112 protein-coding genes, 1 pseudogene and 1 riboswitch (2 of these 114 cut by a window edge) are annotated in these 111579 nt (G+C 62.8%); of the genes and pseudogenes, 58 read left to right on the top strand and 55 right to left on the bottom strand.

The window, feature by feature from the left end; translation table 11 throughout:
- Nucleotides 1-906: the 3' portion of a TauD/TfdA dioxygenase family protein gene (locus AMK05_RS28965; protein WP_064843436.1), read on the top strand. The gene continues 24 nt to the left of window position 1, outside the view; 906 of the gene's 930 nt are visible here — the last part of the coding sequence; its start codon lies off the left edge, out of view; the stop codon is at nt 904-906.
- A 46-nt stretch (nt 907-952) separates the two neighbouring features.
- Here the strand turns inward: AMK05_RS28965 and aspA are convergent, their stop codons facing one another.
- The 12 genes from aspA to AMK05_RS28905 all read right to left on the bottom strand — a co-directional run bounded on the left by aspA (nt 953) and on the right by AMK05_RS28905 (nt 15056).
- A complete protein-coding gene (aspA, locus tag AMK05_RS28960; RefSeq protein ID WP_064843432.1) occupies nt 953-2380 on the bottom strand; it encodes an aspartate ammonia-lyase in 1428 nt (475 codons plus the stop codon).
- Between the two features lie 90 nt (nt 2381-2470).
- Nucleotides 2471-3574: an asparaginase gene (locus AMK05_RS28955; RefSeq protein WP_064843430.1), complete on the bottom strand. Its 1104-nt coding sequence runs from the start codon at nt 3572-3574 to the stop codon at nt 2471-2473.
- Between the two features lie 72 nt (nt 3575-3646).
- Complete coding sequence (locus AMK05_RS28950; protein ID WP_064843428.1) at nt 3647-5119, bottom strand: amino acid permease; 1473 nt, start codon at nt 5117-5119, stop codon at nt 3647-3649.
- Between the two features lie 237 nt (nt 5120-5356).
- Entirely contained in the window at nt 5357-6061 is a 705-nt protein-coding gene (locus tag AMK05_RS28945; RefSeq protein WP_064843840.1) for a FadR/GntR family transcriptional regulator, read from the bottom strand.
- Between the two features lie 50 nt (nt 6062-6111).
- The gene (locus AMK05_RS28940; RefSeq protein WP_064843839.1) at nt 6112-6831 is read right to left on the bottom strand and encodes a FadR/GntR family transcriptional regulator; all 720 of its coding nucleotides are present in this window, start codon (nt 6829-6831) and stop codon (nt 6112-6114) included.
- Nucleotides 6832-6916: 85 nt separating this feature from the next.
- Nucleotides 6917-7738 carry a bifunctional allantoicase/(S)-ureidoglycine aminohydrolase gene (locus AMK05_RS28935; RefSeq protein ID WP_064843426.1) on the bottom strand — a complete coding sequence of 274 codons (822 nt, stop codon included), beginning with the start codon at nt 7736-7738 and terminating at the stop codon, nt 6917-6919.
- A 79-nt stretch (nt 7739-7817) separates the two neighbouring features.
- Nucleotides 7818-9653 (bottom strand): ABC transporter ATP-binding protein, encoded by a 1836-nt coding sequence (locus tag AMK05_RS28930; RefSeq protein WP_064843424.1) that lies wholly within the window; start codon nt 9651-9653, stop codon nt 7818-7820.
- A gap of 17 nt (nt 9654-9670) precedes the next feature.
- The gene (locus AMK05_RS28925) at nt 9671-10867 is read right to left on the bottom strand and encodes an aminotransferase class V-fold PLP-dependent enzyme (RefSeq protein ID WP_064843422.1); all 1197 of its coding nucleotides are present in this window, start codon (nt 10865-10867) and stop codon (nt 9671-9673) included.
- 68 nt (nt 10868-10935) lie between these two features.
- Nucleotides 10936-11448, bottom strand: a complete 513-nt coding sequence (locus AMK05_RS28920) for a RidA family protein (protein ID WP_054184500.1) — start codon at nt 11446-11448, stop codon at nt 10936-10938.
- A gap of 48 nt (nt 11449-11496) precedes the next feature.
- Nucleotides 11497-12366 carry an ABC transporter permease gene (locus tag AMK05_RS28915; RefSeq protein ID WP_064843420.1) on the bottom strand — a complete coding sequence of 290 codons (870 nt, stop codon included), beginning with the start codon at nt 12364-12366 and terminating at the stop codon, nt 11497-11499.
- Nucleotides 12366-13307, bottom strand: a complete 942-nt coding sequence (locus tag AMK05_RS28910; protein WP_064843418.1) for an ABC transporter permease — start codon at nt 13305-13307, stop codon at nt 12366-12368. Before AMK05_RS28910 ends, AMK05_RS28915 begins: the two co-directional genes overlap by 1 nt.
- 222 nt (nt 13308-13529) lie before the next feature.
- The gene (locus AMK05_RS28905; protein ID WP_064843416.1) at nt 13530-15056 is read right to left on the bottom strand and encodes an ABC transporter substrate-binding protein; all 1527 of its coding nucleotides are present in this window, start codon (nt 15054-15056) and stop codon (nt 13530-13532) included.
- Between the two features lie 233 nt (nt 15057-15289).
- Between AMK05_RS28905 and AMK05_RS28900 the strand changes: the two genes are divergently transcribed.
- The 11 genes from AMK05_RS28900 to AMK05_RS28850 all read left to right on the top strand — a co-directional run bounded on the left by AMK05_RS28900 (nt 15290) and on the right by AMK05_RS28850 (nt 25480).
- On the top strand, nt 15290-15874 hold the full coding sequence (locus tag AMK05_RS28900) for a DUF1349 domain-containing protein (protein WP_064843414.1): 585 nt from the start codon (nt 15290-15292) through the stop codon (nt 15872-15874).
- Nucleotides 15875-16028: 154 nt separating this feature from the next.
- Nucleotides 16029-16125, top strand: a riboswitch (TPP riboswitch).
- Nucleotides 16126-16173: 48 nt separating this feature from the next.
- On the top strand, nt 16174-16977 hold the full coding sequence (gene thiM, locus AMK05_RS28895) for a hydroxyethylthiazole kinase (RefSeq protein WP_064843412.1): 804 nt from the start codon (nt 16174-16176) through the stop codon (nt 16975-16977).
- A complete protein-coding gene (gene thiE / locus AMK05_RS28890) occupies nt 16974-17609 on the top strand; it encodes a thiamine phosphate synthase (RefSeq protein ID WP_064843410.1) in 636 nt (211 codons plus the stop codon). The genes thiM and thiE overlap by 4 nt, the downstream gene beginning before the upstream one ends.
- Nucleotides 17606-18439, top strand: a complete 834-nt coding sequence (gene thiD / locus AMK05_RS28885; protein ID WP_064843408.1) for a bifunctional hydroxymethylpyrimidine kinase/phosphomethylpyrimidine kinase — start codon at nt 17606-17608, stop codon at nt 18437-18439. Before thiE ends, thiD begins: the two co-directional genes overlap by 4 nt.
- Before the next feature lie 213 nt (nt 18440-18652).
- Entirely contained in the window at nt 18653-19132 is a 480-nt protein-coding gene (locus tag AMK05_RS28880) for a GNAT family N-acetyltransferase (RefSeq protein ID WP_064843406.1), read from the top strand.
- A 24-nt stretch (nt 19133-19156) separates the two neighbouring features.
- A complete protein-coding gene (locus AMK05_RS28875; RefSeq protein WP_064843404.1) occupies nt 19157-20227 on the top strand; it encodes a glycoside hydrolase family 3 N-terminal domain-containing protein in 1071 nt (356 codons plus the stop codon).
- Nucleotides 20224-21870 carry an ABC transporter substrate-binding protein gene (locus AMK05_RS28870; protein ID WP_064843401.1) on the top strand — a complete coding sequence of 549 codons (1647 nt, stop codon included), beginning with the start codon at nt 20224-20226 and terminating at the stop codon, nt 21868-21870. Before AMK05_RS28875 ends, AMK05_RS28870 begins: the two co-directional genes overlap by 4 nt.
- A 56-nt stretch (nt 21871-21926) precedes the next feature.
- Entirely contained in the window at nt 21927-22904 is a 978-nt protein-coding gene (locus tag AMK05_RS28865; RefSeq protein WP_064843399.1) for an ABC transporter permease, read from the top strand.
- Between the two features lies 1 nt (nt 22905).
- Nucleotides 22906-23784, top strand: coding sequence for an ABC transporter permease (locus AMK05_RS28860; protein WP_064843397.1), 879 nt, complete (start codon nt 22906-22908; stop codon nt 23782-23784).
- Complete coding sequence (locus AMK05_RS28855) at nt 23781-24584, top strand: ABC transporter ATP-binding protein (RefSeq protein ID WP_064843395.1); 804 nt, start codon at nt 23781-23783, stop codon at nt 24582-24584. Before AMK05_RS28860 ends, AMK05_RS28855 begins: the two co-directional genes overlap by 4 nt.
- Entirely contained in the window at nt 24581-25480 is a 900-nt protein-coding gene (locus AMK05_RS28850) for an ABC transporter ATP-binding protein (RefSeq protein ID WP_064843393.1), read from the top strand. The genes AMK05_RS28855 and AMK05_RS28850 overlap by 4 nt, the downstream gene beginning before the upstream one ends.
- A 6-nt stretch (nt 25481-25486) precedes the next feature.
- Here the strand turns inward: AMK05_RS28850 and AMK05_RS28845 are convergent, their stop codons facing one another.
- A complete protein-coding gene (locus tag AMK05_RS28845; protein ID WP_064843391.1) occupies nt 25487-25924 on the bottom strand; it encodes a VOC family protein in 438 nt (145 codons plus the stop codon).
- A 244-nt stretch (nt 25925-26168) separates the two neighbouring features.
- On the opposite strand from AMK05_RS28845, the gene AMK05_RS28840 reads away from it, so the two are divergent.
- Entirely contained in the window at nt 26169-26849 is a 681-nt protein-coding gene (locus tag AMK05_RS28840; protein ID WP_064843389.1) for a spermidine synthase, read from the top strand.
- Nucleotides 26850-26859: 10 nt separating this feature from the next.
- On the opposite strand, the gene AMK05_RS28835 is transcribed toward AMK05_RS28840, so the two are convergent.
- The 3 genes from AMK05_RS28835 to AMK05_RS28825 form a co-directional block, all read right to left on the bottom strand.
- A complete protein-coding gene (locus AMK05_RS28835) occupies nt 26860-27681 on the bottom strand; it encodes an HpcH/HpaI aldolase family protein (RefSeq protein ID WP_064843387.1) in 822 nt (273 codons plus the stop codon).
- Nucleotides 27682-27717: 36 nt separating this feature from the next.
- Complete coding sequence (locus AMK05_RS28830; RefSeq protein ID WP_064843385.1) at nt 27718-27918, bottom strand: hypothetical protein; 201 nt, start codon at nt 27916-27918, stop codon at nt 27718-27720.
- A gap of 89 nt (nt 27919-28007) precedes the next feature.
- Complete coding sequence (locus AMK05_RS28825) at nt 28008-28913, bottom strand: choline sulfate utilization transcriptional regulator (RefSeq protein ID WP_064843379.1); 906 nt, start codon at nt 28911-28913, stop codon at nt 28008-28010.
- 94 nt (nt 28914-29007) lie between these two features.
- Here AMK05_RS28825 and betC point away from each other — a divergent pair, with 94 nt between their 5' ends.
- A complete protein-coding gene (gene betC, locus AMK05_RS28820) occupies nt 29008-30522 on the top strand; it encodes a choline-sulfatase (RefSeq protein WP_064843377.1) in 1515 nt (504 codons plus the stop codon).
- Between the two features lie 19 nt (nt 30523-30541).
- Here the strand turns inward: betC and AMK05_RS28815 are convergent, their stop codons facing one another.
- On the bottom strand, nt 30542-31402 hold the full coding sequence (locus AMK05_RS28815) for a sugar phosphate isomerase/epimerase family protein (RefSeq protein WP_064843375.1): 861 nt from the start codon (nt 31400-31402) through the stop codon (nt 30542-30544).
- A gap of 65 nt (nt 31403-31467) precedes the next feature.
- Nucleotides 31468-32838 (bottom strand): amidase, encoded by a 1371-nt coding sequence (locus tag AMK05_RS28810; RefSeq protein WP_064843373.1) that lies wholly within the window; start codon nt 32836-32838, stop codon nt 31468-31470.
- Nucleotides 32839-33110: 272 nt separating this feature from the next.
- Here AMK05_RS28810 and AMK05_RS28805 point away from each other — a divergent pair, with 272 nt between their 5' ends.
- Together AMK05_RS28805 and AMK05_RS28800 are read left to right on the top strand one after the other, a co-directional pair.
- Nucleotides 33111-33389: a hypothetical protein gene (locus AMK05_RS28805; RefSeq protein WP_171899879.1), complete on the top strand. Its 279-nt coding sequence runs from the start codon at nt 33111-33113 to the stop codon at nt 33387-33389.
- A gap of 86 nt (nt 33390-33475) precedes the next feature.
- Nucleotides 33476-33913 carry a DUF1810 domain-containing protein gene (locus tag AMK05_RS28800; RefSeq protein ID WP_064843369.1) on the top strand — a complete coding sequence of 146 codons (438 nt, stop codon included), beginning with the start codon at nt 33476-33478 and terminating at the stop codon, nt 33911-33913.
- Between the two features lie 75 nt (nt 33914-33988).
- Here AMK05_RS28800 and AMK05_RS28795 read toward each other — a convergent pair whose 3' ends face one another.
- Together AMK05_RS28795 and AMK05_RS28790 are read right to left on the bottom strand one after the other, a co-directional pair.
- On the bottom strand, nt 33989-34177 hold the full coding sequence (locus AMK05_RS28795; protein ID WP_064843367.1) for a hypothetical protein: 189 nt from the start codon (nt 34175-34177) through the stop codon (nt 33989-33991).
- 72 nt (nt 34178-34249) lie between these two features.
- Nucleotides 34250-34873, bottom strand: a complete 624-nt coding sequence (locus AMK05_RS28790) for a TetR/AcrR family transcriptional regulator (RefSeq protein ID WP_064843365.1) — start codon at nt 34871-34873, stop codon at nt 34250-34252.
- Between the two features lie 127 nt (nt 34874-35000).
- Between AMK05_RS28790 and AMK05_RS28785 the strand changes: the two genes are divergently transcribed.
- Entirely contained in the window at nt 35001-35216 is a 216-nt protein-coding gene (locus tag AMK05_RS28785; RefSeq protein ID WP_049735753.1) for a hypothetical protein, read from the top strand.
- Between the two features lie 329 nt (nt 35217-35545).
- Here AMK05_RS28785 and AMK05_RS28780 read toward each other — a convergent pair whose 3' ends face one another.
- On the bottom strand, nt 35546-36403 hold the full coding sequence (locus AMK05_RS28780) for an SDR family oxidoreductase (protein WP_064843838.1): 858 nt from the start codon (nt 36401-36403) through the stop codon (nt 35546-35548).
- Between the two features lie 112 nt (nt 36404-36515).
- Here AMK05_RS28780 and AMK05_RS28775 point away from each other — a divergent pair, with 112 nt between their 5' ends.
- The 3 genes from AMK05_RS28775 to AMK05_RS28765 all read left to right on the top strand — a co-directional run bounded on the left by AMK05_RS28775 (nt 36516) and on the right by AMK05_RS28765 (nt 38271).
- On the top strand, nt 36516-36764 hold the full coding sequence (locus tag AMK05_RS28775) for a type II toxin-antitoxin system Phd/YefM family antitoxin (RefSeq protein ID WP_064843363.1): 249 nt from the start codon (nt 36516-36518) through the stop codon (nt 36762-36764).
- Nucleotides 36765-37111: 347 nt separating this feature from the next.
- Nucleotides 37112-37951 (top strand): IclR family transcriptional regulator, encoded by an 840-nt coding sequence (locus AMK05_RS28770; RefSeq protein WP_064843361.1) that lies wholly within the window; start codon nt 37112-37114, stop codon nt 37949-37951.
- A 71-nt stretch (nt 37952-38022) separates the two neighbouring features.
- Nucleotides 38023-38271 (top strand): FitA-like ribbon-helix-helix domain-containing protein, encoded by a 249-nt coding sequence (locus AMK05_RS28765; RefSeq protein WP_064843359.1) that lies wholly within the window; start codon nt 38023-38025, stop codon nt 38269-38271.
- A gap of 114 nt (nt 38272-38385) precedes the next feature.
- On the opposite strand, the gene AMK05_RS28760 is transcribed toward AMK05_RS28765, so the two are convergent.
- Entirely contained in the window at nt 38386-39600 is a 1215-nt protein-coding gene (locus AMK05_RS28760; RefSeq protein ID WP_064843837.1) for an amidohydrolase/deacetylase family metallohydrolase, read from the bottom strand.
- Between the two features lie 163 nt (nt 39601-39763).
- On the bottom strand, nt 39764-40633 hold the full coding sequence (locus AMK05_RS28755) for a sigma-70 family RNA polymerase sigma factor (protein WP_064843357.1): 870 nt from the start codon (nt 40631-40633) through the stop codon (nt 39764-39766).
- Nucleotides 40634-40760: 127 nt separating this feature from the next.
- Between AMK05_RS28755 and AMK05_RS28750 the strand changes: the two genes are divergently transcribed.
- Nucleotides 40761-41219: a carboxymuconolactone decarboxylase family protein gene (locus tag AMK05_RS28750; protein WP_064843836.1), complete on the top strand. Its 459-nt coding sequence runs from the start codon at nt 40761-40763 to the stop codon at nt 41217-41219.
- A gap of 64 nt (nt 41220-41283) precedes the next feature.
- Here AMK05_RS28750 and rhaI read toward each other — a convergent pair whose 3' ends face one another.
- Nucleotides 41284-42576: an L-rhamnose catabolism isomerase gene (gene rhaI, locus AMK05_RS28745; RefSeq protein ID WP_064843355.1), complete on the bottom strand. Its 1293-nt coding sequence runs from the start codon at nt 42574-42576 to the stop codon at nt 41284-41286.
- A gap of 213 nt (nt 42577-42789) precedes the next feature.
- Entirely contained in the window at nt 42790-44886 is a 2097-nt protein-coding gene (locus AMK05_RS28740; protein WP_064843353.1) for a bifunctional rhamnulose-1-phosphate aldolase/short-chain dehydrogenase, read from the bottom strand.
- Nucleotides 44887-45084: 198 nt separating this feature from the next.
- Between AMK05_RS28740 and AMK05_RS28735 the strand changes: the two genes are divergently transcribed.
- From AMK05_RS28735 to AMK05_RS28695, 9 genes are all read left to right on the top strand, one after another.
- Complete coding sequence (locus AMK05_RS28735; RefSeq protein ID WP_064843351.1) at nt 45085-45897, top strand: DeoR/GlpR family DNA-binding transcription regulator; 813 nt, start codon at nt 45085-45087, stop codon at nt 45895-45897.
- 46 nt (nt 45898-45943) lie between these two features.
- Nucleotides 45944-46939, top strand: a complete 996-nt coding sequence (gene rhaS, locus AMK05_RS28730) for a rhamnose ABC transporter substrate-binding protein (RefSeq protein ID WP_064843349.1) — start codon at nt 45944-45946, stop codon at nt 46937-46939.
- 72 nt (nt 46940-47011) lie between these two features.
- Nucleotides 47012-48547, top strand: a complete 1536-nt coding sequence (locus AMK05_RS28725; protein ID WP_064843346.1) for a sugar ABC transporter ATP-binding protein — start codon at nt 47012-47014, stop codon at nt 48545-48547.
- A gap of 9 nt (nt 48548-48556) precedes the next feature.
- Nucleotides 48557-49546 carry an ABC transporter permease gene (locus AMK05_RS28720; RefSeq protein ID WP_064843344.1) on the top strand — a complete coding sequence of 330 codons (990 nt, stop codon included), beginning with the start codon at nt 48557-48559 and terminating at the stop codon, nt 49544-49546.
- A complete protein-coding gene (locus AMK05_RS28715; protein WP_064843343.1) occupies nt 49543-50553 on the top strand; it encodes an ABC transporter permease in 1011 nt (336 codons plus the stop codon). The genes AMK05_RS28720 and AMK05_RS28715 overlap by 4 nt, the downstream gene beginning before the upstream one ends.
- A complete protein-coding gene (gene rhaM / locus AMK05_RS28710; RefSeq protein WP_064843341.1) occupies nt 50550-50870 on the top strand; it encodes an L-rhamnose mutarotase in 321 nt (106 codons plus the stop codon). Before AMK05_RS28715 ends, rhaM begins: the two co-directional genes overlap by 4 nt.
- A complete protein-coding gene (locus AMK05_RS28705) occupies nt 50867-52246 on the top strand; it encodes an FGGY-family carbohydrate kinase (protein WP_064843339.1) in 1380 nt (459 codons plus the stop codon). The genes rhaM and AMK05_RS28705 overlap by 4 nt, the downstream gene beginning before the upstream one ends.
- Nucleotides 52247-52335: 89 nt before the next feature.
- Nucleotides 52336-53094, top strand: coding sequence for a fumarylacetoacetate hydrolase family protein (locus tag AMK05_RS28700; RefSeq protein ID WP_064843337.1), 759 nt, complete (start codon nt 52336-52338; stop codon nt 53092-53094).
- 101 nt (nt 53095-53195) lie between these two features.
- Nucleotides 53196-53975 (top strand): ABC transporter ATP-binding protein, encoded by a 780-nt coding sequence (locus AMK05_RS28695; protein ID WP_064843335.1) that lies wholly within the window; start codon nt 53196-53198, stop codon nt 53973-53975.
- Between the two features lie 10 nt (nt 53976-53985).
- Here AMK05_RS28695 and mmsB read toward each other — a convergent pair whose 3' ends face one another.
- From mmsB to AMK05_RS28660, 7 genes are read right to left on the bottom strand one after another with little or no spacing between them, the layout of a single operon-like run.
- Complete coding sequence (gene mmsB / locus AMK05_RS28690; RefSeq protein ID WP_064843333.1) at nt 53986-54867, bottom strand: 3-hydroxyisobutyrate dehydrogenase; 882 nt, start codon at nt 54865-54867, stop codon at nt 53986-53988.
- A gap of 9 nt (nt 54868-54876) precedes the next feature.
- Nucleotides 54877-56472 (bottom strand): GMC family oxidoreductase, encoded by a 1596-nt coding sequence (locus AMK05_RS28685; protein ID WP_064843331.1) that lies wholly within the window; start codon nt 56470-56472, stop codon nt 54877-54879.
- A 32-nt stretch (nt 56473-56504) separates the two neighbouring features.
- Nucleotides 56505-57494, bottom strand: a complete 990-nt coding sequence (locus AMK05_RS28680) for a branched-chain amino acid ABC transporter permease (RefSeq protein ID WP_064843328.1) — start codon at nt 57492-57494, stop codon at nt 56505-56507.
- Nucleotide 57495: 1 nt separating this feature from the next.
- A complete protein-coding gene (locus AMK05_RS28675; RefSeq protein ID WP_004678056.1) occupies nt 57496-58383 on the bottom strand; it encodes a branched-chain amino acid ABC transporter permease in 888 nt (295 codons plus the stop codon).
- A 4-nt stretch (nt 58384-58387) separates the two neighbouring features.
- Nucleotides 58388-59089 (bottom strand): ABC transporter ATP-binding protein, encoded by a 702-nt coding sequence (locus AMK05_RS28670; RefSeq protein WP_064819884.1) that lies wholly within the window; start codon nt 59087-59089, stop codon nt 58388-58390.
- On the bottom strand, nt 59089-59871 hold the full coding sequence (locus AMK05_RS28665) for an ABC transporter ATP-binding protein (RefSeq protein WP_064843326.1): 783 nt from the start codon (nt 59869-59871) through the stop codon (nt 59089-59091). Before AMK05_RS28665 ends, AMK05_RS28670 begins: the two co-directional genes overlap by 1 nt.
- 5 nt (nt 59872-59876) lie before the next feature.
- A complete protein-coding gene (locus AMK05_RS28660; protein ID WP_064843324.1) occupies nt 59877-61082 on the bottom strand; it encodes an ABC transporter substrate-binding protein in 1206 nt (401 codons plus the stop codon).
- A 175-nt stretch (nt 61083-61257) separates the two neighbouring features.
- Here AMK05_RS28660 and AMK05_RS28655 point away from each other — a divergent pair, with 175 nt between their 5' ends.
- The gene (locus tag AMK05_RS28655) at nt 61258-62211 is read left to right on the top strand and encodes a LysR family transcriptional regulator (RefSeq protein WP_064843835.1); all 954 of its coding nucleotides are present in this window, start codon (nt 61258-61260) and stop codon (nt 62209-62211) included.
- Here AMK05_RS28655 and AMK05_RS28650 read toward each other — a convergent pair whose 3' ends face one another.
- Nucleotides 62212-62550: a cupin domain-containing protein gene (locus AMK05_RS28650; RefSeq protein ID WP_064843834.1), complete on the bottom strand. Its 339-nt coding sequence runs from the start codon at nt 62548-62550 to the stop codon at nt 62212-62214.
- Between the two features lie 173 nt (nt 62551-62723).
- Here AMK05_RS28650 and AMK05_RS28645 point away from each other — a divergent pair, with 173 nt between their 5' ends.
- The 4 genes from AMK05_RS28645 to AMK05_RS28630 all read left to right on the top strand — a co-directional run bounded on the left by AMK05_RS28645 (nt 62724) and on the right by AMK05_RS28630 (nt 66432).
- On the top strand, nt 62724-63911 hold the full coding sequence (locus AMK05_RS28645; RefSeq protein ID WP_064843321.1) for an acyl-CoA dehydrogenase: 1188 nt from the start codon (nt 62724-62726) through the stop codon (nt 63909-63911).
- Between the two features lie 91 nt (nt 63912-64002).
- A complete protein-coding gene (locus AMK05_RS28640; protein WP_064843319.1) occupies nt 64003-64464 on the top strand; it encodes a DUF4126 family protein in 462 nt (153 codons plus the stop codon).
- On the top strand, nt 64461-65828 hold the full coding sequence (locus AMK05_RS28635; protein ID WP_064843316.1) for an FAD-containing oxidoreductase: 1368 nt from the start codon (nt 64461-64463) through the stop codon (nt 65826-65828). The genes AMK05_RS28640 and AMK05_RS28635 overlap by 4 nt, the downstream gene beginning before the upstream one ends.
- Before the next feature lie 34 nt (nt 65829-65862).
- Nucleotides 65863-66432 (top strand): DedA family protein, encoded by a 570-nt coding sequence (locus AMK05_RS28630; protein ID WP_064843313.1) that lies wholly within the window; start codon nt 65863-65865, stop codon nt 66430-66432.
- Nucleotides 66433-66445: 13 nt separating this feature from the next.
- Here AMK05_RS28630 and AMK05_RS28625 read toward each other — a convergent pair whose 3' ends face one another.
- On the bottom strand, nt 66446-67489 hold the full coding sequence (locus tag AMK05_RS28625; RefSeq protein WP_064843311.1) for an NAD(P)-dependent alcohol dehydrogenase: 1044 nt from the start codon (nt 67487-67489) through the stop codon (nt 66446-66448).
- A gap of 499 nt (nt 67490-67988) precedes the next feature.
- Here AMK05_RS28625 and AMK05_RS28620 point away from each other — a divergent pair, with 499 nt between their 5' ends.
- The 8 genes from AMK05_RS28620 to AMK05_RS28585 all read left to right on the top strand — a co-directional run bounded on the left by AMK05_RS28620 (nt 67989) and on the right by AMK05_RS28585 (nt 77411).
- The gene (locus AMK05_RS28620; protein ID WP_064843309.1) at nt 67989-68351 is read left to right on the top strand and encodes a copper resistance CopC family protein; all 363 of its coding nucleotides are present in this window, start codon (nt 67989-67991) and stop codon (nt 68349-68351) included.
- A gap of 376 nt (nt 68352-68727) precedes the next feature.
- On the top strand, nt 68728-68817 hold the full coding sequence (locus AMK05_RS28615) for a K(+)-transporting ATPase subunit F (protein ID WP_003547774.1): 90 nt from the start codon (nt 68728-68730) through the stop codon (nt 68815-68817).
- Between the two features lie 68 nt (nt 68818-68885).
- Nucleotides 68886-70589, top strand: a complete 1704-nt coding sequence (kdpA, locus tag AMK05_RS28610; protein WP_064843307.1) for a potassium-transporting ATPase subunit KdpA — start codon at nt 68886-68888, stop codon at nt 70587-70589.
- A gap of 64 nt (nt 70590-70653) precedes the next feature.
- On the top strand, nt 70654-72714 hold the full coding sequence (gene kdpB, locus AMK05_RS28605; protein ID WP_064843305.1) for a potassium-transporting ATPase subunit KdpB: 2061 nt from the start codon (nt 70654-70656) through the stop codon (nt 72712-72714).
- Nucleotides 72715-72728: 14 nt separating this feature from the next.
- Complete coding sequence (gene kdpC, locus AMK05_RS28600) at nt 72729-73298, top strand: potassium-transporting ATPase subunit KdpC (protein ID WP_064843303.1); 570 nt, start codon at nt 72729-72731, stop codon at nt 73296-73298.
- A 202-nt stretch (nt 73299-73500) separates the two neighbouring features.
- Entirely contained in the window at nt 73501-76209 is a 2709-nt protein-coding gene (locus tag AMK05_RS28595) for a sensor histidine kinase (RefSeq protein WP_064843301.1), read from the top strand.
- Nucleotides 76206-76898 (top strand): response regulator transcription factor, encoded by a 693-nt coding sequence (locus tag AMK05_RS28590; RefSeq protein WP_064843299.1) that lies wholly within the window; start codon nt 76206-76208, stop codon nt 76896-76898. Before AMK05_RS28595 ends, AMK05_RS28590 begins: the two co-directional genes overlap by 4 nt.
- Nucleotides 76899-76955: 57 nt before the next feature.
- Nucleotides 76956-77411, top strand: a complete 456-nt coding sequence (locus AMK05_RS28585) for a PTS sugar transporter subunit IIA (protein WP_064843297.1) — start codon at nt 76956-76958, stop codon at nt 77409-77411.
- 50 nt (nt 77412-77461) lie between these two features.
- Here the strand turns inward: AMK05_RS28585 and AMK05_RS28580 are convergent, their stop codons facing one another.
- On the bottom strand, nt 77462-78478 hold the full coding sequence (locus tag AMK05_RS28580; protein ID WP_064843295.1) for a porin: 1017 nt from the start codon (nt 78476-78478) through the stop codon (nt 77462-77464).
- Between the two features lie 363 nt (nt 78479-78841).
- Here AMK05_RS28580 and AMK05_RS28575 point away from each other — a divergent pair, with 363 nt between their 5' ends.
- The 5 genes from AMK05_RS28575 to AMK05_RS28555 all read left to right on the top strand — a co-directional run bounded on the left by AMK05_RS28575 (nt 78842) and on the right by AMK05_RS28555 (nt 83674).
- Nucleotides 78842-79867 carry a sulfate ABC transporter substrate-binding protein gene (locus AMK05_RS28575; RefSeq protein ID WP_064843293.1) on the top strand — a complete coding sequence of 342 codons (1026 nt, stop codon included), beginning with the start codon at nt 78842-78844 and terminating at the stop codon, nt 79865-79867.
- A gap of 8 nt (nt 79868-79875) precedes the next feature.
- A complete protein-coding gene (gene cysT / locus AMK05_RS28570; protein WP_064843290.1) occupies nt 79876-80733 on the top strand; it encodes a sulfate ABC transporter permease subunit CysT in 858 nt (285 codons plus the stop codon).
- A complete protein-coding gene (cysW, locus tag AMK05_RS28565; RefSeq protein ID WP_064843287.1) occupies nt 80723-81595 on the top strand; it encodes a sulfate ABC transporter permease subunit CysW in 873 nt (290 codons plus the stop codon). Before cysT ends, cysW begins: the two co-directional genes overlap by 11 nt.
- 10 nt (nt 81596-81605) lie before the next feature.
- A complete protein-coding gene (locus tag AMK05_RS28560) occupies nt 81606-82646 on the top strand; it encodes a sulfate/molybdate ABC transporter ATP-binding protein (RefSeq protein ID WP_064843285.1) in 1041 nt (346 codons plus the stop codon).
- A gap of 158 nt (nt 82647-82804) precedes the next feature.
- Nucleotides 82805-83674, top strand: coding sequence for a cell wall hydrolase (locus AMK05_RS28555; RefSeq protein ID WP_064843283.1), 870 nt, complete (start codon nt 82805-82807; stop codon nt 83672-83674).
- A 40-nt stretch (nt 83675-83714) separates the two neighbouring features.
- Here the strand turns inward: AMK05_RS28555 and pepT are convergent, their stop codons facing one another.
- The 7 genes from pepT to AMK05_RS28520 all read right to left on the bottom strand — a co-directional run bounded on the left by pepT (nt 83715) and on the right by AMK05_RS28520 (nt 91271).
- The gene (gene pepT, locus AMK05_RS28550) at nt 83715-84947 is read right to left on the bottom strand and encodes a peptidase T (RefSeq protein WP_064843833.1); all 1233 of its coding nucleotides are present in this window, start codon (nt 84945-84947) and stop codon (nt 83715-83717) included.
- Between the two features lie 95 nt (nt 84948-85042).
- The gene (locus tag AMK05_RS28545) at nt 85043-86101 is read right to left on the bottom strand and encodes an ABC transporter ATP-binding protein (RefSeq protein WP_064843280.1); all 1059 of its coding nucleotides are present in this window, start codon (nt 86099-86101) and stop codon (nt 85043-85045) included.
- A gap of 4 nt (nt 86102-86105) precedes the next feature.
- Entirely contained in the window at nt 86106-86936 is an 831-nt protein-coding gene (locus AMK05_RS28540; protein ID WP_064843278.1) for a carbohydrate ABC transporter permease, read from the bottom strand.
- A 4-nt stretch (nt 86937-86940) separates the two neighbouring features.
- A complete protein-coding gene (locus tag AMK05_RS28535) occupies nt 86941-87876 on the bottom strand; it encodes a carbohydrate ABC transporter permease (RefSeq protein WP_064843275.1) in 936 nt (311 codons plus the stop codon).
- Between the two features lie 213 nt (nt 87877-88089).
- Nucleotides 88090-89349: an ABC transporter substrate-binding protein gene (locus AMK05_RS28530; RefSeq protein WP_064843274.1), complete on the bottom strand. Its 1260-nt coding sequence runs from the start codon at nt 89347-89349 to the stop codon at nt 88090-88092.
- A 30-nt stretch (nt 89350-89379) separates the two neighbouring features.
- Complete coding sequence (locus tag AMK05_RS28525; protein ID WP_064843271.1) at nt 89380-90552, bottom strand: PLP-dependent transferase; 1173 nt, start codon at nt 90550-90552, stop codon at nt 89380-89382.
- The gene (locus tag AMK05_RS28520) at nt 90549-91271 is read right to left on the bottom strand and encodes a FadR/GntR family transcriptional regulator (protein ID WP_064843269.1); all 723 of its coding nucleotides are present in this window, start codon (nt 91269-91271) and stop codon (nt 90549-90551) included. The genes AMK05_RS28525 and AMK05_RS28520 overlap by 4 nt, the downstream gene beginning before the upstream one ends.
- Before the next feature lie 341 nt (nt 91272-91612).
- On the opposite strand from AMK05_RS28520, the gene AMK05_RS28515 reads away from it, so the two are divergent.
- Nucleotides 91613-91891 carry a hypothetical protein gene (locus AMK05_RS28515; RefSeq protein ID WP_064843267.1) on the top strand — a complete coding sequence of 93 codons (279 nt, stop codon included), beginning with the start codon at nt 91613-91615 and terminating at the stop codon, nt 91889-91891.
- 169 nt (nt 91892-92060) lie between these two features.
- Here AMK05_RS28515 and AMK05_RS28510 read toward each other — a convergent pair whose 3' ends face one another.
- Together AMK05_RS28510 and AMK05_RS28505 are read right to left on the bottom strand one after the other, a co-directional pair.
- Entirely contained in the window at nt 92061-92876 is an 816-nt protein-coding gene (locus tag AMK05_RS28510; RefSeq protein ID WP_064843265.1) for an endonuclease/exonuclease/phosphatase family protein, read from the bottom strand.
- Nucleotides 92877-92970: 94 nt separating this feature from the next.
- Nucleotides 92971-94434 carry a phospholipase D-like domain-containing protein gene (locus tag AMK05_RS28505; RefSeq protein WP_064843832.1) on the bottom strand — a complete coding sequence of 488 codons (1464 nt, stop codon included), beginning with the start codon at nt 94432-94434 and terminating at the stop codon, nt 92971-92973.
- A 163-nt stretch (nt 94435-94597) separates the two neighbouring features.
- On the opposite strand from AMK05_RS28505, the gene AMK05_RS28500 reads away from it, so the two are divergent.
- The 4 genes from AMK05_RS28500 to AMK05_RS28485 all read left to right on the top strand — a co-directional run bounded on the left by AMK05_RS28500 (nt 94598) and on the right by AMK05_RS28485 (nt 96137).
- Nucleotides 94598-95236 (top strand): UdgX family uracil-DNA binding protein, encoded by a 639-nt coding sequence (locus tag AMK05_RS28500; RefSeq protein ID WP_064843263.1) that lies wholly within the window; start codon nt 94598-94600, stop codon nt 95234-95236.
- A 145-nt stretch (nt 95237-95381) separates the two neighbouring features.
- Nucleotides 95382-95636 (top strand): DUF2934 domain-containing protein, encoded by a 255-nt coding sequence (locus AMK05_RS28495; RefSeq protein WP_003574663.1) that lies wholly within the window; start codon nt 95382-95384, stop codon nt 95634-95636.
- A gap of 134 nt (nt 95637-95770) precedes the next feature.
- Nucleotides 95771-95953, top strand: a complete 183-nt coding sequence (locus AMK05_RS28490; RefSeq protein WP_064843261.1) for a hypothetical protein — start codon at nt 95771-95773, stop codon at nt 95951-95953.
- 4 nt (nt 95954-95957) lie between these two features.
- Nucleotides 95958-96137: a hypothetical protein gene (locus tag AMK05_RS28485; RefSeq protein ID WP_064843259.1), complete on the top strand. Its 180-nt coding sequence runs from the start codon at nt 95958-95960 to the stop codon at nt 96135-96137.
- Between the two features lie 21 nt (nt 96138-96158).
- Here AMK05_RS28485 and AMK05_RS28480 read toward each other — a convergent pair whose 3' ends face one another.
- Nucleotides 96159-96488: a hypothetical protein gene (locus AMK05_RS28480; RefSeq protein WP_064843257.1), complete on the bottom strand. Its 330-nt coding sequence runs from the start codon at nt 96486-96488 to the stop codon at nt 96159-96161.
- 145 nt (nt 96489-96633) lie between these two features.
- On the opposite strand from AMK05_RS28480, the gene AMK05_RS28475 reads away from it, so the two are divergent.
- From AMK05_RS28475 to AMK05_RS28465, 3 genes are read left to right on the top strand one after another with little or no spacing between them, the layout of a single operon-like run.
- Entirely contained in the window at nt 96634-96948 is a 315-nt protein-coding gene (locus tag AMK05_RS28475) for a hypothetical protein (RefSeq protein ID WP_011655053.1), read from the top strand.
- Between the two features lie 52 nt (nt 96949-97000).
- The gene (locus tag AMK05_RS28470) at nt 97001-97291 is read left to right on the top strand and encodes a DUF3175 domain-containing protein (RefSeq protein WP_064843254.1); all 291 of its coding nucleotides are present in this window, start codon (nt 97001-97003) and stop codon (nt 97289-97291) included.
- Between the two features lie 6 nt (nt 97292-97297).
- Nucleotides 97298-98023, top strand: a complete 726-nt coding sequence (locus AMK05_RS28465) for a glutathione S-transferase (protein WP_064843251.1) — start codon at nt 97298-97300, stop codon at nt 98021-98023.
- Nucleotides 98024-98035: 12 nt separating this feature from the next.
- Here the strand turns inward: AMK05_RS28465 and ligD are convergent.
- The 9 genes and pseudogenes from ligD to AMK05_RS28420 all read right to left on the bottom strand — a co-directional run bounded on the left by ligD (nt 98036) and on the right by AMK05_RS28420 (nt 107827).
- Nucleotides 98036-98913 (bottom strand): annotated as a pseudogene (ligD, locus tag AMK05_RS28460) (non-homologous end-joining DNA ligase).
- Entirely contained in the window at nt 98910-99917 is a 1008-nt protein-coding gene (locus tag AMK05_RS28455; RefSeq protein ID WP_064843249.1) for a DNA topoisomerase IB, read from the bottom strand. The pseudogene ligD and the gene AMK05_RS28455 overlap by 4 nt, the downstream one beginning before the upstream one ends.
- An 8-nt stretch (nt 99918-99925) precedes the next feature.
- The gene (gene glgX / locus AMK05_RS28450; RefSeq protein WP_064843247.1) at nt 99926-102082 is read right to left on the bottom strand and encodes a glycogen debranching protein GlgX; all 2157 of its coding nucleotides are present in this window, start codon (nt 102080-102082) and stop codon (nt 99926-99928) included.
- A 103-nt stretch (nt 102083-102185) separates the two neighbouring features.
- On the bottom strand, nt 102186-102980 hold the full coding sequence (locus AMK05_RS28445) for an SDR family NAD(P)-dependent oxidoreductase (protein WP_064843244.1): 795 nt from the start codon (nt 102978-102980) through the stop codon (nt 102186-102188).
- A 359-nt stretch (nt 102981-103339) separates the two neighbouring features.
- Nucleotides 103340-104554, bottom strand: a complete 1215-nt coding sequence (locus AMK05_RS28440) for an MFS transporter (RefSeq protein WP_064843242.1) — start codon at nt 104552-104554, stop codon at nt 103340-103342.
- A 117-nt stretch (nt 104555-104671) separates the two neighbouring features.
- Nucleotides 104672-105154 (bottom strand): GNAT family N-acetyltransferase, encoded by a 483-nt coding sequence (locus AMK05_RS28435; RefSeq protein ID WP_064843240.1) that lies wholly within the window; start codon nt 105152-105154, stop codon nt 104672-104674.
- A gap of 49 nt (nt 105155-105203) precedes the next feature.
- Nucleotides 105204-106409, bottom strand: a complete 1206-nt coding sequence (pcaF, locus tag AMK05_RS28430) for a 3-oxoadipyl-CoA thiolase (RefSeq protein ID WP_064843238.1) — start codon at nt 106407-106409, stop codon at nt 105204-105206.
- A 9-nt stretch (nt 106410-106418) separates the two neighbouring features.
- Complete coding sequence (locus AMK05_RS28425) at nt 106419-107123, bottom strand: CoA transferase subunit B (protein ID WP_064843236.1); 705 nt, start codon at nt 107121-107123, stop codon at nt 106419-106421.
- The gene (locus AMK05_RS28420; protein WP_064843234.1) at nt 107120-107827 is read right to left on the bottom strand and encodes a 3-oxoacid CoA-transferase subunit A; all 708 of its coding nucleotides are present in this window, start codon (nt 107825-107827) and stop codon (nt 107120-107122) included. The genes AMK05_RS28425 and AMK05_RS28420 overlap by 4 nt, the downstream gene beginning before the upstream one ends.
- Nucleotides 107828-107988: 161 nt before the next feature.
- Here AMK05_RS28420 and AMK05_RS28415 point away from each other — a divergent pair, with 161 nt between their 5' ends.
- Nucleotides 107989-108747 carry an IclR family transcriptional regulator gene (locus AMK05_RS28415; RefSeq protein ID WP_064843231.1) on the top strand — a complete coding sequence of 253 codons (759 nt, stop codon included), beginning with the start codon at nt 107989-107991 and terminating at the stop codon, nt 108745-108747.
- Between the two features lie 54 nt (nt 108748-108801).
- On the opposite strand, the gene AMK05_RS28410 is transcribed toward AMK05_RS28415, so the two are convergent.
- Entirely contained in the window at nt 108802-110346 is a 1545-nt protein-coding gene (locus AMK05_RS28410) for an acid phosphatase (protein WP_064843229.1), read from the bottom strand.
- A 196-nt stretch (nt 110347-110542) separates the two neighbouring features.
- Here AMK05_RS28410 and AMK05_RS28405 point away from each other — a divergent pair, with 196 nt between their 5' ends.
- Nucleotides 110543-111579: the 5' portion of a cytochrome-c peroxidase gene (locus tag AMK05_RS28405; RefSeq protein WP_064843226.1), read on the top strand. The gene runs 256 nt beyond the window's last position; 1037 of the gene's 1293 nt are visible here — the first part of the coding sequence; the start codon lies at nt 110543-110545; the stop codon falls past the right edge of the window.

Genomic DNA, 111579 nt, shown 5'->3' with positions numbered 1-111579 from the left:
CAGATCATTCCCGACATCGATGTCGTCCCGCTGACCGGCCGTGTCGGCGCCGAAATCAAAGGCATCCGCCTTGGCGGAGAGCTTTCCGATGCAACGGTGGCAGCCGTCAACCAGCTTCTCCTGAAACACAAGGTCATCTTCTTCCGCGATCAGGGACATCTTGACGATTCCGAACAGGAAGCTTTCGCGCGCCGCCTCGGCGATCTCGTGCCGCATCCGACCCAGGGACCGGTCTCCGGCACGGCTTCCATCCTCAATCTCGATTCCAGCCGCGGCGGCGGCAGAGCCGACCAGTGGCACACCGACGTCACCTTCGTCGATGCCTATCCCAAATTCTCCGTGCTTCGCGGCGTCGTCATTCCGGCATCCGGCGGCGACACGATCTGGTCCAACACCCATGCCGCCTACGAAAGCCTGCCGGCGCCGCTGAAACTGCTGGCGGACAATCTATGGGCCGTTCACAGCAATGCCTATGACTATGCCGCCGTGCGCCCTCGCGCCACCACTGAGGAGAAGAAGCATTTCGAGGAGGTTTTCACCTCGACCATCTACGAGACCGAGCATCCGGTCGTGCGTGTCCATCCGGAGACCGGCGAAAGGTCGCTGCTGCTCGGGAATTTCGTTCAGCGCCTTGTCGGCTTGTCGAAGAACGATTCTGCCAAACTCTACGAAGTGTTCCAGTCCTACGTCACCGCCCCGGAAAATACCGTGCGCTGGCGCTGGCGGGCCGGAGATGTCGCAATCTGGGATAATCGTGCGACGCAGCACTATGCCGTCAACGATTATGGCGACCAGCACCGCGTCGTGCGCCGCGCCACCGTCGACGGCGATGTTCCCGTCAGCATCGACGGCCGCCGCAGCATAACCCATGTCAAGGCTGCCAAGCCGCAAGCCAAGGCGGCCTGATCGTGCACGAATGAGTGCCGCCCGGAAGCAAAATGCGCCGCATGCCTTACGAGAAGGACAGCTTCTCGCTCGGCCGGGTCAGCGTTTCCGGGCGCAGCACCGCATCGAGATGCTCCTTTTGCATCAGCCCGCGCTCGAGAAGAATTTCGTAAACCCCCCGTCCCGAATGATGCGCTTCCAGCGCAACCTCGGTGGCGTTGCGGTAGCCGATATAGGGGTTGAGCGCCGTCACGATGCCGATCGATTGCTCGACCGTCTGTCGCAACCTCTCGCGGTTGGCGGTGATGCCTTGAATGCAGTTCGCCTCAAGCGTCAGGCAGGCATTGGTCAGGTGGCTGAGACTGCGATAGAGGCTGTAGAAGATCACCGGCTCGAAAGCGTTCAGCTGCAGCTGGCCGGCCTCTGCGGCCATGGTGATCGTCACGTCATTGCCGATCACTTCGAAGGCGACCTGGTTGACGACCTCGGGGATCACCGGGTTGACCTTGCCGGGCATGATCGAGGAGCCGGCCTGGCGTGCTGGAAGGTTGATCTCGTTGAAGCCGGCCCGCGGCCCCGAGGACAGAAGCCGCAGGTCGTTGCAGGTCTTGGAAAGCTTGACCGCCACGCGCTTGAGAACACCCGAAAGCTGCACGAAGGAGCCGCAATCCTGCGTCGCCTCCACCAGATCCGGTGACGTCACCAGATCGACGCCGACGATTTCGGACAGGCGCTCGCGCACCAGCGCCGCATAACGGGGATGGGCGGTGATGCCGGTGCCGATCGCGGTGGCGCCGAGATTGATCTCGCGGATCAGCGAGACGGCTTCGGAAAGCCGTGCCTCGTCCTCCGCCAGCATCAGGGCATAGGTTCCAAACTCCTGGCCGAGGGTCATCGGCACGGCGTCCTGCAATTGCGTGCGGCCCATCTTCAGAACGTCGGAAAACTCGACCGCCTTGGCCTCGAAGGCCCGGCGCAGGATCGCCATGGCGTCGACCAGACGATGAACGCCGATCCACGCGGCGAGCTTCAACGCCGTCGGGTAGACGTCGTTGGTAGATTGCGAGAGATTGACGTGCTCGTTCGGATGCAGGTGCTGGTACTCGCCGCGGTGATGGCCCAGGATTTCGAGCGCCCGGTTGGCGATCACCTCATTGGCGTTCATGTTGGTCGAGGTTCCCGCCCCACCCTGGATCAGATCGACGACGAACTGATCGTGCAGCGCCCCGTCGCGGATTTCGATGCAGGCCGCGATGATCGCATCGGCCCGCTCCTGATCCAGAAGGCCGAGGCTAACATTGGCCTGAGCCGCCGCCTGCTTGATCGCCGCCAGGGATGCGATCAGATCCGCCGATTCCTTCAGCGTCTGACCGGTAATCGGAAAATTCTCGACCGCGCGCAGCGTATGCACGCCGTAATAGGCCGAGGCCGGCACGTCGCGATCGCCGATCAGATCGTGCTCAACGCGGATAGCAGTCATATCGGATGTCGTCATGGCGAGAACTTTCGAGAGGGCGCTGTGGGATGCATTGCGGCGGCTGAATGGAATGCTGGAGACGCGGCGGGATAGCGGCGTCCACAGACGTCATCCGGCCGGGGCGGCAAGACGAGGATCGTCCCCGTCCGCCTCCGATCCGCGCAGCTTGAACGGAAAAGACACGCCGCCTGTCGTAACACCCATCGTGTTCACGCGCTGGGGATGATGGAACGGCGCGAGCCGGCTTAGGATATCAGCCGAGCCGATGCCGAGCCGCTGGAGAAGCTCCGTCACGACGGCGTAAAGGATTTCGAGATTGCCGTCCTCGATCTTGACCGAGATGCCGAGCGCACCGTCCGTCCCCAATCGCCGGGTTTCATCCGAGGCCCGCACGCCGATCGCGTAGCTGGCATCCGCCCCGAGCTTGCCGATGAGGGCGCCGTTATATGCACGCATCAGCGCTGTGCAGTAGCGCCCCTCACCCGCGACCATGTCAGGATGGCGCGCCATTGCATGGAAGATGCGGGCCAATGCCGGACCCCGCGTCGACAGGCCCTTGCCCGCCTCGTAGCCGTCCGCTACCGCGGCAAGCTTGGCATAGATGCGGGCCAGCCGGTCCAGCGGAAAAGCGGGGGTCGGGAGATTGCATCCGTCGACCCCCCATTCGACGTCCTCAACATCCAGATCGCAGAGTTCGGCGACGGTGCGCTTGACCCTCCCCTGCATCGGATGATCCGGCAGGTGGTAGCCTTCCATGCCTGCGCCGATCGCCCGGGCGCCGGCAAGCATGCCGACATGCTTGCCCGAGCAATTGCTGCAGACGCCTGTCGGGACAAAGTCCTGCTTGATCCATGAGCGGTTGACCGTTTCCGACAGCGAGGGATGGCCGCCGCAGCGAAGGTCAGCCTCCTCGGCCTTGATCTTCGACAGCATGGTTCGCGTGCGCGCGATGTGCCGCTCTTCGCTGCTGTGGGACGCGCACATCAGCGCAATATCCGCATCGTCGAAGCCGTAACCAGCAAAACCCTCCGTCTCCAGGATGGCAAGCGCCTGGGCCGGCTTGGCGGCGGAGCGGGCAAGCGTCATGCGCTCGGGATTTCCCAGCGCGTAAAGCAGCCTGCCCGTTGCATCGACGACAGCCGCGTGGACGCGATGGCGGTTCTCGACGATGCCGCCACGATCGGTGACGACGAAATCCTCACTCGGGGTCATGTCTCTCTCCATTCATGCCGTACCCCGGCGGCGACATGCGCCGCCGGAGAAAGCTTGGATTGTCGATCGGTGTCAGGCGAGATCGAAACCGCCGCGATCCTCGCCCTGTTCGGCGGCGAGCATGTAGATGCGCTCACGCATCAGCAGCCAGCCGACCACCAGCGCCGGAATGATCAGCGCCAGAGAGGCGACCGTGTAGGTTCCGACCGGATAGTCGAGGGCCATGAGGATCACGACGACGGCAAGGAAACCCAGGGTCAGCAGGCCGGTGTAAGGCGCGCCGAACATCCGGAATTCAGGCCGCGCCAGCTTGCCCTGCCGCGACAGCTGCCACAGCTTGAGCTGGCACAGCACGACCACGCCCCATGCCGCGATGATGCCGAGGGCGGCGACATTCAGGCCGATCTCGAAGGCTTCTGCCGGAACGACGGCGTTCAGCACGACGCCGAAGGCGGTCACGATAGCCGTCACCGCAATGCCGACATAGGGCACGCCGGATCGGTTCATCTTCGCCAGCGCCGCCGGAGCCGACCCCGAAATCGCCATGGAATGCAGGATGCGGCCTGTGGAATAAAGGCCGGCATTCAGCGACGACAGGACGGCTGTCAGCACGACCAGGTTCATGACCACGTCGGCGCCCTGGATGCCGATCTTGCCGAAGAAGGTCACGAACGGGCTCTCGCCGCCCTTGTAGGCGGTATAGGGCAGCAGCAGCGACAGCAGCAGGACCGAGCCGACATAGAAGACCACCAGGCGCAGAACGACCGTGCGGATCGCCCGCGGCATGACCTTGCGGGCATTTTCGGTTTCGCCGGCGGCGGTGCCGATCAGCTCGATCGAGGCATAGGCAAACACCACGCCCTGTATCACCACCAAGGCGGGCAGGATGCTGTTCGGGAACATGCCGCCGAAATCGGTGATCGTGTTGAGGCCCGGAACATGGCCGTCGATCGGTGTGCCGGTGACGACGAAGTAGACGCCGACGATCAGGAAGACGACGAGGGCGAGGACCTTGACGAGGCTGAACCAGAATTCCAGTTCGCCGAAGACCTTCACCGACAGAAGGTTCATCGAGAGGACGAGGACCAGCGCCGCGAGCGCAAACACCCACTGATCGATCATCGCGATCCAGGGGACATAGGCCTTGAAGAAATTCATGTAGAGGGCGACCGCGGTGACGTCGGCGACCGCCGTCATCGCCCAGGTCAGCCAATACATCCAGCCGACCGCGAAGGCGAGCTTTTCGCCGTAAAATTCCCGGGCATAGGAGACGAACGAGCCCGAGGTCGGGCGATGGACGATCAGTTCGCCGAGCGCCCTCAGAACGAGGAAAGCGAAAAAGCCGCACAAGGCATAGACCAGCACAAGTGCGGGCCCGGCAGCGGCAAGCCGGCCGCCAGCGCCGAGAAACAGCCCCGTGCCGATGGCGCCGCCGATGGCGATCATCTGGATCTGCCGCGGCTTCAGCGCCTTGTGGTAGCCGAGATCCTCCTCGGCAAAGACCTGGCCTTCGGCCTCGCTTCTATTGGATTGCATGATTGTCATTTCTCCTCCCTATCCCTGGGTTCGGCAACCTCCCGGCCGCCCCTCCGCGCAGATGTCATAAAGATGTTAATCTGCTATGCGGTCTGACAGGTTTGCCGAATAAAGGAAAAACCACCCTGCAGTCAAGGATTTTCCCTCTGCTATTTGTGGATGCGTCACCGGCGGCCTGGAGAAAGGCAGTCTTTAGTGGCGGGATTGGATCGATTTCCTAGGCTTCCGTCAAAAGCGCCAAAGATATCAGAGCTCGATGCCGATGATGCGGCTGACAGCCGCCGCGACCTTCCTGAGATGGATTTCCATCGCCGCCTGGGCCTCGGCCTCCGCCGCTATGCGGATGGCTTCGACGATGGCGCGATGCTCTTCATTCGATTCCTGGCGGCGCGGCCCCAAAGCGGTCAGCAGCCCGGATTGCTGCGCCATCGCCTCGCGCACATCATCGACGATGTCGCGAAAGACGGCGTTCTTCGACGCCTCGGCGATCAGCCCGTGAAAATCCGAATCCAGCCGCACCCAGGCTTCGGTATTTTCTTCCTGCTCCATCCGGTCGCAAAGATGAAGCAGCCGGGACAGTTCGTCATCGCTTCGGCGCAGCGCCGCCCAGCCGGCAGCGGAGACTTCGACGAAGGGCCGCGCCTCCATCAGATCACGCGCCGAATAATCGCCGTAACGGATATCGCCGCCGCCGCGAGCCGCGAGCACATAGGTTCCGCTTCCCGTTCGCGTCTCCGTCAGCCCCAAAATCTGCAGCGAGCGCAGCGCTTCCCGCACGATCGGGCGGCTGACACCGTATTTCGCCGCGAGCTTGGCTTCCGACGGCAGCTTGGAACCTTCGGCAAACCGGCCGGAGACAATGAGATTGCGCAACTCCTCGAACACCAGTTCCGAGGCGCTTTTTCGACTGAGGATCGCGGAGTTGGAAAGCCAGTTTTCTAGATCATTCATCGTCTTGCGTTCGATCGGCAGCGCACCCGGATTTGGGGTGCAATTTAAAATCATACCTTCGGCGCAGTCCCTCTTTCATCGGCAATCCCGATGATGGACCGCTTGACCTCCAGCAGATGCTCCGCCATCGCTGTGCGCGCATCCCCCTCGCTGCCTGCCGCGATGGAATCCAGAATGCGGCGGTGCTCGGCGTTGGAGGCTTTGCGTCGTCCGCGGACATGCTCTACCAGTTCCGATTGCGTCGAAAGCGCGCCGCGGACATCGGCGACGACTTTCCTGAAGATCGTATTGCCCGAGGCTCCAGCGATCTCTCCATGAAACTCGGCGTCCATCCGCACCCATGTCTGGACGTCTTCCTCCTCGTCCATCCGGTCGCACAGGGATGCAAGCGACGCCAACTGCTCGTTCGAGCGCCGCAATGCCGCCCAGCCCGCCGCCGGGATCTCGATGCAGGGGCGGGCCTCCATCAGATCGCGGGCGGAATAGGCGCCGCCGCCGAGCTGCCGCGCCGGGCTTTCCGAAACGACGAAAGTGCCCCGGCCGGTCCTGGTTTGCGTGAACCCCAGCGTCTGCAGCGAGCGAAGCGCCTCACGCACGATCGCCCGGCTGATGCAGTAACGTTCGGCGAGTTGCACTTCCGCGGGAAGACGGGTTCCGAGCGCCAATTTCCGACCAACAATCGCCGTCCGGATATCTTCGAAGACCGCTTCGGCAGCGTTTCTCCGGCCTATCTCTTTCTTCTCCGACAGCCATGAATCCATATCCTGCATCGAAGGACGATGCGGGCATTCGAAAGAGCTGTCAAGCAACCGGACAGGTGCGCGCAGGCGCGCCGGCGGCATGCCGACGCGGGGCCTACCAGAGCTTCATATGGCGGTTGACGTCCTTGTAGAGCAGGTAGCGGAAGCGGCCGGGGCCGCCGGCGTAGCAGGCCTGCGGGCAGAAGGCGCGCAGCCACATGAAATCGCCGGCCTCGACCTCGACCCAATCCTGGTTGAGGCGATAGACGGCCTTGCCTTCCAGCACATAGAGCCCGTGTTCCATGACATGGGTTTCCATGAAGGGGATCACCGCGCCCGGTTCCAGCGTGACGATATTGACGTGCATGTCGTAGCGCACATCGGCCGGATCGATGAAGCGGGTCGTGCCCCAGCGGCCGTCGGTATCGGGCATGGCCCGGATCGGATGGTCGTCCTCATGGGTGACGATCGCCGGCGGCGGCTCCAACCCTTCGACCTCCTGAAACGCCTTTCGGACCCAGTGGAAGATTGCGGCGGCCGAGCCGTCGTTCTTCAGGCGCCAGGCCGAACCGGCGGGAATATAGACGAAGGAACCGGCGCGCAGCGTATGGCTGACGCCTTCGAGCTCCACCGTCATGCCGCCTTCGACGACGAAGAGCACAGCCTCGGCGCGGCTGTCCGGCTCCGGCCGGTCGCTTCCGCCGCCCGGCTGAACCTCCATCACATATTGCGAGAAGGTTTCGGAAAAGCCGGAGAGCGGGCGGGAAAGAACCCATGCCCGCGTTCCCGTCCAATGCGGCAGGAGGCTGGTGACGATATCGCTCATGACGCCGCGGGGGATGACCGCGTAAGCCGTGGTGAAAACGGCTCTGCCGGAAAGCAACTGGGTCTGCGGCGGCAAACCGCCGAGCTTCGAAAAATACTCTGTCTTGTCCATTGATGCGGCTTTCCAGGCAGGTGTCTCCGCATCTGCTTTATGCGCCGCCGGTCCGTTAGGCAACTCCCAACGCCTTTCGCTACCGGTCGGCCATCACCAGATGGCCCGGCCCGACTTCACGATACAAGGTGGCCGGAGGCTGGTAATCGACTGATCGCATCGGGCTCTTGATCTCATCATTCGCCACCATGCGTTTTTCGTGGCGGCGGTCGGGATCGGGCACCGGCACGGCGGCGATGAGTTTTTTCGTATAGGGATGCTGCGGGCTTTCGAAGACGGCGGCGCGCGGGCCGATTTCGACGATTTCGCCCAGATACATCACCGCGACGCGATGGCTGACGCGCTCGACCACGGCCATGTCGTGCGAGATGAACAGGAAGGCGAGGTTGAGGCTCTGCTGCAGGTCGAGCATCAGGTTGATGACCTGCGCCTTGATCGAAACATCGAGCGCCGACACGCTTTCGTCGGCGACGATCACCTTCGGCTGCAAAGCGAGCGCCCGGGCGATGCAGATGCGCTGCCGCTGGCCGCCGGAAAATTCATGCGGGTAACGCGAAGCCATCTCGGGAGAGAGCCCGACCTTGACCAGCAGGTCCGCCACGACCTCCCTTGCCTGCTTCGAATTGCCCATCCGGTGCTCGAGATAGGGCTCGGCGATCGCCGCCCCCACCGTCATGCGCGGATTGAGACTGGCGAAGGGATCCTGGAAGATCATCTGCACGGATTTGCGCATCTCGCGCAAATCCCCCTTGTCGAGACCGAGCACCTCCCTGCCCTCGACGAGAACGGAGCCCGCCTGCGGCTCGATGAGACGCATGATAGCGCGCCCGGTCGTCGACTTGCCGCAGCCGGATTCACCGACGAGCGACAGGGTTTCGCCGGCGTGCAGATCGAAGGAGACGTTTTCGACAGCATGCACGCGGCTGGTCAGCCGGCCGAACAGGCCGGAATGAATGTCGAAACGCTTGGTGAGGTTCCTCACCTGCAAGACCGGCGTTGCGGCGACGGTATCGGCAGCCTCGGCCGGACTATCCGACTGACCCGTCGCCGTGTTGACCACGGGAAAACGCAGCGGCCGCTGGCGGCCCTGCATCGAGCCGAGCACCGGCACGGCCGACAGCAGTGCCCTCGTATAGGGATGTTTGCCGCGGTGAAAAATATCGGCGGTGGGGCCGCTTTCGACCTGCTCGCCGCGATACATCACCACCGTCCTGTCGGCGATCTCGGCGACGACGCCCATATCATGGGTGATGAAGAGAACGGAGGTCCCCTCCTCTTCCTGCAGCATCTTGATGAGATCGAGGATCTGGCCCTGGATCGTCACGTCGAGGGCCGTCGTCGGCTCGTCGGCGATCAGCAGTTTGGGCCGGCTGGCGAGCGCCATGGCGATCATCACCCGCTGGCGCATGCCGCCGGAAAAACGATGCGGATATTCGTCGAAGCGCGAGGCGGCCGAGGGGATGCGAACTTTTTCCAGCAGCCTGATCGTCTCGGCCCTGGCATCGGCCCGGCTGACATCGGAATGGCAGAGCAGCGCTTCGGAAATCTGATCGCCGATGGTGAAGAGCGGATTGAGAGATGTCATCGGCTCCTGGAAGATCATCGCCACCTCATTACCGCGCACCTGCCGCATGGCCTGTTCCGGCAAGGCCAGCAGGTCGCGTCCGCCGAGCCTGACCCGGCCCTCGACACGGCTTGTGTCGGCCTGCAGCAGCCGCATGATCGACAGCGACGTGACACTCTTGCCCGAGCCGGATTCGCCGACGATCGCCACCGTCTCGCCGGGCGCGACGGTGAAGGAGATGTCGCGCACCACAGGCTTCCAGGCGCCGTCGACCAGAAAGGACGTCGTCAGCCCCTCGACGGAAAGAACGGGGGTGGCTGTCTCGATCGATTGCGCCTGGACGCTGCTCATGTCGGTTCCTTCTACGTTCAATCCGGCCAGCGCAGCAGCCCGTCGAAGCGGTGCCGGCTGCGGTTTTCGATCGGGGTTGCGATGATTTCGTTGGAGGCGCGCGCCTTGTCGAGTTCCTCGGCCAGGCGATTTGCGACGATGCCCTCCTGGCCCGGATGCAGGTTGCACGGGTCGAGGTAGAAATAGCGGTGCTCCACCTCATGGTCGCGCACGATGATCGGCGGGCTGCCCTTCGCCAGCGCATCGGCGAGATCCCAGGCCGTGATATGGGCCTGCTCGGCATCGACGATCAGGCGCAGCCGCTCAAGCGGATTGTTGGTCGGATCGGGCTCGATCAGCGCCGTGACGCCGGGACGGCCATCGAGCGTGCGTTTCCACAGGTTGAGATAGCTGGTCTCGCGCTCGCGGATGCCGGCATGATCGCGCTTTTCCCAGGCTTCGAGTGCGGCCATGACGCCGAAGATGCTTTCCTTGCCGACCTTCATGCCGCGGCCGATTCCCATATTCTGCAGGAAGGCATGGCGCACCAGCTCCTTGCGGCCGGCAACGATGCCAGACGTCGGGCCGCCGAGGAATTTGTGGCCGGAATAGAGGGCGATATCGGCCCCCTGCTCCAGGAAGATCCGGAGATCATATTCCGAGGCGGCATCGACGATCACAGGCACACCTCTGGCATGAGCGATCTCGACGAATTCCTTGAGGTTCAGCAGGCCGTAATCGACGACATGGTGGGAGACGACATAGACGGCGGCGGCGGTCTTTTCGGTGATCGCCTTTTCCATGTGGAAGCGATGCGTCGAGGTTGCCTGGCCGATCAATACGACCTTGCCGCCGGCAAGCCGGATCGCCTGATCGACCGGCGCGCCGTAGCTGACCACATGGCCCATCTGCACCAGCACCTCGTTCTTCTCGGGCACTACATCCGGCAGCTTTTCGATCGCCAGCAGATTGTCGCCGGTGATGGCGCCGGCGACCGCCAGCGAAATGCCGGCCGAGCAGGAGGCGGTGACGAAGCCCGCCTCGCCGCCGGTCAGGCGGGCGATGACGGCGCTTGCCTTGCGCTGCAGGTCGTTGATCTCGACGAAATGCGGCAGGATCGATGCCATCGCCTCGACCGCCTCCGGCACGACGATCGAGGCGCCGAGGCTGGTCATCGTGCCGGATACGTTGATGACGGGGCGAAGGCCGAGCGAAGGTCTGATATCAGTGGGCATGAAGGTCTCCAGAAATCTCAGTCGAGGAACGGGCCATGGTGGCGCTGCTCCGAATATGAAAGCTCTCGTCAGCCATTCAAGGCGACGATCGCCTCAATTTCGACGGTGATGTTGCCGGGCAGCGAGCCGAAGCCGACGGCCGAGCGGGCATGTTCGCCGGCCGCGCCGAAGACCGCGATCAACAGATCCGAGCAACCGTTGATGACGCTCGGATGATCCTCGAATTCAGGCACGGCATTGACCATGCCGAGCAGCTTGACCACCCGCTTGACGCGGGAAAGATCGCCGAGCGCATCATGCATGACGGCGAGCAGATTGATGCCGGTCAGCCGCGCATGCCGGTAAGCCTCCTCGACACCGACATTGGCGCCGACTTTGCCGGCATGCAGGAAACCGTCGGCCTCGCGCGGCCCCTGGCCGGAGAGGTAAAGCATATTGCCCTCCACCACATGCGTCACGAAATTGGCGATCGGCGGCGGCGGTGGCGGCAGCTTTATGCCGAGGGCGGCTAACCGTTGGTAAGGCGAGTTCTCGACCTTGCCGGCGGCGGTTGGAAACTGATTCACGCAAACTCCTGTCATGCGAATTTGGATTGGCGAATTTTGGATTGGCCGATTTAGGTCGGCGGATTAAAGGTCCTTGCGAAGTCTTGGGTCGAGCATGTCCCTGAGGCCGTCGCCGACCATCTGCAGCGACAGCACCGAAAGGATGATGGCGACACCGGGAAACAGCGTCATCCAGTCGGCCTGGCCGATATATTGGCGGCCGGCGGCGATCATCGTTCCCCAGGTCGGGATCTCCGGGCTGACGCCGAGGCCGAGGAAGGAGAGACCAGCTTCGGCCAACATGGCGCTGGCGAAGAGGAACGTGGCCTGCACCAGGATCGGCGACAGCAGATTGCGCAGCACATGCCGGGTCATGATGTGGAAGGTGGAAATGCCGAGCGCCCTCGCCGCCTCGACATAGGGCAGTTCGCGGATAACCAGCGTCGATGCACGGACAATGCGGGCAAGGCGCGGGGAATAGACGATCGACAGCGCGATGATAACAGTGGTCAAGGACGGGCCGAGCGCAGCGACAAGGGCGATCGCCAGCAGAATATCCGGGAAGGCCATCATCGCGTCGATCAGCCGGGCGATCGGCGTATCGAGCTTCTGGAAGAAGCCGGCAAGCAGGCCAAGCGTGACGCCGATCACCGCCGACAGGCTGACGACCGCCGCACCGACGAGCAGCGACAGGCGGCCGGCAAAGATCGTGCGCGAGAAGACGTCGCGGCCGAACTCGTCCGTGCCGAAGAAGAAGGTGCCGCCTGGCGGCTTCAACCGGTTGACGATCGAAAGCTTGGAGGGCGAATAGGGCGCGACCATAGGCGCGAAGACCGCCAGCAGCACGAAGATCGCCAGGATCAGCAGGCCGAAGGCCACCGTCTTGCGCTTCAGCAGGCGGCGGACGAATTTGCCGCCTTCGCTCTCGGCTGATTTGATTGCGATATCGGCCATCAGTAGCGCACCCTCGGATCGACCAGCAGATAGAGCATGTCGATCGCAAAATTGATCAGCACGTAGAGGGCGGCGATGACCAGCAGCGCCCCCTGGATGACGGGGTAATCGCGGCGCAGCACCGCTGAGACCACTAGATTGCCCACGCCGGGAAGGCCGAAGACCGTTTCGGTGACGACGGCACCCGATATCAGCACCGCCGCCGTCAGGCCGAGCACCGTCAGGATCGGGATCAGCGCATTCTTCAGCGCGTGCTTGAGGATGACCTTGCGCTCGATCAGCCCCTTGGCGCGCGCCGTGCGGATATAATCGTCGCCGAGCACATCGAGCATCGAGGCGCGGGTGAAGCGCAGGATCAGCGCCGAGGAGACGATGCCGAGCGCAAAGGCCGGCAGCGTCAGGTGATACATCCGGTCCGCGAAGGTTGAGCCGGGGCCGCCATAGCCCGAAACCGGGAAGAGATTGAGCCGGACGGCGAAGAACTGCATCAGGATGAGGCCGAGCCAGAAGCTCGGAATGCTGGCGGCAAACATCGCCAGCGTCGTTGCCGCCTGGTCGACGAAGGAGCCGCGCCGATAGGCGGCATAGATGCCGATCGGCAGCGCGATGATGCTCGCGATGGCAAGCGAAAACAGCGTCAGGAAGAAGGTCGGTTCGGCGCGGTCGAGTAGCGCTGAGGTGACCGGCATGTTGAGGAAGATCGACTGGCCGAGATCACCCTTCAGCAGCTGGCCGATATAATAGACATATTGCAGGCCGAGCGACTGATCGAGCCCGAGCCTGGCTCGAAGATCGGCAACATCCTGCGGCGTCGCATCCGGCCCGAGCATGACGGCGGCCGGATCGCCCGGCGTCACCCGCACGATGACGAAGACGATCGTGACGACGAGAAACATCACGACGATCATGCCGAACAGGCGCTGGAGGATGTAGCGGATCATCCGAACATTGCTCCTCGGCTTGGTCCATGTCCGTGTCGTAGCGGAATCCGCCGCCCTCCCTCATCCCTGTGCTTGACACAGGGATCCAGCCACGGCGCGTCTGCGCCGTGATTGACCTTTATCGGTTCAAGAAATCCTCCGCGCCCAAGGACTTGGGCGTGCTGGATTCCTGTGACAAGCACAGGAATGAGGGAGCAAGTAGCGGCCACCGAAATCACTCCATCACTTCTTGATCGAAGCGTTCCAGAAATACGGCCAGGGGGCCGGATCGACGCCTTCGAGCTTGACCGATTTCGCCGAGACCGCGTTGAAATCGCCGATCTTTATGAAGGGCGCGTCTGTATAGATAGCCTTCTGGACATCGGCCCAGAGTGCCACGCGCTTCGTCGGGTCCACCTCGGAGGTGAAGGCATCGACAGCGGCCTTGCGGGCCGGCGTATCCCACCAGCCGGGCGAGCTGGTCGAGAGCGAACCGATGAGGGCCGGTTCCGGAAGGAAGGGGCTGTGGGTGATGTAGATATCCCAGAGCTTCGGATCGGTGCGGCGCTGCGTCAGCGTCGCCCAGTCGACCACCTGCATATCGACGGTGAAGCCGGCAAGCTTCAGATATTCGGCGGCGACCTGCGCCATCTTGTAATGGAATTCATACTGGCGGCTGGTCAGGATGCGGATCGGCTCGCCGTTATAACCGGCCTTCTTGGCGGCCGCCGCCGCCCCTTCCGGATCGGCGACATTATAGGCACCCTCGACGCCGTCATCCGTCGACCAGGAGAATGTCTTCGGATAGATGGCGCCGTCGAGCGCATAAAAATCCTTGCTGCCGAAAGCGGCGGCCAGCATGTCTTCCATGCTGAGCGCCTGGCGGATCGCCTTGCGGACCTCGACATTCGCAGCAACGCCTTCCCTAGTGTTGAAGACGAAGACCGGATAACCGAAGGGCTTCAGCATGACCGGCTGCGAGGCTGTGGAAGCCTTCACCTTGTCGTAGGATTCGACGGCGATCGAATCGACATAATCATACTGGCCGGAGATCGCGGCCTCGACGCGGGTGTTCGGATCCGGCACCGGCACGAAGCGGATTTCATCGAGATATTGATGGCGGGCGCCGCCATAGCCGTTGCTGTCGCCTTCGCGGGACTTGTAGCCGTCGAAGCGGACGAGCTGGATATACTGGTCGGCCTTGCGCTCCTTCAGCATATAGGGGCCGGTGCCGATGAACTCCTTCATCGGCTCGTCCTGCTTTTCCGAGGGGATGATGATCGCCGCCGAATTGTTGAAGGCAAGCAGTGAGGTCAGCGGCGCATAGGGCTGCTTCAACGTGATCGTGACGGTTGCGGGATCGGCAGCCGTGATCTTGTCGATGAAGCCGGCCACCTGCTTGCCGCGCGAGGCGATCTTCATCCAGCGGCTGAGCGAAGCGACGACATCGTGCGAGGTCATGTCGCTATTGTCGTGGAACTTGATGCCGGTCCTGAGCTTGATCGTATAGGTTTTGCCGTCGGCACTGATCTCAGGCAGGCTTTCGGCCAGCAGCGGCGTGACATTCCAGCTCTTGTCGAAGGTGTAGAGCGTTTCGAAAATATGCTGCGTGACGATGCCGACAAGATCGGCCGTCGACGACATCGGATCGAGCGTCGGCGGCTCGCCGATCGTCGCGACATTGATGACGCCGCCCTTTTCCTGGGCAAAGAGGGTCGAAGGCAGGGCGACAAGCGCAGTGCCGAGCAGGAATGCGACAAGCGTTTTCATGTGATGGCTCCCCTTCAGTTCCACAATTATGTAATTCATCTTTTTGTAACAGAATAAGAGATGAAGTGGTGGTGTCAAGCGGAAGCCGCGGATTATATCGTGGGACGAGGATCAGGATGGCGAAAGCGGACCGTATCACCGGCTTCGGCTGGCCACCTGCGCAAAGGCTGCGCATGATGCGGGCTGAAGAATCGGCAGCGGCAGCGGCAGAGCGTCAATAAGGAGAGGGTGGAATGAACATCGATTTCAACGGTGGAAAATGGCTGAACGAACCGGCCAGCTGGCGCGTGGACGACTCCGCCCTCACCCTGACCACCGGCGAGAAAACCGATTTCTGGCGGGAAACCTATTACGGCTTCACCCGCGACAGCGGCCATTTCCTCGCCTTTCCCACGCTCGAGAGCTTCACCGCCCAGATCCGCATCCAGGGCGAATTCCGCACCCTCTACGATCAGGCCGGCCTGATGGTGCGCCTCGACGAAAGCCGCTGGGTCAAGACAGGCGTCGAATTCACCGACGGCGAAGCCTTCCTTAGCACCGTCGTCACCGACGGCAGGTCCGACTGGTCGGTGTCGCAACCCTTCAAGGAGCTGGAGGATTTCCACATCCGCGTGACCGTCGCCAACGGCGCCCTGCGCATCCAGGCCTCTCGCGACGGCAGCTTCTGGCCGCTGCTGCGGTTAGCGCCGTTTCCGGTTGCCGAGCGCTACGAGGTCGGGCCGACGGCCTGTACGCCGGAACGGAGTGGGCTGAGGGTGCGGTTTTCCGAGTTTTCGATCAGGCCGGCAATTACGACGGATCTGCATGATTTGAGCTAAGAGCTGGGCGATGCTCAGATTATCTTAGAGCCAACCGCAGCAACGTTAACGCAGAACCGCAGCAGTCACGCTGCCCGCTTGCGTCATGTCCGATCAGTCGCAGGACAGTCATTTTCGAGATGACATCCGCGCCGTTCTCTGCGAAAAAGAGCGCGATGAGAGACAGGGGCGCCCGTCGACAGACGGGCTGAGAAGCACCCTTCGAACCTGAACCGGATAATGCCGGCGGAGGGAGTCGCTCGGGGTCGCGGCTCACCGCACGAATGACCCCGTGCCCGCCCCCGCCTGAAAGGGGCAACATGCAGACTAGGACCACACCAGGAGCCATGCTGACGGCGATGCGCGAAAAGCCGCCGCTCGTTCAGTGCATCACCAACTATGTCGCCATGAATGTCGCCGCCAATGTTCTCTTGGCCGCCGGCGCCTCGCCGGCCATGGTGCATGCCGCCGAAGAAGCAGGCGAGTTCGCCGGCATTGCAAATGCGCTGACCGTCAATATCGGCACGCTGTCGACGCAATGGATCGACGGCATGCGGGCGGCGGCGAAGGCGGCGAACTCGGCCGGCAAACCCTGGGTGCTCGACCCGGTCGCCCACTACGCCACGGCTTTCCGCCGCGACGCGGTTGCCGGTCTGCTGGCACTGAAGCCGACGATCATCCGCGGCAACGCCTCCGAGATCATCGCGCTCGCCGGCGGCGAGAGCCGCGGCCAAGGTGTCGACAGCCGCGATCCGGTCGAGCAGGCCGAAGATTCGGCGCGATGGCTGGCTGAGCGCCAGCAGGCGGTCGTCGCCGTCACCGGTGCGGTCGATTTCGTCACCGACGGTGAAAAGGCGGTGCGCATCACAGGCGGATCGGCCTTGATGCCGCAGGTCACCGCGCTCGGCTGCTCGCTGACCTGCCTCGTCGGCGCCTTTGCCGCCACAGCACCCGAAGATATCTTCGGCGCGACGGTCGCGGCACTCGCAACCTTCGCCATCGCCGGCGAAGATGCCGCGCTCGGTGCGGCCGGGCCCGGCTCCTTCGCCTGGCGTTTCCTCGATGCGCTGAACGCGCTCGACGGCGAAACGCTCGATGCCCGGGCAAGGATCTCGGTCGCATGAAGCTCTTCGATCTGTCGCTCTATCTCGTCCTCGACCCCGATCTCTGCGCCGGGATCGGCATGGTCGAGACCGCGCGGCGTGCCGTTGCTGGCGGCGCGACGATGGTGCAGTTGCGCGACAAACATGCCGGCACGGCCGGGATGATCGAGACCGGACGCGCCTTGAAACAGGCGCTTGATGGCACCGGCGCACGCCTCGTCGTCAACGACGATGTCGAGGCGGCGATTGCCATCGGCGCCGATGGGTTGCATATCGGCCAGGAGGACATGGATGCGGTGAGAGCGCGGGCGATGATCGGCCCCGACATGATCCTCGGCCTGTCGGTCGAAACCGCGGCGCTTGCTGCTGCCGTCGATCCCGATCTCGTCGATTATACCGGCGTCGGGCCGGTGTTTGCGACGCCGACCAAGGCCGACCACAAGCAGCCGATCGGTTTTGACGGTCTTGCCAACCTGGTAAAGGCCTCGCCCGTGCCCTCGGTTGCCATCGGCGGGCTCAAGGCGGAGCATGTGGCCGAAGTCTTTGCCGCAGGCGCAAGCGGGCTTGCCGTTGTCTCCGCCATTTGCGGCGCGCCGGATCCGGAAGCCGCCACACGCCGCATCGCCGCAGAAATTCGAAAGGCCCGCGCATGATCCGCAACGTCCTCTCCATCGCCGGCTCGGATCCCTCGGGCGGCGCCGGCATTCAGGCCGACCTCAAGGCCTTCTCCGCCCGCGGCGTCTACGGCATGGCGGTGCTGACCGCGCTGACAGCGCAAAACACCCAAGGGGTCACCGGCGTGCATCTGGTGCCGCCCCCCTTCGTCGCCGATCAAATCAAGGCCGTCTTTGCCGATGTGCGCGTCGATGCGGTCAAGATCGGCATGATCGCCAATGCCGGCATCGCCGAGGCCGTCGCCACAGCCCTCGACGCAGCTCTGGCCGCAGCACCGGCCGACCGCCGCGGCATCCCCATCGTCATCGACCCCGTGATGATCGCCAAGGGCGGTGCCGCGCTGCTGGCACCCGAAGCCGTCGATGTGCTCAGCCGCCGCCTGCTGCCGCTGGCGACGCTGCTGACCCCGAACCTGCCGGAGGCCGCCGCCCTGCTGCATCAGCCGGTGGCGACGAACCGGGCGGAAATGGCGGCGCAGGCCGAACAGCTGCGCGCGCTCGGCCCGGCCGCCGTGCTGGTCAAAGGCGGCCATCTTGACAGTGACGACAGCCCCGACGTGCTGGCCGCCGCCGACGGGCTGCACTGGTTCGAAGCCCAGCGGGTGCCGACCAAGAACACCCACGGCACCGGCTGCACGCTGTCGAGCGCGTTGGCGGCCGAGCTTGCCAAGGGCGCTTCGGCTGAAGAGGCTGTCGCCATCGCCAAGGATTACCTCGCCGGCGCGGTTGCGGCCGCCGGCAGCCTTACCGTCGGCTCCGGCCACGGGCCGGTGCAGCATTTTCATGCGCTTTGGCGCGTGGACCGATAGGCGCCCACATCGACGCACCCATTCCATCAAAACGGCTCGGGCTCCCCGGGCCGTTTTTGCGTTCAGCAGCCGGCTTGGTTTCGAGCGGGGCATCACGACGAGCAGCCTCGCGCCATTTGAAAAACTCTGTTGACAAGCTCAATCGGATAGCCAAATCTATGTCATTAAAAGGGGATATATTCTTTAATAAAAGAATATCAGGAGGAGAGACGGGTGCCAGACCTGCTTGTGAGTCTATACTCGACGAAGCTCTCCGACCTGGAACGGAAAGCCGATCATGTCGGCGTCTCCATCCGCCCGGCCCTTCCCCCGGAATTGCATATCGTCGTCAACTGGGTTCGCGAACACTTCAGCGAGAACTGGGCAAGCGAGGTTTCGGTCGCCTTCTCCCGCCAGCCCGTCGCCTGCCTGATCGCCATCGAAGGCCATGAGCTGCTCGGCTTTGCCTGCTATGACACGACGGCGCGCGGCTTCTTCGGCCCGACCGGCGTTGACCCGCAAGCGCGCGGCAAGGGCGTCGGTCTCGCTTTATTTTCCGCCTGCCTTCACACCATGAAGACGCTCGGCCATGCCTATGCCTTCATCGGCGATGCCGGCCCCGTCGATTTCTACGCCCGAACCGCAGGCGCCATCACTATCCCCGCCCCCGACAAGGGCATTTACGAAGGCATGCTGAGAAGCATGCCGAAATGACCATCTGATCCCGGAGTTATAGACTTGTCCTCGACCCCGCTCGCCCTTTTTGTCGGCCTTCCCAATCCGGTTCTTTCGGATGATGAATTTGCGCTGTTTCGTGAGACCAATCCGCTCGGCCTCTTCGTCGGCCGGCGCAATCAGCGCGAGCCGGAGCAGACAAAACGGCTGATCGAGCGCTTTCGCGAAGCCGTCGGCCGCGACGACGCCCCCGTCTTCACCGACCAGGAGGGCGGCCGCGTCCAGCATCTCGATGCCGGCCCCTGGCCGCTCTTCCGCAGCTTCGGGCAGTTTGCCGAACTGGCGCGCCGCGATGTCGAGCTCGGCAAGAAAGCATTGCGCCTTTCCTCCCAGGCCATGGGCGCGATGATGACGGAACTGGGCCTTTCGAGCGGCTGCTCGCCCGTTCTCGACCTCGTCTTCGAGACGACGAGCGCGGTCATCGGCGCCCGCTCCTTCGGCCCCGATCCCGATGTCATCGCCGCCCTCGGCCGCGAGGTGGTCGACGGCCTGCTCGAGACCGGCAACATGCCCGTGATGAAGCATATTCCCGGGCATGGCCGGGCAACGCTCGATTCCCACAAGGAGCGGCCGGTGGTCGATGCCAGCCGCGAAACGCTCACCGCCACCGATTTCAAACCCTTCGTCGCGCTGAAGGATACGCCCTGGGCCATGGTCGCCCACGTCGTCTATTCGGCCTACGACAAGGAGCTGCCGGCCTCCGTCTCGCCGGTCATGCACGACGTGATCCGCAACGATCTCGGCTATGAAGGCGTGCTGATCTCTGACTGCATCTTCATGGAATCGCTCGCCGGCACATTGCCGGAACGCGTCGAACAGGTGCTCAACGCCGGCTTCGACATCGCGCTCCACAGCCATGGCGATCTCAGGCAAAGCGAAGCCGCCGCCAAGGCCGCCCGGCCACTGACGGACGCCGCGCTCAAACGCATCGCCGCCGGCCAGGCTCGCCTCGGCAATCTTAAGATCGACGTCCGCGCCGCCCACCGCCAAGTCGAAGACATGTTTGCCAGCGCCTCGGTCTCCTGGCCGAGGCGCCATCTCTCACCGCATAAGAAAAAGGGGAATAGAACATGAAAAAATATCTTCTAGCAGCCGCTGCCCTGACACTGCTTTCGGGCTCCGCCATGGCGCAGACGGTCCTGACGGCCAATATCGAACCGGCGACGACCTGGGTGCGCAACTTCAATCCGTTCAATCAGACCTCGGCGCGCCAGTCGACGCTCGATTTCATCTATGAGCCGCTGGTCATCTTCAATCGCTTCGACAGCAACAAGCCGGTCTACCGTCTGGCCGAAAGCTTCAAGCTCTCCGACGATCTGAAGAGCATCGATTTCAAGCTACGCCCCGACCTGAAATGGTCGGACGGCAAGCCGCTGACCTCTGCCGACGTCACCTTCACCTATGCCTATCTGAAGAAATTCCCGGCGCTCGACTTCGTCAGCATCTGGAGCTTCGTCACCGATGTCAAAGCCGTCGATGCCCAGACCGTGCGCTTCACGCTCGCCAATCCGAGCTCACTCGCCGCCGAGCAGATCTCGCAGCTGCCGATCGTTCCGGAACATGTCTGGAAGGATGTCGCAGATCCCGTCACCTTCGCCAACGAGAACCCGGTCGGCAGCGGACCGCTGACCGAGGTCCCGCGTTTCACCGGCCAGACCTACGACCAGTGCCGCAACCCGAACTATTGGGACAATGCGCATCTGAAGGTCGATTGCATGCGCTTCCCGCAGCTGGCCGACAACAATCAGATGCTGACGGCAACGGCCGACGGCACGCTCGACTGGGGCGTCTCCTTCATTCCCGATATCGACAATGTTTACGTCTCGAAGGACCCGGCGCATTTCCACTACTGGTATTCGCCGAGCAGTATGGTCGCCTTCCTGTTCAACCTGGAAACAGCGAACGAAAACAACAAGAAGGCCTTCAACGACGTAAAATTCCGCCGCGCCGTCTCGATGGCGCTCGACCGCAAGACGATGATCGACGTCGCCGGCTACGGTTATCCGACGCTGAACGAAGATCCAGGCCTGATGGGCGAGCTTTACAAGAGCTGGTCGGACCCATCCATCAAGGCCGACTTCGGCAAGTTCGCGACCTATGACGCCGACGCTGCCAAGGCCCTGCTTGACGAGGCCGGTTACAAGGACAAGGACGGCGACGGCTTCCGCGACAATCCCGACGGCGGCAAGATTGCCTTCTCGATCATCGTCCCGAATTCCTGGACCGACTGGATCGACACCGTCAACATCGCTGTCGAAGGCATGCAGGCGGTCGGCATCGACGCCAAGATCGAAACGCCTGAAGAAGCGGTCTGGACCGGCAATTTGATCAACGGCAGCTTCGATGCGGCGATCAACAGCCTGCCGGCCTCGGCCTCGCCCTACTATCCCTACAAGCGCGCTTTCAGCGCTTCGGACAAGGGCAAGACCCGCTTCACCGCGCAGCGCTGGTTCAATCCGGATGTCGAGAAGCTCGTCGCCGAGTTCACCCAGACCGCAGACCTTGGCAAGCAGAAGGCCGCGATGAACAAGGCGCAGCGCATCGTCGCCGAGAACATGCCCGTCATTCCGGTGTTCAACAATCCGAACTGGTATCAGTACAACACCAAGCGCTTCACCGGCTGGTCGACCAAGGAAAACCCCTTCGTCAATCCGTCGATCTCGCGGACCAATCCGGCACGCCTCTTGAACCTCTTGGCTCTCGAACCCGTCAAGTAAGCATCGTAGTCCTCGGGAGCGGTAGCAAACGCCGCTCCCGTCACGACGGAGTTCCCATGGCCTTCCTGCTTCGCCGCCTCGTCTTCTACATGGCAGCCTTCATCGCGGCAGCGACGATCAATTTCTTCCTGCCGCGGCTGATGCCGGGCGATCCCGTGCAGATCATGTTCTCGAGCGCCGGCACCGAACTGCCGCCGGAAAGCCTGCAGGCGCTGAAGCTCACCTTCGGCTTCGTCGACGGTCCGCTCTGGCAGCAATATCTCACCTATCTCGGCAGCATTTTCACCGGCGATCTCGGCCGCTCGATCAAATATTTCCCGCTGCCGGTCACCTCGGTGCTCGGCCATGCCCTTGTCTGGACTGTCGCCCTGATGGGAACGGCGACGATTGTCAGCTTTGCGCTCGGCACGTTGCTCGGCATCGCCGCCGCCTGGCGCCGCGGCAGCAGGTTCGATGTCATCGTTTCCGTCGGCGCGATCTTCGCGACCTCGGTGCCGGCCGTCGTCACGTCGCTGATCGTGCTCTTCATCTTCGGCTTCACGCTCGGCTGGTTCCCGAACGGCTATGCCGCCGATCCCTCGCTCGATCCGGCCTTCAGCCTGCAATATATCGGCAGCGTCGCCTATCACGGTATCCTGCCGATGGTGACGCTCTGCACCGTGCTTATCGGCGGCTTCACCGTCACCATGCGTAATAACATGATCAACCTGCTCGGCGAGGACTATATCGTCATGGCCCGCGCCAAGGGCCTTTCCAATCGGCATGTGATGCTCTGGTACGCGGCGCGCAACGCCCTGCTGCCGACCGTTTCCAGCCTTGCCATCGCCATCGGCACCATTCTCGGCGGCTCGCTGGTGACCGAGGTCGTCTATAACTATCCGGGCCTCGGCAATATTCTCTACCAGGCGATCCTCGCCCGCGATTATCCCGTCATCCAGGGCCAGTTGCTCATCATGACCGCGACCATGCTGATCGCCAATTTCATCGTCGACGTCAGTTATATCCTGCTCGACCCGCGGCTGAAGGGAGCGTGAAATGAAGAGCCTGCTGCGAAACCGCAAGGCGCTCACCGGCCTCGCCATCATCGCCTTCATCATCATCGTCGCGGTCGCAGCGCCGCTGCTGACGCAATACGACCCCGCCGCCCGCACCGGGCGGCCGCATCAGCCGCCGTCGCTCGACCATATTCTCGGCACCACCCGTATCGGCCAGGACGTCTTCGCCCGGCTGATCTATGGCGCCCGCACCTCGCTGGCCGTCGGTTTCGGCGCCGGCCTGCTGATCACCGTCGTCGGCACCGCGCTCGGCATCATCGCCGGCTATCGCGGCGGCAAGACCGACGAGGTGATCAGCTTCTTCACCAACATGGTGCTGGTCGTTCCCAATCTGCCGCTGCTGCTGGTGCTCGCCGCCTTCATCGGCCAGGCAAGCCCGCTTGTCATCGCGCTGATCCTCGGCGCCACCTCCTGGGCCTGGGGCGCCCGTGTCACCCGCGCCGAAACGCTCTCCGTCAAGCACAAGGATTTCGTCAAATCGGCCGAGATGATGGGCGAGCCGCAATGGCGGATCATGACATTCGAGATCTTTCCCAATGTGATCTCGATCGTCGGCATCAATTTCATCGGCAGCGTCATCTTCGCTATTATCACCGAGGCGACGCTGGAATTTCTCGGCCTCGGGGATCCTCGCGCGATCTCCTGGGGCACGATGCTCTACAATGCGCAGAAGGCCTCGGCCCTCTCGGTCGGCGCCTGGTGGGACATCCTCACCCCCTGCTTCGCGCTCGCCTTCCTCGGCATCGGCATGTCGCTCTTGAATTTCGCCGTCGACGAGATCGCCAATCCGCGGCTGCGCACCGGCAATCATCTGAAGCGCTGGTCGCTGCTCGTTCGTTCCGGGGAGGGCCGCCTGTGACGCAGCCGCTGCTCTCGGTGAGGAACCTTTCGATCGACTATATCGGCGAGGAGAAGGATTTTCGCGCCGTCGACGATGTCAGCTTCGATGTCGCACCCGGCGAGGTCTTCGGCCTTGCCGGCGAATCCGGCTGCGGCAAGAGCACCATCGCCTTCGCCGTCAGCCGCCTGCACAGGCCGCCGGCGCTGATCCGCAAGGCGAGCCGCATCCTGCTCGACGGCCGCGACGTACTCGGTCTCGACCAGCAGGCGCTTGCCGCCTACCGTTGGCGCCAGGTCGCCATGGTCTTCCAGAGCGCCATGAATTCGCTGAACCCGGTGCTGCGCATCGAGGCGCAGTTCTACGATGTGCTGCGCACCCATAAGGGCATGAGCCGCACGCAAGCCCGCGAGCGCACCGCCGAGATGCTGACGCTCGTCGACATCGCGCCCGATCGCATGCGCGACTATCCGCATCAGTTTTCCGGCGGTATGCGCCAGCGCATCGTCATCGCCATCTGCATGGCGCTCGACCCGAAGCTCGTCATCATGGACGAGCCGACGACGGCGCTCGACGTCGTCGTTCAGCGCGAGATCCTGCAGCGCATCAACGAGCTGCGCCGCCGCTTCGGCTTCTCCGTACTGTTCATCACCCATGATCTCGGCCTGATGGTGCAGTTCTGCGACCGCATCGGCATCATGCTGTCCGGCAGGCTGGTGGAGCAAAATACCGCCGAGGCGATCTACCGGACGCCGCAGCATGATTACACGAAGAAGCTCTGGGCCTCCTTCCCCTCGCTGCATGGAGGCGTGCTGCTATGAGCGAAGCCATCCTTGCGCTCGACACGGTGACAAAGACCTTCGGCCACGGTGCGTCCGCCGTTCATGCTGCCCGCTCGATCTCCTTTTCGCTGCGCGCTGGCCGGGCACTGGCGCTCGTCGGCGAATCCGGCAGCGGCAAGACCACCTGCGCCCGTATGGCGATGCGCGAATATCTGCCGACATCGGGCCGCATTCTCTACAAAGGACGGCCGGTCGAGACGGCGAATTCGGCCGAGATCGCCCGCTACCGCCGCTCGGTGCAGATGATCTTCCAGGATCCCTTCGCCTCGCTGAACCCCGCCCATACCATCGCGCACCATCTCCGCCGGCCGCTGAAGCTGCATCGCCCCGACATCAAGGGAACCGAGATCGACGTCACCATCGGCGAACTGCTGCAGCGCGTCCGGCTCGATCCCGACCTCGTCGCGCCGAAATATCCGCATGAGCTCTCCGGCGGCCAGCGCCAGCGCGTCAACATTGCCCGTGCGCTTGCCGTCAGGCCGGAGGTGATCGTGGCGGACGAACCGACCTCAATGCTCGACGTTTCGGTCCGCCTCGGCGTGCTCAACCTGCTGAACGAGATGAAGCGAGAGATGAATCTCGGCCTGCTCTATATCACCCATGACATTGCCACCGCCCGTTATGTCGCCGAGGACATCGCCGTGATGTATGCCGGCCAGATCGTCGAATGGGGCAGCACCGCAAGGGTGATCGACAATCCGCTGCATCCCTATACCAGGCTGCTGCTCTCGGCCGTTCCCGATCCCGACGTCCGCTTCGAGGATCCGAAGGCGCGGCTGAGGCCCGACGAGGTGGAAGACATCCGCCGCCGTTCGGCCGCGGCCCAGGATGACATCGTCGAAGTGGAACCGGGTCATTTCACGCGGAGGATCTGAGGCGCTTCAGCTGAGTTCCTGGGCGAGTCCGAGGAGAAGTCCTTCGGGCCCTCTTATGTAGCAGAGCCGATATGTGTCTCCATACTGGACGACGTCGCCAACGAGCTGGGCCCCGCGCCCGCGGAGCCTTTCAAGCGTGTCGTCAATGTCATCAACGGTGAACATGACGCGGAGATAGCCGAGCGCGTTGACCGGGGCGTTGCGGTGGTCTGCGACGACATCGGGCATGAGGAAGCGGGAGAGCTCAAGCCGGCTGTGGCCATCAGGTGTGCGCATCATGGCAATCTCGACCCGCTGATCGCCCAGCCCCGTGATCCGCCCGGCCCATTCTCCTTCGACCATGGCCCGTCCTTCGAGCGCGAGGCCGAGCTCGCCAAAGAAATCAATCGCCGCGGTGAGGTCTTCGACGACGATTCCCACATTGTCCATTCGCTTGAGCGCCATGTTTCCAATCTCCAAACGTGTCGTTGCAATCTACGAGGCGTCCCCTCGTCCAGCAAAGGACGCTTGATGTGCGCCAACACCGACAGCCGTCCAAGCTTAATTCGCTGCTGTCCACCTCGGAAGCTTGAAGAACGGACCGCCTCAAACCGCCGCCCCGTTTTCAATCGGTCCCCAAGTCCTGCTCACTGGCCCCGCTCATCGCCCTATGCTAGGGGACGGTTCTTTCACGTGAGGCGAAACCGTCATGCTGCCCTGGATCCAGCTCGATTGCGCGACCATTCCCGGCGAAGGCGGCGAACTCAGGCTGAAGCAGCGCGGCAGCGAGTTCTCGATCATGCCCGGCGCCAACGAGCTGATGAACAGCCGCCTCAGCGGTTCGGAAGAGGCGCTGGCGACACTCTCCTGGGAGCGGATCAAGACGCATCCGAAACCGAAGGTGCTGATCGGCGGGCTCGGCATGGGCTTTACCCTGCGCGCCGCTCTCGCCATCCTTCCCGAAGATGCCGGCGTCACCGTCGCCGAACTGGTGCCTGCCGTCGTCGCCTGGGCGCGCGGACAGATGGCTGAAGTATTCAAGGGCTGTCTCGACGATCCGCGCGTCGCCATCCATCAGGGGGATGTCGGCGAGGCGATCCGCGCCAGCAAGGGCGCTTATGACGCGATCCTGCTCGACGTCGACAATGGCCCGGACGGACTGACCCGCAAATCCAATGACCGGCTCTATGATTTCGCCGGCCTGCGCGCCGCCCGCGACGCGCTTCGCCCCGGCGGCGTGCTCGCCGTCTGGTCGTCCGGCCCCGATCCCGATTTCACCCGGCGGCTCAGGGACAGCGGCTTTTCCGTCGATGCCGTCAACACCCGCGCCAACGGCAAACGCGGCGGCGCCCGCCATGTCATCTGGCTGGCGGTGAAGCCGGTCCGCTGATCAAAGCTCTTCAACGGCTGAGGTGATATCGCCTGGGTCGGCTGGCCGAAGCGATCCTGCGGGCGGCATTGATGGCGCGGCGGGCGCCGGAGCGCAGCTGCGTGGTCTCGGCGCCGGCAATGACCAGGTCGAAGCCGAATTTCAGGAGTTCGCCGGCCCGCTCGCCGTCGGCGGCAAAGGCGCAGGCGAATTTGCCGTGGGCACGGCAGCGCGCGACGGCATGCTGCATGGCGCTGTCGATTTCGGCCGCGTTCGGCGCCACCTGATCGCCGTTCGACAGCGCGATCGAAAGGTCGGAAGGGCCGATGAAAATGCCGTCGATGCCGCTCACGCCGAGAATGCCGTCGATCGCGTCCAGCGCGGCATGGGTCTCGATCATGGCGATGGCGACGGTGAGCGCATTGGCATTCTTCAAATAATCGTCGGCCGACAGGCCGGTATGGTTCAGCGCCAATGACGGCCCCCAGCTGCGCTCGCCGACGGGCGGATATTTCGTCGTCCGGACCAGGGCTCTCGCATCGTCGGCCGAATTGATCATCGGCGCGATGATGCCGGAAGCGCCGGCATCGAGCAGACGCGAGGCGGAGGCGAAATCGCCGACCGGGATACGCGCCAGGGCCGGCTTGCCGGCAAGGCGAACCTGCGCGACGGCGTTGGCCGCCGACGGCATGTCCCACATGCCGTGCTGCATATCCAGCACGACGGCATCGAAGGCCTCCTGCGCCAGGTGGTTGACGAGCATGGCATCGGGAATGCCGACCCAGGCGGAGATCATCCCACCCCGGCTGCCCCTGATCCTGTCCGCAAAGCCGTCGATGTCAGCTGCACCCATGCCGTTCTCCTCAATTCGTCAGCGCCCAGCGACGGCTCACACTCTCCGGCGCAGTCGTGAGACGATGATCATGACGGCAATGCCGGCCGCGGCCAGAAGAGCGCCCCACAGGATCCAGATCGTTTGCGCGATCATGAAGCTGGAGGCCGGATAGGGAAAATAGCCGCTTCCCTGCCCGATCCAGATCAGCCCGAGAAGGATCATAAGCAGTCCGATGATATGTCCGATCGTTCGCATGCGTACGCCACTTTCGCTATGGATTCGATCCCACAATGTCCGGCGGCATCGCCGATGACAAGGCTTCCCCGGAGAGAAATGCAGCCGTGCTAACTGCTCCGCTTCACCTCATCCAATAGCCAGGCACTGAGCCTCTCGCCGTGCGCGCTTGGAGATCGCGGCGGCACCAGCCAGTAACCGCGGTCCTGTACATCGAGCGGCGGGCCGGCTTCGACCAGCATGTCCGCGGAGAGCAGCGTATCGACGAGCCCCATCCAGCCGATCGCCACGCCCTGCCCGCTCAGCGCCGCCTGAATAACCAGCGAATAGGTATTGAAGCTGATATCGCCGCGGCCGGCATTGATGTCGCGCAGGACGGAGAATTCAGAGAAATAGCTGCGCCAGTCGAACCAGGGCGATGGCATCGGCGTGTCGAGATGGATCAGCACCGCCTTGGCGAGCTGCCCCGGATCGTCGAACGGGCCGTGGCGGTCGAGAAATCCCTGTGTGCAGACCGGCACGACCTTTTCCCGCAGCAGAAGCGTGCCGGTGGCGCCGAATTCCGCCCGCGTGCCGAATACGACCGCGACATCCGCCTCGTCGCGAAAGCCGGCTGAAAATCGCTGCGTCGCGACGATCTGGATGTCCGTTTCCGGGTGCAGAAGACGAAAGCCGTCCATGCGCGGGATCAGCCAGAGCGATGAAAAGGCATAGTCGGTTCTGAGCCCAACGACCGGTCTTTGGCCTTCGGCACGGAAACGGCGGGCGAGCGCATCGATGTCGGAGACGGCTTTGGCGGCGACCTCCAGAAGCCGCTCACCTTGCGCAGTCAGCGTCACGCCGCGATGCTGGCGGCGCAGCAGGCTGACGCCGAACTGCTCCTCCAGCCGGCGGATCTGATAGCTGACGGCCGGCTGGGTAAGCCGGAGCAGCGCTGCTGCCGACGAAAAGCTTCCAAGTCTGGCGACCTCGACGAAGATGCGCATCCAGCCAAGCTCCGGCGGGTGGTCCGGCATAAAAATTCCTTTGATGACCTATCGAAAAAAGGCCAGCTTTACAGGGGCGATAATAGCCGCTTCAATAAAATCTTCAAATAGCTAGAGGAACGATATGGCGCGCCCGAATATTCTCATCCTGATGGTCGACCAGTTGAACGGGACCCTCTTTCCCGATGGGCCTGCCGATTTCCTTCACGCGCCGCATCTGAAATCATTGGCGGAGCGTTCCGTGCGCTTCGCCAACACCTATACGGCAAGCCCGCTCTGCGCGCCGGCGCGGGCCTCCTTCATGTCCGGACAATTGCCGAGCCGGACGCGAGTCTACGACAATGCCGCTGAATTTGCCTCCGACATTCCGACCTATGCGCATCATCTGCGCGCCGCCGGATATCAGACGGCGCTGTCCGGCAAGATGCATTTCGTCGGCCCCGACCAGCTTCACGGCTTTGAAGAACGGCTGACGACGGATATTTACCCCGCCGATTTCGGCTGGACGCCCGATTATACCAAACCCGGCGAGCGCATCGACTGGTGGTATCACAATCTCGGCTCGGTCACCGGCGCCGGCGTCGCCGAGATCACCAATCAGATGGAATATGACGACGAGGTCGCCTACCACGCCAGCCGCAAGCTGTTCGACCTGTCGCGCGGCCAGGACGGGCGCCCCTGGTGCCTGACCGTCAGCTTCACCCATCCGCACGATCCCTATGTCGCGCGGCGCAAATTCTGGGACCTCTATGAGGATTGCCCGGCGCTCGACCCGGCGGTGGCGCCGATCGCCTTCGAGCAGCAGGATCCGCATTCGCAGCGGCTGATGAACGCCTGCGACCACGATGCTTTCGCCATCAGCCCCGAGGAGATCCGGCGGGCAAGGCGGGGCTACTTTGCCAATATCTCCTATGTCGACGATAAGATCGGCGAGATTCTCGGCGTGCTGGAGCGGACCCGGATGGCCGACAACACGATCGTCCTGTTCGTTTCCGATCATGGCGACATGCTCGGCGACCGCGGCCTCTGGTTCAAGATGAACTTCTTCGAAGGATCGGCGCGTGTTCCGCTGATGATCGCGGCCCCCGGTTGGAAGCCCGGGCGCATCGATCAGCCGGTCTCTACACTCGATGTCACGCCGACGCTGGCGGCTCTTGCCGGGATCGACATCACCGCGTTGAAACCATGGACCGAGGGCGAAAATCTCGTAGCGCTTGCCGAAGGTGCCGGCGGCCGCAGCCCCGTGCCGATGGAATATGCCGCGGAAGGCTCCGAAGCGCCGCTCGTTTGCCTCAGGGACGGGCGCTACAAGCTTTCGCTTTGCGTCAAGGACCCGCCGATGCTGTTCGACCTCGAAGCCGACCCGCAGGAACTCGATAATCTGGCGGCAAATCCGGCGCATGCCGATACTCTGGCGAGGCTCACCGACCAGGCCGGCCGGCGCTGGAACCTGGCCGATTTCGACGCCGCCGTGCGCGAAAGCCAGGCGCGCCGCTGGGTGGTCTATGCGGCCCTGCGCAACGGCGCTTATTATCCCTGGGATTATCAGCCGCTGCAGAAGGCCTCGGAGCGCTATATGCGCAACCACATGGACCTCAACGTGCTGGAGGAAAGCCAGAGATTTCCGCGCGAGGAATGAGCGTAAAGTTCTTCGGGATTTAACCCGTCCTGCGCGCCGGCGCCTCGCGCAGAAAATCCTCGATGAACTGCTTCTGCAGCAGGATGCCGTCCCATTCGTCGGGGAAGAAGGGCGAGTCGTAGATCAGCGTGAAGGGGCCGGCATAACCGGCCCGCTCGCACATCTCCAGGCACTTGCGGTAATCCCCGGCATCGAGGCCGGCAACGGTGTAATCGGCCTTGGCATGGCAGATTTCCGCCCGACGCATGATGTCGGCCAGACCTTCATATTTTGCGGGTGCCGCCCAATTGCCGAGGTCGCCGTTGAGGCCGACCTTGCCGTCCAGCCGATCCAGCAGCCAGTTCATCTCCAGAGGCGACGGCAACAGGTCGAACCAGTTCTCGACGACGACGCGCACGCCGCTGCCTTCGGCCTTTTCAGCCAGCCAGTTCAGATGACCGGCAGCACGGCTCAGGTTTTCCTCGGTCGGCTTCTGTTTGCCGGCGATGACGCGCATCCTCTGCGCCCCAAGGGAAGCGGCGATATCGATCCACGGCGCCATCCATCTGACATCGCGTTCTCCAGTCTCGGCATGGCTCGGATCGCCGTCCTCGACCAGCAGCGTCTGGAACAGCACATTCGATGCTCTCATCGCATCGCGCAACTCGCTTATATATCCGGCTTCGAGGCTCGGCAGATGAAAGGAGCAGATTTCCAGCCGGTTGACGCCGCGCGCCGCCAGCGCCGCCGGCGTATCGATCAGCGCTGCCGCGCCCGGGCCATAGGGTTCCTTGGCTGCTGCGCTTTTTTCAGGATCTGGGCTATAGCCATAAACGGCGCCGAGCAGCCGATGCAGCGACCATGTCGAAACCGCGAAGCGTCCGTTTTGCAAGATCTGCACGTGCTTTCCTCCAGGATTTCCTCCTGCCATCAATCGCAATAAAAGCCTGGCGGTTCAATTGCCAATCAGGCGAAATCGCCGCGAACGACCGGCTCGGCGGCGAGTGCGACCCCGAGCAGCGCCTCGTCGCGACGGGCTGTCGCCGAAAGCAACAGACCGACCGGCATGCCTGAAGCACCCGTGCCGCAGGGGATGGAGACGCCGCACCAGTCGAGGAAATTGCCGAGCGCGGTGTTGCGCAGCGTCTTGTTGTTGGTGGCGAAGAAGAGTTCATCGTCCTGTTCCAGCGGCCCGATCGGCGGAGCGACATGGGCGACCGTCGGAAAAGCGATGAGCCGGTCGCCGACAAGGCGCTCGACATCGGCAATCAGGTGGCCTCGTGCCGCAAGGATCGCCAGGTAATCGGCCAGACTCGTCCTGCTTCCCAAGCGGGTGCGCATGACGACGCGGTGATCCATCCTGTCCGCATCCGGTCCCGCGAGCCGTTCCTGATGCAATGCGAAAGCCTCCGCGGTGACCAGCGGGCCATATCTCGTCATCAGATCGAAAATCTCGTCGAAGGCGGGAATGACCGTACGGGCAACATGGGCGCCGGCCCTTTGAAGACGTTCCAAAGCGGCCTCGAACGCAGCGATCACGTCAGGCTCGGCTCCGTCGAAGACGATGTTGTCAGGCACGAGCAATTCCAGCCCCTGCAGCGGACGCTCGACGACATCAGGCGCCGTGCGGCCGCGCATCGCCGCATCGATCCACACCGCATCCCTGACGCTGCGGCAGAGCGGCCCCAGCGAATCCAGGCTCTTGGCCAGCGGATAGACGCCTTCCATCGCATGACGGCCGCGGGACGCCTTGTAGCCGACAATGCCGTTGAAGGCGGCGGGAATGCGCACCGAGCCGCCGGTATCCGTGCCCATGGCGACCGGCACTAGGCCGGCGGCGACGACGACACCGGCGCCGGAGGACGAACCGCCGGGAATGCGCGGCAGATCCGTGCTGCGCGGATTGACCGGCGTGCCGTAATGCGGATTGATGCCGAGGCCGGAAAAGGCGAATTCGCTCATATTGGTGCGGCCGATAGCGACCATGCCCGCCTGCCGGAGGAGGCCGACGACGGCCGCATCGCGCCTGGCCGGCGCATCGGTGACAAGCACGACGGAACCCGCCGTCGTCGCCAGGCCTTCGATATCGAAAAGATCCTTCCAGGCGATCGGAATGCCGTCCAGCAATCCGAGCGATCGGCCTTCGCGCAAACGCTTCGAGGAGGCGCGCGCCTCCTCTATCGCGCGGCGTTCCGTAAGCGTGGTGAAGACCGCCTTGTCGGCATAATCAGCGATGGTTCCGAAGACCACCTCGGCCACGTCGACCGGATCGGCCGCGCCACCTTGAATGAGGACGGAAAGCTGGGCGACCGACATCGCGCCGAAGGATTTGCTCATGAGACGATCCAGAAAGATGATCCTCTGGACTACCTCGGATCATTCCGGCGAGCCAGAGCATCACGATATTTTGCATTCATTGGGACGATTTTTTGAACACTGCGTTTGCAGATCGCCCCTTCAATTGCCGCGATTAAAGACACACATGCTGCACGCATGCGGGAGTCGGTCCGCCATGAGGGTTGAGAGTTTATTCTTGAGAGGCCGGCGCCGCATGTGTTGCAGGAGTAATTTAGATGACAGATTGTGAAACTTTGACCCGGCGCCAGGATATGGTGACCCTTCATGTGAAAGAGGACGAAACCGCCGGACTGGGCGAACGCGACTATGTGGAACATGTCAGCGCCCAGAAACTTTCGGGCTTCGAGCGCATTGTCGTGGTCGCGGCGCTGGCTCTCTTGAGCTTTGTCGGTTTCGCCGCATATTCTTCCACCGAGACGGACCCGGTGACGACATCGGCCATTGCCGCCCCCGCCGGCGACAGCGCGCCGCACCATCAGCCTTACGGCCATTGCCGTGACAGTAGCCCCTATGCCGAAAGGGTGTGCTGAGAGAGCACGCGGCTCGCCCGAGGAAAGCCAGCTTGCCGGGCATGGGAATTCGGCCCAGGCTGCATCATGCAGGAAAGGGACGAACCATGGCCGGTGATATCGATTACAATCTCGACCGCTTCGTCGACGCCCAGAACGGCGTCTACGAAAAGGCGCTTTCGGAACTGAAAGCCGGGCGCAAGACCTCCCACTGGATGTGGTTCATCTTCCCGCAGATATCAGGTCTCGGCACCTCGCCGATGGCGGAAAAATATGCGATCCGTTCGGCCGAGGAAGCCGCCGCCTATCTCGCCGATCCCATTCTCTCAAGCCGGCTGTTGCGTTGCATCGAGGCGATCTTGTCGGTCAAGGACCGATCCGCGCATGCAATCCTGGGCTCGCCCGATGACCTGAAGCTGCGCTCGTCGATGACGCTGTTTGCCGCGATCAGCGATCACGGCTCGCCCTTCCACCGGGTGATCGAGCATTTCTATCAGGGGAAATTCGACGAGCGAACGATGGAGATCCTCAGCGCAGGAGATTAGGGTATGCCCGCCCGGGAACGTGCAGGGCGCCAGGACAAAAACATGCATAAAAACAACACATTAAAGCCGCTGGCTCTAGCGGCCGGGCCTGCTCTCCAATGCGTCGATTTCGTCGGAAATTTCGCTCAGCCGCTGACGCAGATCGCTGTCGGTGCCGTCATCGACCTCTTCCTCGCCGAAACAATAGCGCGCATCGTGAAGCTCCAGCTTGGCTTCAAGCTCGGCGCGTTTGGCATATAGGCGTTTGAGATAGATGTAGTTCATCGCCCGGTCTCCACTTGTCCTCCGGTGATGGAAAAACGGCATGGAAGCGGTAAGGTTCCCAAAAGAACCGAGTCAGGCGAACGAAGCGATCGCCGCGTTGCAGGCCTTGGCGAAATGACCGCAGCAGCTGGCAGCGCCCATGGCCTGGCGGCTGACGCGCGCCCCCTCGAGCAGCAGCGTCAACGTATCGGCAAGAAGGTCCGGCTCGCGGGCATCGGCCGCCGAACAGAGCGCAGCCAGGCGATCACGCTGTTCGGCCTTGTGGCGCTCGATCATTTCATGGGCGGGATGGCCCTCGCCCTTCAGCTCGATGGCGGCATTGGCGAGATCGCAGCCGGCGGGCTCGCCGTTCAGACATCGCGCCCGCATTTCCACCCAGGCGTAAAGCTGTGCGCGCGGATTGCCGGGATAGGCCGTCTCCAGATCGCGCCAGATGGCGCCCGCCTTTTCGGAGGCGCGGCGCAGCGTTTCGCAGACGAGTTCGTCCTTCGAGCCGAAATGCCGATAGAGCGTCATCTTGTTGGTCAGAGCCGCATCAGCGATGGCATCGACGCCGATGCCGCGGATGCCGCGCTCGCGGAAAAGCTCCGATGCTGTGGAGACGATACGTTCCCGCGGCGGGATTCGATCCTCTGAAACAGCTGCGGAGATTTCACTCGAAGTTTCGGTTTTTTTTGCGGACGTAGTCCTTGACATCAATGTGACCGATCGGTAACAAATGTATTGTTACTTACCGGTAACACCACGGAACGCGAAAGTCAATGTCGAGAACACGGCAGCGCAAAGTGGAACACGGGCGACCGCCCACGAAAGGAGGACAACCATGAGAAAGACCAGAGACGACCTGACGATATCCGAAGCCCTTCGCGACCCCCTGATCGCCATGGTGTTGCGCGCCGACGGCGTGAAGCTTGAAGATTTCAAGCAACTCCTGGAGACGGCCGCCGGCAAACGCGAACCGCGCTCGACCTCGGTGGGCAACATCATCGGAGCCATCGCCAGCCGCGCCAATCTGCCGGCAATGCCCTGCTTCGGCTGAACAGCCCGCCTCAAAAATTTCGGGGGATCTCTCCCTGCCCCCGTCAAGGGCTGCCGTCATAAACAGGCGGCGGCCCTTGCCGTTTGATCGCAATGCCTAGAGAGCGCGCGGAGCGTGGCGGCCATCGCCGATACCCCGCGGCATCGAGCCCCAGGCCTTTCATAGACTCCACCACCGCCGGCGACGCCGTGATCGTCACGACGCCCTCCGGCGGCGGCTACTGGGCAGGCCGGACTGAAACGCGTCGCATCAGACATTGATCGACCTGCTTCAGCTCCTTGTTTCACGCATGTCCTTAACCCGGAACCGCCAATCCCAGGCGACTTGCGTCAAAGGATCGGCTTGCCGCCAGTGACCGCAATTGTCGTGCCGGAGACATAGCTCGACAAAGGATCGGCCAGCATCACATAGGCCGTCGCCAGTTCGGCCGGCTGACCCGGCCGTTTCATCGGCACCTGTTTGCCGAAATTGCTGACGGTTTCCTCCGGCAGCGTCGAGGGAATAAGCGGCGTCCAGATCGGCCCCGGTGCCACGGCATTGACGCGGATGCCTTTCTCCGCCAGAAGCTGGGCAAGTCCGGCGGTGAAATTCTGGATCGCGCCCTTGGTCGTCGCATAAGCAAGCAGGGTCGGGTTCGGGCTGTCCGAATTGATCGAGGCGGTGTTGATGATTGAACTGCCGGGCTTCATATGCGGAACGGCCGCCTTGGTCAGGTAGAACATCGCATGGATATTGACCTTGAAGGTCAGTTCCCACTCCTCATCGCTGATCTCGTCGATGCTCTTGAAGCTCGCCTGATGGGCGGCATTGTTGACGAGGATGTCGATCCCGCCGAACTCCTTGACCGCCGTCTCGACGATCTGCCGGCACAGAGCCGGATCCTGGATATCGCCGCTGACCAGCACGGCCTTGCGGCCGGCCTGTTCGACAAGCCGCTTCGTCTCGTCGGCATCCTCATCCTCGTCGAGATAGGAAATTACAATATCGGCGCCTTCCCTGGCATAGGCGATCGCCACTGCCCGGCCGATGCCGCTGTCGCCGCCGGTGATGATCGCCCGCTTGCCTTTCAAGCGGTCGGAGCCGTGGTAGCTTTTTTCGCCATGGTCGGGAACCGGGTCCATTTGCGCGGTAAAACCGGGCATGGGCTGTTTCTGGGATGGGAACGGCGGTGTCGGATAATTCGGCATCATGACCTCCTGGGTTCAGGGTCAAACTCTGGCTGCGGCTTGTTGTTCCAAGCGTGATTGAGATGGCATAATTTCCGATTAAATGACCGGGAATAAACATCGAGGACGCACTATGGCGCGTGTTAATCTGGAGGAAGCTGAGGTCCGTCTCAGCGAATTGCTCGATCGCGTCGAAGCCGGCGAGACTTTCGAGATACTGCGGCATGGCAAGCCGGTAGCGCAACTCGTGCCGATGAAGGCATTGGAAAAACCGATCGATGTCGAACGGCTAAAGACACTGACCGCCTCGATGAGGCCGCCTGCCGAGCCCGTCGATTCCTCCACCTTCATTCGAAGCATGCGCGACGCAGATCGCTACTAATGCTCTCCGTTGGGATATCAGCTCTCGTCGCCATCGGGACGGTTTCGAGTGCCATCCTCCTCGACAGATACCCAAGGGTGGCTGTAAGGGCGAGGCAACACACGCACCACCTGTGAGAGACCGAAATGACAACTGACGGATCAGTGCAGCCTTATGGCTAGGTGCTGACGAGTCTTCTTATGATCAGTGGGCTACGGGGATGGCGGTGGCTGAAAAATAATCCCCGAGCCTCCCCAGGCTTCCACCGCTGTCGTCCGTTCGCACGATCAACCTACAAGATGTTGCGATTTGCCACAGCGACCGCTATGCCATAGTAATGTAACATGATCGCAGTTTTAACGAGGTGCATGGAATTGGACGGAAAGACATCACCCGCAGTTTACTCCGAAGACGAGGGCCATGCCGAGGAAGCCGCCGGTAAGGGTGCGCGCCGCGCGCGCGTCAGCGGCATCGACCGTGCGCTCCAGGTGATCGATCATCTCTACGAGACGGGCTCGCCCGCCGGCGTCTATGCCATCGCCAAGGCGGTGAAGGCGCCGCTGTCGACCGTTTACGTCATCGTCGACGATCTGGTCGAGAAGAACATGCTGACGCGTCAGGCCGATGGTTCGATCTGGCTCGGCGCCCGGCTCTATCATTACGGCCTTGCCTATGCCCGGTCGCTGGATTTCATGAGCATCGCCACCCACGAAATGCACGATCTCTGCCGCCAGGCCGGCGAAACCGTGCAGGTCTGCGGCCGCGACGGCGATTATATGCTGGTGCTGGCCATGGCCGACGGCCCGAGCCACTTCCAGGTGGCGTCGCGCGTCGGCACCCGGGTGCCGCTGAATTGGACGGCGTCGGGCCGCCTGCTCGCCGGCCACCTGCCGCAGGAGGAGCGCATCGAGCTGTTCAAGCGCTGCGCCCGCTCGTCACCGACCGGCCGCGCCGAGATCGATCCGAGCACGCTGTCGGAAGCTGCCGGCAAGGCCTTTGGGGCGCGCCTGTCGATCCAGGCGGGAGAATCCGATTATGCGGTTGCCTGCATCGCCTCGCCGATCTGCGATCGCGACGGCCAATGCGTCGCTACCATTTCCATCGTGCTGCCGGAGCAGAAGGCCTTTTCCGATGAAAACCACTATACCGCGCATGTGCGCAGTTCGGCGGAGCGGATCGAAAAGCTGATGGGCTGGCGCAACCGTTAAGCGCTCACGCCTGGGATCTGACTGTATGATGGCTAAATTGCCGTCATTGATAGCGTCTGGGAGTCTGAAATATGGCCGTTCTGACAGTTCGAAATGTGCCCGATGAAGTGCATCGCGCATTGCGGACGCGCGCAGCGATGAACGGCCGCAGCACCGAAGCGGAGGTTCGTGAAATCCTGAAAAGTGTGGTGGGGCCCCAGCAGCGCATCCGCATGGGGGATGCGCTGGCTGAGCTCGGTCGGCAGTCGGGGCTGGTCAATGATGATTTCGCCGTGCTTGGCCAGCGACAGGCACCGGCGGAGCCATTGAGGTTTGAATGATCGTCCGTGCGCCCCTTTGAGGCCGCCGGACTTGCTGTCGTAAATCCGTGGAACCACCAAACAGCTGACACCTCTCGGGCGGATTGATGATCGAACCAAGCCCGGCGGCGGATCCTACCGGTAGGAATAGCCGTGGCTGTGGCGCACGAGTCTGCGCGCCCGCGGCACGTAACGGCTGGCGGTAAAGGCATCGGCGCCGATCACTGCGTAGCGCGGCTCGAAAAGCTTGCTGAGGACCGAGACATCGCCGTTGGAATCCGTCGCCTCGAGTTCGGAATCGACGAGATCGAAAATGGTGAATTCGGCTCTCGCGCCGACCGACAGCCGGTTCTCCATCGACAGCTTGATGACCGATGCCGGCGCATGGGTGACGGCCTCGACCACCTTGTCGAAGGGCATGCCGACGCTGAGCAGCTTCGACATCGTCGTCGCCAGGTCCCAGACCGGAAAATTCATCGAATGGCCGTGCAGATCGGTCGAGATCGAGAAGGGCAGCAGCCCGCGCGCAATCGCCGCTTCCGCCACCTTGAAGGAGAAGGAAGCGCCGCCATGGCCGATATCGAGGCGGATGCCCTCGGAAGCGCAGCGCTCGGCGAGATTGAAGAGATCCTCGTCCTCCATGATGCTCGAGCCGGCCTTGCCGTTGAAACAATGGGTGACCACGTCGCCGGGACCGAGGATCTCCAGCACTTCGTCATAGAGCGCGGGCGGCTCGCCGACATGCACCATCATCGGCACCTTCAGGATTTTGGCGATCTTCTTGCCGAGCTTGACGGGGGTGACGCCCCAGGAGCCGGTGATGACATGGCTGGCGCGCACCTTGATGCCGACGATGTGCTCGCTGTTTTCGGCATAGACTTCGAGGATGCGGTCGAGATCGATATCTCTTATATCCCTGAGTTCGGCGACGCGATTGCAGGCGACGAGGCCGATCGAGCCGAGATTCAGGAAGGCCTTGATGCGCTCGCGGGCGGGCTCGATGATATATTCGCGGAAGCCATGGAAATTCGCCTCGCCGGCCGAACCGGCATCGACCAGCGTGGTGACGCCGCGCTCGACGCCGCATTCGGAGGGGCGAATGGAAATGTCGGTGCCGCCGTGCCAGATATGCACGTGCAGATCGATCCAGCCCGGCGAGACGAAGGCGCCCTTGCCGTCGATACGCGTCACATCCTCGGAAACGGCAAGCGACGGACCGATCTTGGCGATCCGGCCATCGGCATCGACGAGAATGTCGATCTTCCCCTCGGCTGTGCCAGCCCCGAAAGCCATTGGTCTGATATTGGTGAGAAGAAGCGGCTTGTTCGCCTGGTCGCCCGACACGATCATATCGTTGAATTCCACAGTTATGCTATATAAATCTTTATAATAGAATAAAGCTGGAGAGGGTACTGTCAAGGAAAATGAGGCGGATCCATCGCTCGATAAACGGCAACGGCGCGCTGTGCTATAGCGCGACTGTTGCGGGGCTCCGGCAAATCAGCGTTTATTTTCAATCCCGAAGGATCGAGTAGTCAAGCCGTTCGAGGTGATCCGGATCGGCAATGGCGTCGATCGCAGCGATCCTGCCATTGGCGATCGTCAGCGCCACGACGACGCGGAGCTGGCCGCCGATCTGCACGACGAATCCGAGCTCGCCGTCGACAACGGCGATTTCTGCCGCCTGCGCCCGGCCCTTGAAGGTTCGGGCGATCTCATCTGCGCCACGCATTTCGCCGATCGTGCCGAACCGCGCCGCCGTTGCATCCGGCCGGAAGACGACATCGGGGGCAAGCACGGCAAGCAAGGCGTCCAGATCGCCGTTGCGCGATGCGCTCAGAAAGGCCTCCGCGACCGTCCGCTTGCGGCCGAAATCGACATCAGGCCTCTCATCCGTGCCCTGCACCCGGCGGCGGGCGCGGCTTGCGAGCTGGCGGGCAGCGGCGGACGAGCGGCCGATGATCGGCGCGATCTCGTCGAAGGGCAGATCGAACATGTCGTGCAGCACGAAGGCCACACGCTCGGCCGGCGCCAGCGTCTGCAGCACGACGAGCAGCGCCACGCCGACCGATTCGGCGAAGGCTGCATCCCGCTCCGGATCGTTCGCCGGATCGGCAATCACCGCATGGACCGGCATCTCCAGCGGCTCCTCGCGCCGGGTCTTGCGCGTGCGCAGCATGTCGAGGCAGATCCGCGCCACCACCGTCGTCAGCCAGCCGCCGAGATTGCCGACGTCAGTCGTGTCAGTGCGGCTGAGCCGCAGCCAGGCCTCCTGAACGGCGTCCTCAGCCTCGCTGCGTGAACCGAGCATGCGATAGGCAGCCGCCCGCAGATGCGCCCTGTTCGCCTCGAATTCGTCGGCCAGCCATTTTTTCTCGTCCATCCGTCACATTCCTTCGCTGCGTTCCGTCAAGGCCATGACGAATGAAACCCGGCCGATGTGACAGCGCCGGCGGATCGTCGAAGAGCAACATGCCTCAAGGAGACATACCATGCAGGAAAAATTGGTCATGCAGGAGAGAATGGGAAATCCCGCCCTCGTGCTTCCCGCCGCCATGCAGGCGCTGACAGCCCTTGCCAAGGTGCCGACTGAGACCGGCCTTTCACCGAAACTGCTTGAACTCGTCAATCTGCGCGCCAGCCAGATCAATGGCTGCAGCGTCTGCATCGACGGGCATCCGCGCATCGCCAAGAAGCTCGGCGAAACGGACGAAAGGCTTTTCGCCGTTAGTGCCTGGCGCGACACGCCCTATTTCAGCGATGCCGAGCGGGCAGCCCTTGCGCTGACGGAGGCGGTGACCCGCACCAGCGACCGTTCCGACCCCGTGCCCGACGAGATCTGGGACGAGGCGACCCGGCATTATGACGGCAAGAGCCTCGCGGCCCTCGTCATCGCCATCGCCAATATCAATGTCTGGAACCGGCTGAACATCGCCACCCGGCAGATCGCCGGCGCCTGGAAGCCGTAAACGACGCTTGCCGGCAGCGCATCTTCTGCGCTGCCGGCAATCATTTCTCATTCAGATTTGCCGCTCAGATGATACCGCCGCCGCCGGCAGCGGAGGCCGGACGCTCGGCCGCTATTTTCTTGCGGTAGCCGCTGGCGCGGTAGGCGGCGATCGGGTCGATCGCACCGCCGGCCCTGCGGCGGGCCTCGGCGAGGATCGGCTCGACATCGGCGCGATAGGCGCGCTTCAGCGTTTCCGACGCCATCAGCGCGTCATTGTCCTGCTGGTAGCCGTCGAGCACCTTGCGGTCGACGATCAGCGCCTGTGCATAGGCGCGGCGAATCTCGTTGGCGCTGTTGATCAGGCTTTCGATCGGGTCGGTGACATTGTGCGACTGGTCGATCATGTGAGCCGGATTGAAGTCGTTGACCCCGCGCTGCTCGGCATCGACCAATTCGTTGAAGACCAGGAACAGCCGGTAAGGATCGATCGCGCCGGCGTCGAGATCGTCGTCGCCATATTTCGAATCGTTGAAGTGAAAGCCGCCGAGCTTGCCGAACTGGATCAGACGGGCGACGATCATCTCGATATTGGTGTTCGGCGCATGATGGCCGAGGTCGACCAGGCAGTAAGCCTTGGGCCCGAGCGTCTGGGCGATCAGGTAGTTGGTGCCCCAGTCCTGGACGATCGTCGAATAGAAGGCCGGCTCGTACATCTTGTGCTCGGAAAACAGCTTCCAGTCGTCCGGCAGCGCCTTGTAGATGTCGGCCATCGAGGCGAGGTAACGCTCGAACGCCTTGGTGAAATTGCTCTGGCCGGGGAAGTTCGAGCCGTCGCCGATCCAGACGGTCAGCGCCTTGGAGCCGAGCGCCTGACCAATCGCGATGCATTCGAGATTGTGCTCGACCGCCTGCGCCCGCGTTGCCGCATCGGTATGGCTGAGCGAACCGTATTTGTAGGAATGGGCCTGCCCCGGTCCATCGGAGAAGGTGTTCGAATTCATCGCGTCGAAGCCGAGACCGAGCGCATCGCCCTTTGCCTTCAGCTCCTTGGCATCCGCCTTGTCCCAGGGAATATGCAGCGAGACATTCGGTGTCGCCTGCGTCAGCTGGTTGATGACGGCGCAATCGTCGAGCTTGTCGAAAATGCCGCGCGGCTCGCCCGTGCCGGGGAAGCGGGCAAAACGCGTGCCGCCGGTGCCGACGCCCCAGGAGGGAACGGCGACGAAAAATTCCGCGACCTTGCGGGTGATTGCCTCGATATCCACGCCGCGGCGATCGAGGTTTGCACCCAGCGCCTCGTAATCGGCTTTCAGTGCGGTTGCCCGCTTGTCGTTTTCTGTCGCGACCAGATCCTGCGCGATACTGAACTCGGCCATTTCTACCTCCCGGTTATGCAATTTCTACGATGGGATTGCCGTGGGGCCGCCCCTCATCCGCCTGCCAGCACCTTCTCCCCGTTCAGACGGGGAGAAGGGGTGTGCCGCACCGTCTCCGTCCCACTCCAACATTTCGTTGGGCAAGTCCCCTCTCCCCGTCACGACGGGGAGAGGGTTAGGGTGAGGGGCAGACGCATTCGCCGCCGCTCAAAATTACCGCGTAAAGCTCTGCACGTTGCCGGCATCGACGTTGATGATGTTGCCGGTCGATTTTGCCGAAAGGTCCGAGGCCAGGAAATAGATCGCCTCGGCGATATCTTCCGGAAACACGTTGAGTTTCAGCATCGAACGCTTGCGGTAATGTTCCTCGAGATCATCCACCTCGATCTTCGAGGAGGCGGCGCGCTGCTCGCGCCATTCGCCGCTCCAGATCTTCGAACCGCGCAGCACCGCATCGGGGTTGACGGTGTTGACGCGAATGCCGGCATCCGCACCTTCCAGCGCCAGGCAGCGGGCGAGATGGATTTCGGCGGCCTTTGCCGTGCAATAGGCCGACGCATTCGGCGAAGCGGCGAGACCGTTCTTCGAGGCGACGAAGACGATGTTGCCGCCGAGCGCCTGGCGGCGGAACAGCCGGAAGGCTTCGCGCGAAACCAGGAAATAGCCGGTCGCCAGAATATCGATATTGCGGTTCCAGGTCGAAAGCTCGGTGGCTTCGATCGGCGCCGAGGAGGCAATGCCGGCATTCGAGACGAGGATGTCGACGCCGCCGAATTCGACAGAGGCTTCCGCGAAGGAGGCAATCACCGCATCTTCCTTGGTGACGTCGAGCCGGACGCTGCGCACGGCATCGGCGCCAAACTTCTTGACGAAATCGGCCTCGGTGGCTTCGAGCGCCCCCTGGTCGATATCGGCAAGCACCACACAGGCGCCCTCGCCGACGAGGCGCGCGGCCGTCGCCCGGCCGATGCCGCCGGCGCCGCCGGTGACGAAGGCCACGCGGCCGGCGAGACTCTTCGGCTTCGGCATGCGCTGCAGCTTGGCCTCTTCGAGCAGCCAGTATTCGATATCGAAGGCTTCCTGCTCCGGCAGCCCCTGATATTCCGAAACCGTCGAGGCGCCGCGCATGACATTGATGGCATTGACGTAGAATTCGCTGGCGATGCGTGATGTCGCCTTGTCGCGGGCAAAGGACAGCATGCCGACGCCGGGAACGAGGAAGATGACCGGATTGGCGTCGCGCATGGCGGGCGAATTGGCATGCTTGCAGTCGTTGTAATAGCGGGCGTAATCGGCGCGGTAATCCTCCAGCGCCTTGTCGAGGCCGGCGACGATCGCATCGACATCCGGCTTGGCCGGATCGAAATCGACGATCAGCGGCCGGATCTTGGTGCGCAGGAAATGGTCGGGGCAGCTGGTGCCGAGCGCGCCGAGCGGGCGCAAATCCTTCGAATTGACGAATTCGAGCACGGCGTCCTGATCGTCGAAATGACCGAGCTTGCGCTCCTGCTTGCCGATGCGGCCGCGAATCTCCGGCATCAGCCGGGCGGCAATAGCGCGGCGTTCGGCAACCGGCAGGCTCTGCGTGACCGCGCCGCCGAAAATCGTCTTTCCCTCGGTCTTTTCGGCAAACCAGACGATCGCCTTGTTGATGATCTCAAGCGTCAGCTCGTAGCAGGCCTTGGCGTCATCCGCCCAGGTGAAGAGGCCGTGACTTTCGAGCACGACACCCTTGGCATTCGGGTTCGCCTTGACGAAGGCTTCGAGGTCGAGGCCGAGCTGAAAGCCCGGGCGGCGCCAGGGCAGCCAGCCGATCTCCTCGCCGAAGATCTGCCGAGTCAGCTCTTTCGAGTTCTTCGAGGCGGCAATGGCGATGATCGCGTCGGGATGCATGTGATCGACATGGGTGAACGGCACGAAACCATGCAGCGGCGTGTCGATCGAGGCGGCGCGGCCATTGAGATTAAAGGTGCAGTGCGGCAGGAAGCCGACCATGCGGTCTTCATCCTCGACACCCTTATAAATGCCCTTCAACGATTCCAGCTTGTCCTGGTAGAGGGTGGCGAAACCGTCGAGCTTGATGGTGCCGACGTCGCCGCCCGAGCCCTTGACCCAGAGCACCTTGACCTTGCCGCCATCAAGTGGATCGGTTTCCATCACCTTCGCCGAGGTGTTGCCGCCGCCGTAATTGGTGATGCGCTTGTCGGCGCCGAGCAGATTGGAGCGATAGAGCAGCTTGCCGGGCTCATCGAGGCCCGCCGCATAACCATCATCCCACCGGTTTTCCAGAAGCCGGACGTTCGCCGCCATATCATCCTCCCATATCAGGCTTGTCGGGGGCCGCGATCAGCGCGCCCTTTCGCTCACGGTATCGCGCATCAAAAGTGCGCTTGTCAATCGAAAACGATCAAAATCGATTATGCTGCATCGCAATATGAAAATTTATGATCGTTTGTGATTGACAGTCATTAACGGATGCGAAATAAATATGACAAGAGGAGGAGCCCAATGCACGAACGCGAACGCCATCGCATCATCTTAAGCGCCGTTCAGGAAAAGTCCGTGGTGACGATCCAGGATATTTCCGAGCTGACGGAGGCTTCGGAAGCGACAATCCGACGCGACATTGCGGCTCTTCATGTGCAGGGCAAGATCCGCCGTGTGCGCGGCGGCGCTGAGGCAGTGCACCCGCCGCAGCTCGGCAATCTTGCCGGCCGGCCCTTCCGGGTTTCAGAATCAGTCAACATCGATAAAAAGCGCGCAATTGCACGCGCCGCCGTCGATCTCTGCGAAGCCGGCGACGCCATCATCATCAATGGCGGCACGACGACCTTCCAGATGGTGCACTATATGGCCGGCCACCGCCTGCAGGTGATGACCAATTCTTTCGCGATCGCCGAACATTTGGTCAAGCACTCCAAAAACACGGTGACGGTGCCGGGCGGCGCGATCTATCGCGAGCAGAGCCTGATCCTGTCGCCGTTCGACAATGACGCGATCCGCAATTTTTATGCGCGACGCATGTTCATCGGCGCCCAGGGCGTCGGCCCGCTCGGCATCATGGAGGCGGACGCGCTCATCATCCAGAGCGAGCAGAAACTGATGCACCAGGCCGACGAACTCGTCGTCATGGCCGATTCAAGCAAATTCAATCGCCGATCGAGCCTCATTCTCTGCGGGCTCGACCGCGTTTCTGTGATCATCACCGATGACGGGATTTCGGACGAGGCGGCTCGCATGGTCGAGAATGCCGGCATCCGGCTCGTTGTCGCAAGCCTGGTCGCCCAGGCTGTGAAGGAGGATTCCTCGTCGGTCGCATGAGGCGCCGCCGAGGTGTGGAAGTCTAATCTTTAAGGGAGGAAAGTACATGAAACTCGCAAAGACACTTGCGCTCGGCGTCGCGCTCGCCGTCGCCATGATGGCCGGCACTGCCAGCGCCAAGGACATCAAGATCGGCCTCGTCGTGAAGTCGCTCGGCAACGGCTTCTTCGACGCCGCCAACAAGGGCGCCCAGGAAGCCGCCAAGGAACTCGGCGGCGTTGAGGTGATCTACACCGGTCCGACGTCGACGACGGCGGAAGGCCAGATCGAAGTCATCAACTCGCTGATCGCCCAGGGCGTCGACGCCATCGCCGTTTCGGCCAACGATCCGGACGCGCTCGTTCCGGCGCTGAAGAAGGCTGCCCAGCGCGGCATCAAGGTCATCTCCTGGGATTCCGGCGTCGCACCTGAAGGCCGTATCCTGCAGCTCAACCCGTCGTCCAACGAGCTGATCGGCAAAATGTGCCTGACGCTCGTCAAGGATCATCTCGACGGCGGCAAGGGTGACTTCGCCATCCTGTCGGCAACGACCACCTCGACCAACCAGAACATCTGGATCGACCAGATGAAAAAGCAGCTGAAGGACTTCCCGGGTCTCAACCTCGTCACCACGGTTTACGGCGACGACCTCTCGGACAAGTCCTATCGTGAAGCCGAAGGCCTCTTGAAGTCGAACCCGAACGTCAAGGTCATCGTCGCTCCGACGACGGTCGGCGTTCTCGCCGCTTCCAAGGTGGTCGAAGACAAGGGTCTCGTCGGCAAGGTCTACGTCACCGGTCTCGGCCTGCCGTCCGAAATGGCCGGCGCGATCAAGTCGGGCGCGACGAAGGAATTCGCCATCTGGAACCCGATCGACCTCGGCTACTCCGCAACGCAGATCGCCTATCACCTGGCAAAGGGTGATGCCGATGGCAAGCCGGGCAGCGAAATCGAAGCCGGCCGCATGGGCAAGATCAAGATCGGCGACAACGGCGAAGCCGCCATGGCCGATCCCTTCGTCTACAATGCCTCGAACATCGACCAGTTCTCCAAGGTCTTCTGATCCGGAGCCGACGAATAAGATCCCGGCGGCTTTGCCGCCGGGATTTCCCTTTCGACATTTGGTAGAAATCTGATGAACGCCGCCTTTCAACAAACCGTCACGGACAGCAAAACCGGCGATGCGCCCGCCATTCTGGAAATGCGCGGCATCTCCCAGATCTTTCCGGGCGTGAAGGCGCTCGACAATGTCAGCATCGCGCTCCACCCCGGCACGGTGACGGCGCTGATCGGCGAAAACGGCGCCGGCAAATCGACGCTCGTCAAGATCCTGACCGGCATCTACCGGCCGAATGAAGGCGAGATCCTGGTCGACGGCCAGCCGACGAGTTTTGCCAGCGCCCAGGCCGCGATCGATGCCGGCGTCACTGCCATCCACCAGGAAACGGTGCTTTTCGACGAGCTGACGGTTGCCGAAAACATCTTCCTCGGCCACGCGCCGCGCACCCGCTTTCGTACCATCGACTGGCAGGCGATGAACAGCCGCTCGAAGACGCTGCTGACCGCGCTCGAAAGCAATATCGATCCGACGATCCGGCTCAAGGACCTCTCCATTGCGCAGCGCCATCTGGTGGCGATTGCCCGCGCTCTGTCGATCGAGGCCCGCATCGTTATCATGGACGAGCCGACGGCCGCCCTTTCCCGCAAGGAGATCGACGATCTCTTCCGCATCGTCCGGGGCCTGAAGGAACAGGGTAAGGCGATCCTCTTCATCAGCCACAAGTTCGACGAGGTCTACGAGATCGCCGACGATTTCGTCGTCTTCCGCGACGGCCGCGCCATCGGCCAGGGGCGGCTCAAGGACACGCCGCAGGACGAGATCGTCCGCATGATGGTCGGCCGCGACGTCGAAAACGCCTTTCCGAAGATCGATGTCGCCATTGGCGGCCCGGTGCTGGAGATCCGCAACTACAGCCACCGCACCGAATTCCGCGACATTTCCTTCACCTTGCGCAAGGGCGAGATTCTCGGCATTTACGGGCTGATCGGCGCCGGCCGCTCGGAATTGTCCCAGTCCCTCTTCGGCATCACCCGGCCGCTTTCCGGCACGATGATGCTCGAAGGCCAGGAGATCGCCATCCATTCGCCGCAGGATGCGATCCGCGCCGGCATCGTCTATGTGCCGGAAGAACGCGGCCGCCACGGTCTGGCGCTGCCGATGCCGATCTTCCAGAACATGACGCTGCCCTCGCTCACCCGCACCTCGCGCCGCGGTTTCCTCAGGGCGGCAGAAGAATTCGCGCTCGCCCGCAAATATGCCGAGCGGCTGGATCTGCGCGCCGCCGCGCTTTCCGTGCCGGTCGGCACGCTGTCGGGCGGCAACCAGCAGAAGGTCGTCATCGGCAAATGGCTGGCGACGTCGCCGAAGGTCATCATTCTCGACGAACCCACAAAGGGCATCGACATCGGCTCGAAGGCGGCCGTGCACGGCTTTATCAGCGAACTCGCGGCCGAAGGCCTGTCGATCATCATGGTCTCTTCCGAACTGCCCGAGATCATCGGCATGTCGGACCGGGTTCTGGTGATGAAGGAAGGGCTCGCCGCCGGAATTTTCGAACGCGCCGAACTGTCGCCGGAAGCGCTGGTGCGCGCCGCCACCGGCAATGCATGAGGTAGAAGCATGGCAAGACTGATCAGAAAACGCGAAACCCTGCTCTTCCTCATCATCGTCGTGATGATCGCGATCTTTTCGACGCGGGCAGCCGATTTCGCCACACCGGACAATCTCGCCGGCATCTTCAACGACACCTCGATCCTGATCATCCTGGCGCTGGCGCAGATGACGGTGATCCTGACGAAATCGATCGACCTGTCGGTCGCCGCCAATCTCGCCTTTACCGGCATGGCGATCGCGATGATGAATGCCGCTTATCCCGATCTGCCGCTCATCGTGCTGATCCTGATGGCCATCGTCATCGGCGCCTGTCTCGGCGCGATCAACGGCTTTCTCGTCTGGGCGCTGGAAATCCCGCCGATCGTCGTCACCCTCGGCACGCTCACCATCTATCGCGGCATGGCTTTCGTGCTTTCGGGCGGCGCCTGGGTTAACGCCCATCAGATGACCCCCATCTTCCTGTCGGTGCCGCGCACGCCGTTCCTCGGCCTGCCGGTTCTCGGCTGGGTCGGTATCGTCATCGTGCTGCTGATGTATGTGCTGCTTCGATATACCCAGTTCGGCCGCTCGGCCTATGCGACCGGCGGCAATCCGACCGCGGCCGTCTATGCCGGCATCGATACGGGCTGGACGAAATTTCTGGCCTTCGTTCTCTCGGGCGCGCTCGCCGGCCTGGCAAGCTATCTCTGGGTGTCGCGTTATGCGGTCGCCTATGTCGATATCGCCAACGGCTTCGAACTCGACAGCGTCGCGGCCTGCGTCATCGGCGGTATCTCGATTGCCGGCGGCGTCGGCTCGGTCGCCGGTACCGTGCTCGGCGCGCTTTTCCTCGGCGTTATCAAGAATGCGCTGCCGGTGATCGGCATTTCACCCTTCACCCAGATGGCGATCTCCGGAACCGTCATCATTCTCGCCGTCGCCTTCAATGCCCGGCGTGAGCGCAACCGCGGCCGCATCATCCTGCGTGACCGCGCCGCAGCGGAGGTCGCAGCATGAGCATGACGTCTTCAACACCCGAAAAGCGGGTGATCCCCGACCGCCTCGGCACCCCCTTCCGCCGCATCGCCGCGAGCTGGGAGGTGCTGCTCTTTGCCGTCGCCGTCCTGATCTTCGTCTTCAATTCCCTAGCCTCGCCCTATTTCCTCGATGCCTGGAACCTCTCGGACGCCACCTTCAACTTCACCGAAAAGGCGATGATCGCCTTCGCCATGGCGCTGCTCGTCATCTCCGGGGAGATCGACCTTTCCGTCGCCGCGATCATCGCGCTTGCTTCGACCGCGATGGGAGCGGCAGCGCAGCTCGGCGTCGGCACGCCGGGCCTGGTCGCGATCGGCATCGGCACCGGCCTTGTCTGCGGTACCTTCAACGGCGTTCTGGTCTCGGTGCTGAAACTGCCGTCGATTGTCGTCACCATCGGCACAATGAGCCTTTTCCGCGGCATTTCCTATATCGTGCTCGGTGACCAGGCCTATGGTAAATATCCCGCCGACTTCGCCTATTTCGGCCAGGGCTATGTCTTCTGGGTGTTCTCCTTCGAATTCGTGCTGTTCATCGTGCTGGCGATCCTCTTCGCTATCCTGCTGCATGCGACGAATTTCGGCCGGCAGGTCTATGCGATCGGCAACAACGACTTTGCCGCCCGCTTCTCCGGCATCCCGGTCGAGCGCGTCAAATTCATGCTTTTCCTGCTGACCGGCATCATGAGCGGTATCGCCGCCGTCTGCCTGACCTCGCGTCTCGGCTCGACCCGGCCGTCGATCGCCCAGGGCTGGGAACTCGAGGTCGTCACCATGGTCGTGCTCGGCGGCATCTCGATCCTCGGCGGCTCCGGCACGATCGGCGGCGTCGTCATCGCCGCCTTCGTCATGGGCCTCGTGACCTTCGGCCTCGGCCTGCTGAACGTACCCGGCATCGTCATGTCGATCTTCATCGGCCTACTGCTGATCATCACCATCGCCATTCCGATCATCGCCCGCCGCATCAAGCTCATGAGCTCCCGATGACATCAGAAAAACACGCCTTCAAGATGCAGCTCAATCCCGGCATGGAAGCCGAATACCGCAAGCGGCATGACGAGATCTGGCCTGAGCTGGTCGATCTCCTGCACCAGTCCGGTGCCAGCGACTATTCGATCCACCTCGACCGCGACACCAACACGCTGTTCGGCGTGCTGACGCGGCCGGCCGACCACACGATGGCAAGCCTGCCGGAGCATCCGGTCATGAAGAAATGGTGGGCGCACATGGCCGACATCATGGCCACGAACCCGGACAACTCGCCTGTTCAAAGCGACCTCGTCACCCTCTTCCATATGCCATGACCGCAACCTCCTATCGCCGCATTGCCGTTCTCGACATCGGCAAGACCAATGCCAAGGTCGTCGTGCTCGACAGCGGGAGCGGCGCCGAGATCGCCGTCCTGAAACGGCCGAACGCTACCATCAAGACCGGCCCCTACCCGCATTACGACATCGAGGCGCTGTGGTCCTTCGCGCTCGATGCGCTGAAGACGCTGGCACGGGAACCCGGTTTCGACGCTATTTCGATCACCACCCATGGCGCCGCAGCGGCGCTGCTCGATCGGGACGGTGGGCTCGCCATGCCTGTCATCGACTATGAACACGAATACCCGCAAGAAATCCGCGACGCCTATACGGCCTTGCGCCCCTCCTTCGACGAGACCTTCTCGCCGCGCCTGGCGATGGGCCTCAATGTCGGCGCGCAGCTGCACTACCAAAAGACTGCCTTCTCCGAGGAATTCGCCAAGGTCGCGACCATCCTCACCTATGCGCAATATTGGACGGCGCGGCTGACGGGTGTCGCCGCCAATGAGCTGACCTCGCTCGGCTGCCATACCGACCTCTGGAATCCGAAGACCGGCGACTATTCCTCGCTGGTCGACAGGCTCGGCATCCGCGATCTGATGGCGCCGATCCGCTCCGCCTTCGATGCGCTCGGCCCGGTCCTGCCCGGGATCGCCGCGGAGCTCGCCCTTGCCGCGCCCGTGTCGGTCTATTGCGGCATTCACGATTCCAATGCGTCGCTGCTGCCGCATCTCGTCCATCGGGAGGCCCCTTTCGCCGTTGTCTCCACCGGCACCTGGGTCATCAATTTCGGCGTCGGCGGCGATCTCGATCATCTCGATGCCAAACGCGATGCGCTCGCCAATGTCGATGCCTATGGCCGGGCCGTTCCCTCCTCGCGTTTCATGGGCGGGCGGGAATTCGAAATTCTCTCGGCCGAAATCGGTTCCGTCGATGAAAAAGGCGCCCAGGCGGCGATCGGCCCGGTCGTCGAAAAGGGCATGATGCTGCTGCCCAATATCGCTCCCGGCTCCGGACCTTTCCCCGGAAAGGCCAGCCGCTGGATCGGCGCCGAAGGCGCGAGCCGCGAGGAACGTCATGCCACGGCCTGCCTCTATCTCGCTTTGATGACCGATGCCTGCCTCGGACTGACCGGCGCCAAAGGCCCGGTTATCGTCGAAGGGCCTTTTGCGCTCAACGAGACCTATCTCAGGCTGCTTGCGGCGCTTGTCGGCCGCGAAGTCCTGGCCCTTCCCGGGACAACCGGCACCAGCCAGGGTGCGGCCCTCCTCACCGGCATCCGGCCGGTATCGGGTGCCGAAACGCATGTTCCGCCGAGCGCTATCGCCGGGCTCTCGGCCTATCGCGATCGCTGGTACGCGGCGATGGAATAAGTGCTTTTCCAAATGCGGCCCAAGAACGGTCTTGCTCGCCCCTGCCTTGCGGTTAGTGTGCCCCTCGAAAACCGAGTCGAGGAGACAGCATGACAGAGACATTCGATCCGCGCGGGCTCGCGGCCCGGCTTCACAGCCTGCGCCGGGCCGGCAGGCACGAGGAAACCGGCACTTTCGCACTGCCGGCCGATCTGCATGAGGCGATGGAGACGCAGAATTTCCTTGCCGCCGCGGATGGCATTTCCAGCAGCGCCTGGAAAGTGACGGTCTCGCCTGCGGGCCAGGCAGTCACTGCTCCGCTGCATCCCTATGCCGAAGCCGCCGCCGGCGCGAGCATTCCCTGGTATCCCGGCCTGAAATTCGAGACCGAGATCGCCGTGCGTCTCGGCAAGGATCTGCCGATCCGCGCCGGTGCTGCCTATAGCCGCGCCGATGTGGTCGAGGCGATCTCCGCTGCTTATCTCGGCGCCGAACTGCTGGTCAGCGCCGTCAGGGAAAGCGGCAGCGTCTCCTTTCTGCTATTTACTGCAGACCGCCTCGGCAATAGCGGCTATGTGCTTGGCCCGAATCTCGACACAAGCGCTGTCGACACTGCCGGTGGCACGCCGCTCAAGGTCACCCATGCCGGCCGCACGATCTATGACGGTCCGGCCCAGCATCCGAAGGGTGACGTTCTCACCTGGCTTGTCGATTACGCCAATGACAGCTTACGCCCGGAAACGTCGCTGAAGGCGGGTGCGCTGATCACGACGGGGACGTTGAGCGGCGCGATCGAACTGACCGAGCCCGGCGAGATCGATATCCTGTTCGGGGACAGCCAACTCCGTTTCTCGGTTTCGAAGAGCTGATTTGAAGCCGAGCAGAAAGCGTAAGTTGACAATCCTAGTTTAGTTTTGCAGGGAAAGGGAGGGCTCGCCTTCCCCGTGCGACACCGAACCCGGAGCAGATCATGCCTTCACCTTTCCTTGCCCTGTCGGCAATCGAGCATGCCATCGGACAAAAATCCGTCCTGCACGGCATCGATCTGACGCTCGAGCAGGGCCGCATCTACGGTCTGGTAGGCCCGAACGGCTCCGGCAAAAGCACGCTTTTGAAGATCATCGCCCGCCAGGCCGCGCCGAAGTCCGGCGCCATCGCCTTCAACGGCAAGCCGGCGGGTGATTGGGGTGCCCGGGAATTTGCCCGACACGTCGCCTATATGCCGCAATTCACGCCGGCGACCGATGGGATGACCGTGCGCGAACTGGTGGCGCTCGGCCGTTTTCCCTGGCACGGCACGCTCGGCCGCTTCACGCCTACCGATCGCAACAAGGTCGAGGAGGCGATCGTCCGCACCGAACTCGAGGATTTTGCCGATCGTCTCGTCGCCAACATGTCCGGCGGCGAGCGCCAGCGCGCCTGGATCGCCATGATGCTCGCTCAGGACGCCCGCTGCCTGCTGCTCGACGAACCGACATCGGCGCTCGACCTCGCCCATCAGGCAAGCGTCCTGTCGCTGGTCAAGGAACTCAGCCATGAGCGCGGGCTGACCGTCGTCATCGTGCTGCACGACATCAACCTCGCCGCGCGTTATTGCGATGCGATCGTCGCGCTCAACCGCGGCCGGATCACCGCCGAAGGCACACCCGCCGAGATCATGCGGACCGAGACGCTGCGTTCGATTTTCGGAGTCGGCATGGGCGTCTTTCCCCATCCGGTTCGAAACGAGCCGGTCAGCTATCTCTTATAGGTCTCGGCGTTTACGCCTTTTCGCGGAACATCTCGATGATGGCGGAGAAATCCCGTCCGCCGTTGCCCTGCTTTTCGAAGAGCGCAAAAAGCTGTGCGGCCTCCGCACCCATCGGCGTTGACGCGCCGCTTGCCAGCGCCGCCTCCTGTGAGAGTCTCAAATCCTTCAGCATCAGGGCCGCGGCAAAACCCGGCTTGTAGTCGTTGTTGGCCGGCGAAGTCGGCACCGGCCCGGGCACCGGGCAATAGGTATTGATCGACCAGCACTGGCCGGAGGAAGTCGAGGCGACGTCGAACAGCGCCTGGTGCGAGAGGCCGAGTTTTTCGGCAAGCACGAAGGCCTCGCAGACGCCGACCATCGAGATGCCGAGGATCATGTTGTTGCAGATCTTCGCCGCCTGGCCGGCGCCGGCCTCGCCGCAATGGACGATCTTCTTTCCCATCGCCTCGAGGATCGGCTTAGCCTTGGCGAAGGCCTCATCCGAGCCGCCCGCCATGAAGGTCAGCGTGCCGGCAGCCGCCCCGCCGGTGCCGCCGGAAACGGGCGCGTCGAGCGACAGACAGCTTGCGGCCTTGGCCATCTCATGCGCCTTGCGGCTGCTGTCGACATCGATTGTGGAGCAATCGATAACAAGCGTGCCCTGTGCCGCGGTCTGCAGGATATCGGCCCAGGCCGTCAGCACGTGCCTGCCCTGCGGCAGCATGGTGACGACAATCTCCGCGTCCTTGACCGCCTGGCTGGCATGGCTTGCCGGTTTGACGCCGCTGTCCTCGGCCGCCTTCAGCACGGAGGCCGCGAGATCGAAACCGAGGACCTCGTGACCCGCTTTGACGAGATTGGCCGCCATCGGCCCGCCCATATTGCCAAGCCCGATGAATGCGATCCTTGCCATGGTCTTCTCCTATCGATTGTCTTCGAGGATCATCGCCGCCGCCTTTTCGGCGATCATGATCGTCGGCGAATTGGTGTTGCCCGAGGTGATCGACGGCATCACCGAAGCGTCGGCGATCCTGAGCTTGCCGAGCGCCCTGAGTTTCAGCCGCGGATCGACGACGCTATCCCTGTCGGCGCCCATGCGGCAGGTCCCGACGGGATGGAAGATCGTCGTGCCGATATCGCCCGCCGCCCGTTCCAGATCGGCTTCGGTCTGATAGCTGGGGCCCGGTTTGAATTCCTCCGGCCGGAACCTCGCGAAGGAAGGCTGCGCGACGATCCTGCGCGTCAACCGTATCGAACGGACAGCTATGTCACGATCGCGCTGCGTCGAGAGGTACTTTGGGCTGATCGTCGGCTGCGCGGCGAAATCCGGGCTCGACAGATGCACCGAACCCCGGCTTTCCGGCCTCAGATTGCAGACGCTGGCGGTGATCGCCGGGAAAGGATGGACGGGATCGCCGAACTTCTCCAGCGAGACCGGCTGCACGTGATATTGCAGATCCGGCGTTTCCCGGTCCGGGCCGGAGCGGGTGAAGATGCCGAGCTGGCTCGGCGCCATGGCCATCGGCCCGGAGCGGCGGACGAGATATTCGAGCCCGATCGCCGCCTTGCCGATCAGCTTGGTCGCCTTCTCGTTCAGCGTCGGAACGCCGGTCACCTTGTAGGCGAGCCGCAGCTGCAGATGGTCCTGCAGGTTTTCGCCCACCCCCTTCACTTCGGTGACGACATCGACGCCGGCCTGGCGGAGAACCTCGCCTTTGCCGATGCCGGAGAGTTCCAGAATATGCGGCGAGCCGATCGAACCGGCCGAAAGGATAGTCTCCTTGCCCGCATAGGCGCGTTTCGCCACGCCGCCATGCTGGAACTCGACGCCGGCAACGGCTCCCTCCTCCACCAGCAGCCGACGCACCTGCGCCTTGGTCAGAACGGTCAGGTTGGAACGCTTCATCGCCGGCCGCAGGAAGGCCTTCGAGGTGTTCCAGCGAATGCCGGAACGCTGGTTGACGTCGAAATAGCCGGAACCCTCATTGCTGCCGCGGTTGAAATCCGCGGTCTCCGGAATGCCGGCTTCTCTCGCCGCCTGCTGGAAGGCATCGAGCACGGCCCAGCGCACCCGCGCCCTCTCGATGCGCCATTCGCCGCCGGCGCCGTGCATCTCGTCTTCGCCGCGATAAAAATCCTCGGACTTGCGGAAAAAGGGCAGAACGTCGTCCCAGCCCCAGCCGCTGCAGCCCATCTGCCGCCAGAGATCGTAATCGCGCGCCTGGCCGCGCATGTAGATCATGCCGTTGATCGAGGAGCAGCCGCCGAGCACCTTGCCGCGGGGGTAGCTGAGCGCCCGGCCGTTCAGCCCGGCCTCCGGCGCCGTGGTGAAGCACCAGTCGGTGCGCGGATTGTTGATGCAATAGAGATAACCGACCGGAATATGGATCCAGTGGTAATTGTCGCTGCCGCCGGCTTCCAGCAGCAGCACCCTACTTCTGCCATCGGCCGATAGCCGGTTGGCAAGCACGCAGCCGGCGCTACCCGCCCCGATGATGATATAGTCGTAACGATCCATGTGCCCTGCACGAAACTCCAGATGCCGCTCGTTCAGCGGCGATAGACGAAGCCCAGCTTCCGCCCCACCCGCGAAGCGTAGAATTCGCCGATGATGCCGCGGCGGAAGATCAGCACGCAAACCATGAAGACGATGCCGGTGATGATCGTCACCGGGAACTCCGAGGTGGCGAGGTAGTTTTCCAGCGCCACCACCAGCCCGGCGCCGAAGAGCGGGCCAATCAGCGTACCGATGCCGCCGAGCAGCGTCATCAGGATCACCTCGCCCGACATCTGCCAGGCGACGTCGGTCAGCGTCGCGAACTGGAAGACGATCGATTTGACTGCGCCGGCGAGCCCGGCAAGTGCTGCCGACATGACGAAGGCGCCGAGCTTGTAGCGGGCGACGGAATAACCGAGCGAGACCGCGCGGTTTTCGTTCTCGCGGATCGATTTCAGGATCATGCCGAAAGGCGAATTGATGAAACGCCAGATGATCAAAATGCCGACGAGGAAAACGGCCAGCACGAAATAATACATGTTGGTCGAGCTGTTCAGATCGATGAAGCCGAAGAGATGGCCGCGCGGCACCGACTGGATGCCGTCCTCGCCCTCGGTAAACTCCGCCTGCAGGCAGAAGAAGAAGAACATCTGCGACAGGGCCAGCGTAATCATCGCGAAATAGATACCCTGGCGGCGGATGGCGAAGAAGCCCATGACGAGGCCGAGAAAGGCAGCCCCCGCCACGCCGATCAGAATGCCGAGCTCCGGCGGCAGACCCCATTCCTTCACCGTATAGGCGGTGAAATAGGCCGCGCCGCCGAAGAAGGTGGCATGGCCGAAGGACAAGAGGCCGGTATAGCCGAGCAGCAGGTTGAAGGCGCAGGCAAACAGCGCGAAGCAGAGCAGCTTCATCAGGAAGATCGGGTAGAAGAAGAACGGCGCGAGCAGCAGCAGCAACAGCCCGATGGCCAGGAAGGCAGCCTGCACCGAAAGGGCGGTCCGGCTTTTTTCCGTTCGAATGGTGTCGGTGATGTCAGCCATGTCAAGCATCCCGGCCGAAGAGGCCCGCGGGCCTGATGAGAAGCACGATCGCCATGATGACGAAAATCACGATGTTGGACGCCTCGGGATAGAAGACCTTGGTCAGGCCCTCGGCGATGCCGAGCACGTAACCGGTGATGATCGCGCCCATGATCGATCCCATGCCGCCGACCACGACCACGGCGAAGACCACAATGATCATGTTCGAGCCCATCAGCGGCGAGACCTGGTAGATCGGGGCCGCCAGCACGCCGGCAAAGGCGGCAAGACCGGCACCCAGCGCATAGGTCAGCGTCAGCAGCACCGGCACATTGACACCGAAGACCTGCACCAGCACGGCGTTTTCGGTAGCGGCGCGCAGATAGGCGCCGAGCTTGGTCTTCTCGATCAGCAGCCATGTGCCGAGGCAGATAACCAGCGAGACGACGACGACCCAGCCGCGATAGATCGGCAGGAACATGAAGCCGAGATTGGCGCCGCCGGCAAGAGCCGCCGGCGTCGCATAAGGCTGGCCGGACGAGCCGTAGAGATAGCGGAAGGTGCCTTCGACCGCGAGCGCCAGCCCGAAGGTGAAGAGCAGGCCGTAAAGCGGATCGAGATCGTAGAGCCGGCGCAGGAACAGCCGCTCGATGATCGCCCCGGCAAAGCCGACGATGACGGGCGCCAGGATCAGCGACGGCCAGTAGCCGATGCCGGCATAGGTCAGCAGCAGATAGGCGACGAAGGCGCCGAGCATATATTGCGCGCCATGGGCGAAGTTGATCACCCTGAGCAGGCCGAAAATGATGGCGAGGCCGAGGCTGAGCAGCGCATAGAAGGAGCCGTTGATCAGGCCGATCAACAGCTGGCCGAGCAGCGCCTGCAGGGGAATGCCGAAGATCATCGTCATCTGGTCATACTCCCAGAACCTTGTGCAGCGTATCCATGCGCTGCGGCAGTTCGCCGACCGGGAATTCCGACACCATCTGCCCATGATCCATCAGATAGAAGCGATCGGCAATACGGCTGGCGAAACGGAAGTTCTGCTCTACGAGCAGGATCGTCATGCCGCGTCCTTTCAGTGTCTGCAGCACCTCGCCGATGCGCTGGACGATGACGGGGGCAAGCCCCTCCGTCGGTTCGTCGAGAATGAGCAGCCGCACTCCGGTGCGCAGGATCCGGGCGATTGCCAGCATCTGCTGCTCGCCGCCGGAAAGTTTGGTGCCGGGGCTGGTGCGGCGCTCGTAGAGATTGGGGAAGAGTTCGTAGATCTCGTCGAGCGTCATGCCGCCCTTCGCCACCACAGGCGGCAGCAGCAGGTTTTCCGACACGGTCAGCGTCGAGAAGATGCCGCGCTCCTCCGGCACGAAGCCGATGCCGCGATGCGCCGTCTTGTGCAGCGGCACCTGCATCATGTCGCTGCCGGCAAAGCTGATCCTGCCCTTGCGGGTCCGCACGATGCCGGTGATGGTGCGCAGCGTCGTCGTCTTGCCGACGCCGTTGCGGCCGAGAATGGTGATCGTCTCGCCTTCGGCCACCCGCATATCGACGCCGTGCAGGATGTGGCTTTCGCCATACCAGGCGTTCAATCCCTGGACTTCGAGGAGATCGGCCATCAATGCTCCTCCGTGCCCATATAGGCGACGCGCACCCGCTCATCCTGGCTGACCGTGGCATAATCGCCCTCGGCAAGAATCTCGCCGCGCTGCAGCACGGTGACATGCTGGCAGATATTGGCGACGACGGAGAGATTGTGCTCGACCATCAGCACCGCCCGGTCGCGGGCGACGTCGCGGATGATCGCCGAGACGACGCCGACATCCTCCAGCCCCATACCGGCCATCGGCTCGTCGAGCAGCAGCACCTTGGGATCGAGCGCCAGCGTCGTGGCGATCTCCAGCACGCGCTTGCGGCCATAGGAAAGATCGGCGGCGATATGATCGCGCTCCTTGGAAAGCCCGACGCTGGCGAGCAACTGCTCGGCCCGCTCGTTCAGCCGATCGAGCGCCGAAAGCGGCCGCCAGAACTGCGTGGAAAGATTGTTCGGCCGCTGCAGCGCCACCCGCACATTGTCGAGAACGGAGAGATGCGGGAAGACCGCCGAGATCTGGAAGGAGCGCACCAGCCCCATGCGCGCCACCTTGTCGGGCGGCGTGTGGGTGATGTCGGTGCCCATCAAGGTGATCGTGCCCGCCGTCGGCTGCAGGAACTTGGTCAGCAGGTTGAAGACCGTGGTCTTGCCGGCGCCGTTCGGGCCGATCAGCGCATGCACGCTGGCGTCATGGACGTCGAGGTCGACGTTCTTGACGGCCGTGAAGCCGCCGAAATCGCGGCGCAGGCCGCGGGCGGACAGCACCACCCGCGGCTTTTCCTGCGTTCCAATCGCGGAAACCGCCATCGCGCTTACTTCACCAGATCGCAGCCGCTCTTGGCGGGATCGATATAGGCTTCCTTGCCGGGAATGGTGGCGAGAACGTTGAAGTAATCCCACGGCTCCTTGCTGTCGGCCGGCTTCTTGACCTGCAGCAGATACATGTCGTGGATCATGCGGCCATTGGCGCCGACCGTGCCGCCGCGGCCGAAGACGTCATCGACCGGCATTTCATGCAGCGTTTTGGCGACGGCTTCCGTCTCGTCGGTGCCGGCCTTCTGCACCGCCTTCAGATATTGCGTCACTGCCGAATAGGTGCCGGTATGGATCATGTTCGGCATCTTGCCGGTGCGGGCGAAGAATTTCTTGGCGAAGGCGCGGCTTTCGTCGTCGCGGTTCCAGTAAAAACCTTCCGTCAGCGTCAACCCTTGAGCCGCCTCGAGGCCGAGGCCATGGACTTCGGCAAGCGTAAAGAGCAGCGCCGCCAGATGCTGGCCGCCCTGGGTAATGCCGAATTCGGCCGCCTGCTTGATGGCGTTCGAGGTATCGAGGCCGGCATTGGCAAGGCCGATCACCTTGGCGCCTGAGGATTGCGCCTGCAGCAGGAAGGACGAGAAATCCTGGGTCGACAGCGGATGGCGGACAGCGCCGACGACCGTGCCGCCGCTCGCCTTGACATAGTCGGTGGTCTGCTGCTCCAGAGAATAGCCGAAGGCATAATCGGCGGTCAGGAAGAACCAGCTGTCGCCGCCCTGCTTGACGAGGGCGCCGCCGGTGCCGACGGCGAGCGCATGGGTGTCGTAGGCCCAGTGGAAGCCGTAGGGCGAGCAGGCCTTGCCGGTCAGATCCGTCGTCGCAGCGCCGGTGACGATGTCGATCTTCTTCTTTTCCTTGGCGATTGCCTGCACGGCGAGCGCCACCGACGAGGTCGTCAATTCCGTGATCGCATCCACCTGCTCGGTGTCGTACCACTGGCGGGCGATGTTGGAGGCGATATCCGGCTTGTTCTGGTGGTCGGCATCGACGATCTCGACCGGAACACCCAGGACTTTGCCGCCGAAATCCTCGACGGCCATCTTGGCGGCTTCGACGGAAGACTTGCCGCCGAAGTCGGCATAAACGCCCGACTGGTCGTTCAGAATGCCGATCTTGACCTTGCCGTCGGTCGCGCTCTGCGCGAGCACCGCCGTGCTGCTCGCCAGCAGAAATGCAACTGATGCAATGAGATTCTTACGCATATTCTCTCCTCCCAGAGATGAGCCAGATTGCGGTTCTGTTCAGATTTGGCCAGCCGCACTCCTCAGAACGGCGGACCCTCTCCTTACGATCACGGAAATTCCGCGTTGAAGCAACGGGTGGTTTACAACTAATTCCAAACAGTATCTGTTCATTTTTGAACAGATGGGGATCGCGATGAACAATCCGCCGCAGTTTACTTGGGACGATCTTCAGTTTTTTCTAGCCGTCGCCCGCACAGGTCAGCTGTCGACGGCAGCCCGGCAGTTGCGCTCCAGTCATGCCACCGTTTCGCGTCGCATCGACCGGCTGGAATTCACCCTCAAGGTCAAGCTGTTCGAGCGCAATCCACGCGGCTATGTGCTGACCGCCATGGGCACCCGTTTCGTCGAGACGGCCGAGAAGATGGAGCAGGAGACCGAGCGGCTGCGCGCCGACCTCGCCGACGGCTCGATGGCGCAGCGCGGCCTCGTGCGCCTCAGCGCGCCAGAGGGGTTCGCCAATTTCTTCTTCGCCACCGTGCTGCACCGGTTCGCCGCCCAGCACCCGCATCTGGCGCTCGAGCTGGTGACGATCCAACAGATCATGTCGCTGTCGCGCAAGGAGGCCGATCTTTCCGTCGTGCTCGACGAGCCGAAGGGCGGGCCTTATTTCGCCGAGAAGCTGACCGATTATCATCTGCAGATCTACGGCTCGCGCGACTATCTGGCAAAGGCGCCCGCGATCACCTGCCGCGAGGACCTGCTTGAGCATCCCTTCGTCAGCTATATCGAGGAAATGATTTTCGCGCCGGGCCTGGATTACCTCAGCGACGTGCATCCGCGCATCAAGCCGCAGTTCCAGAGCTCCAGCATCTTCGCCCAGCTGACCGCCACCCGAAACGGCCTCGGCCTTTGCATCCTGCCCTATTTCTTTGCCAGCCGTTATCCCGAACTGGTGCGGGTGCTGCCCGCGGAGATCGACCTCAAGCGCCAGTACTGGATCACCTGCCATCGCGACTTGAAACAGGCGCCGCGCGTGCGCGCCGTCATCGATTTCCTGCGCGAGGCAGTGCGCGGCGAGGATGCACGCTTCGTGCCGCCCTATGTCACGCCAGCCGGGCCAGCCCGCCGATCGGAAGCCGAGCCCTGACTATGCGAGAAATTCGGCTCGGTGCGGGGTGAAGCTATCGATCAGCCGTCCCTTTTCCAGCGCCTTGACGCCGTGGACGAGATTGGGGGGCACGATGAAGCTGCCGCCCTGCTTGAGCACCTCGGTCCGCCCGTCGATCGTCACCTCGAAACTGCCCTCGGCGACATAGCTTGCCTGAATGTGCGGATGCGAATGGGCAGCACCGACGGCGCCGCTCTCGAAAGCCACCTCCACCATCATCATTTCGGGCAGATAGGTCATGATGCGCCTGGTAACGCCGGGCTCGGGATTGACCCATTCGGCGCCTTCGGCCGATACGAACAGATCGCTTGACGACATTTCCGTCTCCTCGTTCCAGAATCGATCGCCGGCAAAGTGGAGCATGCCGGCGCTTTTGAAAAGATGCCGTACCCGGTCTTTTCGATAAGCCGCCTTCTGTTGACGCGGTCGGCCGGCAGGTCTATGCGACCTTGAGCGAGGCAAGCCTGAATCGTGGGTGAGGAGACGCCGACATGCAGCATACGCGCGAGGTTTTCGACTGGGCCGATCCGTTCCGCCTAGTGGAGCAACTGACCGACGAGGAGCGCATGGTGCAGGATACGGCCCATGCCTATGCCCAGGAAAAGCTGGCGCCCCGCGTTCTCGACGCCTTCCGCAACGAAAAGACCGATCCCGCAATCTTCCGCGAAATGGGCGACCTCGGCCTGCTCGGCCCGACGATCTCGCCCGATTACGGCGGCGCCGGCCTCGGTTATACCGCCTACGGCCTGATCGCCCGCGAGGTCGAGCGGGTCGACAGCGGCTATCGTTCGATGATGAGCGTGCAGTCCTCGCTGGTGATGGTGCCGATCGACACCTTCGGGTCTGAGGCGCAGAAGCTGAAATATCTGCCGAAACTCGCCAGCGGCGAATGGATCGGCTGCTTCGGCCTGACCGAACCCGATCACGGCTCCGACCCCGGCTCGATGGCGACGCGCGCCAAAAAGGTCGAGGGTGGCTACAGCCTCGCCGGCTCGAAGACCTGGATCTCGAACGCCCCGATCGCCGATGTCTTCGTCGTTTGGGCCAAGACCGAGGACGGGCTCATCCGCGGCTTCATCCTTGAAAAGGGCTGGAAGGGGCTTTCGGCCCCCGCCATCCACGGCAAGGTGGGATTGCGCGCCTCGATCACCGGTGAAGTGGTGATGGACGGGGTCTTCGTGCCCGAGGAAAATCTTCTGCCCAATGTTACCGGTCTCAAGGGGCCGTTCACCTGCCTCAACTCCGCCCGCTTCGGCATCGCCTGGGGCGCGCTGGGGGCCGCCGAGGATTGTTATTCCAGGGCACGGCAATATACGCTGGAGCGCAAGCAGTTCGGCCGGCCGCTCGCCGCCAACCAGCTGATCCAGAGGAAGCTTGCCGACATGGCGGCGGAAATCTCGCTCGGCCTGCAGGGCTGCCTGCGGCTCGGCCGCATGAAGGAGGAAGGCCATCCGCCGGTGGAGCTGACCTCGATCCTCAAGCGCAACAGCTGCGGCAAGGCACTGGAGATTGCGCGCGCGGCCCGCGACATGCTCGGCGGCAACGGCATCTCCGACGAATTCGGCATCGCCCGCCATCTCGTCAACCTCGAAGTGGTCAACACCTATGAGGGCACGCACGACATCCATGCGCTGATCATCGGCCGGGCCATCACGGGCATTGCCGCCTTTGCGAACTAAACCATCGGTTCGGCAGGACGAATTGCCACGCGCCTGACAATGTGCAACCTTCCCTCTGGCGGCACGAAGCCGGCAATGAGGGGGATCACGCATGTTTCTGCTTCTTGCATTGCTGATCGGCGTCATCTCCGGCCTTCGCACCATGACGGCGCCTGCCGCCGTCGCCTGGGGCGCAGCGCTCGGCTGGTTCGACATCTCGCAGACGCAGCTTGCCTTCATGGGGTACCGGTGGACGCCGTGGATCTTCACCGTTCTCGCCATCATCGAACTGGTCGCCGACCAGTTGCCGACCACTCCGTCGCGCAAAGTGCCGATTCAGTTTTCCGCCCGCATCGTTTCGGGGGCGCTGTCGGGTGCTGCGATCGGTGCCGCCAGCAGCCTGCTGTTCGGCGGGCTGATTGCCGGCGTGATCGGCGCCGTCATCGGCACCTATGGTGGCGCAGCGCTGCGCGCCAGGCTCGCCGCCTCCTTCGGCAGGGACCTGCCGGCCGCCCTCATCGAGGATGCCGTCGCCGTCATCGGCGCGGTGCTGATCGTGGGGGCCGTGTCATGAAGAGCTTCGACGCCATCGTCATCGGCGGCGGCCAGGCCGGCCCGTCGCTTGCCGCCCGCATGGTCGAAAAGGGCATGAAGGTGGCGCTGATCGAGCGCAAATTCCTCGGCGGCACCTGCGTCAATGCCGGCTGCATGCCGACGAAGACGCTGGTCGCCAGCGCCCGCGCCGCCCATGTCGCCAGAAACGGCGCCGCGTATGGCGTCAATATCCCCGGTGAAATCGCCATCGACATGAAGGTGGTCAGAGCCCGCGCCGAAACGGTGACCATGAACGCCCGCAACGGCCTGATCGGCTGGCTTGGCGGCATGGACGGCATGAGCGTGATCTACGGCCATGCCCGGTTCGAGGGTCCGAGGACCGTCAGTGTCAACGGCGAGACGCTGACGGCGCCGCGCATCTTTCTCAATGTCGGCGCGCGGCCGGTCATTCCCGAACTGCCGGGTATCGCCGATGTCGACTATCTCACCAGCACCTCGATCATCCATCTCGACACGCTGCCGCGGCATCTGGCGGTGATCGGCGGCAGTTATATCGGGCTGGAATTCGCGCAGATGTATCGCCGCTTCGGCGCCGAAGTCAGCGTCATCGAGCACGGCCCGAAGCTCGCCTCGCGCGAGGACGAGGATATATCCGATGCGATCGCCGATATCCTGCGCGCCGAAGGCATCGGCGTGCACACCGACGCCGGCAACATTGCCTTCGCCAAGAACGGCAATGGGGTCAGCGTCACCGCCGGCGCAGCAGCGATCGATGCGAGCCATGTGCTGATCGCCACCGGCCGCAAGCCGAACACCGACGATCTCGGCCTCGATGCCGCCGGCGTCGCCACCGACAAGCGCGGCTTCATCACGGTCGATGACAGGCTCGCCACCAATGTCGAGGGCATCTGGGCGCTCGGCGACTGCAACGGCCACGGAGCCTTCACCCACACCTCCTACAATGATTTCGAGATCGCCGCCGCTAACCTGCTCGATGGCGACGACCGCAAGGTCTCAAGCCGCATTCCCGCCTATGCGCTCTATATCGATCCGCCGCTCGGCCGCGTCGGGATGACGGAGAAGCAGGCGCGAGAGTCGGGACGCAGGATCATGGTCTCGACCCGGCCGATGAGCCGCGTCGGTCGCGCCACCGAGCGCGGCGAGACCAAGGGCTTTATGAAGGTGATTGCCGATGCCGAGACCAAGCAGATCCTCGGCGCCGCGATCTTGGGCATCGAAGGCGACGAGGTGATCCATGGGCTTGTCGACGCGATGAATGCGGGCACGACCTATCCCGCCTTGCAATGGGCGGTGCCGATCCATCCGACGGTGTCGGAGCTGATCCCGACGCTGCTTGGCGATCTGAAGCCGGCCCAGCCGTGACCTGACCTCGGGAAGAGCTGGAGGCGAACCCCGCGTGTCCATCGAACTGCTGATCGAAAATTACGGCTTGCTGGCGATCTTTCTGGGCGCCGCCTTCGAAGGCGAAACGGCCGCCTTCCTCGGCGGCGTGATTTCCCACCGCGGGCTGCTGCCCTATTGGTCGGCGTCGCTTGCGGCCACGGCTGGATCTTTCGCCGGCGATCAACTGTGGTTCTTCGCCGGCCGCTACGCGGCCCGATGGAGGCTCGTGCAGCGGCTGATGGAAAAGCCGGCGCTCGCCCGCGTTACCGAACTTTTGGAAAAATATCCGACAGGCTTCATCCTCGCCTTTCGTTTCCTTGTGGGGTTGCGCACGATCAGCCCTGTCGTCATCGGAACGACGCGGATACCGACCGGAAAATTCGTCGTCCTGAATGCCGCAGCCGCGCTGGTCTGGGGACAGCTTTTCACCGCGCTCGGCTATTTGTTCGGGCACGGCATCGAGCAGATATTAGGTCACCTTTCCCTTCACCGCCATCTGCTGATTGCCATCGCAGCCGCGGCTGTCGTCACGGCCGCGGCTCTGGCCTTTCGCAAGATGAGACCGAGCGCTGGGCATTCGTAGTTGCGCTGTGGCGCTATTCCATCACGATCTGCAGCTTCACGTCGCTCGGCCGCGCCTCGACGGCGCGATCGAAGGCCTTGATCGAATCTGCGAATGTGAAAGTCTCGGATATCAGCGGCTTCAGGTCGACGCGGCCGGATGCCAAGAGCGCGATCGAGCGCTCGTACTGATGCGCATAGCGGAACACCGTCTCGATGCGGATCTCCTTGGTCGATGCCGTCGAGACGTCGAAACCGATAGGGTTGACCGGCAGGCCGACGGCGACGATGACGCCACCCGGGCGCGGCAGCGCCATGATCGTCTCCCAGGCCTTCGGCGAGCCGGAGCATTCGAAGACGACATCGGCGCCCCAGCCGTCGGTCAGCCGGCCCACCTCTTCGGTGAGGTTCATCTCGCGGATATTGATTGGGATGACGCCCTGGTACTGCGCGGCTATATCGAGCTTCGGCTGGGCGAGATCGGCGACGATCGCCCGGGCGCAGCCGCCGGCCAGCGCCGCGATCGCCACCATCGTGCCGATCGGCCCGGCGCCGAGAACGACGGCGGTATCCCCAGGCGTAATCTTCGCCTTGGTGGCCGCCTGCATGCCGACGGCGAAGGGCTCGACCATGGCGCCTTCGGCAAAGCTGACATTATCGGGCAGCTTGAACGTATAATTGGCGGGATGCACGACCTCAGGCGTCAGCACCCCGTGGATCGGCGGCGTCGCCCAGAAGGTCACGGCCGGGTCGACATTGTACATACCGAGCCGGCTTGCCTTGGAATTCGGGTCGGGAATGCCGGGTTCCATGCAGACGCGGTCGCCGACTTTCAGATGCGTCACGTCAGCTCCGACTTCGACCACCGTGCCGGCCGCCTCATGGCCGAGCACCATCGGCGCGTTGACGATGAAGGGACCGATCTTTCCATGCGTGTAATAATGGACATCGGAACCGCAGACACCGACCGTGTGAATCCTGATTTTCACCTCGCCGGGGCCGGTTTCGAGCGGCAGATCGATATCGCGAAGCGCAAGCTCATGCTGGCGCTCCAGCACCAGCGCACGGACTTTGGTCATGATCGGTTTCCTTCCCTATTGCCCCGCGGTTCATCGCGTGCCGTTGGACGCGACTATAAGACCGGAAGGGGCGGCAATTCAATCGTTGAGATCAAGCTTTTGCTCAACATGCGATGAAATGCCCATTTTCCGTAATCCGAAAGATTTGCCTTCCAAGACCTCTGTATGATTCCAGCCGAGGCCGCAGGGGAGTACATTCTCCATTCGAGATCCCGGCCATGAGGACAGGCAGAGAACGATGAAGAACCATCATGATAATGCCGGCGGAAATCGGTCCTACGGTCCGACGAAATCAAGCTCATTACGGCGATTCTGGCGCAGGCTTGTGGATCTGATCGCCGCGCTGCCGGAAAGTCCACGGCCGCGGCCGGCGCGCGTTATCGCAAAAACTAGGGATCGAAATCCTCCCCCACCGCGTTAATAATAATACGTCGGCATGACGTCACGGAAGCATGATGGCTCCGGGCACATGCGGGTCGGCACGATAGGGAAGACCATCATGAAGTCGATCGCGTCATTCTGTCTGTTCGTCTCCCTTCTCTTCATCGCAAGTGAGGCGTCTGCGGCCCTGGAACAAGCCTCTCTTCCGCCGCAGGAGCAGGAAGAAAGGCTGGCGCCGGCCAACCTCGAGCTCACCTTCACCGGCCCTGTCGATCTTGCCCGCTCGACGGCCGTCCTGCTGGATGCCCAGGGCATGGCGGTTCCCACAGGCAAGCCATTTCTCTCCGGTCCTGAAGGATCGATTTTCAAGGTCCCGCTCGACCCCGCCATGGCGCCCGGCTTCTATACGATCGACTGGCGCGTCCTCTCGATGGACGGCCGCAGCGCCGAAGGCCAGTACCGGTTCCGGATCGATCCTTAGAGCATGTCGCGCAAAAGTGTGCAGCGGTTTTGCCAGGCAAAGCGCGAAGCGCTTTTGCCGCGACGACATGCGTAAAAACAAAGGGCTCGCTGCAAAGCATTTATAAGATTTTTATATTGACGGCTCCTTGCCCGTCTCGAACCTTTATGCCCTTCGGCTCCATATTCATGCCCGAGAGATCGAACGATCATCTCCACGCCAGAAAGCATGAAAGGCGCCCCTCCCGGGTCGCGCCCTTTGTCTTGTCTGACTCCAACAAGAACAACAGGAGTCACGATCATGATGGATATCATTCTGCTTGGCACCGCGATCCTATTTTTCGCGCTGTGCCTTGCCTACACCAGAGCCTGCGACAGGCTTTGACGGAGAAACGACGATGACCCTCGATTATGTCTTGAGCGGTGCCGTGACCGTGTTTCTCACCGTCTACCTCACCTACGCTCTGCTTCGCCCGGAACGCTTCTGAAGAGAACTGGTGCTTCTGAGCTCGCGCAGGCGCGACCGGGCAGCAGCCGGTATTGAAAGTTTACCTCCATGACCCTCAACGGATGGCTTCAGATCCTGCTTTATTGCGGGATTGTCCTCGTGCTCGTCAAACCGCTCGGCGGTTACATGACGCGTGTCTTCAGCGGCGAGCGCACATTCCTCTCACCCGTCCTCGTTCCGGTCGAACGCGGACTTTACCGCATGGCCGGCATCAGCAAAGGCGAGGAGCAGCATTGGACCTCCTATGCCTTCGCCATGCTGCTTTTCAACCTGCTCGGCGTCGTCGCGCTTTATGCGCTGCAGCGTCTGCAAGGCATCCTTCCCTATAATCCAGCCGGCATGGCGGCCGTTCCGCCGGAACTTTCCTTCAACACCGCCGTCAGTTTCGTCAGCAATACGAACTGGCAGAACTACGGCGGCGAAAGCACCATGTCCTACCTCACCCAGATGGCCGGCTTCACGGTGCAGAACTTTCTGTCCGCCGCGACCGGCATGGCCATCGCACTCGCCTTCATCCGCGCCTTCGCGCGCACCTCGGGCAAGGCCATCGGCAATTTCTGGGTCGATATGACGAGGGCGACCTTCTACATCCTGCTGCCGATCTCAATCGTGCTGACGCTCGTCTATGTCTATCTCGGCGTACCGCAGACGCTTGGAGCCTATGTCAATGCGACGACGCTTGAAGGCGCGCAGCAGACGATCGCCGTCGGCCCCGTCGCCTCGCAGCTTGCGATCAAGATGCTCGGCACCAATGGCGGCGGCTTCTTCAACGCCAACTCCGCCCATCCCTTCGAAAACCCCGATGCGATCTCCAACCTCATCCAGATGGTTTCGATCTTCGCGATCGGCGCGGCGCTGACCAACGTCTTCGGCCGTATGGTCGGCAATCAGCGCCAGGGCTGGGCGATCCTCGCCACGATGGGCGTGCTGTTCCTCGCCGGCGTCATCGTTACGTATTGGGCGGAAGCGGCCGGCAACCCGCTGATGCACGCCTTCGGTCTTGGCGGCGGCAACATGGAGGGCAAGGAAGTCCGTTTCGGCGTCGCCCTCTCCTCGCTCTTTGCCGTCATCACCACCGCCGCCTCCTGCGGCGCGGTCAATGCCATGCACGGCTCGTTCACCGCGCTCGGCGGCCTTATTCCGCTGATCAACATGCAGCTCGGCGAGATCATCGTCGGCGGGGTCGGCGCCGGCTTCTACGGCATCCTGCTGTTCATCATCGTCGCCGTCTTCGTTGCCGGCCTGATGGTCGGCCGCACGCCGGAATATCTCGGCAAGAAGATCGAGGCGAAGGAAATGAAAATGGCCGTTCTCGCCATCCTCTGCCTGCCGCTCGCCATGCTGGTTTTCACCGCGCTCGCCACGGTGCTGCCCTCCGCCGTCGCTTCGGTGGGAACGGCCGGCCCGCACGGTTTCTCCGAAATCCTCTATGCCTATACCTCGGCTGCGGCCAATAACGGCTCGGCTTTCGGCGGCCTGACGGGCAATACGCCCTGGTACAACATCACCCTCGGCATCGGCATGCTCGCCGGCCGCTTCCTGGTCATCATCCCGGCGCTTGCCATCGCCGGCTCGCTGATCGGCAAGAAAACGGTCCCGGCCTCGGCAGGCACCTTTCCCACCGACGGCCCGCTCTTCGCCGGCCTGCTCGTCGGCACCATCCTGATCGTCGGCGGCCTGACCTTCTTCCCGGCCCTGGCGCTCGGCCCCATCGTCGAGCACCTGGTGATGATCGCCGGGCAAACCTTCTGAGGCGATGCCGTGACCCTGCGTCGCCGGGGTCCTTCGCCATCCTCTTTCCAAGCTGGAGTCTCTTATGAGCCAGGCAAAATCCGCGAGCATCATGGATTCTCGCATCCTCATTCCCGCCGTGGGCGCCGCTTTCAAGAAGCTCGACCCGCGCGCGCTCGCCAGAAATCCGGTCATGTTCGTCGTCGCCACGGTCTCGGTGCTGACCACTGTGCTCTTCCTGCGCGACCTCGTGGCCGGCAACGGCAATCTCGGCTTCTCCTTCCAGATCAATCTCTGGCTCTGGTTCACCGTGCTGTTTGCCAATTTGGCCGAGGCCGTCGCCGAAGGCCGCGGCAAGGCGCAGGCAGATTCGCTGCGTAAGGCGCGCACCGAAACCCAGGCCAAGCTCTTGACCGGCAACAACGGCACCGACTACCGCATGGTGGCGGGCACCAGCCTGAAGGTCGGCGACATCGTGCTCGTCGAAGCCGGCGACATCATCCCGTCGGACGGTGAAGTCGTCGAAGGGGTCGCCTCGGTCGATGAGGCGGCGATAACAGGCGAATCCGCCCCGGTCATCCGCGAATCCGGCGGCGACCGCTCGGCAGTCACCGGCGGCACCCAGGTGCTGTCCGACTGGATCCGCGTCCGCATTACCGCGGCGGCCGGCTCGACCTTCATCGACCGGATGATCGCGCTGGTCGAAGGTGCGGAGCGCCAGAAGACGCCGAACGAGATCGCGCTCAACATCCTGCTGGCCGGCATGACGCTGATCTTCGTGCTCGCCACCGCGACGATCCCGAGCTTTGCCATCTATGCCGGCGGCTCGATCCCGATCATCGTGCTCGTCGCCCTCTTCGTCACCCTGATCCCGACGACCATAGGCGCGCTATTGTCGGCGATCGGCATTGCCGGCATGGACCGCCTCGTCCGCTTCAACGTGCTGGCCATGTCCGGCCGGGCCGTCGAGGCCGCCGGCGACGTCGACACGCTGCTGCTCGACAAAACAGGCACGATCACGCTCGGCAATCGCCAGGCGACGAGCTTCCGCCCGGTGCGCGGCGTGTCCGAACAGGATCTTGCCGACGCCGCCCAGCTTGCCTCGCTGGCCGACGAGACGCCTGAGGGACGTTCCATCGTCGTGCTCGCCAAGGAGAAATATGCGATCCGCGGCCGCGACATGGCGAGCCTCAAGGCGACTTTCGTGCCCTTCACCGCCCAGAGCCGCATGAGCGGCGTCGATCTTGAAGGCGCCTCCATCCGCAAGGGTGCGGTCGATGCCGTGCTGACCTATGTCAATGGCGACGCGCCTTCGAAAAACGGCAGCGAGGTCGTGCGCGAACTGCAGTCGATCGCCGACGAGGTCGCCAAATCGGGCGGCACGCCGCTCGCCGTCGCTCGCGACGGCCGGCTGCTCGGCATCATCCAGCTGAAGGATATCGTCAAGGGTGGCATCCGCGAACGCTTCACGGAGCTGCGCCGCATGGGCATCCGCACCGTGATGATCACGGGCGACAACCCGCTGACGGCAGCCGCCATCGCCGCCGAAGCCGGCGTCGACGATTTCCTCGCTCAGGCGACGCCGGAGATGAAGCTGGCGCTAATGCGCGAGGAACAGGCCAAGGGCAAGCTGGTCGCCATGTGCGGCGACGGCACCAACGATGCGCCCGCACTTGCCCAGGCCGATGTCGGCGTCGCGATGAACACCGGCACGGTCGCTGCCCGCGAGGCCGGCAACATGGTCGATCTCGACAGCGATCCGACCAAGCTCATCGAGATCGTCGAGATCGGCAAGCAGCTGCTGATGACACGCGGCGCCCTGACGACCTTCTCGATCGCCAACGACATCGCCAAATACTTCGCCATCATCCCGGCGATGTTCCTGACCTTCTATCCGCAGCTCGGCGTGCTCAACGTCATGGGACTGTCGACGCCGCAAAGCGCCATCCTCTCGGCGATCATCTTCAACGCATTGATCATCATCGCACTGATCCCGCTATCGCTGAAGGGCGTGCGCTACCGTCCGATCGGCGCCGGCGCGCTCTTGTCGCGCAACCTGCTGATCTACGGCCTCGGCGGCATCATCGTGCCCTTCATCGGAATCAAGGCGATCGACCTGGCCGTCGCGGCCCTCGGCCTCGCTTAAAGGAGTTAAGAACAATGTTGAAAGAACTTCGCCCGGCCGTCGTCATGATCGTCGCCACCACCGCGATCACCGGCCTCCTCTACCCCCTCGCCATGACCGGTGCCGCCCAGGCCCTCTTCCCCGCCCAGGCGAACGGCAGCCTCGTCGAGAAGAACGGTCAGGTGATCGGCTCGACGCTGATCGGTCAGGCCTTCACCGCAGACAAGTATTTCCACGGCCGTCCGTCGGCTGCCGGCGACGGTTACAATGCGGCCGCCTCCAGCGGCTCCAACCTCGGCCCGACCAGCCAGAAACTGATCGACCGCGTCAAGGGCGACTACGAGGCCGCCAAGGCGACGAACCCCAATACGCAAGTGCCGGCCGACCTCGTCACCGCATCGGGCAGCGGCCTCGATCCCGACATCTCACCCGAGGCCGCCTACTTCCAGGTGCCCCGGGTCGCCAAGGCACGAGGCCTGGACGAGGCCAAGGTCAAGGCGCTGGTCGACGGCGCCGTCCAGGCCCGCGAACTCGGCCTTCTCGGCGAACCCACCGTCAATGTTCTGGCGTTGAATCAGAGGCTTGATGCTTCTATGACTGAGTGAGTTTCGTTGGCTGGGCACGCCTTCTCCTTCTCCCTCATCCCTGTGCTCGTCACAGGGATCCAGCAGCCGCGTCGGCGGCGCGGGAGACTTCTTTCACGCGAAGGACTTCGCGTGGCTGGATTCCTGTGACGAGCATAGGAATGAGGAGAAGGAGGCGTAGCGCCCATCCTCAAGCACAGGCATCTGCAGAAAGACCAAACGCATGCCAGACGACAATCGCGACCAGGCCGGCAGGCCATCGCCCGATGCGCTTCTCGAAAAGGCCCGGGCGGAGATGCGCGGTCGTCTGAAGATCTTTCTGGGCGCCGCGCCGGGTGTCGGCAAGACCTATGAGATGCTGATCTCCGGCCGCGCCAAGATCGCCGACGGTCTCGATGTCGTCATCGGCGTCGTCGAGACCCATGGCCGCAAGGAGACCGAGGCGCTGGTCGCCGGCTTCGAGATCATCCCCCGCGTCGAAATCGACTATAAGGGCCGGGCGCTCGAGGAAATGGACCTCGACGGCATCCTTGCCCGCCGGCCCGATCTCGTGCTGGTCGACGAACTCGCCCATACCAATGCCGAGGGCAGCCGCCATCCGAAACGCTATCTCGACGTCAAGGAATTGCTCGATCGCGGCATCGACGTCTATACGACGCTGAACATCCAGCATGTCGAAAGCCTGAACGACGTCGTCTCGCAGATCACCCGCATCCGCGTGCGCGAGACGGTGCCGGATTCGATCATCGACCTTGCCGACGACGTCGAGATCATCGATCTGACGCCGGATGATCTGATCAAACGCCTGCATGACGGCAAGGTCTATATGCCGCGCACCGCCGAACGGGCGCTGACCAATTATTTCACGCCCGGCAACCTGACGGCGCTGAGGGAGCTGGCGCTGCGCAAGACCGCCCAGCGTGTCGACGACCAGTTGCTCACCCATATGCAGGCCAACGCCATCTCAGGCCCCTGGGCGGCGGGCGAACGCGTCCTCGTCTCGGTCGACCACCACCCGCGCTCCGCCTCGCTGGTGCGTTACGCCGCCCGCATGGCCTCGCGGCTGCGCGCGCCCTGGGCGGCCGTCTATATCGAGACCAACCGCTCGATCAATCTGACCGAAGCCGAACGCGATACCGTCGCGGCGACGCTGCGGCTTGCCGAACAGCTCGGCGGCGAGGCGATCACCCTTCCCGGCCGCGAGGTGGCCGAAGAACTCGTCCGCCATGCCAGCGCCAACAACGTCACCCATATCGTCATCGGCGCCCCGAAGAAGCCGACCTGGCGAGACTGGTGGAGCCGGTCGATCACCGACGAGCTGATCCGCAAGACCGGCGAGATCAGCGTCCATGTCATCTCGGGCACCGAGAAGGACGGCACCACCGCGCGCGGCATCAAGTCGGCCGACACCGCGCCGCCACTGGATTTCCGGGCCTACCTGCTGGCGACCGTCTATGTCGCCATTGCGCTCGCCGTCGGCGTCGTGCTCGACCAGGTGCTCGACGTGCGCAACTTGGCCCTGGTCTTCCTGATGGCGGTGCTGACCTCCGCCGTCCTGCACGGCCTGCGGCCGGCGCTTTACAGCTGTATCCTCGGCGCGCTGTCCTTCAACTTCTTCTTCCTGCCGCCGCGCTACACGCTGACGATCAGCGATCCGGAAAGCGTGCTTGCCCTGTTCTTCTTCCTGGGCGTCGCCATCATCGCCAGCAATCTGACCGCCACCGTGCAGCGCCAGGCCGCCGCCGCGAGGCAGCGGGCGCGCACGACCGAGGATCTCTATCTCTTCTCGAAAAAGCTCGCCGGCACCGGCACACTCGACGACGTGCTGTGGGCGACCGCCTTCCAGCTCGCCTCGATGCTGAAGGTCCGCGCCGTGCTGCTGCTGCCTGAGGAGGGCAGCATTGCCGTCAAGGCCGGTTATCCCCCCGACGACACGCTCGACGATGCCGATATCGCCGCCGCCCGCTGGGCCTGGGAGCACAACCACGCCGCCGGCCGCGGCGCCGATACGCTGCCCGGCGCCAAGCGCCTCTATGTGCCGCTCAGAACCGGGCGCACCGCCGTCGGCGTCATCGGCCTCGACAGCGACCGCCGCGACGGACCGCTGTTGACGCCGGAGCAGCAGCGGCTGCTCGATGCCCTGGCCGACCAAGCGGCGCTTGCCATCGAACGTGTGCAGCTCGTCGCCGATGTAGATCGAGCACGGCTGGCGGCCGAAGCCGACCGGCTGCGCTCGGCCCTGCTCACCTCGATTTCGCACGACCTGAAAACGCCGCTTGCTGCTATCCTCGGCGCCGCCGGCACGCTGCGCGATTACTTCGCCTCGATGCCGGAGGAGGATCGCAGCGACCTTCTGACAACCGTCGTCGACGAATCCGAGCGCCTCAACCGTTTCATCGCCAACCTGCTCGACATGACCAAGATCGAATCCGGCGCGATGGAGCCGAACTCTGCGCTGCATTATGCCGGCGATATCGCCGGCAGCGCGCTGCGCCGTGCGGCAAAGATCCTCGAACGGCACCGAACCGAGATGAGCATTCCCGCCGACCTGCCGATGGTGCGCGTCGACCCGGTGCTGTTCGAGCAGGTGATCTTCAACCTGCTCGACAATGCCGCGAAATATGCGCCCGAGGGCTCCGTGGTCCATATCGGGGGCTGGGCCGATGCCGACAACGTCGTCCTGCAGGTCTCGGACGAAGGCCCGGGCATCCCGCCGGCCGATCTCACCCGTGTCTTCGATACCTTCTATCGCGTGCGCAAGGGCGATCAGGTGCGCGCCGGCACCGGCCTCGGCCTTTCCATCTGCCGCGGCTTCATCGAGGCGATGGGCGGCACGATCGCGGCCGGCAACCGGGCCGGCCGTTCGGGCGCCGTCTTTACCATCCGCCTGCCGATACCCACCGACATTCCGAAACTGGATGAACTCAAATGACCGGTTCAGCCGTCAAAATCCTCGTCGTCGACGACGAGCCGCCGATTCGCAAGCTGCTCCGCGTCGGCCTGACCGCGCAGGGTTACGAGGTGCAGGAGGCGGCCAACGCCGCGATCGCCCGCCAGTCGGTTGCCGACGGCATGCCCGACCTCATCGTGCTCGACCTCGGCCTGCCCGACACATCAGGCCACGAGCTGCTGCAGGAATGGCGCGACCAAGGGCTTTCCATGCCGATCGTCATCCTCTCCAGCCGCACCGACGAGGCCGGCATCGTCAATGCGCTGGAAAGCGGCGCCGACGATTACGTCACCAAACCTTTCGGCGTCAACGAACTCGGCGCCCGCATCCGCGTGGCGCTGCGCCACCGGTTGCAGCAGCAAGGCGAAAAAGCGATCTTCCAAACCGGCGGGCTATCGATCGATTTGGTCAAGCGCATCGTCAAGGTCGACGGCCAGGACATCAAACTGTCGCCCAAGGAATACGACATCCTGCGGGTGCTCGCCCAGCATGCCGGCAAGGTGCTGACCCATCAGTTTCTTCTAAAGCAGGTCTGGGGGCCCGCGGCGGATGTGCAGTATCTGCGCGTCTACATCAGGCAGCTGCGGCAAAAAGTCGAACAGATTCCCGACCAGCCGCACTATATCACCACCGAGACCGGCGTCGGCTACCGGCTCAGGGAACCGGACTGACCGCCCTTCCCTACCGCTGCCCGAACACTTTCGAGCCAGAACCGCACTGAGAATGACATGAATCTTCCCAACATCATCCGGCCGGAACACACCTTCATCGGCGTATCGGCCCCGACGAAATGGCGCGCGCTGCAGGGTATCGCGGATAAGGCGGCCAAGGCCTTCTTCGTCGACGGCCAGATCATCCTGAAGGCGCTCGAAGCGCGCGAGAAGCTCGGTTCCACCGGCATCGGCAACGGTATCGCCATTCCGCATGCGGCGATCGACGGCATGACCAGCCCGCGCGGCCTTCTCCTCCGCTTCGCCCAGCCGCTGGATTTCGAGGCGATCGACGATATCCCGACCGATATCGCCTTCGTGCTGCTCTTCGGCGAGAACAATCGCGGCGAATATCTGAACGTGCTGTCCGCCATCGCCCGGCGGCTGCAGTCGGACGGCGTGCTCGCCGCCATGCGCAAGGCAAGGACGGCCGACGAATTTTATTCCGATTTCATCGCCGACTCCAGGGTGTGAAAAAGGCGCGGTCCGAAGGCCGCGCCCCACTCGTTTGCGATCAGACGATCTTAGAAATCGCGCTGGAAGCGCAGGAAGCCGAACACGTCGTCGTCGCCTTCGTCCTCATCGTGATACTGCACGCTGAGCTTGGTGCGGAGGTCGTCGACGATGCGGTAATCGATCGTGACACCGGTGGTGTAGGCGCTGCCGCCGCTGAAGCCGTTGCCGTCAGCGTCGAGCGAGATGTTTTCGAAGTACTGGAAGCCAGGGGTGACCGACCACTTGTCGTTGATCTTCAAGGCGTATTCTGCTGCGATCGTCCATTCGGACTCTTCGTAGTAGTAGTTGGCGCCGCTTGCCCAGACGCCGGCGATGCCGAGCGTGCCCGGGCCGATATCGGCATAGACGATGCCGCGGACAGCAACTTCGCTGGTGTCGGTGTCATAACCGGCCAGCAGGTAAGCGCTGATGGCGCCGGCCTTGTAGGAGACCTGGCCTGCGACACCAAAATTGTTCGGGCCTTCACCCGGCTTGGTGGCGTAGTCGTCTTCCAGTTCGTCGACCGAGAGGCCGGCCGTGAAGGCGCCCGCCTCGTACTGATAACGGATCGAGTTGTGCGTCGTCTCGTTGCTGGCGAGCGTATCGGTCTCGCCGCTCATGTCGTCGTCCCACCAGCTGTAAAGCTTACCGACTCGGAAACCGGCAATGTCGATATAGCCTTCGTCGAGCAGAGCTTCCTGGTCGGAGGCGCTGTCGGCATTGTAACGCAGCGTGATGACGCCGGTGAGCGTGCCGTACTCGGTGTCGTTCTTGGCCTGGAAGGTGACCTGACCGCGAGTCCAGAAGTTTACGTCGGAATCGCCGGATATATGGTCACCGAAGCGCACTTCGGTACGGATATAACCGCCAATCGAAAGGCATGTTTCCGTTCCCGGAATATAAAAATAGCCGGTCCCGTAGGCGTCGCAAACGCGAACATATTCCACGGGCTCGGGTTCCGCCGCCACGATGGCGTCGGCTGCGCGGGCTCCGGAGGCCGCGGCAAGGGCGGCTACGGAGGCAAAAAGGATAGTTCTGATATTCATTTTCAATGGCCCTAAACAGGTTTGGAATGCGGGGCACATGGTCAAGGGATGCCCCCGCGTAGCGGTCAGCAAATACGACCGCACGGTCGCCATATAGGAATGCGCAAGTGTCATCGCGGCAAAATCTGGGCAAAAATCCGCACCACCATGGCGCTTTCGTGGAGGAACTGTGGCCAAAAAGGCACGACGCTTTCAGTCCGGCGGCCGCGACCGGCAATTGGCCGCGGCCAACTCCGGGACGTCTATTTCAAGATCACCCCTTAAATGGAATGACATTCTAACGTCAGGGACGGAACGGGAAGAACCTTCGTTTCATTATACGACTGACTTGATAGAGTTAAGACAGAAAACAGGAGGGTTCCCATGCAGACACAACGGCTCACCCGGCTCCTTGCGGCCGCGGTCATGGCGGGCAGCTTCGCGATCGGGAGCATTGCTCCTGCTTTCGCGGATCAGACGCTGCTCAACGTTTCCTACGATCCGACCCGCGAATTGTACAAGGATTTCAATGCCGCCTTTGCCGCCAAGTGGCAAAAGGACAGCGGTGAAACCGTGACCATCCAGGCCTCGCACGGCGGATCCGGCGCCCAGGCCCGCTCGGTCATCGACGGTCTCGATGCCGACGTCGTCACGCTGGCGCTGGAAGGCGATATCGACGCGATTTCCAAGGCGACCGGCAAGATCCCCGCCGACTGGAAGACCAAATTTCCGAACAATTCGACGCCTTATACGTCGACGATCGTCTTCCTCGTCCGCAAGGGCAATCCGAAGGGCATCAAGGATTGGGGCGACCTGGTCAAGGATGACGTGCAGGTCATCACGCCGAACCCGAAGACCTCGGGCGGCGCCCGCTGGAACTTCCTCGCCGCCTGGGCATGGGCCAAGCAGGCGAATGGCGGTGACGAAGCCAAGGCGCAGGATTACGTCGCCAAGCTGCTGCAGCACGTTCCGGTTCTCGATACCGGTGCCCGCGGCGCAACGACCACCTTCGTCCAGCGCGGCCTCGGCGATGTGCTGCTTGCCTGGGAAAACGAAGCCTATCTCTCGCTCGAAGAGCTCGGTCCCGACCAGTTCGAGATTGTCACGCCGAGCTTCTCCATCCGCGCCGACCCGCCGGTCGCCATTGTCGACGGCAATGTCGACAAGAAGGGCACGCGCAAGGTCGCCGAAGCCTATCTCAACTACCTCTATTCGGACGAAGGCCAGAAGATCGCCGCCAAGCACTATTACCGGCCGATCAAGCCTGAAGCCGCCGATCCGGCCGACATCGCCCGCTTCCCGAAGCTGACGCTCGCGACCATCGACGACTTCGGCGGCTGGAAAAGCGCACAGCCGAAATTCTTCGGCGATGGCGGGGTATTTGACCAGATCTACAAGCCGGCCCAATAATAGACTTCATGAAAGCACATAGCCCCACGCGGTGGCGGTTCAGGCGGCCGAGTGTCATTCCGGGTTTCGGAATGGCGCTCGGCTTTACCTTGACCTGGCTCACCCTTCTGATCCTCATCCCGCTCTCGGGCCTTGCCGTCCGGTCGAGCGCGCTCGGCTGGGAGAAATTCTGGTCGATCGCGCTCGATCCGCGCACGCTGAACGCGCTGCGCATCAGCTTCGGCAGCGCCTTCATCGCCGCGATCGTCAACGCCGTCTTCGGCATCCTGCTGGCCTGGGTGCTGGTGCGCTACCGCTTTCCCGGCAAGCGCATCATCGATGCCATGGTCGACCTGCCCTTCGCGCTGCCGACCGCCGTTGCCGGCATCGCGCTGACGACGCTTTATGCGCCGAACGGCTGGATCGGCCAGTTCCTGACGCCGCTCGGCATCAAGATCGCCTTTACGCCTGCCGGCATCGTCGTGGCCCTGATCTTCGTCGGCCTGCCCTTCGTGGTGCGCACCGTGCAGCCGGTGATGGAGGAAATCGACAAGGAGGTGGAGGAAGCCGCAGCAACGCTCGGCGCCAACCGTTTCCAGACGATTTTCCGCGTGCTGCTGCCGGGGCTGGCTCCGGCCGTGCTCACCGGCTTTGCGCTCGCCTTTGCCCGCGGCGTCGGCGAATACGGCTCGGTCATCTTCATCGCCGGCAACCTGCCGTTCAAATCGGAGATCGCGCCGCTGCTGATCATCATCAAGCTCGAAGAGTATAATTATGCGGCGGCGACCGGCATTGCGGCGATCATGCTGATCATCTCGTTCTCCATGCTGCTGGTCATCAATCTCATTCAGAGCTGGAGCAGGCGGAGGTACGGCTATGGCGCTTGATGCGACCGCTCAACCGGTGAAGCTGCGTTCGGTCACCACCGAAAACCGGATCGCGCGCTTGACGCTGATCATCCTTTCGCTGGTCTTCCTGCTGCTGATCCTGCTGCTGCCGCTTGCAGCCGTCTTCGTCGAGGCCTTCCGCAAGGGTGCCGGCCCCTTCATCGAGGCGCTCGGCGATGCCGAAACCTTCTCGGCGATCCGCCTGACGCTGATCGTTGCCGGGGTCAGCGTGCCGCTCAACCTCGTCTTCGGGGTTGCCGCCGCCTGGGCGATCGCCAAGTTCGAGTTCAAAGGCAAGGCCTTCCTGACGACGCTGATCGACCTGCCCTTCTCGGTTTCCCCGGTCATATCGGGCCTGGTCTTCGTGCTGCTGTTCGGCGCCAATACCTGGCTTGGCCAGTGGCTCAGTGCCCACGACATCAAGATCCTGTTTGCGGTGCCGGGCCTGATCCTCGCCACCATGTTCGTCACCTTTCCCTTCGTCGCCCGCGAGCTGATCCCGCTGATGCAGGAACAGGGAACGGCCGACGAAGAGGCAGCCCTTTCGCTCGGCGCCAGCGGCTGGCAGACCTTCTGGCACGTGACGCTGCCGAACATCAAATGGGGCCTGCTCTACGGCGTGCTGCTCTGCAACGCACGCGCCATGGGCGAATTCGGCGCCGTCTCGGTGGTGTCGGGCCATATCCGCGGCCAGACGAACACCATGCCGCTGCAGGTGGAAATTCTCTATAACGAGTATAATTTCACCGGCGCTTTTGCCGTCGCCACGCTATTGGCCTTGCTGGCGCTCGTCACTCTTGTTTTGAAGACGCTGCTGGAAATGCGCTATAGCGCTGAAATCTCCGCCAGCCGGCGGCACTGAAGGATTTGGAATGGAAGTACGCGTTCAAAACATCCGCAAGGAATTCGATCGTTTTCCGGCGCTGCACGATGTCTCGCTCGGCATCCGCTCCGGCGAGCTGATCGCGCTGCTCGGCCCGTCGGGCTCCGGCAAGACGACATTGCTGCGCCTGATCGCCGGTCTCGAAAGCCCGACCGAGGGACAGATCTTCTTCGGCGACGAGGATGCCTCGAAGAAGTCAGTGCAGCAGCGCAATATCGGCTTCGTCTTCCAGCATTATGCTCTGTTCCGCTACATGACGGTGCTCGACAACGTCTCCTTCGGCCTGAGGGTTAGAAACAGCGCGCGCCGGCCGGCCAAGGCCGATATCCGCAAGCGGGCGCTTGAGCTGCTCGACCTCGTGCAGCTTTCCGGCCTGGAAAAACGCTACCCGGCCCAGCTTTCCGGCGGCCAGCGCCAGCGTGTGGCGCTCGCCCGCGCCATGGCCGTCGAGCCGAACGTACTGCTGCTCGACGAACCTTTTGGGGCGCTCGACGCCCAGGTGCGCAAGGACCTGCGCAAATGGCTGCGCGAGATCCACGACCGCACCGGCCACACCACCGTCTTCGTCACCCATGACCAGGACGAGGCGCTGGAGCTTGCCGACCGCGTCGTCGTCATGAGCCAGGGTGCGATCGAGCAGGTCGGCACGCCCGATGAAGTCTACGACAATCCGAACTCGCCCTTCGTCTTCGGCTTCATCGGCCAGTCGAACTGCCTGCAGGTCGATATCTCGGACGGCGACATCCGCTTCGAAGGCCGCTCGCTCGGCCTCAATGCCGAGGGCGAGCCGGATGGCCCGGCGCAGATCTATTTCCGCCCGCATGACGTCAGGCTCTGCGAATCGGCTGAAAACTGCATCGCCGGCCAGCCGGTTTCCAGCCGCCGCGTCGCCGGCACCCGTCACATCGAACTGGATATCGGCAACGACCGCCCGCATATCGAGATCGAACTGCCGCCGAGCGAGGCCGACAGGCTCGACCGCCACCGCGTGGCCTTCAAGCCGACCCGCTGGAAGCTGTTCCGCAGCTGATGGGGGTTGTTGGCATAGCCCGACTCCTCGCAGGACTCTCATTTGGCGAGAGGCTCTTTGGCTTTTTGTTATCTATGGTTGTTTGTATTTTTGTCACATGACGAGTAAAAGATTTTCACGTTAATAAGTAGGACTAATCCCACAGGAGGCACCTTGCGTTGAGGGCGGAGATTTCCTTTGGAAAATCCCTGATCGGGATTTTGTTCGTAGGGCTGGCGGCCGCAGGCTGCACGACGACACCGAAACCGGCGGCAACGGCGGCGAAGACGAAGGTTCAACCGGCAAAAGTCACCTTCAATTATACCAACAAGGACCGCGACTGCCTGCAGCGCGCGATGTATTTCGAATCGCAGCATTCCGATGAGGACGGCTACATGGCCGTCGGAACCGTGGTCATGAACCGGCTGACGTCAGGCGCCTATCCGCCGTCGATCTGCGGCGTCGTCGCCCAGGAAAAGCAGTTTGCGCCGGGCGTGATGACGCGTGAAGTCAAGCCGCAGGCCGAAACCGAGCTGGCGACCGCCGCCGATGCGATCTTGAAAGGCGCCCGCCATCCTGCGGTCAAGGATGCGATGTTCTTCCACACCGACGGGCTGAAATTCCCTTACAACAACATGCATTATGTGGCGGTCGCCGGCGGCAACGCCTTCTACGAGAAGCGCGGCGCCGATGGCATGCTCCAGACACCGCCGCCGCTGCCCGCCTATGAGGTGGCGATGAATTATGTGCCCGGTGAGAGCATACTGCCGCCGCAATTCGAGGCGCTGATCCCCTCGGCCGTTCCCGTTCCTCTGCCGGCGCCGGATCCGATGCCGACGGCGAGCACGATGTCGCCGATCAATGCGGCGCCCACGGCCGCCCATATGGCGCCCGTCGCAAATCCCATGCCGATGCAGATCACGGCCCCGGTAACCGAGCCGGAACCCTCGATCGAACCCGACCCGGGAATGCGGATCGCGATCCCCATCCCCCGCCCCGCCTATGACAGCGTCATGCTGCGCGGCAGCGTCGCGGCGAACGGCGGCTAAGCCCGTCGTTCCTCCGATTATGGGTTAAATTGCAGGGCGCTCAGGCGCGCTCTTCCCACACCTTGGCGAGTTCCACGATCGTCTTGACCGCCTTTTCCATATCCTGACGGCTGACCCATTCGAGCGGCGAGTGGAAGGCATGGCCGCCGGCGAAGATGTTCGGGCATGGCAGGCCCATGAAGGAGAGCCGCGAGCCGTCCGTGCCGCCGCGGATGCTGCCGCGCACCGGCGTCATGCCGGCCCGACGCACGGCTTCGATGGCGTTGTCGACGATCTCCGGATGGCGGTCGAGCACCACCTTCATGTTGCGATACTGTTCCTTGACCTGGAAATGATAGGTCGAGCCGGGATAGCCAGCCATCACCTCTTTGACGATGGCCTCGACTATCGATTCCTTTTCCGCGAGCCCCTTGTCGGTGAAATCGCGGATGATGAGGCTGAGCGACGCCTTCTCCATCGAACCGGTCACGCCTGTCGGATGGATGAAGCCCTGCTTGCCCTCGGTCGTCTCCGGCGCCAAGTCCTTCGGCAGCCGGTCGATGATGGCGCCGGCGATCTTGATGGCGTTTTCCATCCGGTCCTTGGCGAAACCCGGATGGATCGCCACGCCTGAGATGGCGATCTCGACTCCATCGGCCGAGAAGGTTTCATCCTCGATATGGCCTGATGTCTCGCCGTCCATCGTATAGGCGAAGTCGGCGCCGAGTTTCTTCAGGTCGACCTTGTTGACGCCGCGCCCGACTTCCTCGTCGGGGGTGAACAGGATCTTGATCGTCCCGTGCCGGATCTCGGGATTGTCGATCAGGACCTGCGCGGCCGTCATGATTTCCGCCAGCCCGGCCTTGTCGTCGGCGCCGAGCAAGGTCGTGCCATCGGTGGTGACGATGTCGTTGCCGATCTGGTTGTTCAGCTCCGGATGCTCGGAAACCCGGATGAGCCGGCTCGGATCGCCTTCCAGTTTGATATCGCCGCCGGCATAATTCCCAATGATCCGCGGCTTGACGCCCGTGCCGCTGAAATCGGGCGCCGTATCCATATGCGAGCAGAAGCAGATGACCGGCACCGGCTTGTCGCTGTTTCCAGGAATGGTCGCATAGACATAACCGTATTCGTCGAGATGCGCGTCGGCAAGACCGATCTGCAGCAGTTCATCGACCAGCACCCGGCCGAGATCCTTCTGTTTTTCGGTGGTCGGCTGCGTCGACGAAGAGGGATCGGATTGGGTGTCGATAGCGACGTAACGGAGAAAACGGTCGAGAACGGTATCGGTCATGGCATCCAATCCAGCAAAGGTCACCGGAAGATATAGCCCTCACGGGTGATACGGCAAAAGTTTTTTCCGCTCGCAATGCGTGAGGATTGACCTGATCAATCGACGCGTATTCCCTCGCCGTCGAACACATGCAGGTACTGCGCCGGGAAAGCCACATTGACCTTCGGCCCCGCCTTCAGCGCCTCGCGATCGAGCGTGAAGATCTTGAACGGCAGGCCATGCAGAGCGAGATGCAGGATGATGCCGAAGCCGGTGGGTTCGACGAGTTCGACATCGGTGGCAAGGCCCGCCCCGTCATTCGTCATCAGCACATGCTCGGGCCGGATGCCGAGCGTCACCTTGGCACCATCTTCAAGCGGCAGCGGCTTTGCCAGCGGCACGATCGTGCCGTCCTGCAGCTTGACGCCGCCGTCGACATAACTCGCCGCGAGGAAATTCATTCCCGGCGAGCCGATAAAGCCGGCGACGAACAGATTGGCGGGGTGGTCGTAGAGTTCGAGCGGACTGCCGACCTGCTGCACCACGCCGCCATGCATGGCGACGATCCGGTCGGCCAGCGTCATCGCCTCGATCTGGTCGTGGGTGACATAGATCGAGGTCGCCTTCAGATCGCCGTGCAGTTTCTTGATTTCGGCGCGCATCTGTTCGCGCAGGCGCGCATCGAGGTTGGAGAGCGGTTCGTCGAACAGGAAGGCCTTCGGCTGGCGCACGATGGCGCGGCCCATGGCGACGCGCTGGCGCTGGCCGCCGGAAAGCGCCTTCGGCCGGCGTTCGAGCAGCGGATCGAGACCGAGCTTGGCGGCGGCGGCGGAGACGGCGCTGGCGATCTTCTCCTTGGCCGTCTTCCGCAGTTTCAGGCTGTAGCTCATATTGCCGGCGACGTTCATATGCGGATAGAGCGCATAGGACTGGAACACCATGGCGATGTCGCGGTCTTTGGGATGCAGTTCGTTCACCCGCGCGCCTGAAATGCGGATCTCGCCGGAGGTGACATCCTCCAGCCCGGCGATCATGCGCAGCAGCGTGGATTTGCCGCAGCCGGAGGGGCCGACGAGCACGACGAACTCGCCATCCTTGATCTCCAGGTCGACGCCGTGCAGCACCTGCACATGGCCGTAGGCTTTGCGGATATTCTGGATATCGATCGATGCCATTTGTTTAACCCTTGACCGCGCCGGCCGTCAGGCCCTGGACGAGATAACGCTGGATGAGCAGGAAGAAGAGGCCGGCCGGAATGAGCGCCATGACGCCCGCCGCCATCATCTGCCCGAAATCCACCGAGAACTTCGAAACGAAGGTGAGAAGCCCGACCGGGAAGGTCGCCGCGTCATTGCCGTTGATCAGCATCAGCGCGAAAAGCAACTCGCTCCAGGCGGCGGTGAAGACGAAGCCGAGGGTGGCGGCGATGCCGGGCAGCGTCAACGGCAGGATGATCTGGCGAAACGCCGTGAACTGCGTGGCGCCGTCGATCATCGCCGCCTCTTCCAGATCCTTGGGAATGCCGTCGAAGAAGGACTGCATCAGGAACGTGGCGAAGGGCACGTTGAAGGCGGTGTAGACGATGACCAGCCCGGCCAGGCTGTTGGTCAGATGTAAGGGCGACAGGATCTTGAAGATCGGCGCGACCAGCATGACGAGCGGAAACATCTGGGTCAGCAGCATCAAGGCGACGATCCAGTATTTTGCCCGGAAATTGAAGCGCGACAGCGCGTAGCCCGAGAGCGAGGCGCAGATCGTCACGGTCACCGCTGTCGAGGCCGAGACGATTAGGCTGTTCTTGAAGAAGGTCGGAAAGGCGCTGTGCTGCAGCACGAAGGCATAGTGATCCCAGGTCGTGCGCGACGGCCACATGCGCACGCCTTCGCTATAGAGCAGATCGTTCGGCGTCACCGAGACCTTGAGCAGCCAGAACAGCGGGAAGAGCGCGAAGGCGATATAGCAAAGGATCGCCAGACGGTGCGCGATGGTGGGGATGACGGATCGTCTCATCGGCTCAATCCTTGTTCAGCAGCGTCTGCCGCAGCAGGATGATCAGCATCGAATAGGCAAGCAGCAGCGCGAGCAGCACCAGCGCGATCGCCGAGGCATAACCGAAATCGAGCCGCTTGAACGCCGTCGTGAAGATATAGCTCGCGACGATCTGCGTGCGGTCGGCCGGCCCGCCATTGGTCATGACGACGATGAGATCGGCGAAATTGGAGATCCAGACGGTGCGCAACAGCACGGTGATGGCGATGGTCGGCGCCAGAAATGGCAAAGTGATCGAGCGGAAGCGCTGGAACCAGCCGGCGCCGTCGATCGACGCCGCCTCGTAAAGATCGCGCGGGATCGCCTGCAGGGCGGCGAGCAGCGTGATCGCAAAGAAGGGAATGCCCCACCAGACATTGGCGACGATCGGCCCCCACATCGCATAATTGGGATCGGAAAGGATATTGCCCGGCTCATGCATCAGTCCGAGGGAGAAGAGCCAATGCGGGATCGGCCCGATGACCGGATTGAACAGCCATGCCCAGTTGAGGCCGGCGAGGAAGGAGGGCACCGCCCAGGGCAGGAAGACCAGCGCCTGCGCGATCGCCCGGCCCGGGAACGGTTTGTCGAGCAGCAGCGCCAGGATGAGCCCGAAGGCGAATTGCAGGACGACGGAAGCGCCGGTCCACCAGAGCGTGTTCCGCAGCGCGCCATAGAAGGCGGCATCGCCCGCAAGTTCGCGAAAATGCTCGAGCCCGATGAAGCCGCCGGAAAATGGGTTGAGCAGCTGGATATCGCGAAAGGCATAGGACACGCCCAATGTCAGCGGCACCAGCATGACCGCGATGATCAGGATCAGCGACGGGGCGCTGTAGAGATAGGGCTCCGAAGCATCGGCAAGACGCCGCAGCCACGGCCTGCGGTCGCGACGTATGTCGAGCGTATCGGCGGAAGTGGTCATCAGTGCGTAATTTCCATTGTCTACCCGGTTGCGGATTTCGCGTGGGTAATGCCTCTGAAAACTGGGCGGCCGCAGCCCCCTCATCCGCCTGCCGGCACCTTCTCCCCGCTGGGGAAAAGGAGGAATGAGGCGGCGCCGCGACTCCCTTCTCCCCTCGGGGAGAAGGTGGCCCGAAGGGTCGGATGAGGGGGCCGCAGTCGCCCCCTTCACCCCTTACTTCTTGCTCAGGAACTTCTGCTGCGCCTTGGTCAGATAGTCCGCCCACTGGTCGGCCAGATCCTTCGCCGAGATATCGCCGAGCAAGGCTTGCTGCGAGGTCTTGATCGCCAGCGAATCCTTGAAGAAGGCGAATTCTTCGAGGTAGGTCGGCATCACCGTCGGCACCGTGTTCGGATCCGCCAGTTCCTCGAACCAGCCCTTGAACTGGTCGCCGGCATAGAAGGGATCCTTCTCGGCTGCCGTATAGGCCGGCAGGGCGCCGATGCGCTTGTTCCACTCGATATTGCCTTCCGGCCCTTCGAGGGTGGCGATCAGCTTCCAGGAGAGATCCTTGTTGCCGCTGGTCGAAAACATCGACCAGCCGCCATAGCCGATGGTCGGGAAGGACTTGCCGTCAGGCCCCTTCGGCAGCGGCATGACGCCGAAATCTTCCTTCTTCATGCGTTCGGCGATGGCGATCAGCGCATCCGGATCCTGATCGAGGAAGGCGCAGGTGCCGGAATAGAAGCCGGCGACGACTTCGTTGAAGCCCCAGTTGACGCTGTCCTTCGGCGCATAGCCCTTCTTGTAGAGATCGACCATCCATTCGATGCCCTTGGCCCAGCCGGGGCTGTTCATCGTCGAGGTGCCGTCTTCCTTGAAGTACTTGTTGTCGCCAGCCATCGAGGCGGCGAAGATCATCCAGCCGTTGAGGCCGCCCGGTCCGCCGCGCATGCAGTAGCCGTATTTGCCCGACAGTTTGGAGACCTTTTCCGAAGCGGCGGTGAATTCCTCCAGCGTCTTCGGCGATGCTGCGACACCGGCTTCCGAAAGCAGCTTCTTGTTGTAGAACATCGCCCTCAAATAGAAGCCGTAGGGCAGCATATAGGCGGTGTTCTTGACGTCGCGGCCGAGCTCAAGGGCGCGCGGCGTCAGCTCCTTGGTATGCTCCCACTTATCAAGATAGGGCTCGAGGCTTTCGAGCATGCCGTTATTGGCATAGAGCGACAGCCAGGTGTCGGGCATCTCCATCACATCGGGCACGTCGCCGGCCGACACCATGGTCGCGAACTTCTGGAACGCCTCGTTCCAAGGCAGCGAGATGATGTCGACCTTGGTGCCGGGATTGGCGGCCTCGAACTTGCCGACGATCGATTTCAGCGTTTCGGTGCGCTCCGGGCTGGTGATGACTTCGACAAGCTTCAGCGTGGTATCGGCAAAGGCCGTACCCGCCATCATCGAAGCAAAGAGCGTCGAGATTATTAGTTTTTTCATGCTCAGTTCCCCCTTTTAGGTTCTTAGGTTTCAGGATTGCGAGGCGGCGGCGAGCGCCTCCTCGATGTCTCTCCACAGCGCCTCGGTTCCTTCGAGGCCAACATGGAGACGTACGGATCGCGCATGGATGCCGAAGGCTTGCGCGGAATTCGGCTGTGCCTTCTGCTGCAGCACCACCTCGCCCGGTACGATCAGGCTTTCATGGCCACCCCAGCTTACACCCAATTTGAAGAGCTTGAGATGGTCGGCGAAGGCGCGGATATCGACGCCGTCGCGGAAGATGAAGGAAAAGAGGCCCGAGGTGCCGTTGAGGCCGGCCGGCAGCCGGTTGGCGAGGCCGGGATGGCAGACCGTCTCCACTACATCGAGCCGCTGCAGGCGCTTGGCGATCTCAAGCGCCGATGTCTCATGCGCCCGCATGCGGAGCGGCAGCGTGCGCAGGCCGCGGATCAGCAGCCAGGCGTCGAAGGGCGAAAGCTTGCCGCCGAGATAGGGATAGGCTTCGGCCTTGATGCGGGCGATCATCTCCTTCGAGCCGGCAACGATGCCCGCCACCACATCGCTGTGGCCGCCGAGATATTTCGAGGCCGAATGGATGACGAGATCGACGCCGAGTGTCAGCGGCCGCTGGAAGAACGGGCTTGCCCAGCTGTTGTCGATCATCGAGATGGCGCCATGGCGCTTGGCGAGAGCGGCGAGCGCGCCGACATCATGCGCCTCCATCACCCAGCTCGTCGGGCTTTCCAGGTAGAGCAGCTTGGCGCCGGGCAGCGCTTTGGCAACCGCCTCTTCGTCGCGCCCGTCGACATAGGTCACCTCGATCTTCATCCGCTTCAGGATAGTGCCGAACAGGCGGAAGGCATCGGGATAGACGTGTTTGACGGCAACGATGCGGTCGCCCGGCTCGACGAAGCTCAACACGGAAGACGAGATCGCCGCCATGCCGCTGGCAAAACCCAGCGCATCCTCGGCACCTTCGAGCTTGGCGAGCATCTCTTCAAAGGCGCGCACCGTCGGGTTCAGGCCGCGCGTATAGGTCGGCCGCACCTTCTCGCCGCGATAGACGGTGATCATCTCCTCATAATCGGAAAAGGTGAAAAGCGAGGTCTGGAAGATCGGCGGCACGACGGCATCGGCGAAGTTGCCGTCGTCGTGGGCGGTGATGAGGGAAGCAAGATCGAACGGGTCTTCACCGCTGCTCATTTGGACATTTCCTTGATGTCTTCCTCGACGATGTCGAGAATTTTCAATGTTTCCGCCCGCGCCGCCTCGGCGTCCCCGGCGGCGATCGCGTTGAAAAGGGTGCGGTGAAAGGGAAAGGACCGGCGGGCGAAATCCTGCCGGTCGAAGGGATGCTCCCAGAAGCGCTCGAAAGTCTCGCGCATCTGTTCGAGCAGCTGGCGAAACAGCGGATTGTGGGTGGCGTCGTAAACGGCGAGATGGAAGGCCAGATCCTCCGGCCCTGAGGTGCCCTTCTCCAGATGCACCCGCTCCATCTCGTTCAACTTCTCCTCGATGACGACGAGATCCTTGGCCGTGCGCCGCCGCGCCGCCACCATGCCCGCCTCGCATTCGATGCCGCGGCGCACTTCGAGCGTCTGCAGCAGCGCATCGCGCAGATGCGCCGCATCGAAAGACAGCGGCATATGGATCGTCGCCCGGGACACCGGCTTCAGCAGATAGGTGCCGCTGCCCTTGCGCGTCTCGATCACCCCGAGCGCCTGAAAATGACGGATCGCTTCGCGAATGGTCGAACGTCCGACCGCAAGGGCCGCCATCAGCTCCCGCTCCGCCGGCAGCCGGTCCCCCGCCTGCAGGCGCGCATCCTCGACATAGTCCGCCAGCGCATCGGTCACCTGACGCGCGCGGTCCATGGCGGGAAGCGGCCGGATCACCGGCCTATCGCTAAGCTTTGCCTTCATGGTTCCCAATATTTCTTGTCAGGCAGTCAAGCTTCGAAATTGGTCTGACATCTTAGCATTTCTCAAAGATGAGAAGACGTCAAGTCGTGTTTGTTGGCTTCGTGGCCGGGGCTCCACAATCCCTTTTTAAACTCAACCATGGCCTCAAAGTACCTGAACCGACGCCCCTTGATCGGGCGCAAAGGAAAACACCGCAATGTCGTCGACCGACGCGGACGGCGCGGTCGTCGAATTCTTTACGATTTCCGAGGCCGCGGATGCAGGCTGGTGGCTTACGGCAGCACGCGGTGGAACCGGCTCCCCGTTCGGGTGTTCCTCTCGATCAACAAGGGAGCTTCCAAATGACCTACGTCGCATCGCCGAGCTACGACCGCAACGACGCCAGCCGCGCTTCCAACCTTCGTCAGTGTCTCGATACCGCCAGACGCCACCTCAATGAGACTGCGCACAGCTCGGAAACCGAGAAAATCGAGACTCTCGTCGCTTCCGCCATCGAGGCGGGCTGGGAAGAGGATGAAGTGCGCGAGGCACTCAGCGCCGGCGTCGAGCACGGAAACAAGATGCCGGAGCAGGAACTACCCGTCCCGACTATCGGCGTGGTCTCTTCGTCATCTTTCTGACAAGCGGCGGAAGCTTGCCGGGCGATCTGATCCCTTCCCCCAACGTGTCGCGGGTCAAACCGGCGAAGCTCGTTTCGCGCTCCTCTCGCCCCGCGCCATCCGGCGCGGGGCGATGTCCATGTTTGTCGTCTGGAAAAACGATAGGCGCCCTCGCAACGTCCATATGATATCAGTCCGCGACAGTTGCCAGATCGACCAACGCCTTGATCGGCAAATGATCCGAGGCGATGCGGGCGAGCGGTGTGTCATGCGCCTCCACCTCCGAGATGATCCCCTTGCGGTTGGCGATGATGCGGTCGAGGGCGAGAAGCGGCAGGCCGGCGGGGAAGCTGGGGACGGCGGGCGGCAATTCTCCGAAAGCGGATTGGAAGGTGTTGAGCGAGGAGCGGTCGCCGAGGCGCCATTCGTTGAGGTCGCCGAGCAGGATGGTCGGCATCTCCTGTCGGTCGTTGATGAGTTCGACCAGCATGCGGGCCTGTTGGGCTCGGTTATGGCGCAGCAGGCCGAAATGCGCGGCGATGATGCGCAGCACCCCGCCCTGTTCGAGCTCGATCTCGGCGACGAGGGCGCCGCGCGGCTCCAGGCCCGGCAGCTTGACCTGGTGCACATCATGCACCAGTCCCTTCTTGAAGAGCACGACATTGCCGTGCCAGCCATGCGCCTTGGCCATGCCGGCGACCGGCACCGGGATCAGCCCGGTTTCCCGCTCCAGCCGGCCGAGATCGAGAATGCCGGTGCGCTCGCCGAAGCGCGTATCGGCCTCCTGCAGCGCGATGACGTCGGCGCCGATTTCATGGATCACCCGGCTGGTGCGCTCGGGATCGAAGCGCCGGTCAGTGCCGACGCATTTGTGCACGTTGTAGGAGGCGATCAGCGTTCCGGCGCTGCGCGGCCGTGTCTCGGTATAGGCGGGATCAAGCCGCTTTTTCCGGCTCCTGATCGAAGCCAGAATGCTGGCGGGAAGATTGACTTTTCTGGCGTGCATCGGACGGCGCAGCTGTTCCGTTGATCAAAAAGGCTTCTCCCGGCAGTATAGGAGGGCCAGCGGAACTTGCCATGTCCGCCGGCAAAATAATCCTTCACAGATAGGGCGAACCGAGCCACAAAACCTTCTCGAGCAGCCGCACCGGGAAGGGCCGCGCGCGTAAGCCGTCGAGCGTCACCGGCGTTGCCGATTTCAGGGTTTCCTCGATATGCTCGTCGATCTCGCCGGCAAAACCCTCGTTCAGCACTTCGAGATCGACCTCGAAATTCAGCCTGAGCGAGCGTGGGTCGAGATTGGAGGAGCCGACATAGGCCCAGGTGCCGTCGATCGTCAAAAGCTTGGAGTGGCTGAAACTGCCGGTCGCGCGCCAGATGCGGCAATAACCCTTGAGGATCTGGTCGAATTGCGCCGTCATCGCCCGGTCGACCAGCACGAGATTGTTGACCGCGGGCACGACGATATCGACTTCGACGCCGCGCCGCGCCGCCGTCACCAGGGCGCTGATCAGTTCGCGGTCCGGCAGGAAATAGGGCGACATGATACGGATCGACTGGCGCGCCACGGAAAAGGCGCCCATCAGCATCTTGTGGTTGGTCTCGACGCTGCGGTCCGGGCCGGAGGCGACGACGCGCATCAGGATGGGATCGCCGGGGCTGCGCTGCGGCGGCTCGATGCGCCAGGCCTCGTCGTTCAACAGCTCCTGCGTGGAAAAGCGCCAATCCTCGGCGGCAAGATCGAAGAGGTCGGCAACAACAGGGCCGGTAACGCTGAAATGCGTATCATGGGCAAAGCTCTCGCCGGTCACCTCCTCGCTGAAGCCCGCGCGGATGTTCATGCCGCCGGTCAGCGCGATCTTGCCGTCGACGATCAGGATCTTGCGGTGAGTGCGCAGATTGGCATAGGGCAGCCGCAAGCCCATGATGACATTGCCGTTGAAGACGGCGACGGTGACGCCGCCATCTCTCAGATGGCCGAGAATGCTCGGCACAGAATAACGCGCGCCGACCGCGTCGATCAGCACCCGGACCTCGACACCGCGCTTGGCCGCCGCAATCAGCGCATCGGCGATGCGAAGGCCGATCGCGTCGCGATCGAAAATATAGGTTTCGAGCAGGATGCTGCGCGCCGCCTCGTCGATGCTCGATTTCATCGCCGCATAGGCCTCGTCGCCGGTCTCCAGCACGTCGATCGTATTGCCCGAGGTCAGCGGATTGCGCGTCACCCGGTCGCCGAGCGTCTGCAGCGCCGCAAAGCGGCGGCCGAACTGGCTGATGACAGTCTCGGCCTCGGCGTCGAACGTCTCCAACTCGTCGATTTCGGCCGCCGGCAGCAGCGCGTCGCGGCGGATGCTCAGCGATTTGCGGCGGATGCGGTTGATGCCGGCAATCGCATAGAGCACTGCCCCGATGATCGGCGACAGGATGATGACGCCGACCCAGCCGATCGCCGCACGCACCTCCTCCTTGGTCATGGCGGCATGGATCGCCGCCGCGGCCCCCATGGCGATCGAAACGACAAAGAGGATATGCGGCCAGTAGGTCGACAGGAGATAGAACATCGCTGGCAAATATAGCCGGGAAACGGCGGCGTTCAATCGCGCCTTGCCTCTCCCATGACGCGAAATTTTTCGTCGTAATTATTTTTTTGTCCCGGCAACCATCGCGTCCGCAGGAACAATCCCGGCGCGCAACGATTGATCCAGAGGAGATGAGGATCGCATCATGAACATCGCCGCAAGCGTCGGCCCCGCCCTGGCGCTCGAAGTCGCGGATGCGCAAAGCATCGCCGAACTCAGGCATCAGGCCGAAGGCTGCACGCGCTGTGATCTCTACAGGAATGCCACGCAGATCGTCTTCGGCGAAGGGTCCGGGGCAGCCGAAATCGTCCTTGTCGGCGAACAGCCGGGCGATCAGGAGGACGTGACGGGAAGGCCGTTTGTCGGCCCGGCCGGCCGGTTGCTCGATGCCTGTCTTGAGGAGGCGGGTCTCGACCGCCGGCGCTGTTATGTCACCAATGCCGTCAAGCACTTCAAATTCACGCCGCGCGGCAAACGGCGGCTGCATACAAAACCCAATGCCGGCGAAATCCGGCGTTGCGCCTGGTGGCTCGGCGCGGAGCTGAATATTCTGCAGCCGAAACTCGTCGTCAGCCTCGGCGCAAGCGCGCTGTATGCGCTGCTCGGGCCTAAGGCGAAGCTGACGCCGGAGCGCGGCCATATCCTGCATCCGGCGAACCATCCGCCCGTGTTGATCACCATCCACCCTTCCTATCTCCTGCGCATCCGCGACGAGGCGGAACGGCACAGGCTGCGCCGGGATTTCGTCTCAGATCTGCACAAGGCCGCCGAGTTTCGGCCTTGATGAATGGCGAATCTCAACCCTGATATGCTGCAACGCGAAATATTTGCGGTTGCAGCACGATTTCTCTTGAAAGAGTTCCCCTCCTCTGGAACCATCCCGGCAGTATCGCGTTCGAACGACGGCATCATGTGACTGGAGATCAGCGATGGCAGAAACTCGGGATGAGTGGATCAAAAAACGTGCATACGCCCTCTGGGAAGAAGAGGGTTATCCGACAGGGCGAGAATCCATCCATTGGGAACAGGCACGGCACGAGCGCGAAGCGCTCGAAGGCTCCGCTGCCTCGTCCGACGGCAAGGAAGTCAAGCCAAAGGCCAAGCGCAGCGTCGCGGGCAGCAAGACGAACGGCGTCGTGACCCCGGCACCGAAACGGACGGCGAGCCGCAAGACGGCACTCTGAATACAGAAATCAAGCAGCTGGATCAAAAAAGGGCGTCGCCGCGGCGCCCTTTGATGCTTTTTGTCATAAGCTTGAATTAGTTGTGCATTATCGAATTTGCGGTGGATGGGCTTCCATGGGGGAACAGAGGCCGGATGACGCTGCACGCTTTGAAGCTTCCTGAAAAAATTGAACCCTCACCCGATAACCGGGAACAACAACAGACATTGGCTGTTTATGGCGAAACCGGGGAAATTGCCATGAACGACGCTCATACTGATATCCTCTCCGTCCCGCTCGCCGCAGCCGGCCGCCGTGCTTGGCTCGCGATCGCGTAGAGGGATGGAGATGTCGCTGCTCGTCATCGCCGCACTGCTTTACATCGGCCTCGCGCTCGGCTTCATCCTCGTCGTCGACAATCTCGTCGGGCTGATTTTCCGTGATCCCCGCGCGCCGGTGCAGCCGCCCTTCTTCGCTATCGGCCGCGCCTTGGCCGCATCACAAAAATTCTATCGGAAATAAAGACCGCCGCCGGTCAGAGGCCTAAACAACGCCGTCGAGTTCGGGATATTTGCGCATCAGAGCCACCTCGCTTGTGCAGCTGTCGTCAAGCGCCGTCAGTTCGATCGAGATCGTGTCGGTGGGATCGAGGCGGCCGCTGTCGTGATAGACGGGAATGCGCGCCCCACTCTGGCTGACCAGCACGGCATCCCGTTCGAAACCTCTTTGCAGCAGCCAGTCCCGCGGCGCCATCAGGCGGATGTCGACCTTATAGGAGTGCTCCTTAAGGCTGACGGTATAGGTGACCGGTGACACTTGCCCGTTGACGTCGATCGCTCCGTTTCCATCGGCTTTGACAATGTGGTTTTCCATATCTCGGCTCCTGTTTGTGGGCGGTTTTCCCATCTGGAATGGAGCGAACGCGGCTTTTGTTCCGAAATCCGGGTGAGTGATCCTGTGGCCGGAACTTTCGGCCTCAGCACCAGTTTGACCCCTTTGCACACCAGAGGAGGCAACGATGCCGAGAGGTGACAAATCCGACTATACCGACAAGCAGAAGCGTAAGGCAGAGCACATCGAGGAGGGCTACGAGGATCGCGGCGTCTCTGAGAAAGAGGCCGAACGGCGTGCCTGGGCGACGGTGAACAAGGAAAGCGGCGGCGGCAACAAATCCGGTTCCGGCCGCGGCAAGAAGGACACGCATGAATCCTCCGAAAAGGGTGGCCGCATAGGCGGCGCCGCATCCGCCGCACGCTCGAAAGAGGAACGCTCCGCTTCCGCGAAGAAGGCAGCCGCGACACGCAAGCGCAACGAACATCACAGTCACCATTAACGCGCAGGAGAAGCGGTTTAGCCCGCCCGCTCCCGGCAAAGGAATATCAGCCATGGCCAAATCGAAGAAGAAATGGTCGCAGGACGTGACCGAACACAGCGATGCGATGGACCTGAAACAAGGCGTGTTCAAATCCGACGACCCGAAGAAGATCGCCCGCTCCGTCAAACATTCCGCCGAAGAGAGCCATCGCCGCAAGTCGAGCCCGTTTCGCGCCGCCATGTCGATGCTGACCTTCTACATCAACCGCGCCGGCGACCAGCTGACGAAAAAGCGTCGCGGCACGCTTGAAAAAGCCAAGGACGAATTGCGAAAAGACTTCGGTCGGCAACCGAAGGGATGAGCTGAGATGGCCTATGAGCTTTATTACTGGGACGGTCTTCAGGGCCGCGGCGAATTCGTGCGGCTGGCACTGGAGGAAGCCGGCGCCGATTATCTCGACATCACCCGTCAGCCCGGCCTCGGTGCGGATGCGATGTTCGCGCTGATGAAGAGCGAAAGCGAACCGCATATTCCCTTCGCCCCGCCTTTCCTGAAGGACGGCGACCTCATTCTCCCGCATGTCGCCAACATTCTGTTTTATCTCGGCCCGAGGCTCGGCCTTGCGCCTGAGGACGAAGGCCTTCGCCATGTCGCCAACGGCTTGCAGCTCACCATCACCGATTTTGTCGCCGAGGTACATGATACGCATCACCCGATCGATACGTCGCTCTATTACGAGGACCAGAAGCCGGAAGCGAAAGCCCGCTCCGCCGCCTTCATCCGCGATCGCATTCCAAAATTCCTCGGTTACTTCGAGCGTGTGCTGCGGCAGAATCCTGCAGGTCCCGATCATATCATCGGAAATGCGCTCAGCTATGTCGACCTCTCGCTCTTCCAAGTGATCGAAGGCCTGACCTATGCCTTTCCGAACGCCATGGCGAAGCGCAAGGCGGAATATCCGGCGCTGCTTGCCCTGCATGATCGGGTGGCGAAGCGTCCGAATATCGCCCGCTATCTCGCTTCCCCTCGCCGCCTCGCTTTCAACGAGGACGGGATTTTCCGGCATTATCCTGAGCTCGACAGCGCGGAGTGAGGCAAGAGCCGTTTATTGCAGCGGCACGGCCGCATCGAAAAAGCCGCCCCATGGGTTGCTGGGGCGGGTTTTCAATCGCTGTGGCACATTGGCGATCGTAAAGGCGGCCGGGCCGCTGACCGCGTTCAATTCAGTCCAATCGAGCGGCATCGAAACCGGCGCACCGGCTCGCGCCCGCGTCGAATAGGCCGCGACCGCCGTGTTGCCACGGCCGTTGCGGAGATAGTCGATGTAGATATGCCCGCCGCGTTTGGCCTTGGTCGCGGTTGAGAGATATTTTTCCGGCGCATCCGCCGACATGCTCTCCGCGAGAGAATGGGCGAAGTCCTTCACCTCCGCCCAGCCGGCCTTCGGCGCAAGCGGCGTTACCACATGCAGGCCTTGCCGCCCGAGGTCTTGACGAAGGCGGCAAGGCCGCGAGCTTCGAGCCGCGCCTTGACGTCAAGCGCGGCGGAAATCACCGCGCTCCAGGCCACGTCCTCGCCGTGATCGAGGTCCATGGTGATCATATCCGGTCTTTCCCAATTTTCGGTCGTCGTGCCCCAGGGATGGATTTCGAGCACGGCCGATTGCACCAGCGCCCTGAGACCATTGAAATCGGCAATGCGCAGCAGCTTTTCGCCGTCCATTTCCTCAGGATCGGCGATCTCCTCGATATGGGCATTCATGCCCTTCCAGGCATGTTTCTGGAAAAACCGCTGGCGGCCCTTTATCCCATCCGGCAAACGCAGCAGCGCCAAGGGCCGATTGACGAGATAAGGAGCGATGAACGGCCAGACCGCCGCATAATAATCCGCGAGACCCTGCTTCGTCACGCCCTCCTCCGGCCAGTACAGCCGGTCGGGATGGGTCAGGACGACGTCCGATGCAGGTGGATTTTTCGGGCTCATTCCTCGATCTCGCGTGTGAGGAAATCAAGTAGCCTGTTTTCCTCGGCCCGCAAGCCCCGCAACGGTTCGGCGCCGCTCTCGATCACCGGATGATCGTTGCCGGCGAGCGCAATGATCGCCGGATGGATATAGCTTGAGCGTGAGATTGCCGGTGTGTTGTGCAGCGCCTCGGCTGAGGCCTCCGCCATCTGCTTCACCGTCGGCCGGCCGCCGCTGACAATCGTCTCGCGCGCCGCACCAAAAGCCGCCAGCGAGCCGGCCCAGGTGCGGAAGGTCTTGGCTGAAATCGGAATGCCCGATATCTCCGCCAGATAGGCGTTCAAGCGGCCGGAATCGATCGGCTTCAGCGCCCCGTTTTCATCCTTCCAGACGAAGAGCTGGCGGCCGGGCAGGTCAGCGATCTCTTCCAGGATCTTCTGCAGCCTGGGATGCTTGAGGCTGCGCTGGACGCGCTTGCCGCCCTTGGCGCGGAATTTCAGCTCGATCTGCCCGTCGACGATCTTCAGGTGCCGTTTCAGCAGCGTCGTTGCGCCATAAGTGCCGTTTTCCCGGACATAGGCCTGGTTGCCGACGCGCAGATGCGCCTCGTCGAGCAGCGTCGTCAGGGCCGCAAGCACGCCGTCGATATCCTCCGCTCCAGTGTCGAGATGGCGCAGCACGGTGCGGCGTATCCGCGGCAGCGCCCGGCCGAACTCGATCAGCTGATGGAATTTTCCGGCACTGCGGAAGGACTGCCAGTCTTTGTGATAGCGGTATTGCTTGCGCCCGCGCGCATCGATGCCCGTCGCCTGCAGGTGGCCATTGTCGTAAAGGCAGATCCAGACATTCTCATAGGCCGGCGGCAGGCCGAGCGCACCGATGCGCGCCCGCTGCAATTCGTCGGCAAGCGTCGTGCCGTCGGGCATGACATAGCTGAAACCCTTGCCCTTCCTTCGTCTTCGGATGCCGGGTTCGGCATCGCTGACATAAACGAGACCAAGTTGGGTGATGGCTTCGGCATTCATTTTTTCTGCTACTTGCTCCGACGCCCGAACCGGAACCAGCGGCGGCGCTGGGCCTTGGTCGCCCCCTCCGGTGGCTGGGTCTGGCCTGTCGGCGCAAAGACCGCGACGCTCTGGGCATAAACGATGACCGGATTGTCCTGATCGTGCACGGCGAAGGCCTCCGTCTCCGTCCCGGTGTCGAGAACCCGCGACCACTGATGCAGCCCATTCACCTCGGGCAGGTAGATCTGACAATCGCCGCCGGCATTGAAGACGAGGAAGAGGTCGTCCATCGCCTCGGTTTCAGGGGCATGCACGCTCCTTGAGAGATAGACGCCGAGCACCTGCAATCCATCGTCATTCCAGGCGCCGTCGTCCATGAAGCTGCCATCCGGCTTGTACCAGGCGATCTCGATGCGCCCGTCCTCGCTCTCCTCGCCGGTCAGGAACCGCTCCTGCCTGAGCACCGGATGGGCCTTGCGGAAGGCGACGGCCTGCCTGAAGAAATCGAGGAAGGGATCGTCGAGCCCATCCCAGCCCGTCCAGCCGATCTCGTTGTCCTGGCAATAGGCGTTGTTGTTGCCGCCCTGGCTGTTGCCGATCTCGTCACCGGCCAAGATCATCGGCACGCCCTGCGACAGCATCAGCGTCGCAATCATATTGCGCCGCCGCCGCGCCCGCGCCGCGTTTATGTCGGCATTATCGGTCGCGCCCTCTGCGCCCATATTGTCGGAATGATTGTCGGAATGGCCGTCCCGGTTGTCCTCGCCATTCGCCTCGTTGTGCTTGCCGTCGAAGGAGACGGTATCCATCAGGGTGAAGCCGTCATGGGCCGACAGAAGATTGATCGAGGAGGTCGCCCCCCGGTCGGAATGGTTGAATTGCAGCGCCGAGCCGGTGATGCGCGCCGCAAGCTCCGACACCATACCGCCATCGCCCTTCCAGAACCGGCGCACGTCGTCGCGGAACTTGTCGTTCCACTCGCGGAAGGGATGCGGGAAACCGCCGACCTGATATCCGCCCTCACCGATATCCCAGGGTTCGGCAATCAGCTTGACACCGGCCAGGATCGGATCCTGCCGGATGGCGCCGAAAAACAGACCCTGTCGATCGAATTCCAGATCCTGCCGGCCGAGCGTGCTGGCAAGGTCGAAGCGGAAACCATCGATATGCATCACCCCGACCCAGTAGCGCAGGCTGTCGAGCACCATGCGCATCACCATCGGGTTGGCGACGTTCAACGTATTGCCGGTGCCTGTGGTATCGAAGGTGTGGCGGGGATCATCGGGGGAGAGGATGTAATAGCTGGCATTGTCGAGCCCGCGGAAGGACAGCGTCGGTCCCTTCTCGCTGCCTTCGGCCGTATGATTGTAGACCACATCCATGAACACCTCGATGCCGGCGGCATGGAACCGCTTCACCATGGTCTTGATCTCGGTGATCTTGTCTCCGGAGAGGTAGCGCGATTGCGGCGCGAAAAAGCCGAGCGTCTGGTAGCCCCAGTAATTGCGGAGATCCTTTTCCAGGAGGTAACGGTCGTCGAGGAAGTACTGAATCGGCAGGAGCTCGATTGCCGAGACGCCGAGCTTGACGAGGTGGTCGATGATCGGATCGCTGCACATGCCGAGAAAGGTGCCGCGCAGCCGGTCCGGCACTTTCGGATGCGTCATCGTCAGGCCGCGCACATGCGCCTCGTAGATGACGGTGTCGGGCCAGGGGCGGCGGATCGCCTCTTCACCCGCCCAGTCGAAATCCGGATCCTGGACGACGCCCTTGACCATGAACGGCGCGCTATCGCGCTCGTCGAAGGTAAGGTCGTCTTCGCCGATCTGATAGCCGAACAGCGCGTCGTCCCATTTGAGGGCGCCCGTCACCTGTTTGGCATAGGGGTCGAGCAGAAGCTTGTTGGCATTGAAACGATGGCCGGCGCCGGGATCGTAAGGGCCATGGGCGCGGTAGCCGTAAACGGTGCCCGGCCCGACGCCGGCGACATAGCCCGACCAGATATCGCCCTCGCGCTTGGGCAACGGCATCCGGGCAATCTCATCCTTTCCGTCCGGGGAAAACAGGCAGAGCTCGATCTGTTCCGCATGCGCCGAGAAAACGGCGAAATGGGTGCCGGAACCCGTATACTCCGCCCCCAGTTCAGGCTTGAGGAAGTCGAGTTCCGAAAATGAAAAGCTCATGATGCCCCGCTCGATGAAAAGACCAAGCGGGAAACGTCACGGCGGTTCTAAAGTTCCCTGATCAACCGGGAAAAGCAACGATATCGCGCGCCGGAAGGGGCGTTTACGGCATTAGCTGGCCGCCATTGACCTCGATGATCTGGCCGGTGATGTAACCGGAGAGCGTCGGCGATGCGAGGAAGAGATAGGCGCCTACACAATCCTCCGATGTGCCGACAAAACCCATCGGGATCGATTTGCGCTGCAGTTCCATCTGCTCGTCATTGGTATAACGCTCGTGGAAGGGTGTGGCGATGACGCCAGGGGCTACGGCGTTGACCCGGATCCTGTCGGCGACAAATTCCTTGGCGTGACCACGGGTGATCGTCGAGACGAAGCCTTTCGATGCCGCATAGAGGATCGCCCCGTTGCCGCCGCCGTTGCGGGCGGCAATCGAAGTGGTGTTGATGATGAATCCGCCCTGCTTCTTCAGCCAGGGATGGGCCGCGCGCGTCGCCGCCAGCACCGAGCGGGCGTTGAGATCCATGACCGCGGCATAATGCGCGTCGGTATATTCTGCGGTCGGCTTGCGACCCAGCATGCCGCCGGCATTGTTGATGAGCCCGTCGAGATGGCCGAAGGTCTTTGCCGTCTCCTCGACGACACGCTCGGTCTCCCCTTCCCGCGACACATCGCCCTGGATCAGATGCACGGTGCCGCCGGCCGCCCTGATTTCTTCAGCGAGCGCTTCCGCCGGCTCGCGACTGGCATTGTAATGCACGCCGACTTTCGCCCCTTGCGCCGCAAAGGCGCGGGCGAGCGCCGCCCCGATCCCGGTCGAGGCGCCGGTGATCAGCACCGCCTTGCCGGCGAGATCCGGCAGTTTGATCGATGCGAGCAATTGAGCAAGTTCCGCCATGGCTAAGACAGCCTCCCGAAAGACAAGGACATAGGTGATGAAACAGATTGGGGAAGTCTATCAGCCGAAATCGGCGAAGGGCAATGCACGAAAAGGCGAGAATTGTATGGAGGGGATGCCGTGGCTCGCCAATTCGGGCCGACCCAAGACCCCTCCCCAACCCCTCCCCACAAGGGGGAGGGACTAAGTTGTGGTTTCCGGCGGTGACCAAGAGACAGCTCTTGCCGGCTGTTACCGCTCAACACATAGGCACGATGGAGGGTTTCGAGGCGATGCGGCCCGTTAGCCCCTCCCCCTTGTGGGGAGGGGTTGGGAAGGGGTCTTGGTCTCGCCGACCTGTCGATCAGAATAAGATCTCATCACGAAGACACCCCAAAGACCGGCTGCGGCTTCTGGCGCGCGAGCGGCGGAAATGCCAGCGCGATTGCCGCAGCCCCGAGCCCAACCATCGCCGAGCCGATGAACAGCCAGGAATAATTGGCGAAGGTATCGAAGATCCAGCCGCCGATGAGCGGGCCGAAGGCCATGCCGAGGCTGGAGAGCATTGTTGCCGCGCCGAGCACGGTGCCGATGATGCGCTGGCCGAAATATTCCCGCGCCAGCACGGCATAAAGCGGCATCACCCCGCCATAGGCGCTGCCGAAGACGATGGCGAGCGCATAGAACTCCGTCAACTCGCTGACGAGCAGATAGGTCGCGAGCGCGCCCGCCTGCACCAGCAGGCCGGCGACCAGCACCGGCTTCACGCCGATCCGGTCGGCAAGGGTGCCATAGAGCAGCCGGCCGCCGAGGCCGGCCAGACCCTCGACGCTGTAGATGCTGACGGCCGCCATCGGCGCGACGCCGCAGATCGTCGCATAGTTGACCATATGGAAGATCGGGCCCGAATGGGCCGCGCAGCAGGCAAAGAAGGTCAGGCCGAGCACGATGAATTGCGGCGAGCGGAAGACTTTCGACAGCTGTGGCCGGGCGCCTTCCGCGGCAAACTCGGTGCCGGTATCGACGGTTTCGGCCGGCGGGCGCCGGACCAGCAGCGCGGCAGGCACCAGCAGCACCCAGGCGGCAACGCCGATGATCAGCATGGCGGGGCGCCATTCATAAGCCGAGATCAGCCAGCGCGCGAAAGGCGAGATTGTCATCGGCGCGACACCCATGCCGGCGGAAACGAGCGACACCGCAAGACCGCGGTTTTCGTCGAACCAGGCGGTCGTCGCCGCAATCATCGGCGCGAAGAAGGTGCTCGCAGCAAGGCCGACGAGGATGCCGTAGGTCAGCTGGAACTGTAACAACGTTTCGGCCCGGCTCGCCAGAACCAGTGCCAGGCCAAGCAGTACGGAGCCGATCAGCACGACGATGCGCGGGCCGAAACGGTCGCTGGCCGCACCCCAGAGGAAACCGCCGAAACCCATGACGATGAAATTCAGCGTCATCGCGCTGGCGATCCCGACATGCGACCAGCCAGTCGCGCTGGCGATCGGCTCCTGGAAAATCGCCAGCGAGAACATCGTGCCGATGGCCACGCACGACATCAATGCGCCCAAGGCGACAATGACCCAACGATAGGAAACACCCATGGCTTCATAACCTCCATGCCGACAGAGTGATCGCGACGCATCGGCGCCTCGCGATCTAAAGACGTTCGGGCCCTCGCGATTTCGACAGCGGCTCACATCTTTTTTCGCCGGATAGTGCTACAGAGTGCGAAACATCACCAGCGCGTCGACATAACCCTCTGTCGGATGAAGGAAGACGCCGGGGAGACGGCCGACGATGTCGAAGCCTAGGGATTGCCAGAGCCCTACGGCGCGGCGGTTGCTGCTGACGACGAAATTGAACTGCATGGCGCGAAAGCCGCTTTCGCGGGCATGATCCAGGGAATGCTCATGCATCCGGCGGGCGACGCCGCGGCCGGCCGCGGCAGCAGCGGTCATGTAACCGCAATTGCAGACATGCCGGCCGCCACCGGCCTGGTTGGCCTTGATATAATAGGTGCCGAGGATGACGCCATCTTCTTCGGCGACGAAGGTCTCGCGGTCCGGCCCCATCCAATAGGCGAGCGCATCGGTCTCGGAGAGATCGCGGTCGAGCGCATAGGTCTCGCCGGCGCGGATCGTCGGGCCGATGATCCTCCAGATGGCGTCTCGGTCGTCGTTTTCTGCGGATCGGATCAGCATGCTCGATTTCTACAGAAGCCGGGCAGCGGGCGCAACGGCGCGAGCGCGCTCAAACCCTTTCGAGCGCGACCGCAATGCCCTGGCCGACGCCGATGCACATGGTGGACAGCGAATATTTTCCACCGGTCTCCACAAGTTCGAGCGCCGCCGTGCCGGTGATGCGGGCGCCCGACATGCCAAGCGGATGGCCAAGCGCGATCGCGCCGCCGTTGCGGTTGACCCGGGCATCATCGTCGGCGATGCCGAGCGCGCGCAGCACCGCCAGCCCCTGGCTGGCGAAGGCCTCATTGAGTTCGATAACGTCGAACTGTTCCGGGGTCATGCCGAGCCGGGCCATCAGCTTGCGCGAAGCCGGGATCGGGCCGACACCCATCACCCGCGGCGGAACGGCGGCGGAGGCGCCACCGAGGATGCGGGCGAGCGGCGTCAGACCATATTTTCGCGCCGCCGCTTCCGAAGCGACGATCAGCGCCGCCGCCCCGTCATTGACGCCGGAGGCATTGCCGGCGGTCACCGTGCCGCCTTCCTTCTTGAAAGGGGTCGCAAGCTTCGCCAGCGTCTCGATCGTCGCCGCACGCGGATGTTCGTCCTTGTCGACGATGATGGCATCGCCCTTGCGCTGCGGGATGGTGACCGGGACGATCTCCTTCGCCAGCCTTCCGCTTGCCTGAGCGGCGGCGGCCTTCGCCTGGCTGCGCACCGCAAAGGCATCCTGGTCCTCACGGCTGACATGATAGTCCTCGGCGACGTTCTCGCCGGTCTCCGGCATGGAATCGACGCCATATTGCTTCTTCATCAGCGGGTTGACGAAACGCCAGCCGATCGTCGTGTCGTGGATTTCGGCGGCCCGCGAAAAGGCGGTCTCTGCCTTCGGCATGACGAAGGGCGCGCGCGACATGCTTTCGACACCACCCGCGATCATCAGCTCGGCCTCGCCGGCGCGGATGGCGCGTGCGGCCGTGATCACCGCATCCATGCCGGAGCCGCAGAGCCGGTTGATCGTCGTGCCCGGGACGGCGATCGGCAGACCGGCGAGCAGCGCCGACATGCGCGCCACATTGCGGTTGTCCTCGCCTGCCTGGTTGGCGCAGCCGAAGATCACGTCGTCGACGGCTTCCCAGTCGACGCCGCCGTTGCGCTCCATCAGCGCCTTCAGCGGAACGGCGCCGAGATCGTCGGCGCGCACCTGGGCGAGCGAGCCGGCGAAGCGGCCGATCGGCGTCCTGATGTAGTCGCAGATAAAGGCTTCGGTCATGGCTTTTCCTCAGAGCTTTGGGACGACGAGATCGGCAACCGGCCCGTCGACGTGCAACGGCGCCCCTGTCATCGCCTGCAATTCTTCGAGCGACATCGCGGCCAACTTCTCCCGCAGCACGAAGCGCCCGTCGACGATGTCGATGACTGCATGGCTAGTATAGACGCGGGTGATGCAGGCGACGCCGGTCAGCGGGAAGGTGCATTTCTCCACCAGCTTCGGCTCGCCCGTCTTGGTGACATGCTCGGTGATGACGCAAACCTGCTTGGCGCCGTGCACGAGATCCATGGCGCCGCCGACCGCCGGCACGCCCTTGCTGCCGACCCGCCAGTTGGCGAGATCACCGCTCTGGGCCACCTGGTAGGCGCCGAGGATCGCGACATCGAGATGGCCGCCGCGCACCATGGCAAAGCTGTCGGCGTGATGGAAGAAGGCCGCCCCCGGCTTCAGCGTCACCGCCTTCTTGCCGGCATTGATCAGATCCCAGTCCTCCTCGCCTTCGGCGGGAGGCTCGCCGAAATTCAGGATGCCGTTTTCCGTGTGGAAGATCGCTTCACGGCCGGGCGGCTGATAGCGGGCGACCATTTCGGGAAAGCCGATGCCGAGGTTCACATAGGCGCCGTCGGCGATGTCCTGCGCGGCGCGCCAGGCAATCTGCGCATTGGAAAGCTTGATGTCTTCCCTTGTATTGATGGGATGGTTATCGACGGTCATACGTAGGCCACTCCGGCGCGAATGAGTTCTTCTTCCTGCTGCGGATGGGGAACGGCGACGACGCGATCGACGAAGATGCCGGGGGTCACCACATGCTCGGGATCGATGCCCCCGGCCGGTACGATCGATGAGACCTGGGCGATCGTCTTGGCGGCGGCCATGCACATCAGCGGATTGAAGTTGCGGCCCGCCTTGTTGTAGGTGAGGTTGCCATGGTTATCGCCGATCTCCGCCTTCACGATGGCGAAATCGGCCTTCAGCCAGCGCTCCTGCACATAGTGGCGGCCGTCGAATTCAGCGACGACCTTGCCCTCGGCGAGTTCGGTGCCATAACCTGTCGGCGTGTAGAAAGCCGGAATGCCGGCGCCGCCGGCGCGGATGCGCTCGGCCAGCGTCCCCTGCGGCACAAGTTCGAGCTCGATTTCGCCGGCCAGGTATTTGTCCGTGAAGGCACGCGGATCCGACGAGCGCGGAAACGAGCAGATCATCTTCCTGACCATGCCGGCATCGATCATCGCGGCAATGCCGATGCGGCCGTTGCCGGCATTGTTGTTGATCACGGTGAGGTTCTTGCTGCCCTTGTCGATCAGGGCATGAATGAGCTCGATCGGCGCGCCGGAGCCGCCGAAACCACCGATCATCACGGTCGCGCCGTCGCCGATCTCTGAGACGGCCTCGGCCGTGCTCCCGACTGTCTTGTCCATGCCGGATATCTCCTTGGCTCGATCGGCCAGACACCTGCCCGTCCCATCCTCTTGCTCAGAGATAAAGCGCAGCAGGGGCATTCTGCAAGGTTATTTGTGCGATATTTGACATTTGTTCGTATATCGCACAGAATGCCAGGATCGATTGGAGATTGGAACCCATGCGCGAAACGGATTTTGTCAGCGGCTTTGCCCGCGGCCTGAAAGTGATCGAAGCCTTCGGCGAGACGCGGCAGCGGCTGTCGATCGCCGAAGCTTCGAAGCTGACGGAGCTCGACCGCGCCACGGTGCGCCGTTCGCTGCTGACGCTCGCCGAGCTTGGCTATGCCGATTATGACGGCAAGTTCTTCTCGCTGACGCCGAAGATTCTCAGGCTCGGCCATGCCTATCTCTCGGCGACGCCGCTGCCGGCGCTGTTGCAACCGCATCTCGATCATCTCTCGGAACAGGCCGGCCAGAGCGCCTCGGCTTCGGTGCTCGACGGCACCGAAATCGTCTATATCGCCCGGGCCGCGCAGCGACGCGTCATGTCGATCAATCTCACCCCCGGCAGCCGCCTGCCCGCCTATTGCGCCTCGATGGGCCGCGTGCTGCTTGCGGCGCTCCCCGAAAGCGAAGCGCGCGCCATCCTGGCCCGCAGCGAGCTGAAGCAAAATACGCCGAGCACCAAGACAGATCCGGACGAGCTGATCGCCGAATTCCGCCGCGTGCGCGCCGAGGGTCATGCCATCATCGACCAGGAGCTGGAGATCGGCCTCTGCTCGATCGCCGTGCCTATCGAAAACGACCGCGGCGAAACGGTTGCGGCGATCAATATCGGCGCGCCGGCCGCCCTCGTCCCGGCCGCGGAGATGAAGGCGCGCTATCTGCCATTGCTGAAGGAGACGCAGGCCACCTTGCGGCCGCTGCTGCGCCGCTGACGGCAAGCATGAGAAAGGGGCGGCCCCGGCCAGCGCCGGAGCCGCTCGCGATGATCAATGCGTCAGGTCGAGCGCGGCCGTGAGATCGCCCATCGGCGGACGACCGTTATCAGCAAGCGCCTTGTCGCGGGCGACGATGCCCGGCAGCGCCGGCAGATCGTAGCGCGCGGTGATCAGGCGAAGGATCGACGTCGTGTCGTACTGGGTGTGATCGACGCTGCCGCCCTTGGCGAAGGGCGAGATGATGAAGGCCGGAATGCGGTTGCCCGGGCCCCAGCGATCGGCCTTCGGCGGCGCGACGTGATCCCAGAAGCCGCCATTCTCGTCATAGGTGACGATGACCAGCATATGGCCCCATTGCGGGCTCTTCTCGAGATGGGAGACGATATCGGCAAGATGCTGGTCGCCGCTCGAAACATCGGCATAACCGCCATGTTCGTTGAGGTTGCCCTGCGGCTTGTAGAAGGACACCGCCGGCAGCTTGCCTGCGTCGATATCTCCAAGGAAGGCTTCGCCGGCAAGGCCGCCATCCCTGAGATGTTCGGCGCGCGCCGGGGTGCCGGGCGCGAAATTGGCGAAATAGTTGAACGGCTGGTGGTGGAACTGGAAGTTCGGCACCGGCGTGGCGTTCTTGCCGTCAAGCGCTGCCTGCCAGGCGCCGCCATACCATGCCCAGCTGACGCCTTTCAGCGACAGCAGGTCGCCGATGGTCACCGCATGCTGCGGCGGCAGCGTCGTCGCCGCGGCAGGGTCGGCCATGGCCGGATCGCCATCCTTAGGCGGCGGATTGGCGCTCGGCTGGTAGGGCGGCTGCATGGTGTTGACGGCGTAAAAATCGGGCGTCAGCGTGCCGTCGGAGACAAATTTCGGGGCGCCGTCGAGTGCCGACTTCGGGGCGTTGTCGGCAACCGTCAATGACGTGCCGTCGGCATCGACCTTGGCGATCACTGGCTTGGCCGGACTCTTGTCGGCATCCGGATAATAGGGCGCACAGGCGCAGACCAGCGCGAAGTGATTGAGGAACGAGCCGCCGAAGGCGCCCTGGAAGAAATTGTCGGCAAGCACGTATTTCTTAGCCACCTGCCACATCGGCAGGATGGAGCCGTCATAATGGCCCATGACCAGGCTGCCGGAATCGGCCCAGGCGACGAACTTGTCATTCTTGCCGCCGTCGATCTGCATCTGCTCCTGGTAGAAGCGGTGCCAGAGATCGCGGGTGATCACCGAGGGCGCCTGTGCAAATCCCTTCGGATCGTCGATCGCGAAGCTGGCATTGGCAAGATGGGCCGACTGCGCCTCGGTGATCGCAGGCGTGACGCCCTTGGCGGTCAGCCCGCCCCAGACCGGCGGCAGCTCGGCGAGCGGCTGGCCATCGCGGTCGAGCTGGCGCGCCTGATCGGCGCTGACATTGGAAAGACCATCCGCGCCGGGAAAGCCGCCATAAAGATTATCGAAGCTGCGGTTTTCGGCGTAGATGACGACGATATTGTCGATCTTGTCGTAACCGGCGGGCGCGGCATCGGCTGCCGTCACTATCGCGAGCGGCACAATCGCCGATCCGGCGAGACAGAGGGCGTTGAGGAGTTTCAGTCTTGTCACGGGGATAACCTCATGGCTGGGGGCGTTGGCTAGAGGGAGCGGGAAACACTCGGGGGCGCGCTGACGCTAGTCCCGCCATCTATCAACTTTGTGACGCCGGGCTTGCCGTGGGGTCGCAGGAGAAGGCCGTCATCAAATTGTTGCAGCGAGGTTCGATCATGATGGATAGCAGTCCCAAGCCATTGGAATCCTTATCATGACGACGAAAATCATCTGGCTGGCGCGCTCCGGTCTGGCGGCCGGAATCGGTGCGGCGGCCCTCTGTCTGGTCATTCTGCCGCTGCGGCAAAGCAGCGCGGCGGTCGCGGCCGGCGGCGTCCATCCCGGCCCGATGTCGCGCGCCGAGGCCTTCGCCCGAGCCGAGACGCTGACCGCGCTCGGCCGCAAAATCTTCTCAGACCCCTCGCTATCGGCCTCGGGACTGCAGGCCTGCACATCCTGCCATGACCCCGCGCACGCCTTCGGCCCCGCCTCGGCCGCACCGGTCGAGATGGGCGGCAAGGATTTGAACAAGCCGGGCCTGCGCGCCGTGCCGACGCTGCGTTATCTGCAGGCGGTGCCCTCCTTCAGCGAGCATTATTACGATTCCGAGGACGAGGGCGACGAAAGCGTCGACAATGGCCCGACCGGCGGCCTGACCTGGGACGGCCGGGTCGATCACGGCGCCGACCAGGCGAAGATCCCGCTGCTCTCGCCCTTCGAGATGGGCAACAATGATGCAGCCGAGGTCGCGGCCAAGCTGCGCAAGGCGCCCTATGCCGACGCCATCAGGGCCGCCTTCGGCGAAACGGTGTTCGACAACCCCGAAGACACTTTCGACGCCGCCGCCGAGGCGCTCGCCACCTTCGAGCAGAGCGGCCCGGATTTTTATCCCTATTCCAGCCGCTACGACGCCTTTCTCGCCGGCAAGGCGACGCTGACCGCGCAGGAATTGCACGGCCGCCAGCTGTTCGAGGATCCCGCAAAAGGCAACTGTTCGAGCTGTCACTTAAGCGAACCCGCCAATGACGGCGAGCCGCCGCCATTTTCCGACTTCGGCTTCCTCGGCCTCGCCGCGCCCCGCAACATGACGATCCCGGCCAATACAGACCCCAGCTATCACGATCTCGGCCTCTGCGGCCCGCAGCGTACCGATCTTGCCGGCCACAGCGACTATTGCGGCCTGTTCCGCACGCCGACGCTGCGCAATGTGGCGCTGAAGAAGAGCTTCTTCCACAATGGCTATTTCCACTC

This window comes from Rhizobium sp. N324 (assembly GCF_001664485.1).
Classification (GTDB): domain Bacteria; phylum Pseudomonadota; class Alphaproteobacteria; order Rhizobiales; family Rhizobiaceae; genus Rhizobium.
Note: the sequence above shows the minus strand (reverse complement) of the source record. Positions and strands in the feature narration are given on the sequence as shown.

Excerpts from the sequence above, each read along its gene's own strand:
- aspA (WP_064843432.1), bottom strand. The coding sequence starts at position 2,380 with ATGACGACATCCGATATGACTGCTATCCGCGTTGAGCACGATCTGATC.
- AMK05_RS28955 (WP_064843430.1), bottom strand. The coding sequence starts at position 3,574 with ATGACCCCGAGTGAGGATTTCGTCGTCACCGATCGTGGCGGCATCGTC.
- AMK05_RS28950 (WP_064843428.1), bottom strand. The coding sequence starts at position 5,119 with ATGACAATCATGCAATCCAATAGAAGCGAGGCCGAAGGCCAGGTCTTT.
- AMK05_RS28945 (WP_064843840.1), bottom strand. The coding sequence starts at position 6,061 with ATGAATGATCTAGAAAACTGGCTTTCCAACTCCGCGATCCTCAGTCGA.
- AMK05_RS28940 (WP_064843839.1), bottom strand. The coding sequence starts at position 6,831 with ATGCAGGATATGGATTCATGGCTGTCGGAGAAGAAAGAGATAGGCCGG.
- AMK05_RS28935 (WP_064843426.1), bottom strand. The coding sequence starts at position 7,738 with ATGGACAAGACAGAGTATTTTTCGAAGCTCGGCGGTTTGCCGCCGCAG.
- AMK05_RS28930 (WP_064843424.1), bottom strand. The coding sequence starts at position 9,653 with ATGAGCAGCGTCCAGGCGCAATCGATCGAGACAGCCACCCCCGTTCTT.
- AMK05_RS28925 (WP_064843422.1), bottom strand. The coding sequence starts at position 10,867 with ATGCCCACTGATATCAGACCTTCGCTCGGCCTTCGCCCCGTCATCAAC.
- AMK05_RS28920 (WP_054184500.1), bottom strand. The coding sequence starts at position 11,448 with ATGACAGGAGTTTGCGTGAATCAGTTTCCAACCGCCGCCGGCAAGGTC.
- AMK05_RS28915 (WP_064843420.1), bottom strand. The coding sequence starts at position 12,366 with ATGGCCGATATCGCAATCAAATCAGCCGAGAGCGAAGGCGGCAAATTC.
- AMK05_RS28910 (WP_064843418.1), bottom strand. The coding sequence starts at position 13,307 with ATGATCCGCTACATCCTCCAGCGCCTGTTCGGCATGATCGTCGTGATG.
- AMK05_RS28905 (WP_064843416.1), bottom strand. The coding sequence starts at position 15,056 with ATGAAAACGCTTGTCGCATTCCTGCTCGGCACTGCGCTTGTCGCCCTG.
- AMK05_RS28900 (WP_064843414.1), top strand. The coding sequence starts at position 15,290 with ATGAACATCGATTTCAACGGTGGAAAATGGCTGAACGAACCGGCCAGC.
- thiM (WP_064843412.1), top strand. The coding sequence starts at position 16,174 with ATGCAGACTAGGACCACACCAGGAGCCATGCTGACGGCGATGCGCGAA.
- thiE (WP_064843410.1), top strand. The coding sequence starts at position 16,974 with ATGAAGCTCTTCGATCTGTCGCTCTATCTCGTCCTCGACCCCGATCTC.
- thiD (WP_064843408.1), top strand. The coding sequence starts at position 17,606 with ATGATCCGCAACGTCCTCTCCATCGCCGGCTCGGATCCCTCGGGCGGC.
- AMK05_RS28870 (WP_064843401.1), top strand. The coding sequence starts at position 20,224 with ATGAAAAAATATCTTCTAGCAGCCGCTGCCCTGACACTGCTTTCGGGC.
- AMK05_RS28865 (WP_064843399.1), top strand. The coding sequence starts at position 21,927 with ATGGCCTTCCTGCTTCGCCGCCTCGTCTTCTACATGGCAGCCTTCATC.
- AMK05_RS28860 (WP_064843397.1), top strand. The coding sequence starts at position 22,906 with ATGAAGAGCCTGCTGCGAAACCGCAAGGCGCTCACCGGCCTCGCCATC.
- AMK05_RS28850 (WP_064843393.1), top strand. The coding sequence starts at position 24,581 with ATGAGCGAAGCCATCCTTGCGCTCGACACGGTGACAAAGACCTTCGGC.
- AMK05_RS28845 (WP_064843391.1), bottom strand. The coding sequence starts at position 25,924 with ATGGCGCTCAAGCGAATGGACAATGTGGGAATCGTCGTCGAAGACCTC.
- AMK05_RS28840 (WP_064843389.1), top strand. The coding sequence starts at position 26,169 with ATGCTGCCCTGGATCCAGCTCGATTGCGCGACCATTCCCGGCGAAGGC.
- AMK05_RS28835 (WP_064843387.1), bottom strand. The coding sequence starts at position 27,681 with ATGGGTGCAGCTGACATCGACGGCTTTGCGGACAGGATCAGGGGCAGC.
- AMK05_RS28830 (WP_064843385.1), bottom strand. The coding sequence starts at position 27,918 with ATGCGAACGATCGGACATATCATCGGACTGCTTATGATCCTTCTCGGG.
- AMK05_RS28825 (WP_064843379.1), bottom strand. The coding sequence starts at position 28,913 with ATGCCGGACCACCCGCCGGAGCTTGGCTGGATGCGCATCTTCGTCGAG.
- betC (WP_064843377.1), top strand. The coding sequence starts at position 29,008 with ATGGCGCGCCCGAATATTCTCATCCTGATGGTCGACCAGTTGAACGGG.
- AMK05_RS28810 (WP_064843373.1), bottom strand. The coding sequence starts at position 32,838 with ATGAGCAAATCCTTCGGCGCGATGTCGGTCGCCCAGCTTTCCGTCCTC.
- AMK05_RS28805 (WP_171899879.1), top strand. The coding sequence starts at position 33,111 with ATGGTGACCCTTCATGTGAAAGAGGACGAAACCGCCGGACTGGGCGAA.
- AMK05_RS28800 (WP_064843369.1), top strand. The coding sequence starts at position 33,476 with ATGGCCGGTGATATCGATTACAATCTCGACCGCTTCGTCGACGCCCAG.
- AMK05_RS28795 (WP_064843367.1), bottom strand. The coding sequence starts at position 34,177 with ATGAACTACATCTATCTCAAACGCCTATATGCCAAACGCGCCGAGCTT.
- AMK05_RS28790 (WP_064843365.1), bottom strand. The coding sequence starts at position 34,873 with ATGTCAAGGACTACGTCCGCAAAAAAAACCGAAACTTCGAGTGAAATC.
- AMK05_RS28785 (WP_049735753.1), top strand. The coding sequence starts at position 35,001 with ATGAGAAAGACCAGAGACGACCTGACGATATCCGAAGCCCTTCGCGAC.
- AMK05_RS28780 (WP_064843838.1), bottom strand. The coding sequence starts at position 36,403 with ATGCCGAATTATCCGACACCGCCGTTCCCATCCCAGAAACAGCCCATG.
- AMK05_RS28775 (WP_064843363.1), top strand. The coding sequence starts at position 36,516 with ATGGCGCGTGTTAATCTGGAGGAAGCTGAGGTCCGTCTCAGCGAATTG.
- AMK05_RS28770 (WP_064843361.1), top strand. The coding sequence starts at position 37,112 with ATGGAATTGGACGGAAAGACATCACCCGCAGTTTACTCCGAAGACGAG.
- AMK05_RS28765 (WP_064843359.1), top strand. The coding sequence starts at position 38,023 with ATGGCCGTTCTGACAGTTCGAAATGTGCCCGATGAAGTGCATCGCGCA.
- AMK05_RS28760 (WP_064843837.1), bottom strand. The coding sequence starts at position 39,600 with ATGATCGTGTCGGGCGACCAGGCGAACAAGCCGCTTCTTCTCACCAAT.
- AMK05_RS28755 (WP_064843357.1), bottom strand. The coding sequence starts at position 40,633 with ATGGACGAGAAAAAATGGCTGGCCGACGAATTCGAGGCGAACAGGGCG.
- AMK05_RS28750 (WP_064843836.1), top strand. The coding sequence starts at position 40,761 with ATGCAGGAGAGAATGGGAAATCCCGCCCTCGTGCTTCCCGCCGCCATG.
- rhaI (WP_064843355.1), bottom strand. The coding sequence starts at position 42,576 with ATGGCCGAGTTCAGTATCGCGCAGGATCTGGTCGCGACAGAAAACGAC.
- AMK05_RS28740 (WP_064843353.1), bottom strand. The coding sequence starts at position 44,886 with ATGGCGGCGAACGTCCGGCTTCTGGAAAACCGGTGGGATGATGGTTAT.
- AMK05_RS28735 (WP_064843351.1), top strand. The coding sequence starts at position 45,085 with ATGCACGAACGCGAACGCCATCGCATCATCTTAAGCGCCGTTCAGGAA.
- rhaS (WP_064843349.1), top strand. The coding sequence starts at position 45,944 with ATGAAACTCGCAAAGACACTTGCGCTCGGCGTCGCGCTCGCCGTCGCC.
- AMK05_RS28725 (WP_064843346.1), top strand. The coding sequence starts at position 47,012 with ATGAACGCCGCCTTTCAACAAACCGTCACGGACAGCAAAACCGGCGAT.
- AMK05_RS28720 (WP_064843344.1), top strand. The coding sequence starts at position 48,557 with ATGGCAAGACTGATCAGAAAACGCGAAACCCTGCTCTTCCTCATCATC.
- AMK05_RS28715 (WP_064843343.1), top strand. The coding sequence starts at position 49,543 with ATGAGCATGACGTCTTCAACACCCGAAAAGCGGGTGATCCCCGACCGC.
- rhaM (WP_064843341.1), top strand. The coding sequence starts at position 50,550 with ATGACATCAGAAAAACACGCCTTCAAGATGCAGCTCAATCCCGGCATG.
- AMK05_RS28705 (WP_064843339.1), top strand. The coding sequence starts at position 50,867 with ATGACCGCAACCTCCTATCGCCGCATTGCCGTTCTCGACATCGGCAAG.
- AMK05_RS28700 (WP_064843337.1), top strand. The coding sequence starts at position 52,336 with ATGACAGAGACATTCGATCCGCGCGGGCTCGCGGCCCGGCTTCACAGC.
- AMK05_RS28695 (WP_064843335.1), top strand. The coding sequence starts at position 53,196 with ATGCCTTCACCTTTCCTTGCCCTGTCGGCAATCGAGCATGCCATCGGA.
- mmsB (WP_064843333.1), bottom strand. The coding sequence starts at position 54,867 with ATGGCAAGGATCGCATTCATCGGGCTTGGCAATATGGGCGGGCCGATG.
- AMK05_RS28685 (WP_064843331.1), bottom strand. The coding sequence starts at position 56,472 with ATGGATCGTTACGACTATATCATCATCGGGGCGGGTAGCGCCGGCTGC.
- AMK05_RS28680 (WP_064843328.1), bottom strand. The coding sequence starts at position 57,494 with ATGGCTGACATCACCGACACCATTCGAACGGAAAAAAGCCGGACCGCC.
- AMK05_RS28675 (WP_004678056.1), bottom strand. The coding sequence starts at position 58,383 with ATGACGATGATCTTCGGCATTCCCCTGCAGGCGCTGCTCGGCCAGCTG.
- AMK05_RS28670 (WP_064819884.1), bottom strand. The coding sequence starts at position 59,089 with ATGGCCGATCTCCTCGAAGTCCAGGGATTGAACGCCTGGTATGGCGAA.
- AMK05_RS28665 (WP_064843326.1), bottom strand. The coding sequence starts at position 59,871 with ATGGCGGTTTCCGCGATTGGAACGCAGGAAAAGCCGCGGGTGGTGCTG.
- AMK05_RS28660 (WP_064843324.1), bottom strand. The coding sequence starts at position 61,082 with ATGCGTAAGAATCTCATTGCATCAGTTGCATTTCTGCTGGCGAGCAGC.
- AMK05_RS28655 (WP_064843835.1), top strand. The coding sequence starts at position 61,258 with ATGAACAATCCGCCGCAGTTTACTTGGGACGATCTTCAGTTTTTTCTA.
- AMK05_RS28650 (WP_064843834.1), bottom strand. The coding sequence starts at position 62,550 with ATGTCGTCAAGCGATCTGTTCGTATCGGCCGAAGGCGCCGAATGGGTC.
- AMK05_RS28645 (WP_064843321.1), top strand. The coding sequence starts at position 62,724 with ATGCAGCATACGCGCGAGGTTTTCGACTGGGCCGATCCGTTCCGCCTA.
- AMK05_RS28640 (WP_064843319.1), top strand. The coding sequence starts at position 64,003 with ATGTTTCTGCTTCTTGCATTGCTGATCGGCGTCATCTCCGGCCTTCGC.
- AMK05_RS28635 (WP_064843316.1), top strand. The coding sequence starts at position 64,461 with ATGAAGAGCTTCGACGCCATCGTCATCGGCGGCGGCCAGGCCGGCCCG.
- AMK05_RS28625 (WP_064843311.1), bottom strand. The coding sequence starts at position 67,489 with ATGACCAAAGTCCGTGCGCTGGTGCTGGAGCGCCAGCATGAGCTTGCG.
- AMK05_RS28620 (WP_064843309.1), top strand. The coding sequence starts at position 67,989 with ATGAAGTCGATCGCGTCATTCTGTCTGTTCGTCTCCCTTCTCTTCATC.
- AMK05_RS28615 (WP_003547774.1), top strand. The coding sequence starts at position 68,728 with ATGACCCTCGATTATGTCTTGAGCGGTGCCGTGACCGTGTTTCTCACC.
- kdpA (WP_064843307.1), top strand. The coding sequence starts at position 68,886 with ATGACCCTCAACGGATGGCTTCAGATCCTGCTTTATTGCGGGATTGTC.
- kdpB (WP_064843305.1), top strand. The coding sequence starts at position 70,654 with ATGAGCCAGGCAAAATCCGCGAGCATCATGGATTCTCGCATCCTCATT.
- kdpC (WP_064843303.1), top strand. The coding sequence starts at position 72,729 with ATGTTGAAAGAACTTCGCCCGGCCGTCGTCATGATCGTCGCCACCACC.
- AMK05_RS28595 (WP_064843301.1), top strand. The coding sequence starts at position 73,501 with ATGCCAGACGACAATCGCGACCAGGCCGGCAGGCCATCGCCCGATGCG.
- AMK05_RS28590 (WP_064843299.1), top strand. The coding sequence starts at position 76,206 with ATGACCGGTTCAGCCGTCAAAATCCTCGTCGTCGACGACGAGCCGCCG.
- AMK05_RS28585 (WP_064843297.1), top strand. The coding sequence starts at position 76,956 with ATGAATCTTCCCAACATCATCCGGCCGGAACACACCTTCATCGGCGTA.
- AMK05_RS28580 (WP_064843295.1), bottom strand. The coding sequence starts at position 78,478 with ATGAATATCAGAACTATCCTTTTTGCCTCCGTAGCCGCCCTTGCCGCG.
- AMK05_RS28575 (WP_064843293.1), top strand. The coding sequence starts at position 78,842 with ATGCAGACACAACGGCTCACCCGGCTCCTTGCGGCCGCGGTCATGGCG.
- cysT (WP_064843290.1), top strand. The coding sequence starts at position 79,876 with ATGAAAGCACATAGCCCCACGCGGTGGCGGTTCAGGCGGCCGAGTGTC.
- cysW (WP_064843287.1), top strand. The coding sequence starts at position 80,723 with ATGGCGCTTGATGCGACCGCTCAACCGGTGAAGCTGCGTTCGGTCACC.
- AMK05_RS28560 (WP_064843285.1), top strand. The coding sequence starts at position 81,606 with ATGGAAGTACGCGTTCAAAACATCCGCAAGGAATTCGATCGTTTTCCG.
- pepT (WP_064843833.1), bottom strand. The coding sequence starts at position 84,947 with ATGACCGATACCGTTCTCGACCGTTTTCTCCGTTACGTCGCTATCGAC.
- AMK05_RS28545 (WP_064843280.1), bottom strand. The coding sequence starts at position 86,101 with ATGGCATCGATCGATATCCAGAATATCCGCAAAGCCTACGGCCATGTG.
- AMK05_RS28540 (WP_064843278.1), bottom strand. The coding sequence starts at position 86,936 with ATGAGACGATCCGTCATCCCCACCATCGCGCACCGTCTGGCGATCCTT.
- AMK05_RS28535 (WP_064843275.1), bottom strand. The coding sequence starts at position 87,876 with ATGACCACTTCCGCCGATACGCTCGACATACGTCGCGACCGCAGGCCG.
- AMK05_RS28530 (WP_064843274.1), bottom strand. The coding sequence starts at position 89,349 with ATGAAAAAACTAATAATCTCGACGCTCTTTGCTTCGATGATGGCGGGT.
- AMK05_RS28525 (WP_064843271.1), bottom strand. The coding sequence starts at position 90,552 with ATGAGCAGCGGTGAAGACCCGTTCGATCTTGCTTCCCTCATCACCGCC.
- AMK05_RS28520 (WP_064843269.1), bottom strand. The coding sequence starts at position 91,271 with ATGAAGGCAAAGCTTAGCGATAGGCCGGTGATCCGGCCGCTTCCCGCC.
- AMK05_RS28515 (WP_064843267.1), top strand. The coding sequence starts at position 91,613 with ATGACCTACGTCGCATCGCCGAGCTACGACCGCAACGACGCCAGCCGC.
- AMK05_RS28510 (WP_064843265.1), bottom strand. The coding sequence starts at position 92,876 with ATGCACGCCAGAAAAGTCAATCTTCCCGCCAGCATTCTGGCTTCGATC.
- AMK05_RS28505 (WP_064843832.1), bottom strand. The coding sequence starts at position 94,434 with ATGTTCTATCTCCTGTCGACCTACTGGCCGCATATCCTCTTTGTCGTT.
- AMK05_RS28500 (WP_064843263.1), top strand. The coding sequence starts at position 94,598 with ATGAACATCGCCGCAAGCGTCGGCCCCGCCCTGGCGCTCGAAGTCGCG.
- AMK05_RS28495 (WP_003574663.1), top strand. The coding sequence starts at position 95,382 with ATGGCAGAAACTCGGGATGAGTGGATCAAAAAACGTGCATACGCCCTC.
- AMK05_RS28490 (WP_064843261.1), top strand. The coding sequence starts at position 95,771 with ATGACGCTGCACGCTTTGAAGCTTCCTGAAAAAATTGAACCCTCACCC.
- AMK05_RS28485 (WP_064843259.1), top strand. The coding sequence starts at position 95,958 with ATGGAGATGTCGCTGCTCGTCATCGCCGCACTGCTTTACATCGGCCTC.
- AMK05_RS28480 (WP_064843257.1), bottom strand. The coding sequence starts at position 96,488 with ATGGAAAACCACATTGTCAAAGCCGATGGAAACGGAGCGATCGACGTC.
- AMK05_RS28475 (WP_011655053.1), top strand. The coding sequence starts at position 96,634 with ATGCCGAGAGGTGACAAATCCGACTATACCGACAAGCAGAAGCGTAAG.
- AMK05_RS28470 (WP_064843254.1), top strand. The coding sequence starts at position 97,001 with ATGGCCAAATCGAAGAAGAAATGGTCGCAGGACGTGACCGAACACAGC.
- AMK05_RS28465 (WP_064843251.1), top strand. The coding sequence starts at position 97,298 with ATGGCCTATGAGCTTTATTACTGGGACGGTCTTCAGGGCCGCGGCGAA.
- AMK05_RS28455 (WP_064843249.1), bottom strand. The coding sequence starts at position 99,917 with ATGAATGCCGAAGCCATCACCCAACTTGGTCTCGTTTATGTCAGCGAT.
- glgX (WP_064843247.1), bottom strand. The coding sequence starts at position 102,082 with ATGAGCTTTTCATTTTCGGAACTCGACTTCCTCAAGCCTGAACTGGGG.
- AMK05_RS28445 (WP_064843244.1), bottom strand. The coding sequence starts at position 102,980 with ATGGCGGAACTTGCTCAATTGCTCGCATCGATCAAACTGCCGGATCTC.
- AMK05_RS28440 (WP_064843242.1), bottom strand. The coding sequence starts at position 104,554 with ATGGGTGTTTCCTATCGTTGGGTCATTGTCGCCTTGGGCGCATTGATG.
- AMK05_RS28435 (WP_064843240.1), bottom strand. The coding sequence starts at position 105,154 with ATGCTGATCCGATCCGCAGAAAACGACGACCGAGACGCCATCTGGAGG.
- pcaF (WP_064843238.1), bottom strand. The coding sequence starts at position 106,409 with ATGACCGAAGCCTTTATCTGCGACTACATCAGGACGCCGATCGGCCGC.
- AMK05_RS28425 (WP_064843236.1), bottom strand. The coding sequence starts at position 107,123 with ATGACCGTCGATAACCATCCCATCAATACAAGGGAAGACATCAAGCTT.
- AMK05_RS28420 (WP_064843234.1), bottom strand. The coding sequence starts at position 107,827 with ATGGACAAGACAGTCGGGAGCACGGCCGAGGCCGTCTCAGAGATCGGC.
- AMK05_RS28415 (WP_064843231.1), top strand. The coding sequence starts at position 107,989 with ATGCGCGAAACGGATTTTGTCAGCGGCTTTGCCCGCGGCCTGAAAGTG.